A 115,343-nucleotide genomic window follows, 5' to 3' on the forward strand; every position below is an offset into this window, starting at 1 on the left:
GCGACCGCATGGACGGGGCCGTGATCGCCATCGGCAACGCGCCGACCGCGCTGTTCCATCTGCTGGACATGCTCGACTCCGGTGCGCCGAAACCCGCGGCGGTGATCGGCATTCCGGTCGGGTTCATCGGCGCGGCCGAATCCAAGCAGGCCCTGGCCGAATACGGTGATATCGAATTCCTCACCGTGCGGGGCCGGCGCGGCGGCAGCGCCATGACCGCCGCCGCCCTCAATGCGATTGCGAGCGAACAAGAATGAGCGGCAAGCTCTGGGGTGTCGGGCTCGGCCCCGGCGATCCGGAATTGGTGACGGTCAAGGCCGCGCGGATCATCGGCGCGGCCGATGTCATCGCCTTCCACAGCGCCAGGCACGGGCGCAGCATCTCGCGCGCCATCGCCGCACCGTATATGCGGGCGGGACAGCTCGAGGAACACCTGGTCTACCCGGTGACCACCGAGACCACCGATCATCCCGGCGGCTATCAGGGCGCGATCGACGAGTTCTACGAGAGCGCCGCCGCGCGGCTGGCCGAACACCTGGCCGCCGGGCGCACGGTCGCACTGCTGGCCGCGGGAGATCCGTTCTTCTACAGCTCTTTCCAGCACATGCACCGCCGCCTGGCGGACCGCTTCGAATCCGAGATCATCCCCGGCGTCACCTCGGTCAGCGCCGCCTCCGCCGCCCTGGGCACACCCCTGGTCGAAGGCGAACAAGTCCTCTCGGTCCTGCCCGGCACCATGCCGGTCGAAGAGCTCACCGAACGCCTGCGCACCGCCGACGCCGCCGCCATCATGAAGCTCGGCCGCACCTATCCGAATGTGCGCCAAGCCCTTTCGGACGCCGGTCGCCTCGACGACGCCTACTACGTGGAACGCGCCAGCTCCACCCGCCAGCGCGTGCTGCGCGCCGCCGACGTGGATGAGAGCAGCGTCCCCTACTTCGCGATCACCGTCGTCCCCGGACCCACACCACAAACGCGGATCGCGCTGACGGACAACGTTTCCAGCGCTGCCGAGAGTGACCGCGACACAGGTCGGACTGCTCGCACCGCCACCGTGCCCGCGACATCGCATGAACCCGCCGAGGTAGCCGCGGTGCTCGATCTCGACGCTGCCGCGACGACCGGCGGCGGATCGACCTCCGATCCCGCTGTTACACCGGGTGATTCGCGCGGCGAAGTGGTTGTGGTCGGGCTCGGGCCCGGCGCGGCGGAGTGGACCACGCCGGAGGTGACGCGGGCGCTGGCCGAGGCCACCGATATCGTCGGGTACGCGACGTATGTGAATCGGGTGCCGGAGCGGGCGGGGCAGCGGCGGCACTCCAGCGATAACAAGGTCGAATCCGAGCGCGCGGCAATGGCTTTGGATCTGGCCAAGGCCGGGCATAAGGTCGTCGTGGTTTCGGGCGGCGATCCCGGGGTATTCGCCATGGCGGCGGCGGTGGTCGAGGAATCGGCCGATCCGCAGTGGCGCGATGTGCCGGTGCGGGTGCTGCCCGGGGTGACCGCGGCCAGTGCGGTGGCGAGCCGGATGGGCGCGCCGCTGGGCCACGATTTCGCCATGCTCTCGCTCTCGGATCGGCTCAAGCCGTGGGAGGTGGTGGCCGGGCGGATCGCCGCGGTGGCCGCCGCGGATATGGCGTTCGCCGTCTACAACCCGGCGTCCTCGCAGCGCACCTGGCAGGTGGGCGCGATGCGGGATCTGGTGCTCGAGCATCGCAAGCCCGAGACGCCGGTGGTGATCGGGCGCGATGTGGGTGGTCCGACCGAGACCGTACGCGTGGTCACCCTGGGCGAATTGGACCCCGCCGAGGTGGATATGCGCACGTTATTGATCATCGGTGCGTCCACCACCACCGTGTTCGACGCGCCCGGAGGACCCCGGGTGTACACGTCCCGGCGATATGGGGACTAACATTCCATAGTGGAATGCAGGCTGGAAGGAGTGTAGTGGCAGAGGAAAAGACCCGGCGCCCGCTCAATTCGACGGCCGCATCGCTATTGGGCTTCCTACACCAGGGCGATATGTCCGGTTGGGATCTGGTCGCGCAGGCGCAGGACCGCATCGGCGATTTCTGGACCATCACCCAGAGCCAGGTGTACCGCGAGCTGGCGACCATGCATCAGCACGGCCTGGTCGAAAAGGGTGAGACCGGTGCCCGCGATCGCACCCCGTACCGCATCACCGAGGACGGCCGCGACGCCTTCGCCGAATGGATCGCCCGCGATCCGGGCGCCGAGACCATCCGGGTGCCGCTGCTGCTCACGCTGTCCTTCGGCGAATTCGTCGATCCGGTCCGGCTGGAGCGCATCATCGCCGCCAACCGGCCACTGCACGAACAGCGGCTCTCGGGCTACCTGTCCGGGCATGACGAACAGCAGATGTCGCCCTTCGAACGCGCGACACTGGATTTCGGCATCCGCTACGAACGCGCGGTGCTGGACTGGTTCGACCGGCTCCCGGAACTACTCGACCCGGCCAGCCGACTGTCCTGACCCGGCCTGCCGCAGCCATTCCCAGGCCGCGGCAACGGTTTCCACCCGCCGCGCCCCCGCGGGCAGCGGCGGGCGATCGATCATCAGCACCGGAATACCCAGGGCGCGAGCGGCGGTGAGCTTGGCCTCGGTCAACGCTCCCCCGCTGTCCTTGGTCACCATGACCTCGATGCGGCGATCCGCGAGCAGTGCCGTCTCGTCCTCGACGCTGAAAGGCCCACGCGCCAGCAGCAATTCATGCCGAGACGGCATCGCACCGTCCGGCGGGTCGATCGCGCGGACCAGAAACCATTGCGCCGATTCGGCGAAGGCGGCCACGCCCTGGCGGCCGATGGTCAGAAATACCCGATCACCCAGTCCGGCAACGGCTTCGGCCGCGGCACTCACATCCGGGACGCGAATCCACCTGTCCCCCGCCTCTTCCCGCCAGCTGGGGCGGCGCACATGCAGCACCGGCAACCCGGCGTCCGCGGCGGCCTGCGCGGCATTGGCGGTGATCCCCCCGGCGAACGGATGTGTGGCGTCGACAATGGCGTCGATCCCATTGTCCGCCAGCCACTCCCGCAGCCCGTCGACTCCCCCGAATCCCCCGACCCGCACCGCCCCGACGGGCAGTACGGGCTCGCGCACACGACCGGCGAGCGAAGACACGATATCGAATCCCCGCTCACCGGAAGCGATAGCGGCGAGTTCCCGGGCTTCCCGGGTCCCGCCCAGAATCAACGTTTTCAGGGTTGCCCCGTGAGAGCCGCGGAACCCGAATCGATCAGCGGCTGCCCACCGACCACCAGCAGGCCGATGATCGCGCCCGGGATCGCGCCGATACCGATGAAGATCAGACCGATGAGACCACCGATCAATCCGCCGATCGCCGCACGCTGCAATTCGGAGATGAACCAATCCACGCCGCTGATTTCCTTCGCGGACATGACCGGGGTGGCATCCGAGGTGAGCGTCAACTGCCGCCCATCCTGATCGATCGCGGCCGCCAGATCGATCTGCTTACCGGCCACCACACTGGACAAATTCACCCGAGTGAGGACCGCGCCATCCTTGTTCTGCAGCGCCACCGACTTCCCATCGGCGCTCATGCTGAACTGTCCGCCGGTCACCTGGGTAATGATGCCATTTCCGGCCTGCGCCAGATTCACCACATAGTCGACACCCTGCTGGCTGCCCTTCATCTGCGGCAAATCCTGCTGGTCCTGTACAGCCGGAGCCGGAGCCGCCGGAGCCGCATATCCGGTGCCCGCCGCGATCGTTGTCGCCGCCGCCGCAATGAATGCCGTCGCCACATACTTCGTGTACTTCATGAATCTCCCAATAGAGCTCTAACAGTCGGATCCGGCAACAGCCGGATCACCGCTGGCCACCCTACCGCCGACTCGCACACGTTTCATTCTGAATGCTTCGCTGTCCTGGTGAATTCCGGCGTGTACGCACCGCGCCGCCCGGACCCTTTGTTGCGCAGGCGGATACCGCCATCTACTATCGCCGTACGTACGTAGTAGTTAGGTTGCACGCTCCTCATCGGCACGCCCTCCTCCCCGATTCGGAAGACAGGAATGCGACCACCGAACTCCACGCGGACCTACGGTCAGTACTGCGGGCTGGCCCGCGCGCTCGACATCATCGGCGAACGCTGGAATCTGCTGATCGTGCGCGAATTGCTCATCCGCCCAGCGCGATACAGCGATCTACACGCGGCGCTGCCCGGTATCGCGACGAACCTGCTCGCGGAGCGGCTGCGCGGGCTGGAGAGCGCGGGCGTGATCCGGCGCAGCCTCGAACCCGGGGTCAGAGGCGTCAGCTATCGCCTCACCTCCTGGGGTGAAGAACTCCGCGGCACCGTCGATTCGCTGGTGACCTGGAGCGCGCCGCTGATGGCGTCGGGTCCGCAGCACGAAGAGACCTTTCGCACGCATTGGCTGGTGGTGGCCCTGCGCGCGCTGATGCAGGACAAACGAACCGAGACGCCGACCGTCGTGGGCGTGGAGGTCGACGGCACCCTGGTCGCGGTTCGCGTCGATGCGACCGGCACGCACGCGATGCTCGATCCCGATGAATATCCGGCGACGGTGTTCCACGGCGAGCCCGCCACGGTGCTGGGACTCGCTTCGGGGCAGCTCACCGTCCAGCAGGCCGCCGAAATCGGCGAACTGCGCGGGGACACACTCGAACTCGCCGCGGTGTTCAGCAGAGGCTGAACACCGCGCGCCCGGCCCTGTTGTCCCATACGGTGCGAAATCGACTGTGACGCGGGATCCAACCGGCCGTCGCCGATGCGTGGCGGCGACGGATGTGGGTAAGCGCCAAGTATGCAGCTTTTCGCCATTGTCGCCATCGCGTCACTGCCCCTGGTGGCGGTCCTACTTCTGATGATAAAACCGTCGGACTCGCTCCCACCGGATTCGTCCGATGCCCAGCCGCCCGCACAATCCGCAGCACCGGAATATCCGCGCGGCTGGTATCTCGACGAACTCTCCGGCAAGCCCCGGCTCAAATAACCGCGGCCACCTACAGCGGTTTGACGACCGACCACTGGGTGACCGGAAGCTGCGGACGCCACGCGGTGAATCCGCCGAGTGGTTCGGCACGATAGACCTGAAATTTGCGAAGCGCGCCACCGTATTCGGCGGCCAGCGCGGTCAATAGCGCATCGGATTCGACCGTCACGGAATTGGCGACCAGTCGACCGCCGCGCGATAGCCGATTCCAGCAGGCGTCGAACATTCCCTGCTGGGTCAGTCCGCCGCCCAGGAATATCGCATCCGGATCAGGCAGGTCCGCAAAGGAATCGGGGGCGGCACCGTGTACGTCGACGGCGGGAACGCCGAGGGCGGCCGCATTCTCGGTGATCTGCTTGCGACGGCTCTCGACCCGTTCGAAAGTGAGTGCGCGGCAGGCCGGATGGGTGCGGCACCATTCGATAGCGATCGTGCCCGAACCGCCGCCGATATCCCAGAGCAGCTCGCCGGGGACGGGAGCGAGAGCGGTCAGGGTCAGCGCGCGGATCTCGCACTTGGTAAGCTGGCCATCCCCGGCGTAGACCGCATCCGGGAGACCCGGCAACCGGGTCAGACGGGTCGCCGTCCGGTCGGCCACACAGTCGATGGCGACGATATTGAGTGGGTTTCCTGCCGCCCGTTGCCAATTCGCGGCGCTTGCGGCAGCCAGCAGTTCCTCCGGGCCGCCGAGCTGCTCCAGAACCGTCAGGTGGGAATCACCGAAACCGTTGCGGGACAGCATCTCCGCCAACCGGGCCGGGGTGTGCTCATCCTCGCTCAGCACGAGAATCTTGCGGCCAGCCGATAACTCGGGAAGTACGGTCTCCAAGCGGCGGCCGACGACGCTCACCACCGGGGTCTGCGCCAGACTCCAGCCGAGCCGGGCGCAGGCCAGCGAGGCCGAGGAGGGCTGCGGCAGCACCCGCAGGGCCGCGGCGCCGACCAGCCGCTCCAGCGTCACCCCGATGCCGTAGAACATGGGATCACCACTCGCCAGTACGCAAACCCGCAGGCCCGCATGCTGATTCAGCAGGCCGGGCAGGGCGGGAACCAGCGGGGACGGCCAGGCCACGCGCTCGGCCACGCATTCGGAATCGGGTATCAGGGCCAGTTGACGGGGCGAGCCGAACAGCACCTGGGCGTCGGCGACGGCGCGGCGCGCGGGGCCGCCGAGACCGTCCCAGCCGTCCGCGCCGATACCCGCGACCACGATCGGGCGCTCCGCGGGCCAGGACACCGGGCGGGTCATCGCGGCATCCGCCGCCAGATCGACTGCGGCACAAAGTGCATGGCCATGAACATGAGTTTGATGGTGCGCGGCACGCTCACCACGCGCGAGCGCCGGTACAGCGCGGAGACCACGGCGTCCGCGACCTGATCGGGGGTGCTGGACAGCGGAGCCGGATCCATGCCCGCGGTCATGCGGCCGATGACGAAGCCTGAGCGCACCAGCAGCAGGTGAACCCCGGTGCCGTACAACGCATCCTGGAGACCGGTGACGAAACCGTCCAGACCCGCCTTGGCCGAACCGTAGACGTAGTTGGCGCGCCGCGTCCGCACGCCCGCGATCGAGCTGAACGCCACGATCTGCCCATTTCCCTGCGCGCGCAACAGATTCGCCAGACTGGTGAGCACACTCACCTGCGCCACATAGTCGGTCTGCACCACCGCGACCGCATGCGCCGGATCATGTTCCGCGCGTGCCTGATCACCCAGCACCCCGAACGCCAGCACCGTCACCCCGAGCGGTCCGTGCTCGGCCGTGACCTTCTCCAACAGCGATTGATGACTCGCGAAATCATCGGCGTCGAACTCCACGCAATGCACTTCGGCCGCCCCCGACCTGCCCATTTCGGCCCGCTGCGGTCCCAGGTCATCGGCCCGGCGCGCCGCCAGCACCACCACCCGCCCCGGAGCCAGCCGCCGCGCCACCTCGAGCCCGATCTCACTGCGCCCACCCAGCAACAACACGACGCCCGCATCGGCATCCCGCGAACCCATTCCCATGGCGAACAGTCTGCCATTCGCCCCGCCCGCACCGGCGCGCCGAGGTGGCCGACCCGCAACGACCAACACCAGGTCCAGGCCCCGCACGGCGCATCGCGCACGCCACGCACGGGCATCGGTCGGGGGTTGCTAGCGTTCTGCGCATGCCGACCACGTCAACCAGCCCCGAACTCTCGCCCGCCGCCATCGAATTCGTGACCGAGCGACACCTCGCCACCCTCACCACGTTGCGCGCCGACGGGACCCCGCACGTGGTCGCGGTCGGATTCACCTGGGATCCGGAGGCCGGGATCGCGCGCATCATCACCGATGGCGGGTCGATGAAGGTGCGCAATGTGCGGCGCGGCGGCTATGCGGCGGTGAGCCAGGTGGACGGCGCTCGCTGGCTGACCCTGGAGGGTCCGGCGACGGTGCTCGACGCGCCCGCCGATGTCGCTGCGGCGGAAGTGCGCTACGCCGGTCGCTACCGTCAGCCGCGCGAGAACCCGACGCGCGTGGTCATCGCCATCGCCGTGCGGCGCGTACTGTCCAGCAGCGGCTTCAAGCCCGGAGCGGCTCAGCGCTGAGACCGGTATCGGCGGGAATCGTCCCGGAAACAACCGAGCTCCGCGAAACAGGTCGCGGAGCTCGGTGAAACCTCTTGCGGTACGGCGCTTTACAGGCGGGTGAGGCCGTGCGGGCGCTTGTTCACCGATTCGCAGCCGTCGGCGGTCACGACCACGATGTCCTCGATGCGGGCTCCCCATTCCCCGGCGAAGTAGATGCCCGGTTCGATGCTGAAGGCCATGCCCTCTTCGAGCACGAGATCATTGCCCGCGACGATGTACGGCTCCTCGTGCACGGACAGGCCGATGCCGTGGCCGGTGCGGTGCACGAAGAATTCGGCCAGTTCGGCGGCGGCGAGCAGATCGCGGGCGGCGGCATCGACCGATTCGGCGGTGACACCCGGCCGCACCGCGGCGACGGCTGCGGCCTGCGCGCGCTCGAGCACCGCGAACTGTTCGGCGATCTCCTCGGACGGCTCACCCAGCACATAGGTGCGGGTGGAATCGGAGAAATAGCCGGGTTCGACGGGGCCGCCGATATCGATGACCACCACGTCACCGTCCTCGATCACGCGATCGGAGACCTCGTGATGCGGGTCCGCGCCATGCGGGCCGCTACCGACGATCACGAACGCGGCGCGGGTATGGCCCTCGGCGATGATGGCGGCGGTGATATCCGCGGCGACCTCGGCCTCGGTGCGCCCGGCGCGCAGGAACTCACCCATGCGGGCGTGCACCCGATCGATGGCCGCGCCCGCGCGACGCAGCGCGTCGATCTCGCTGGGGTCCTTGAGCATTCGCAATTCGCGCAGCACCGGCGTGGCCGAGACCGGCAGCGTGCCGAGCCGATCGGTGATCGGCAGCAAATGCAGCGCGGGCATATTGTCATCGACGGCGGTGCGGGCACCGGCATTGAGAATGGACTTCACCAGCCCGTGCGAATCGACGCCGTCCACCCAGTCCACGATCCGCAGACCCAGCTCGGCGACCGCGGACGGCCCCAGCGCCGCCAACTCCAGTTTGGGGATCACCACGGACGGCGTCTCACCCGAGGCGGGCACCACCAGGCAGGTCAACCGCTCATGCGACTGCGCCCGGGACCCGATCAGATATTGCAGATCCGGCCCGGGGGTGATGAGCAGTGCGTCCAGATGGGCGGCCCGCGTCAGCTCCGCCGCCCGCTCCAGCCGCGCCCCGTAGACGTCCGCTCCGAATCGTGTCTCGTCATGAGAGCTCATAGCCCCCGACGTTACCCGGTACCCCCGACAGCCCGGGCAAGGTCATCGCGGTGGATCCGCGAACAGACCGCGTCCGCCTCGAATCATCCAGCGCCGCGATCGATTCCGATCACCGTCAGTCCATCGCGCGACTCGGGGCCGGCCATCGCGCAGCTCGACGCAAGCCATCGCACGACTCGAGCCCGGCCAGCACTCGGTTCGAAGTCAGCCATCGCACGGTTCATGGTGAGCAGTCGCACGGCAGAGTTCCGTGCGCGATGACGGCCACATTCTTCGTCGCGCGACCTGCGTGATCGCCGAGAATCACGACCAATCGGGCAACCCCTGCGCGGACCGCCGTGATCGTCAGCGCATGCTTGGCAAATGAGCCTTTCCGTCTACGCCTATGTTCTCGACGAGAACCGCGCCTGGCAACTGCTCGACCCGCCGACACCGGGCGGCGAACTTGCCGGGTTCGAACGCTGGCGTACGACCGTCTGGGGCTCCACCGCCGTGCTGGCCTTGGGCGCGTACTACTTTCCCGTCCTGGCGCGCGGCGACCTCACCGTCCTCCCGCACGCGGTCCCGGAATTCCTCGACGAATGCGCGCTGCTGCGTGCGCATCTGGACGCGATCGCGGCACAGGCCGACGACTCCCATCCCCGCGAAGTGCACACCGAACGCATCGCCGCGCGCCTGACCCATATCGAAGCCGCCGCGGCCCGCGCCCTGGAAGTCGGCGGCGGCGTCCTGATCTGGTAACGCGCTCACGTCACGTCGTGCCGTGCCGCGCGGTGTCGGGGGTGCGCGGTAGCGTTTGGCGTTATGAGCGCTCCCGCCACCGGTCCCCTGCTGCTGCTCGACGGCGCCAGTCTCTGGTTCCGCGCCTTCTACGCGATTCCGGAGAAGATCACCGCGCCGGACGGGCAACCGGTGAACGCGGTGCGCGGGTTCACCGATATGGTCGCGGCGCTGGTCAAACAGCATGCGCCGAGCCGACTGGTGGTATGCCTGGATCTGGATTGGCGGCCCAAGTTCCGGGTCGATCTGATTCCGTCGTACAAGGCGCACCGGGTCGCGGAGGAACAGCCCGCGGACGCCATCGACGCTGTGGCGGAAGAGGTTCCGGACACGTTGACCCCACAGGTGGACATGATCATGGCCGTGCTGGAGGCCGCCGGGATCGCGACCGCGGGCGCGGAGGGGCTGGAGGCCGACGATGTGATCGGCACGCTGGCCACGGTGGAGCGCGATAGCGAGGTGATCGTGGTGAGCGGCGATCGCGATCTGCTGCAACTGGTTCGCGATACCCCGGCTCCCCCGGTGCGGGTGTTCTATGTCGGGCGCGGTCTGTCCAAGGCCGAACTCTGGGGTCCCGCCGAGGTTTCGGCGAAATACGGTGTGCCGGAAGAGAACGCGGGCCCGCTGTACGCCGATATGGCGACTCTGCGCGGTGACGCCTCGGACGGTCTGCCCGGTGTCGCGGGCATCGGCGATAAATCCGCCGCCCAGCTCGTCTCCAAATTCGGTTCGATCGAATCGCTGCGCGCCGCGGCCGCCGATCCGGACTCCGATATGGCCAAGGGCGTGCGCGCCAAACTCGTTGCCGCGGAAGACTATTTGAAGGCCGCCGCACCCGTTGTGCGGGTGGTCCAGGATGCCACGGTCGAGTTCTCCAAGCCGGATATTCTCCCCCGTGAACCCGCGAATCCCGAAGAGCTGCAAGCCCTCGCGGTCGCGTACAACGCCGAGAGCCCGGTCAAGCGCCTCATCACGGCCATGGCCAAGCGCTGAAGCACGCTGCCCGGCCGATGGCCGGGCTCCGGCTCACATCGGCCAGGTCTCCGGCTTACCGTTCAGATCGGTGATCACGGCCTGCCGAAAACGATTGCCCTGCACATCGGTCAGCGTGATGTGCGTGGGCCCGGTGGCGACACCGCCCTGCGCGCAATTGGGTACGCAGGTCCGCCGGGACTGGGTGCCGTCGCCCTCGGCGGTATTCGGCCCCCAACTGGACCAGGTGATGTCCTTGACCCACAGCCCGCCGTCACCGCAGGCGAGCAGGACGTTCGAGGGCCGCTGCACCGCTTGATCGGCGGTGCGGGTGCAGTCGTAGACCACCGGATCGGGTCCCGCGGCATTGACGACGACGGCGGGGGCGAAGGCGGCGGCCAGCGCCGCGATCGAGGTCACGGTCCAACCGGCTTTGCGCGCAGCGTTTTTCATCATCACGCCCCCCACACTCCTATCGGCTAACACGATCTTGTGGCCACTGTACTCCCGATATCCCTCCCGCTCACCCCGGACAGTCCCTTCCAGCGCATTCACCGCAACCGCCCCCGGAAATGACGAAACCCGGGGCGAAACGCTCTCGCCCCGGGTTGTCAACGCCTATCGCACCGGATCAGCTGGGACGACCCACCTCGTAGGTGCCGTCATCCTTGGTGACCTTGATGGTGACCTTCTTGGCCTCACCGCCCACCTTGAGCGAGCAGTCGAAGGTCTTGTCGACCTCGACCTTCTGGCCGGACGGGCAGCTCACATCCTGGACATCCTCGATGCCGTAGGAATCCTTGAGCACCTTCTGCACACCGGTGGCCACGGCCTTGTTGTCGAGCTGATCCTTGGCGGTCAGCACCACCACACCGCCGACGATGGCGCCGAGCACCACCAGGACCGCCAGCGCGATGCCGATGATCAGCCCGGTCTTCTTCTTTTTCGCGGGCTGCGGCTGCGGCCACTGCTGACCACCGGGCTGGGACTGATCCCAGCCGGGCTGCCCGGGCTGACCCTGCTGCGGCCACTGCGGCTGGCTCCCCGCCCACTGCTGACCGGGCTGCGGCTGCTGGCCCCACTCCTGACCGCCGGTGGCGGGCTGCTGCGGCTGACCCTGTTGCGGCCATTGCGGCTGACTCTGCCCCCACTGCTGACCGGGCTGCGGCTGCTGCGGCTGGCTCTGCGCCCACGGCTGCTGCTGGTCACCCCAATTCGTGGTCGGCTGCGCGGGCTGCCCACCCCAGTTCTGACCCGGAGCGCCGCCGGGCTGCGGCTGACCGCCGCCCCACTGCTGCGTCGGATCGTTGCGTCCCTCCCCAGTGCCTGGGGCGTCGTTCGGTCCGTACGGGCCGCTCATTTGCTTGCCTCCACTCGCAATCCGATGTACACACGCTAGCCCCCCGAGCGGGAACACGCTCGTGAACCCACCGCGGTCGGTACGTCTGAAAGAATCAAAGCACAGTCACATTCGCTACGCGGCGTCCACCGCGACGACACCCCGCCGAATAGCCTTGACCGCCTTGGCCGCTGTGGCCGCGACCTCCACATCGTCGGCGGTGTTGTGGATCTGATCCAGCATGTCGATGACCTGCCGGCACCAGCGCACGAAATCGCCCGCCGAGAGCGGATTTCCGCGATCGCCACTGGCCAGCAGCGCATCGGCGAGGTCATCGCCGCGCGCCCAGGAATGCATACCCGTGACGAAACCCAGATCGGGTTCGCGGGTGGGCGAGAGCCGATGCTTGGCCTCATCCGCACGCAGCTGCGACCACACCCCGATGGTGGCGTCCACGGCCCGGCGGATCGGCGCGGTCGGCCCCGAAGCGCCGAGATAGCCGCCCTCTTGGCGGGATTCGAACACCAGGATCGATACCGCCGCCGCCAATTCGGCCGGGCCGAGGCCGCGCCACAGCCCCTGCCGCAGACTTTCGGCAACAACGAGATCGGCCTCGGCGTAGATACGCGCGAGCCGCCTGCCGTCGGCGGTCACCTCACCGTCTTCCACGTATCCGCGTTCGGCGAGCAACGCGAGAATCCGGTCGAAGGTGCGCGCCAGCGAATTGGTCGTCGACGCCACCTGCTGACGCAGCGATTCGGTCTCGCGCGCGAGCCGGTTATAGCGTTCGCCGATGCGCGCCAACTGTTCCCGATCCGGCCGTGCGTGCGCCGGATGGTTGCGCAGGGCCCGCCGCAGCGACTGCAACTCGTGATCGTCCGCGGCCTTGGACTTCTTACCGGTGCGACCGCGCCCCGGCACCACGATGCCGGTACTGCGCAGCGCCGACGCCAGATCGCGCCGCACCCGCGCGGTGCGATGGTCCACATGCCGCGGCAACCGGAGATGACCGAGCGATTGCGCGGGTGTCGGGAAGTCCGCGGCCGAGACCCGGCCCGCCCACTTGTCCTCGGTGAGCACCAGCGGACGCGGATCACCCGGTGTCGCATCGGCTTCCAGAATTACCGCGAGCCCCTGGCGCCGACCCGCCGGAATGGCCACCACATCGCCGCGCCGCAGCGCGGCCAGCGCGTTCACCGCCGCCGACCGCCGATCGGTGCGGCCCTGATTCTCGATCTGACGTTCCCGGCCCCGAATGCGTTCGCGCAGTTGGATGTACTCGAGGAAATCGTCATCGCCGAGCTGCGAACGCAGCTTGCGCATGGCCGATTCGTTCTTGTCGATACCGCGCACCAGCCCCACCACCGAGCGGTCGGCCTGGAACTGCGCGAACGAGCGCTCCAGCAGCGCCCGCGAGTTCTCCGCACCCATCCGATCCACCAGATTGATGGACATGTTGTACCCGGGCCGGAACGAGCTCTTGAGCGGATACGTTCGGGTGGAAGCCAATCCGGCCACCGCGCTGGTGTCCACATCCGGATTCCACATGACCACCGCGTGGCCCTCGACGTCGATACCGCGCCGCCCGGCCCGCCCGGTGAGCTGGGTGTACTCGCCCGGGGTCAGCTCCGCGTGCGTCTCACCGTTGAACTTCATCAGGCGTTCGAGCACCACGGTGCGCGCGGGCATATTGATGCCCAGAGCCAGTGTCTCCGTGGCGAATACGGCCCGCACCAGACCGTGCACGAACAGATCCTCGACGGTATGCCGGAAGGCGGGCAGCATGCCCGCGTGATGCGCCGCGAATCCCCGGTGCAGTCCCTCACGCCATTCCCAGTAGCCGAGCACCTCGAGATCACCGCGCGGCAGATCGCCGGTGTGCTTCTCGATGATCGCGTCGACCTCCTCGCGATCCTCATCGCGTGAGAGGTCCAGCCGCGAGCGCACGCATTGGGCAAGCGCCCCATCGCATCCCGCGCGACTGAAGATGAACGTGATGGCCGGGAGCAGACCCTCGTCATCGAGTTTGGCGATCACCTCGGGCCGGGGCACCGGCCGGAAGAACCGGCGCGGACCGCCGCGCCCACGCCCGGGCACGCCGAAATTCTCGGTCCGATCCGCGGCTTCGCGCTGTTTGATGAAGCGCACCAGATCCTCATCGACCAGGACCTTCTGATCGCTGGATCGGGAGTCGAAGAGATCGAACATGCGCCGCCCGACCATGACGTGCTGCGACAGCGGCACCGGCCGGGTCTCGTCCACGATGACCGCGGTATCCCCGCGCACGGTTTCCATCCACGCGCCGAATTCCTCGGCATTGCTGACCGTGGCGGACAGGCACGCCAGCCGCACCTCGGGCGACAGGTGCAGGATGACCTCCTCCCACACCGCGCCGCGGAACCGGTCCGCCAGATAGTGCACCTCGTCCATCACCACATACGAGAGCCCTTGCAGCGCATCGGAACTCGCGTACAGCATGTTCCGCAGCACCTCGGTGGTCATCACCACGACCGCGGCGTGCGGGTTGATGGACTGGTCACCGGTGAGCAGACCCACCGATTCGCGCCCGTAGCGGGCGGTCAGATCGGCGAATTTCTGGTTCGACAGCGCCTTGATCGGCGTGGTGTAGAAACACTTCCCGCCCGAGGCCAGCGCCAGATGCACCGCGAATTCACCGACCACGGTCTTACCCGCACCGGTGGGCGCGCAGACGAGCACACTGTGCCCGCCCGCGAGCGCCTCACAGGACTGCCGCTGGAACGGATCCAGCTCGAATTTCAGCTCGGCGGCGAATGCCGCCAATTCGCCAGTAAGCGACCTTGATGTCACCGTCAGAGGGTATCGGAGTAATCCGACACGCTTCGCGTTGTTTTCTCCGGCGTGGCCGCGGCGACCGGTTCGGGAGTCTCCACGGGGGTTGCCGCATCGATGCCGCCACTGCTGTCCCCGAGCGGTGAGGCCTCGTCATCGGGCAGGTTGTTCCAGTTCTCGGCATTGCGCGCCTTGCGCTTATCGTTGACGCGCGCGATCTGCACCGCGATCTCGAACAGCACGGTCAGCGCCAGCGCGAGCGCCAGCATGGAGAACGGGTCCTGCGGTGTCACGATGGCCGCGAACACGAACAGGCCGAAGATCAAGCCGCGCCGCCACTTGGTGAGCCGCTCATAGGTGAGCACGCCCAGGAAGTTCAGGCCCACGATCAGCAGCGGCGTCTCGAAGCTCACGCCGAAGATGATCAGCAGCTTGATGATGAAGCCGAAATACAGCGAACCGCTGAGCGCGGTGATCTGGGTGTTGTTGCCGATGGTGAGCAGAAAGCTCAAGGCGTGCGCCACAATCCAGTACGCCAGCACCGCGCCCGCGACGAACAGCGTCGCACCCGCGGTGACGAACGAGACCGCGTACTTACGCTCCTTGGCGTACAGCCCGGGCGTCACGAACGCCCACAGCTGGTACAGCCAGAACGGGCTGGCCATGACCACACCCGCGGTCGCGCCCACCTGCAATCGCAGCATGAACTGTTCGAACGGCGCGGTCGCCAGCAGGCGGCACGCCCCGTCGGGGCTGATATTGGCACGGGAGGACGCGGGCAGTTCACAGTACGGCCCGGTCAGCACATCACCGAGGCTCTCGATCCCGAGGAACGAGTGCGAGTACCAGAAGAATCCCAGCAGCGTGGTGACCGAGATGGCCGCCAGTGCGACGAGCAATCGATAACGGAGCTCGGCCAGATGCTCCACGAGGGACATGGTGCCCTCGGGATTGGTCCGGCGTTTGCTGCGGCGCGGATCGAACGGAATGCGCATGTGTGTGTGACTGCCTCGCGGTGAGTGAACGCCCCGGACCTGGACAACGCTCGACCCGGGGTGAGCTGATCACTCAACCCCGGGGACGGATGATGTCAGGCCTGGGGCTTCTCGACGTTCACGGGCTGCGCGACGGCAGCGGGCTGAACCGGCTGCGCGGCGGGAAGCTGCTGCGGGGCGGCCGCCTCGGGGGCGGTCTCGGCCGGCTTATTGGCCTCGGTCTGCATCTGGCTGACTTCGCTCTTGAAGATCCGCATGGATCGGCCGAGGCTGCGCGCGGCGTCGGGCATGCGCTTCGAGCCGAAGAACAGCAGGAAGACCAGTGCGACGATCAGCAAGTGCCACGGGCTGATGCTGCCCATAATTCCAACCTCCAAAGACTGTGGTGTTTCAGATGCTACCGGACATGCATATGCCCGGGTTTTTCGTCAAGAGTCCGAATGGGTCACTGCGCTCAACTCCGCCAGCAACTCCGGCCCGGACCAGGTGCGTTGGTCACCGTTCTCGGCGGCCGCTATCAATTCGATGAGCCGCGCGTTGACCGGTGTCGGCAAGCCGACCATGGTTCCGAGGGTCACGATTTCACCACAGAGCCAAGCGATTTCGGTTTTGCGACCCGCCGCCAGGTCATCGGCCATGGATGAGCGGGCCATCGGATCGATGGCGAGCACCCGTCCGGCAACCCGGCGGAAAACCCCGTCGGGGGCGGTCAGCAGGCGTGCCATCAGCTCGGGCGGCAGCGGGGTGAGCCGGGCCGGGCGAATCCGCGCGCGGGTCATCACCGCGAGCGCCTCCTGCTGGGTCAGGGCCAGACAGCGACGGTAATCGCGGGTGCCCAGCTCCTCGCGCAGCGGGCGGCCGGACAGCGCGTTGATGGGATTGTTCAGATTCAGCAGCAGTTTGGCCCACTGCACGGACAGCAGGTCCGGATAGCGCTTCACGCCGAGCCCGGATTCGTGCAGCACGGGCGCGAAACGGTTCAGCACGGCGTCATCGGCGATGGCGACCCCGCCCGCGGTACCGCGATGGAAGCGGCCGTTCTCGCGGTGCACGACATTGAACATGACCATGCCCGCCAGCACCACGCACGCGGGCAGCACCTCCCGGATGACCGCGTCATTGCCGATGCCGTTCTGCAGGCTGATCACCACGGTGCCGGGCTTGACCAGGCCGGACAGTTCGCGCGCGGCCTTCGCGGTATCGGCGGATTTCACGGTGATGAGCACCAGATCGGCGTCGGCCGCCGCGGCCGGATCGGTCGCGGTCCGGAACGCGGACGCCTCGACACGCTGGTCCAGTCCGTCCAGATCGGTGAGCCGCAGCCCGGACGCGCTGATCTCGTCGAGCAGGCGGGGCCGTCCGATGAACGTGACATCCGCGCCCGCACCGGCGAGCTTGCCGCCGACGAAAATGCCGATACTGCCCGCGCCCAGCACCATTACGCGCGGCGCGGAGCCCGGCGGTGTCATGTTCGGGACGGTCACGCCGGACCGACCTCCTCTAACCCGGTCAATTGCAGTTCGGTCGAATTATCTTGGACCAGGGCCGAATACGCGGCCAGCGCGGTGCCGGAGCGTTCGCGCACCGCGGTCACCAGTTCGGGCGGGCCGAGCACGGTGACCCCGGAGCCGAAGCCGAGCAGCAGCCGGGCCATCCAGTCCAGGGTGGCGAAGCGCATGGTGGCCTCGACATTGCCGTCCGGATGCACCGCGACCCGATGCATCGGATATTGATCCAGGACCCACGAGTAGTCGGCGTGAATCAGCAGGCGCGCCAGCGGAACCGCCGGATCGTCGACGAAAAGGTCCAGCGCCGAGGTCTCATCGGCGGCGGCCTCCGCGGGCGGACGGGCTGGTTCGTCGAGTTCGGCGGCCTCCTCGATGCGATCGAGGCGGAACAGGCGGACGCCCTCGGCTTCGCGGCACCAGGCCTGCAGATAGCTGTTGTTGTCCACCAAGACAATACGAATCGGGTCCACGGTTCGTTCAGACACCACATCGCGACTGGCCGAGTAGTAGACCATCCGCACGGCGTGACCGTTGGCGAGCGCGGAGCGCACCGTCGCCACCGACGGGGCCTCGGCCGGGGTGGCCGGGGCCTCGAATTCGATGCCGGAGATGGCGGATTCGATCTTCGCGATGGCCGAATGCGCGGCGCTGGGATCGACCATGCCGGGCAGATCCGCGATCGAGCGCAGGGCCACCAGCAGTGCGGTCGCCTCCAGTGAGGTCAGTCGCAGCGGCCGATCGATACCGGCGGAGAAGGTGACCTCGATGCTCTCCTCGGAGAACGACAGATCGATCAGATCACCCGGTCCGTATCCCGGAAGTCCGCACATCCACAGCTGATTCAGATCGCTCATCAGCTGTTTGGTGGTGACGCCGAGTTCGGCGGCGGCCTCCGCGGCGCTGATGCCCGGATTGGCCTGGAAGTACGGGACCATATTCAGCAGCCTGGACAGCCGCACCGAAAGCCTGCTCGCGGCAACGGCATTGGCACGGCGATCGCGGGCCCCGGTGGAGACGCGCGCACCGTCCGTGGCACCCGATGCGGGTTTGCGCGGATTGCCGCCGTCGCTCATGCCGAGACCTCCGTCCGTTCCAGCACCGACTCGAGCCGGGCGATCACATTGTGGCGCAGCTCTTCCGGCGCGAGCACCAGCGCGTCCGCGCCGAGACCGGTGATGAGCCGGGCCAGCCAATCGCGGGAACGGATGGGCACCTCCACGATCGAGCCCTTACGGCCGCCGAGCTCACGCTCCTCCATGGTCGCGCCGAGCCTGCGGATCTCCTGACCGCGGCCGTCCGCGACCCAGACCGTGGCCGAACCGGTGATCGGGGCCTGCCCGGTGACCTCGGCGACCAGCGCGCGCAGATCCACATCGGCGGGCTTGTGCACGACGTCCTCGGGGCCGTACGCGGTGATCGCCTCACCGATACGAGAGATGCGGAACACTCGCGGCGCGTTGCGAGCATTGTCATAGCCCGCGAGGTACCAGCGGCCGTGATGGGTGACCACACCCCAGGGCTGCACATCGCGTTCGATGGGTTCGCCGTGTGATTGCCGATGCAGGAATCGCACCGCGCGGCCCGCGTCGATGGCGGCCAGCAGTTTGCCCAGTACGGGTTCGGAACCGCGGGTGCGCGCCGGGACCGCGGGCACCGACGCGACACCGGCGTCGGGCTCGAGGTGAATGCCCGCCGCGCGCAGCTTGAGCAGTCCGCCCTCGGCCGCCGCGGCCAGTTCCGGGGACTCCCACAGCTGCACCGCGACCGCGACAGCGGCGGATTCGGCGCTGGTCAGATCGATATCGGGTAGCTCGTAGGCATCCCGATTGATGCGGTAGCCCTCGGCGCCGGAATACCGGCTGATGGGCCCGATTTCGAGGGGGATGCCCAGATCGCGCAGCTCGTTCTTGTCGCGCTCGAACATGCGGCTGAAGGCCTCGTCGCTCGCCGACTCCTCGTATCCCGCCACGGAATCCCGAATCCGCTCGGCGGTCAGGAACTGACGGGTGGACAGCAGCGCGATAACCAGATTCATCAACCGCTCGACCTTGGATATCGCCACCCGTTAGAGAGTAGTGTGCCCGCGCGACGCGCGTAGCACGGCAGTACCCATTTGCCTTCGGCTTCGCTGCAAGCGAATTCACGAATCCGCCCGGCGCGTCGGCCACCGACGACGAGGCGGGCCGTGAATCCGAGGATTCACGGCCCGCCTCTCGATCGCGAACTATGCCGCTACATCGAGGCGATGAGCCGGTCGACGCGCTCATCCACCGAGCGGAACGGGTCCTTGCAGAGCACCGTGCGCTGGGCCTGATCATTGAGCTTGAGGTGCACCCAGTCGACCGTGAAATCACGACCGGCTTCCTGTGCGGCGGTGATGAAATCGCCGCGCAGTTTGGCGCGAGTGGTCTGCGGCGGGGTGTTGACCGCCGCGTCGACCGCCTCGTCCTCGGTGATGCGCTTGGCCAAACCCTTGCGCTGCAACAGGTCGAAGACGCCGCGGCCGCGCTTGATGTCGTGATAGGCCAGATCCAGCTGGGCGATCTTGGGATCGGACAGCTCCATGCTGTAGCGATCCTGATAGCGCTGGAACAGCTTGCGCTTGATGACCCAGTCGATCTCGGTGTCCACCTTGGCGAAATCCTGCGCCTCGACGGCATCGAGGGTGCGGCCCCAGAGGTCCACCACCGCGTCCACCTGCGGATCGCGATCGCGATTGCGCAGATGTTCGACGGCGCGGGCGTAGTACTCGCGCTGGATTTCCAGGGCACTGGCCTGCCGGCCACCCGCCAAGCGCACGGGGCGCTTACCGGTGAGATCGTGCGACACCTCACGGATGGCCCGAATCGGGTTGTCCAGAGCGAAGTCTCGGAAGGCGACGCCCGCCTCGATCATCTCCAGCACCAGCGATGCGGTGCCGACCTTGAGCATGGTGCTCGGCTCGGCCATATTCGAATCGCCGACGATCACGTGCAGGCGGCGGTACTTCTCGGCATCGGCGTGCGGCTCGTCACGGGTGTTGATGATGGGCCGCGACCGCGTGGTCGCCGAGGAGACGCCCTCCCAGATGTGTTCCGCGCGCTGTGAGAGGCAGAACGTGGCGGCCTTGGGCGTCTGCAGCACCTTGCCGGCACCGCAGATCAGCTGGCGGGTCACCAGGAACGGCAGCAGCACATCGGAGATGCGGGAGAACTCGCCCGCACGCACCACGAGGAAGTTCTCATGGCAGCCGTAGGAGTTGCCCGCGGAGTCGGTGTTGTTCTTGAACAGGTAGATGTCGCCGCCGATACCTTCTTCGGCGAGACGCTGTTCGGCGTCGATGAGCAGATCCTCCAGGACCCGTTCACCGGCGCGGTCATGAGTGACCAGCTGCACCAAGCTGTCGCACTCGGCCGTCGCGTACTCCGGATGGGAACCGACATCGAGGTAGAGCCGGGCGCCATTACGAAGGAACACGTTGGAACTACGGCCCCAGGAAACCACCCGGCGGAAGAGATACCGGGCCACCTCGTCAGGACTCAACCGACGGTGACCGTGAAAGGTGCACGTCACCCCGAATTCGGTTTCGATCCCCATGATTCGTCGCTGCACCCTATCGACATTACAGCGATGTAGTGCCCGATAAGGGCGGTGTGGCAGACCCGATGCAAACGTATTCACAACGATTTAGCACGGGATGCAACGCCGCACCCCCTGTAGGCAGCGAAAAGGCAAGTCCCCTTTGCACTCTGCTGTGCAGAGTGCAAACACTCGCAGGTCCCGAGTGCAACGTGGCGGGGGGTGAAAATGCGAAACCGGGCCGCGAACAATAGGTTCGCGGCCCGGTTTCGGGGCGGGAGAAAATCGCCCGGAATCGCCGGGCGCGCACTTGTCGTGTGCGGCCGGGGATTTCGGCGAAATTCTAGGCCTGGGACGGATCTCCGGACGAGGGCCTGTCGGCCTCGGCCGCCGCCGCGGCGCTCTGCGCCTTACCGGTGATCAGTTCCTGTAGTGCGGCCCCGGTGATGCGGCGGAAAGCCCGTCGCGGCCGGGACTGTTCGAGCGTGGCGACCTCCAGCGAGGCCGACGCGGCCGGCTTCTTGTCCTTGTCCGCGCCCTCGGGTGCGGACTTGGCCAGGGCCTGCATCGCCACCGTGACAGCGGAGTGCAGGTCCAGGCCGGGCTGGTAGGACGCCTTGAGCGCGGTGACGATGGGCTCGGTATTGCCGCCCATGACCACGAATTCGCGCTCGTCGACGATGGATCCGTCGAAGTTGATGCGGTACAGCACCGAACTCGGCGTCGAATCCGGGTAGCCGACCTCGGCCACGCAGATCTCGACCTCGAACGGCTTGAGCTGATCGGTGAAGATGGTGCCCAGGCTCTGCGCGTACAGGTTGGCCAGGAAGCGGCCGGTGACATCGCGCCGGTCGAACTGGTAACCACGCAGATCAGCCTGCAGAATGCCACCGCGGCGCAGGCTTTCGAACTCGTTGTACTTACCGACGGCGGCGAAACCGACGCGGTCGTACAGCTCGCTCACCTTGTGCAGTGTGGCCGAGGGGTTCTCGGCCACGAACACCACACCCTTGTCGTACACCAGCACGATGACGCTTCGCCCGCGTGCGATGCCCTTGCGCGCGAGTTCGGTCTTATCGCGCATGATCTGTTCGGCGGACGCGTAATACGGCAGTGTCATGCTCGCGCACTCCCCTCTTCGTCCGCGCGTTCGGCCACGATCTCGCGGGTGATCTCGGCCAGCCGTCCCTCCGACACCTCAACGGAGCCTTCGGAATCGATGACGATCGCCGTCGGATAGATGCCCCGCAGGGTGTCGGGGCCGCCGGTGGCGGTGTCGTCGTCGGCGGCGTCGAACAGGGACTCCACGGCGATGCTCAATGCCGCGTCCTGATCGATGCCCCGGCGATAGGTCTTCTTCAGCGACGATTTGGCGAACAGCGAGCCGGAACCGACCGCGGTGTAACCGAATCGCTCCTCGCTGCGGCCGCCGACCACGTCGTAGGAGATGATGCGGCCGGACTTATCCGGATCGGATTGATCCGGATCGAAACCGACCAGCAGCGGCACCACCGCGAGACCCTGCAGGGCCGCGGGGAGGTTGTCGCGCACCATCTTCGAGAGTTTGTTGGCCTTGCCGTCGAAGGTGAGGGGGACGCCCTCGATCTTCTCGTAGTACTCGAGCTCCACCGCGAACAGCCGGATCATTTCGATGGCCATACCCGCGGTGCCCGCGATACCGGCCGCCGAGAAGGTGTCGGTGATGTACACCTTCTCGATGTCCCGGCTGGCCAGCAGGTTGCCCTGGGTGGCCCGGCGGTCGCCCGCGATCAGCACACCGCCGCGGTAGCTGACCGCGACGATGGTGGTGCCGTGCGGTGCGATATCCGAGGGCGCGCCCGTATTCGAGAGCGCTCCGTCACCCCGGAAGCTGTTGCCGGGCAACAGTTCCGGAGCGTGCATCCGCAAGTATTCGGAGAAGGAGGAGAGGGCGTTCCCCATCTGGAGACGCAGTGGGTCGCCTTGGGTCACTGGCCGCCCTTCTGAACGTATGCGCGCACGAAGTCCTCGGCATTCTCCTCGAGGACGTCGTCGATCTCATCGAGCAGGTCGTCGGTCTCCTCAGCCAGTTTCTCCCGGCGCTCCTGCCCCGCAGCACCGTCCCCGACGGGGCCCTCATCCTCGTCGCCACCACCGGCGCGCTTGGTCTGCTCTTGTGCCATAGCAGCCGACCTCCTCTGTGATCATCGGCGAGCACCGGAGAAAATCCGATGCCCGTCCCCCAACACTACCCAGCGGCGGCGACAACATGCCGGATTAACCGCAATGACGTCGCTTCGCGATCTTCCGGAAGCCTGCCGCCGCCTCTCGTTTTCACCCTCAGTGGGTGAGCTGTTGCACCAATTCGGCCGCGGTCTCGACACCGTCCAGCAACTTGCCGACGTGGGCTTTGGTGCCGCGGCGGGGTTCGAGGGTGGGGATGCGGACCAGGGAGTCGCCGCCGAGGTCGAAGATGACCGAGTCCCAGCTGGCGGCGGCGATGTCCGCGCCGAAGCGGCGCAGGCATTCGCCGCGGAAGTAGGCGCGGGTGTCCGTGGGCGGGTTGGTCATGGCGTCGAGGATCTGCTGTTCGGAAACCAAGCGCTGCATGGAACCTCGGGCCACCAGGCGGTTGTAGAGGCCCTTGTCCAGGCGGACGTCCGAGTATTGGAGGTCGACCAGGTGCAGTTTGGGGGCCGCCCAGGTGAGGCCCTCGCGCTTGCGCATGCCTTCCAGCAGACGGAGTTTGGCGGTCCAGTCGAGCAGGTCCGCGGTCTCCATGGGGTCGCGCTCGAGCAGGTCCAGCACATGCGCCCACTTGGTGAGCAGGTCCTGCACGCGGGCGTCGTCGATGCCCTGGCGGTAGACGAATTTCTCCACGCGGTCGAGGTAAATGCGTTGCAGCGCAAGGCCGGTCAGCTCGCGGCCGTCGGCGAGCGCGACCGTGGCGCGCAGCGTCGGATCGTGGCTGATGGTGTGCACGGCGGTAACCGGGCGAGCCAGTTGCAGATCGGAGAGATCCTCGCCCGCTTCGATCATGTCGAGCACCAGCGCCGAGGTGCCGACCTTGAGGTAGGTGGCCCATTCGGACAGGTTCGCGTCACCGATGATGACGTGCAGGCGACGGTATTTGTCCGCATCGGCGTGCGGTTCGTCACGGGTATTGATGATGCCGCGCTTGAGCGTGGTCTCCAGGCCGACCTCGACCTCGATGTAATCCGCGCGCTGGGAGAGCTGGAATCCGGCGGTATCACCGTTCTGGCCGATGCCGACGCGACCGGAACCGCAGATCACCTGGCGGGACACGAAGAACGGGGTGAGGCCCACGATGATCTGGTTGAACGGGGTCTCACGGCTCATGAGGTAGTTCTCATGGGTGCCGTAGGAGGCGCCCTTACCGTCGGTGTTGTTCTTGTACAGCTGCATGCGGGGCGCGCCCGGCACGCTGGAGGCGAAGCGGGCGGCGGCCTCCATGACCCGCTCACCGGCCTTGTCCCAGATCACCGCGTCCAGCGGGTCGGTGACCTCGGGGGCGGAGTATTCGGGGTGCGCGTGGTCGACATAGAGCCGTGCGCCATTGGTGAGGATCATATTCGCCGCGCCGACCTCGTCGGCGTCGATGACGGGTGCGGGGCCGTTGAGCCGGCCGAGGTCGAATCCGCGTGCGTCGCGCAGCGGTGATTCCACCTCGTAATCCCAGCGGGTGCGTTTGGCGCGCGGCACGCCTTCGGCTGCGGCATAGGCGAGAACCGCCTGGGTCGACGTGAGAATCGGGTTGGCCGACGGCTCCGAAGGCGTCGAAATGCCGTACTCGACCTCGATTCCGATGATGCGCTGCATGTGGTCGAGCCTAGGCGACGCGGGCGCGGATCGGGCGCGACCGGGTCGGGCTCGGGTCTCGGGGTTGGTCATTCGTGCGGCGTATCCGGCATCGTCCTCCCGGGTGATCCGCCGCCACCTGCGCGGACGACACAATGTCAGACATGGTCGAACCGGTCACCTCCCCGCGATCGGAACGCCCGATCACCGCCGCGAGCGCGTCGAATCCCGTTCCGGCGGAACGCGATACCGCACCGACGGCATCTCGTTCGACGCGACTGCCCGCCCTGGATGTGCTGCGCGGCATCGCGATTCTGGGCACCCTCGGCACCAATATCTGGATCTTCACCAATGGTTCGGGACTGGTCGGCTACATCTCACACCTGGACGAGCCCGATGGCGTGTGGCTGTGGATCGAGCGCTTCCTGCAACAACTGGCGCAGGGCAAGTTCCTCGGACTGCTCACCATCATGTTCGGTATCGGGCTGGCGATTCAGCAGGGGTCCGCGGTGCGCGGCGGGCGAGCGTGGCCGGGCAAGTATCCGTGGCGAGCGGCCCTGCTATGCCTGGACGGTCTGCTGAACTTCCTGCTGGTCGCCGAATTCGATGTGCTGATGGGCTATGCCATTACGGGCCTGGTGGTGGCGTTCGTGCTCGCCACCGGGCCGCGGGCGCAGCGCCGCTGGCTGATCGTGGCGGCGAGCGTGCACACGCTCATGCTCACCGCGATCGTGGCGGGCATCGCGCTGGCCGACGGGCAACAGGAATCGTCCACCCCGCAATCGCTGGACCCCAATCCCTATGCGGACGGCTCCTTCTGGGATCTGGTGGTGTTCCGCGTCGACCACGCGCTGCTGTTCCGACTCGAACCGGTCTTCATCTTCCCCATGTCGATCGCCCTGTTCCTGCTGGGCGCGCGCCTGTTCCGGGCCGGGGTGTTCGAACCGGACGGTGCGCGAATCCGCAAGCGCCTGATGATCATCGGAGCGGTCGCCGCACCCGTGGACTTCGCCGTCGGCATGGTGGGCGGCGACCTGATCCTGGTGACCCGCTACGGCCTGGCCCCGTTCGTGTCGATGGGCATCCTGGGCCTGGTCGCCCATGTCTACACCCATCGCAGCGCCCCGGCCTTCGTCGGCCGCCGCTTCGCCGAGGTCGGCCGAATGGCGTTGAGCTGCTACATCTTACAGAATCTGCTCGCCGGATTCCTCTGCTACGGCTGGGGTCTGGGCCTGGCGGCCCTGGTCTCCCCCGCCGCGCGCGTCCCCTTCACCCTCGGTATCTACCTACTCGTATCGGCCTGCATGCTCGTCTTCGCCCACATCTGGCTGCGCCGTTTCGACCGCGGCCCGGTCGAATGGCTGTGGAACGCCAGCTACCGCGCCCTGGCAGAGCGCGGCAGCGGCACCGCTCACGCCGCGTAGACGACGCGAATCAGACCGTGCTCACCGGCACAGCGTCGAACCAACGGGCCAGCGCGAACCGCAATCCGCCCAGGTCGGTGATATCGAGGGTCGGGGCGTCGGTCGCCCAGGCGACGTAGGTATCCGGACGCAGCAGGAGTGCGGCGGCGGGTGGATCTTCGGTGCGAGCCTGCACGATCTCGATCCGATCGGCGTATGGCCTCAGTGCATCGGCGAATGAGCCGGTTTCGGTGAGGTCGAGCAGCAATGGCCTCGCGGCCCTGGTCAATTCGGCTACGCGAAACCGGCCCGAGGTGGTGTCCAGGTCGAGGTCGGGGGCGGGCGCGCCGACCAGCGGATGCGGGTCCGGCACGCCCATGTCGTAGCGAACGTCCGATCCGGAGATCAGCTCGGCGATCCGCAGCACCGTGGCCGGGTCGGTGAGCAGTTCGGCGAAAACCGCGCGCATGGCGGTGATGTCCGCGCCGGGCGCGAGTAGCGCCGCCTGAGTTTGCGACTGCGCCACCGCGCGGTCGGCGGCGATTCGCCGCTCGACGTCGTACGTGTCCAGGAGACCGTGCGGCGCTTGGCCTTTGATCTCGGCGGCGAGTTTCCAGCCGAGGTTCATGGCGTCTTGCAGACCCAGATTGAGGCCGGGACCGCCGCCGAATACCAGCACATGCGCGGCATCACCGGCGAGGAAAACGCGGCGGTCCCGGAATTGTGCGGCGACCCTGGTGTTTCCGCCGAGCTGGCGGCGCAGGGCGTGCGGTCCGGGTCCGGTCGCGGGACCGAGTTCGATCTCCGCGCCCAGCACGTACGCGATGCTGGCCTGCATTTCCGCCAGGGTCATCGGCCCGTCCTGTGCCGGGCGATCCCATTCGGTGGTGCTGAACAGCGGCGTCCGGCCGGGGAACGGCGCGTAGGCCAGTCCGCCGTGTTCGGTGCGAATCGGCAGGAAGGGGCGAATCTCGCCGTAGCCGGGGACGCGCAGCATCCCGGTGACGGGATCCACCAGGTCCGGGGAGATGGTGGCGTGCGCGGTGCGGGTGGTGGTGCGGTCGTAACTGACTCCGGGAAAGCCGATTCCGGAGCGCTTGCGAACCACGCTGTGCCCGCCGTCCGCGCCGACCAGGTATCGGGCGCGCAGCCGGACCGTCTCCCCCGCCGTCGAAACATCCACGGTGACAGCGTCTTCGTCCTGCGAGATGCCGGTTATATCGGTGCCCCAGCGGATTTCCGCGCCGAGTTCGAGCGCCCGATCCCGCAACACCGCGACGAGCTCCGGTTGCGGAATCGCCATATTGTAGACGGGACTGTGCTCGAGCAGGCTCAAATCCAAAGGGAGAGCGGCGAACATGAAGTAGGCGGAGTTGGGTTGCGGCCGTCCGGGCAGTCCGCCGAGACGCTCGTACAGGCCGCGCCTATCCATCATCGGCACCACCTGTCCGACCAGGCCGTTGGCCTTGGCTTCGGAACTGGGTTCGGTGAGCCGTTCGAGCACCAGCGGGCGGATACCGGCCAGGGCGAGTTCGCTCGCCAGCATCAGGCCGACGGGGCCCGCTCCGGCGATGATGACGTCGTGGGTCATGACTTCTCCTGCGAGACAGCGTTTTTCAGTTAGGGCACCGGCAGGCCCGCGGCCAGCCGGTCGAGCGCATCGCGCAGCAGATCCATGAGCGGTTGCGGCGGATCGGCGCGCTGACTGTGATCGATGGCGGCGCTGATGGCGGCCGAGACCGCGGCGGCGACCAGACTCGGATACAGGTCCCGGGCGGGATCGGTGCCGGTGCGGGCGGCCACCGCGGCCGTAAGTGTCTGCTGCGCGGTCGCATTGGCTTCGAGAATGGCCACCTGCACCGCGGGTGTGCCGAGCATGATGCGAATGCCGTCCACCCAGTGCCGGTCGGTGGTGGTCGCGGCGGTGACGGTCTCGCCGAGTCCGAAGCGGTCCAGGACGGCGGCTGTCATTGCCTCCCAAAGGGTTTCACCGTCCGGGCGGGCGGCGAATTCCTCGGCGACCTGTTCCATGCGTTCCAGATGCCGGGACGCCACGGCCTCGGCCTTACTGGAGAAGTAGTTGCGGAAGGTGCGCACCGAGACATTGGCGGCGGCGGCGATGTCCTCCACCGTCACGTTGTCCCAGCCGCGTTCGACGCCCAGCCGAATGGTGGCCAGGCTCAGGGCGAGCCGGGTTTCCCGCTTCTTGCGTTCACGCAGTCCATCGCTCACCTGTCCCAGCGTACCAATTTTTGCCGTCGCGGCAATATTTCCCCGTCGGCAAAATTATTCGACGTACGAGAGGCCCCGCCATGTCTTGCGATGGTGATCGACCGAGCAGCGACTGTCAGCCGAGCTGGGCGGCTTCCCGGCGCGCCACCAATTCGGCGACGACGGTATCCCGGGTCATCGGCACCTCGAGACTGCGCGCATTGCCCTCGAGCAGCGCGAGAACCGATTCGGTGAGGATGCCCTCGACCTGCTCGGAGGTGAGCACACCATCCGCGCGCCAGCTGTTGACCACGCCGTCCACGAAACCGACCATGCCGAAGGCGGTGGGGCGGGCGCGATTCGGATCGAGTCCGAAGCCGCCGAGGATATCGGCGAACAGGTCCGCCAATTGCGCACCGATGCGATCACGCGCCCCGGCCAGCGCCCCCGAGGACTGCCCGTGTGGATCACCGGCGGCCAGGAAGCGATGCAGATTCGGATGCCGCACAACCCAACCCACGTAGGTGCCGACCGCGCCGCGCACCGCATCGCGCACAGTGCCGTCGGGCCGCAGGCGCGGAAGCAGTTCGGCCAGTAGCGAATCCAGAATGTGGCGGCGAATCGCCTCGTCGAGATCGGCGCGGCCGTCGAAGTGCCGGTAGACGACCGGGCGCGGCACCTTGAGGCGATCGGCGATCTGCTGCACCGAGATCTCCACACCATTGTCCTCGATGACACCGAGGGCGGCGTCGAGCATATCGGCGCGGCGGCGGGCCTTGTGTCCGCTCCAGCGGGTGCTGCGGCCGTCGCTCGACGGGGTATGAGTGCTGGTTCCGGTCACTCGGCCCACGATACCCACCTGCTTATTGACCGATACACCGTGTACCACTAATCTGAGTGTAACAGCGTGTATCAGTAATTTCAGTCAGGATGCTGCCATGAGCAACGACGCCATCGCCTCCCCCGACAAGACACTGCTCCCTCGCGATTCCTTCGCTCAGCGACTGCTCACGGGGCATGTGAAGAAGTTCTACGATCCGGTCGTCGATATCGACTGGGACGCACCCCTGGACCCGGACAAACTCTTCCTGCCGCCCGAGGTGGTCTCGCTCTTCGGCACGCCGCTGTGGGATGCGATGGATCATGAACAGCGCCGCGAACTCTCGCGCCAGGAACTGGCCAATGTGCTCTCGGTCGGCATCTGGTTCGAGAACCTGCTCAATCGACTGCTGTTGCGCGAGCTCATGTCCGGTGATCCGCGGTCCCGGCATTCGCACTACACGCTCACCGAGATGGGCGATGAATGCCGGCACATGATGATGTTCGGCAAGCTCATCGATCGGGTGGAGGCGAAGCCGTACTGGCCCAATCGCTATGAGCGACTGACCATCAGCGCATTGCAGATCGTCCTGCGCGGTTCCATGGTGTGGGTGGGCGCGCTGGTCGGCGAGGAGATCTTCGACGCCATTCAGCGCCAGACCCTGGACGACCCGGAATTGCAGCCGGTCGTGGCGCGCGCCATGCGGATTCACGTCACCGAGGAGGCGCGCCATATCGGTTTCGCCCGGGATGCCTTGGCGCGCATGGTCCCCGAGATGTCGCGGGCCGAACTGGCGTACACCAAACTGTGCGTCGCCATCGCCGCACCGCTGTTCGTGCACCTGATGACGAACTGGCATATGTACGTCCGCGCCGGCATCGAGGACGGTCGCGGTGCACGGCGGATGGCCCGCGCCAATCCGCATGCCAAGCGCGCCCTGGGCGTGGGAGCCGCGAATCTCGGTGCGTTCCTGGACAAGCAGGGCCTGATCGGCCCGATCGGTAAGCGCATCTGGCAGCGCCAGGGGCTGCTGTGAGGCGATCGCGGCGGGCGGCGGCACCGGATATCGACTATCCGGATCCCGCTCCCGCACCGGAGTATTCGGGTCCGGCGCTCTTGGACGCGCCGGGCGCGGAGGTCGCCGTCACGGTCAGCCTGAACGGCCATCTCGATCCGATCGACGGCAATTTCCATTGGTACGGAAGGGTTTCCGCGCCCGAGGGCGTCGAACTACCCGATCCCGGGCGCGGTCAGGTCTTCCTCACACTGCCGGGTGGGACGCCCGCGCGCGGTGTGCTCCAGGAGCGTGACCCGTGGGGCAATCTGCGCATCGTCGGACTCGGTGAGCCGCCATTCCCGTTGGAGCAGGCCGAGATTCACCACCGTTAGCCGGACAGGCCGATGAGATCGGCCATCAGTTCCACGGCGTAGTCGAAGAACGGCCCGGCGGGATCCATACTGCCGACCAGCTGCCCGGTGAGTTCGAAGCCGACCGCGCCGTAGAGCTGCGTCCACGCCACCACCGTGCGCGCCACGCCCTCGGGCGGCAATCCCGGCGCGATCTGCGCGGCGATCTCGGAGCATTGTGCGGTGAGCTCGGCGGACATCTCGCCCTCGCCGTCCGCCAAAGTGCCTGCCCGCCAGGCGTTCACGACGATTCCCAGCGCGGCGACCGGCACCCGGGACGCGGGCCCGATGGTGTCCTGCGGCGCTTGATACCCCGGCACCGGCGACCCGTACAGCAGCGCGTATTCGTGCGGATGCCCGATGGCCCAGTGCCGCACCGCCGCCGCCGCGGCCCGCCACTGCGCGCGCGGGGTGTCCCCGGTCGCGACCGCGTTCTCCACCGCCTCGCCGACGGCGTTGTACGCCTCGATGATCAGCGCGGTGAGCAGTTCGTCCCGGCTCGGGAAGTACCGGTACAGCGCCGAGGACACCATGCCGAGTTCGCGGGCGATGGCACGCAGCGACAGCGCGGCCGCGCCGGAGTCGGCGAGCTGACGGCGCGCCGCGTCGGTGATCTCGCGGGTGATCTCGGCTCGTGCCCGTTCACGGGCGGTGCGTGGGGCGCTCATGCGAATAGTGTGCCACGTTTCGGAGCATATGAATGAAATGAGAGCACTGCTCTTGACAGCGCGGCGACCGGCGGCGCACACTGATCACATCAGAGAGCGCCGCTCTCGAATATGAGAAGGAAGTCAGCCATGAGCGACCTCGCAACCCGGTACCTGTCCCCCACCGGCCTGGACCCGATCATGAACCGCATCGCCAACACCCTGCCCAAACTGGGCATCAGCGTGGCGGGTTCACGACTGCTCGCGGTGCGCGGGCGCAAGAGCGGCGAATGGCGCACCACGATGGTCAATCTGCTGGTCGTCGACGGACAGCGCTATCTGGTCGCACCGCGCGGCCACACCCAGTGGGTCCGGAATCTGCGCGTCTCCGGCAATGGTGAACTGCGGCTGGGCCGCAAGACCGAGACCTTCACCGCACGGGAGCTCCCCGATGCCGAGAAGCTCCCCGTCCTGCACGCCTACCTGGATCGCTGGGGCTGGGAAGTGGGCCGGTTCTTCGAGGGCGTGACCAAGAACTCCTCCGATGCCGAATTGGCCGCCATCGCACCGGGATTCCCGGTTTTCGCGCTCTCGTGACGAATCGTCGCGCCGCTCAGCGCAATTCGTCGAGCGCTTCGTCGCTGCGGGCGAGAATGGCGCGGCCGTCGGCGGTAAGCACGATCGGCCGCTGGATGAGTCGCGGATGGGTGGCGAGGGCTTCGATCCAGCGGTCCCGCTCGGCGGGCGTGCGATCCCAGGAGGCCACCCCGAGTTCCTTGGCCTCGGGTTCGGCGGTGCGGGTGATATCCCACGGTTCGAGCCCGAGTTTGCCCAGTACGGAATCGATTTCGGCGACGCTCGGCGGATCGTCGAGGTAGCGGCGCTCGACGTACTCGACGCCGGTGTCATCGAGCGTCGCCTTGGCCGTGCGGCTCTTCGAGCATTTGGGGTTGTGCCAGATCTCGGTTGCCATACCGGGCAGCCTAATTCGGGCCGATCACAGCCAGTCGACGACCCACGGGTACGGGCGCATCCAGTACAGCGCCGATTCGGGCAGCGGTCCGCCCCAGCGCTGTTCGGCCTGGCCGAGTTCCCACAGGTATTCGGGGGCGGGCTCACCCTCGTGAATCTCGAACAGGTGCCGCCGCCAGGTATTGAGCATGGCGGGCACGACCTGCGGATCGGTGCCGAAGGCCCAGTTCACGCAGCGGCCCATGAGGGTGTCGACGGCGTGATTGGCGGCATTCGGATCACCGGTGCTGAGCGAATGCAGGAAGGCCGCGACCAGGTTGTAGGCCATGGCGTCGTGCACCGAGGTCTGACCGTTCTCCAGCGCCCAGACGCCGAGATAGGTCGGCCCCTGCTCATCGATCCACACCGCATGCGCCTCACCGACCCGATTGTCGAAGATGAGCGCCATCAGCAGGCCGAGCACGGCCTTACCGGCGATCAGCGGATCTGGTGTGCCGGTGGCGATGGCATCGTCGATGAGCGCGCGATACGCGGTGGCGGCGATACCCGGCCGCTGCGCCTCGAGCAACGCGTCGGCGGCCTCACCGCCCGCGAGCTGATCCGCCGGAGGCTGTTTCGGCCCGCTGACCGATTCCATCCCGTCCCCGGAGATGTTCAGCAGTTCGGTCTGCGCCACCTCACCCAGCGGCGGCCCGAGCGGCACCGACAGATCGATGGGCGGGGGCGCGTCGAAGGGCTCCGCGCCGAAGGGCGGCGGGGCGAGGAAATCCGGATCCACCGGAGCCGGACCGAAGGGACCCGGAACCGGCGACTCCGGGCCGAGCGACGGCTGCGCGAAAGGAGCTGAGCCGAGCGGAGGCTGACCGAGCGGGTCCGGTCCAGGCAGTCGCTGGCCGAGGGGGTCCGGCCCCGGCAGACGCTGGCCGAGTGCATCCGTCCCCGGCAGGGGTTGACCAAGCGGGTCGGAGCCGAGCGGAGGCGTGCCGAGGGGATCCGCGCCGAGCGGGGGTTGACCGAACTGCCCCGGTCCGGGCGGCGGCGCGAATGGATCCTGGCCGAGGGGCACGTCCGTGCGCTGCGGGGCCGGAGCGGCATTTTCCACCGCGGCGGAGCTGTTCAGGTATCCCAGTGCCTCGCGGGCGAATTCGTTGTCGTGCGCGAGCAGCCAGTCGCGGCCGGCGCGCAGGGTGTCGATGAGGTGGCCGCCGACCTCGTGTTCGATGGCGGCGCAGATGGCGTAGTAGCCGTAGGCCCGGTATTCGTCGTAGCCGTCGCCCTCGGCGACCAGGAGCTGGGCGTACCGGCTTGCCAGATCATGTCTTTCGATATCGCCGAGCAGGGTGCACGCGGTCATGGCGGCCATCAGGACCTCGCCGTGATCGCCGTGGCTGCGGCGCAGATCGATGCAGCGGTCGGCCATGAGCACGGCGCTGTCGGCGCGGCCGAGCTGGGTGGCGGCCTCCACGCCCATGGAGTACATGGTCGCCAGGGTCGCGGGCGGGATATCGGCCGGGAACCGTGCCGGGCCGTTCTCGGCGATGCGCAGTGCCTGGTCGTATTCGCCCGCGGCGAACGCGGACCGGAAGGTGTACGACACCACCCAGCCGTAATCCTTGGGGTCCGGCGGTGACAGCAGCGCATTGTCGAACGCCGTCAGCCGGGCGAGCGCTTCGGGCGCGCGGCCGGATTCCAGCATGCCGCTCGCCTCGTTCATCACCTCGACGAACGCATTTCGATCCATGGCCTCTTCGCCTTCCCGCCTTCTTCAGGTCCGGATCGTATGGGGCGCCACCGGACTCGCGCGGGCAGTGAGGGAAACGTCATAGTTTGAGGGACGCGGGCATGAAAGGCTACCCGGCGACCCGCTCCGGTCGCCGGGAATGCTCCTCCCCCGGCACTCAACTACGTTCCCCCACAACATTTTCCGCCGCGCTTACGCCGACGGCACCACCCCCTGATCGGGCTCACAACCGAATATCCGGTGGTGCGGGGATGATTCGCCGCCGCACCACCGAATACTTCAGCACTCAGCCCGGCACCTTGTCCAGGAATCCGTGCACCCGTTCGATCTTCCCGCCGGAGATGGTGATCACATCGAATCCGATGACGATCGGCTCCTGCGCTCCCGGCGCGTTCAGGGTCCAGGTGAAGCGGGCGATATCGTGGTGGCCGTCCACGGCGCCGAGTCCGAATTCCAGCCCGGCGAACTGTTCCTGGGCTCCGGCCACCATCTCCGCGACGGCCTCGGTGCCGACCAGGGACACCAGCGGATCGGTGAAAATCACGCCGGGGGTGTACAACTCGTCGATCAGCGCCAGGCGCTTATCGGCATCCTTCTCGTTCCAGCTGTCGATGTACCGCTGTGCAATGTTCTCGTATTCGCTCATGTACCAAGCTTGTTCGCTGAGCTGCGCGGAAGCGATTACGCGTCAGGTAAAACCTTTCGCGGCCGCAGCCGCACCACCACGGTGCCGCGATCGAGCGCCGCGCGCAGTTCCTTGCGGTTGACGCGGCCGACGGGGTCGAGGCTGATCTTGGCGAACTTCCCGTGGGTCGGGTTCTGCTCGAGGATGATTCCGTAGCATTCGGCCGCGGTCTCCTCATCCCTGATCACCTCCCAGTCCGCCTCGACGGGTTGCCGTCGCACCGTGAGGCGCACCGGCTCGCCGGGGCGCAGATTGCGGTGCCAGCGCGCGGCGGTGCCGATCAGGATCTGCCCTTCGAATTGGGCGTAGCCGACCGGGTTTTCGTAGACGTGCCCGGTCTTGCGGCCGATCACGGTGACGATCAGCAGTTTCGAGCTGACCATGCGATGCAGTGGTGAGCGCAGCAGGCGGCGCATGAACGCGTCCCCCGTGCGCTGGACGCGCGATCCGACGGCGGGTTGGACGCTGGTGGCGGGACTGGACATCGGGACTACCTCCGAGTCACCTATTTACTGAGTAGATACTCAAAAACTACGGCCGAATGCGGCATACTGCAAGGGCAGGCAGCGAAAATCCAGGAGGCGATATGACATCGGAGCGCGCGACCCGCCCGCGTGGCCGCCCCCGCACCGGCGTCCGCGAGGCCGTCATCGCCTGCGCCCAGCAGACCCTCACCGAATCCGGCGTGGCCCGCCTGTCCACCAAGGAGATCGCCAAGCGCGCGGGCGTCGCCGAATCCAGCATCTTCTACCACTTCGGCGACCGAATGGGCCTGCTACAGGCCGTGATTCAGCATCAACTGCGCCCCTTCAAGGACCTCCTCACCGACCGATCCGGCACCGCCGCAACCGATCTCCGCACCGACCTGGTCACCCTGCTGTCCACCCTCGAGGACTTCTTCACCGCCGCCATCCCGGTCATGGCAGCGGTCGAATCCGACGCCGACCTCCGCGCGGTCTACCAGCAGCGCAGCCGCGACCTGGACCTGGGTCCGCACCGCGCCGTGGAAGCCGTTGCCGCACAACTGACCCGGCACACCGCCCCCGGCACAGACCTGCGCCCCGCGGCCCTGCTGCTTGTCGGCGCGGCCCACCAGCGCGCCCTGCAACGCCGCCTCAGCCCGCCGGACGCGCACGCGGACCTGCCCGCACCCGCCGCCATCGCCGACGCGGTGGCCCGGCTCCTGGAACCTCACACGTCGAAGTAGAGGTCGAATTCGTAGGGGTGCGGACGGACGTTGATTTCGGCGATCTCGCTATCGCGTTTGATGCGGATCCAGGTTTCGATGAGGTCCTCGGTGAAAACGCCTCCGTGGGTGAGGTATTCGTGATCGGCTTCGAGACGGTCGATGACGGCGTCGAGGCTGGCGGGGGTTTGGGTTACCTCGGCGGATTCCTCGGGGGTGAGTTCGTAGAGGTCTTTGTCGACGGGGAGGGCGGGCTCGGTTTTATTTGCGATGCCGTCCAATCCGGCCATCATCATGGCGGCGAAGGCGAGGTACGGATTGCCGGAGGAATCGGGGCAGCGGAATTCGAGGCGCTTCGCGGCGGCACTGGTTCCGGTGACCGGGATGCGCACGGCGGCCGAGCGATTGCGCTGGCTGTACACCAGATTCACCGGGGCCTCGTAGCCGGGGACCAGGCGCTTGTAGGAATTCACCGTGGGGTTGGTCCAGGCCAGCAATGACGGGGCGTGATGCAGCAGGCCGCCGATGTAATGCCGGGCCAGATCCGAGAGGCCCGCATAGCCCGCCTCATCGTAGAACAGCGGTGCGCCGTCCTTCCAGAGGGATTGGTGCACATGCATTCCCGAACCATTGTCACCGAACAGCGGCTTCGGCATGAAGGTGACGGTCTTTCCGTGCTCCCACGCGGTGTTCTTGATGATGTACTTGTAGAGCTGGAGGTCATCGGCGGCGGCCAGCAGGGTATTGAAGCGGTAATTGATCTCCGCCTGCCCGCCGGTGCCGACCTCGTGATGCCCCTTCTCCAGATCGAATCCGGCGCGCATCAGGTTGGTGCACATCTGATCTCGCAGGTCGACGTCGGCGTCATAGGGCGCGACGGGGAAGTATCCACCCTTGGGGCGCACCTTGTAGCCGCGGTTCAGGGATCCGTCCGGATTGTGTTTCGCGCCGCTGTTCCAGCCGCCCGAGACCGAATCCACCTCGTAGAAAGCGCCATTCATCTTGGTCTGATAGCGCACCGAATCGAAGATGTAGAACTCGGCTTCGGGCCCGAAGTACGCGGTATCGGCGATTCCGGTGCTGCGCAGGTAATCCTCGGCCTTGCGCGCCACATTGCGCGGATCGCGACTGTACGCCTGCCGGGTGTGCGGATCGTGCACGAAACAGTTGATATTGAGCGTTTTCGCGCCGCGGAACGAATCCAGTTGTGCGGTGCCGAGATCCGGCAGCAACAGCATGTCCGATTCATGGATGGCCTGGAAGCCGCGCACCGACGAACCGTCGAACGCGATGCCCTCCTGCACCAGATCCGGTCCGAACATCGTTGCGGGAATGGAGAAATGCTGTTGTACGCCGGGCACATCGCAGAAGCGGATATCGACGTATTCGACGGCTTCGGCGCGGATGAATTCCTGTACGCCGGGTGCGGTGGGGGTGATCACTGCGGGCTCCTAGTACAGCCGCACCGCTACCCGATCGGACGGCCCGGTCTGGGTCCGGCGGTCCTACGGCTGTAAAAACCATACGTCGCATGCCGACCGGCCATCCCATTCCGGCCGCCCCGGCACACAATTTGTTCACGTGCACAAACCGCGCGCCGCTTGTCTTCTTGATTGCCACTGGTATCGCACCGCCTTTGTGCGGTGTGCTGGATGGCAATCCGAGAGAGGTAGGTTCGTGAGTTCATCAAAGGTGACGACGGTGCGGCCGCGCACGCTGTGTGAGGCGTTCCAGGCCAATGTCGCGGCCAATCCGGACGCGATCGCACTGCGCACGCTCGGCGGGGCCGTGACCATCACCTGGCGCGAGTACGGCGAACGGGTCCGGAGCATTGCCGCGGGCCTGGCGGGATTGGGCATCGGCCCCGGTGACACGGTCGCGATCATGCTGACCAATCGCCCGGAGTTCCATCTCTGCGATACCGCGGTCCTGCACACCGGTGCGACGCCGTTCTCGGTGTACAACACCAATCCGGTGGATCTGCTGGCCTATCAGTTCGGCAACGCGGGCAATCGCGCCGTCATCTGCGAGCGCCAGTTCGCACCGCAGATCCTGGCCGCGGTGGAGAAGGCCGCGGCACAGGGCAATACGGTCGAGCACGTGATCTGCGTGGATGAAGCGCCGGACGGCACCCTGGCGCTGGCCGCGGTCGAGGCCGCCCCGGCCGCCGATTTCGATTTCGAGAAGTCTTGGCGGGCGGTGGATCCGGAGAATCTGCTGACCATCGTCTACACCTCGGGCACCACCGGCCCGCCCAAGGGCGTGGAGCTCACGCACACCAACTTCCTCGAAAACGCCCGCGTGGTCGACGAATTCGGTGGTGGCGGACCCGAGGACAAGGTGGTCTCGTATCTGCCGGACGCGCACGCCGCCAATCGCTGGTTCGCGCACTATCTGGCCATGATCAGCGGCGGCGAGATCACCACCTGTCCCGATCTCAAACAGGTCGCCGAAGCCCTGGCCGAGGTGCATCCGTCGGTCTTCCTGGGCGTGCCCCGGGTGTGGGTGAAAGTCAAAGCGGCACTGGAGGATCGCTTCGCCGCCGAACCCAGCGCGGTGCGCCGGGCACTGGTGGACTGGGCGATCCGGACCGGCCGGGCCCGCGCTCGCGCGATCTCGGACGGTCGCCCGCTGAGCCCGCTGGCGACGCTGCGATACCGCCTGGCCGACCGCCTGGTGCTGGCCACCATTCGAGAACGCCTGGGGCTGGACAAGGTTCGGGTCGCCGTCACCGGCTCCGCGCCGATTCCCCCCGATACCCACGAGTTCTTCCTGGGCCTGGGTCTGCCGTTGTGCGAGGGGTACGGCATGACCGAGTGCACGGCGGGAGCGACCGTGGGCCGCCCGGAGCGCATCAAGATCGGCACGGTCGGCACGGCGCTGCCCGGTGCGGAGGTCAAGATCGCCGAGGACGGTGAGGTGCTGGTGCGCGGTCGCATGGTCATGCGCGGCTACCGCAACGCCCCCGATAAGACCGCCGAGACCATCGACGCCGACGGCTGGCTGCATACCGGCGATATCGGTGAACTCGACAGTGAGGGTTTCCTCAAGATCGTCGACCGCAAGAAGGAACTCATCATCAACGCGGCGGGCAAGAATATGTCGCCGACCAATATCGAGAACACCATCACCGAGAACACCCCGCTCGCGGGCGCGGTCGCGGTGATCGGTGAGGCGCGCTCCTACAACACCGCGCTGATCTGCCTCGATCCGGACCTGGCCGCCGCCTTCGCCGAGCGGCACCAGCTAACCGACCGTAGTATCGCGGCCATGGCACAGGATCCGATCGTTCGCAAAGCCCTCCAGGAGGGTGTCGATGCGGCGAATGCCAAGCTCTCCCGGGTGGAGCAGATCAAGAAGTTCGCGGTGCTGCCGGATGTGTGGCTCCCGGGCAGTGACTGCCTCACGGCCACCGGAAAACTGAGGCGCAAACCGATAGCTACCGCCTATGCGGCTACTATCGACTCGCTGTACGCGTAGTAGGAGAGTCATGCAAGCGCGAATCCGGGACCGTGCGCTGGAAGAGCTGTATCGGCGCGCGGTCGCGGCGCGGGAGGTATTCCCCGCCGCGCTGCCGCCGTACCGCACCCTGCCGCAACCCTTGGTGGCCAGCGGTTTCGAACGCGGCACCAAGCTCAATGTGGATCTGTTCTTCGATTTCCTGCGCACCGGGATCACCCCCGGTGAGGAGGACACCCGCGAAGTCGTGGAGATCGCGCTGGGCCGGGTCCGCGACGGCGAACCCCTCGAGGAAGTGCTCGGCCGCTATCGGATCGGCGCGGAATTCATCTGGTCGCATATGCTCGCCGCGGTCGAGGGACCCGAGCGGGAACTGCTCACCGAGGCCGCGCTGCCGCTGCTGCACTACATCACCACACTCACCGCGCGCATCGCCACCGCCTGTGTGCATCGGGCGCACGATCCGCGCTGGGAACTGCTCGAGCGCCGGCGGGCCATCGCCGACGCACTGCTCACCGGACGCGATCCGATCGAATGGGCCGATGAACCGGCCATCGCGGTGCCGGACGCGTTCCTCATCGCGGTGTTCCGGCTCAGCTCGGCCCGGATCGCCGATACCGGCGATCTGCGCCATCGCATCGAGGCCATTCCCGGAGTGTTCCTGCGCCTGGACAGTGGCGGCTGGACCGCGCTGCTTCCCCTGCACCCGGGTGATGACGGTTCCGCGACCATCGCCGCGCTCAGTGCCCGGCTGCTCCCCACGCAGGAGCAGCAGACCCAGCGCAGCGCGACCCGCCGCCCCGAGCAGTCCCCGCCCGCCGCGGCGAATCACCCCGCACCGCAGCCCGATTCAGCCAATCAGGCCACTCACGCCGCGCCCTTCTGGGTCGGTGTCACGGTGGCGTCCACCCGCGACGCGGTGCCGGAGCTGTTCGCCGAGGCCCGCATGCTCGCCGAATTGGGCCGCTGCCTGGAGCGCCCGCAAACCCTGTGCCGCCGTAGCGATCTCATGTTCGAGTACACGGTCGCCGCGGGCGGTTCCGCGCGGGTGGGCCTGGCGTCGGTGCTGCTCCCCCTGGATCCGCAGCCGCTGCTCGCGGAAACCCTGGAGGTCTTCGTCGACAGCGGTTTCAATCAGCTGGCCACCGCGCGCCTGCTGAATATCCACCGCAATACGGTCACCTATCGACTGGCCCGCATTCACGAATTGACGGGTCTGGATCCGCACCGGCCCACCGATGCCATGACCCTGTCCGCGGCCCGGATCGCGCGCCGCCTCGAATCCGCCGCCTTCGCACCGTAATTCCCTCCCGATCTTGGTCCAGTGCACAACGGGGCCCGGCGGAGTCTTGGGGATTGGCGGTGTCCGAGGGTGGGGACTGTGCGGTGTGCTGAACTCCGACGACGAGGTCACCGGGCGGGATGGGCCGCCGCGACGGCCTCCTGACCATCCGCAGAGGTAGATCGTTGAGTAACAAGTCACGGTGGCCGCGCTGCCGCCGTCTGGTTCCCCTGGCCGTGGCGGGCTTCTCCGCGTTCGCCCTGACGGTGTCCAGCAGCACCTTCGCGGGGGCGGTGCCCGGCAGCGGGCCGGTGCCGAACGCGCCGGTGAATTTCGGCCTGCCCGCCGACTACGAGCCGACGCCCGCGGCTTATGGCGTGAGTTATGAACTGGGACATGTGGTTCCGCTGTCCGACGGTACGCAATTGCAGGCCGAGGTGCGGTATCCGACCGATCCGGCGACCGGGCAGCGCGCGGCCGGGGATTTCCCGGTGGTGGTCAACTTCACCACCTACGGTGCGGTCACCAGCGCGCTCACCGCGGCACTCACCAGCGTCATCGACGAACTGCACATCGCACTGCCGGATCAGATCAAAGACGTTCGGCGCGTGATCAATCAGGCCACCAGCGCACAGGACATGCTGGTGCGGCACGGTTATATCGAGGTGATCGCGGATGTGCGCGGTACCGGCGGGTCGACCGGCGCGTGGAATCCGGCGTCCCGGCAGGACGGCATAGACGGTGTGCAGCTGGTGGATTGGGCGGCCAAGCTGCCCGGGTCCAATGGCAAGGTCGGCATGTACGGGTATTCGTTCCCGGCGTTGAGCGCCCTGCGCACCGCCGAGGCGGTCGGCCCGGATTCACCGCTCAAAGCCATTGTGCCCATGGCGATGCCGAACAATATCTTCAACGAGGTGCTCGGCCACGACGGCATGATGAGCCCGATCCTGCTCACCGCCATCTCGCTCATGGTGCCGTATCTGAGTCTGATGGGACCGTTCCTGACGGCGGTGGTATCCCCGCAGACCTTCGTCAAATCGCTGGTGGATCACCTCCAGGCGCTGGTGTCCTCGGATAGCACCATCAAACTGCTGCTGGAGGCGTACGCGGGTGGGCCGCTCGCCTATGACACCTCGTGGTGGCAGGAGCGGCGGTTCGAGACCGATCTGCACAATCTGGTCGACAACGGCATCGCCATGTATCAGGTGGGCGGGCTCTGGGACCTCTATCAGGAGGGGCCGTTCCGCAATTACTCGCAGCTGCAGAATCTTTCGGCCGGACGCGATCAGTTCGCGCCCATGGCAGGAGACCAGAAGGCCGACGGCCGCTACCAATTGCTCATGGGCCCTTGGTATCACGTGGGCCTCGGCGTCGGCCCGGGCTCGCGCCTGGACACCGATATGATCACGCTGGCCTGGTTCGACCGCTGGCTCAAGGATATTCCGAACGGGGTCGAGAACACCGACAGGCCGCTGCACGTCATCGATCCGGGCAACAATGCCGCCGATACCGCGCACTATCCGTTCGATCAGGCCACCGTGGTGCGGCGCTACTTCGATGCCGGTCGGCTGACCGAGCAGGCTCCCACCGGCACGGACGGCGCGGATCGAATCGAGTACTCCGGTATCGACAATCTGTGCAATCGGCAGAGTCTGGGCCAGTACACCGCGGGGCTGCTGGACTTCGTCTTCCGCGTCTTCACCGCATACAACCCGTGCACCGAGCGGGTGCTGGAACCCACCGCCGGCCTGAAGTACACGGCCGATCCGGTATCCGAGCCGACCGTGCTGGCCGGGCCGTCGAGTGTGAGCCTGTACGCCTCCTCCACCGGCACCGATGCGGCCTTCCAGGTATGGCTCGACGATGTGGCCCCGGACGGTTCGGCCGTGAACATCACCGGCGGTTCACAATTGGCGAGCCAGCGCACCCTGAACGAGGACAAGACCTGGCGCACGCCGGACGGGACCGTCTACGCGCCCGAACATGTGCTGCTGCGGGAGAATCAGCGGCTGCTCACCCCGGGCGAGGTGGTGCAGGTCGATATCAAGCTGCGCCCCACGTTCTATCGCCTGGAGCCGGGGCATGCGCTGCGCCTGCGGATTTCGACCGGTACATTCCCCTCGACGATGCCGATTCCGACCGATCTGCCGCGTCTGCTGGGAACGTCTCAGCAGGTGCAGCGGAATTCGGTGTGGCCGTCGAGTCTGGTGTTGCCGCTCGCGCCCGCGGGGTCGCTCACGCACTGAGTCCGCGGGGTCCGAATCCACCGGCCCGGGTGGCCGGGGGCGGGTGGTACGGCTGGTCGCCGCCGCCGTACCACCCTGCAACGCCCCCGCGTCCGCGCATTGACACCGCTGCCGTTGCCCGCCAAGCTGGAGTCGAATCACCTGTCTGAGACAGAGGAGGCGGCAGTGGCGCTGCAAACCCGGACCGTGACCAATGGCGAGATCGATATCGCCGTGTACGAACAGGGCGTGCCCGATGGGCCGGCCATCGTGCTGGTGCACGGCTGGCCCGATTCACATCGACTGTGGGACAACGTCCTTCCGCATCTCATCGACCGATTCCTGGTCGTCACCTACGATTCGCGCGGGCACGGGCGCAGTACGAATCCCAAGGACCACAGGGCATTCCGGATACCGGAACTCGCCACCGACTTCTTCGCGGTGATCGACGCGGTCAGCCCGGACGCTCCAGTACACGTCCTGGCTCACGACTGGGGTTCGGTGACCGTATGGGACGCGGTATGCGAACCCGGGGCCCAGGCCCGCATCGCCTCGTTCACCTCGGTGTCCGGGCCGAATCTCGATCACGCCGGTCACTGGGCGCGCGGCCGCTTCACCCGGCCGACCCCCGGAAATCTCGCCGCTCCCCTGGCCCAATTGGCCTCGATCGCCTATCAATTCGCGTTCATGGCACCGGTGACCCCCGCGCTGGTCCGGTTCGGTCTGCGGGACCGGGTATTCCGCGCGGGGCTGCGTCTGGCGCAGGGCACGCCCGCCGAACAGGTCACCCTGGGTGACACCTTCACCGCGGACGCCGCCAATGGACTCCAGATCTACCGCGCCAATCTCGTTGTGGCGAAGCTGTTCTCGGCACGCGAGCGGCGAACCACGGTACCGGTGCAGCTCATTGTCGCCCAGTACGATCCGGCGGTGCGCCCGGCGGTGTTCGACGATGAGGATCAATGGACCGATCGGCTGTGGCGGCGGGATCTCAAAGCCGGTCACTGGGTGCCGTATTCACATCCGGGGGTGCTGGCGCGGGCCACCATCCAGCTCATCGACGCCGTATCCGGTGCCGAGCCCGCGCGGGAATTGCGCCGCGCCGAAGTGGGGCGCGACCGCCGTCCGTTCGAGGATCAACTCGTCGTGGTCACCGGCGCGGGGTCGGGAATCGGCCGCGAGACCGCGCTCGCCTTCGCCCGCGCCGGGGCCGAGGTGGTGGTCTCCGATATCGACGCCGATGACGCCAAGGAGACCGCCGCGCTGATCGCCGAATTCGACGGCGCGGCATACCCGTACGCCCTGGACGTCTCCGACGAGGCCGCTGTTCAGGCACACGCGGACGAGGTGGCGTCGGTGCACGGCGTCCCCGATGTGGTGGTGAACAATGCCGGGGTCGGCCAGGCCGCGCCGTTCCTGCGCACGCCCAGCGAGAGTTTCAAACGGGTGCTGGATATCAACCTGTTCGGTGTGGTGCACGGTTCGCGGGCCTTCGGACATCTGATGGCCGAACGCGGGCTCGGCGGTCATATCGTGAATGTCTCCAGCATGGCCGCCTACACCCCGCAGCAGGGCTTCAGCGCGTACTCGACCAGCAAGTCGGCCGTCTTCACCTTCTCGGACTGCCTGCGCGCCGAACTGGCCAAGGACGGTATCGGGGTCACCACCATCTGCCCGGGCATCGTGCACACCAATATCGTTCGCACCACCGAGTTCTCGGGTGTCTCGGCGGATCAGCAGGATGCCAGGCAGCGACTGTTCGACACCCTGTACCGAATGCGCAGCTACCCACCCGCCAAGGTGGCGGCGGCGATTGTCCGTGCCGTCCAACGCAATAGCGCGGTCGTCCCCGTCACCCCGGAAGCGTGGGTCGCCTACTACGGCACCCGCTTGACCCCGCCGAGCCTCATGCGCTTCGGCATGGCCCGCGCCAGCCTGACGCGATAGCGGCCCCGATGCGGCGGCGGAACCGGCCCCGCCGCACCGGTATTCGCATCCAGCACCAGCAGCTCGCCGGGCTGTGCCCGCGACACGCAGATCAGCATGTCGCCCTGTGCCCGCTGCGCGTCGTTGAGCACGGTGTCGCGGTGCTCGACGGTTCCGGCGAGCACCCGCACCTTGCAGGTGGTGCAGAAGCCCTGACGGCACGAATACGGCACCGCCGGATCCGCCTCGGCGAGCACCGCGAGCACCGTGCGATCGGCGGGCACCTCGAAAACCCCGCCGCGCCTGCCCCACTGCACGCGGAACGCTCGCCCGTCGACAATCGGCGGCGGCGCGAACCGCTCATGATGCAGCTCCACCACGGGCGCACGCGCCACCCGCGCGGCCACCACCTCGAGCAGCGCGGGCGGACCGCACACGTACACGGCCAGCCCCGGTTCCACGGACGGCACCAGCACCGCCGCGGTCGGCAACCCTGCCTCATCATCCGTACGCACGGTGACTCTGCCGCCGTAACAGGCGATTTCATCGAGGAACGGCAGCGCCGCTCGATGGCGGCCGGTATACAGCAGCGACCACTCCGCCCCGGCCCGATCGGCCGCGCGCATCATGCCCAGCATCGGCGTGATCCCGATTCCACCCGCTATGAACCGTATTCGGCGAGGTGACTCGGGCGGCGAACCATGGCCCGCCAGGGTCAGCGGGAACGCGTTGCGCGGGCCGTGAATTCGCACTCGCATGCCGGGCCGCAGGTCGTGCAGTTCGATGGAACCGCTGCCATTCGGTATGCGCCGCACCGCGATTCGGTAGTGGAACGGGTCTTCCGGGTCGCCGCAGAGCGAGTACTGCCGCATGCGGCCGGACGGCAGGACCAGGTCCAGATGAGCGCCGGGGCTCCAGGCGCGCAGTGCCGCGCCGCGCGGGTGGGCGAAGACCAGGCTCACGACGTCCTCGTCGGCGGCGACGACCGCTCGGTCCACCAGCACCAGTTCTCTGGCCTGTACGGCACGTGGCGGCTCCGGTGCGTCCGGCGAGAGCCACGCCAGCACCCGCGCCCCGGGACCGATGAGCCGGTCGGCCACCATCAGCAGCGGATCGCGGCGTAACGGGGCCCAGAAGGCAGGTGGCACACCGCGCGTGCGCATTTCGGCGATGCGGCCTTCGACCGATTGCAGTTCGGGGGTTCTGGTCATGACGCGTGCGCCAATTTGGCAGCGGGAGATTTGGCCAGGTAGGCGACGGCCTGTGCGGTGTCGCCGGTATCGGCCGGGTCGTAATCGGCACGCACGAAGGAGGCGAAACCGCGTCCGATCAGGCCCCAGCGCGGCAGCACCCCGCGCCGTATACCGCTGCCGATCTCGCGGAATACCCTGACCGGTCCCATATTTCGCATGGTCGGGTCCTGTCGCACCAGCCACCAGGCGATGGCGATCAAGCCCACCGGCAGCCCCACGCTGGTGCCCAGGTAGAAGGTGACCAGGCGCGGCCGCTTGGCCCCGAAGTAGCGGGCGACATCGTAGGCGACACTGCGATGTTCGACCTCCTCCGCACCGTGCCAGCGGAACAGATCGGTGAGCGCGGGATCGGCGTGCAGGCTCTCGAAATCCTGATTCAGGATCCAGTCGCCGCCGAGCGCGGTGAAGTGTTCCACCCCGGCGATGAGCGCCAGCATCTGCGTGACGACCCGGTGCCGCAGGTTCTCCGGCAGCGTGTCCAGGCGGGCGATGGCCCGGTCGAAAAGGTATTCGGCCTCGGTCAGAATGGGTTCGGGGTCGATATCGTGGCGTTGCAGGAACTCCCAAACGGCCTGATTGTGCGATTCGGCGTGGATGGCCTCCTGCCCCATGAAGCCGATCATCTGCTCGCGCAGGTCGGCGTCGGTGACATAGGGCAGCGCCCGCCGGAACATCTCGACGAAGCCGCGCTCGCCCAGCGGCAGAATCAGATTCAGGCCCGAGATGGCATGTGAGGCAACGGGTTCACCCGGTATCCAGTGCAGCGGCGACCGGGAGAAATCGAACCGCACCGCTCGCGGTCGCAGCGCGACCGAACCGATCTTCTCGTTCATCGTGATCACTCCTGTGCCCGATCGCGCGAACCGCCCCATTGCCGTCCGGGCAGACCGGTCGCTTAATTGTCCCAGACAATCACATGATTGACCCGTCCCGCACCTGAAATCGTCACCCGGAATAACCCATTGCCACCCCAACCGGTCAAATCCGCCGCTGTCCGGCCTACCCCCGGAGATCGACCGCATGACACACTGAGACACCCGATCTTGGGAGGTCCTCGATGCTCGAACCGCGCCAGGGTGGTCTCCGGCGACTCCGTCGTCGCACCGAACCGGAGACGACCGGTCAGCCGCCGACCCGCGCCGCCGTCCGAAATACCAAGATCGTCACGCTGCCGGTGGCCTATGCGGCCCGGCGCGCGGGCGGACTCGGGCGACGCGCGCTCGGAGCGCCCAAACGCGAGGTCGAGATCGATATCCAGGCCCGCACCGCCCAGCACATGTTCGAGGTGCTCGGCGAGCTCAAGGGCTGCGCGGCGAAATTCGGCCAGGTGCTCGCCCTCTACGAGATGGCGCTGCCGCCGGAATTGGGCGCACCCTACGGCGAGGCGCTGAGCCGCCTGCAGGACTCCGCCCCGGCCATGCTGCCCGGTGCGGTGAATCAGGCCATGGCGGACAATATGGGGCCGAATTGGCGAGATCAGTTCTCCGACTTCACCCTCCGCGCCTGTGCGGCCGCCTCCGTGGGGCAGGTGCATCGCGCTGTCTGGCACGATGGCCGCCCCGTCGCGGTCAAGCTAATGTATCCGGGTGCGCGCGAATCGGTGCAGTCCGATCTGCGGCAGATTCGCCAACTCGCGCCACTGGCAACGGTTTTCGTGCCCGGGGCCGATACCAGGGCCTTGGCCGAGGCGTTCGCGGAATGCATCAGCGAAGAGCTGGACTACGCCAAAGAGGCTGACACCCAGCGGATTTTCGCCGAGGCGTACGCCGACGACCCGGATTTCGTGGTCCCGCGCGTGGTGCATCAGGAGAACGATGTGCTGGTCACCGAATGGCTGGACGGGATTCCGCTGCCGCGCATCATCGCCTCGGGCGCACAGCAGGAGAAGAACCGGATCGGCCTGCTGGTGCTGCGTTTCGTCACCTCCTGCGTGGGGCGGACCGGGTTGATCTACTCCGATCCGCATCCGGGCAATTTCCGGGTGCTGCGCGACGGCCGCCTGGGCGTGGTGGATTTCGGCGCGTGCCCGCCGATTCCGGCCGGATTCCAGCAGGTGGTCGCCGATATCGCCGATGCGGCGTTCAACGGGAAGAACGCGCACGTGGAGGCCGCACTGCGGACGCACGGTTTCGTCGCCCCCGATCGCGAACTCGATATCGTGGCGCTGCGCACCCTGGCCGAGCCGATTCGGGAGCTGTTCTTCCCGCATACCGTGCGGCTGACCACGAAATGGTTGCGCGGGCAGGTCCGCCGGACCATCGAGCCGAGCCTGTCGAATGTGGGCAGGCAGCTCACCGCGCCACCCGCGTACACCCCGATCGGGCGCACGATTCTGGCCACCGTCGGCGTACTGGCTCAGCTCGGGGCCGAGGGGCCGCTGCGGGATGAATTGTTCGCGGCGCTGCCCGGACTGCGGACCGCGATGGAACGGTTCAATCTCGGCGAGGGTATGGCGGGGCGGGTGGTGCGCCCGGTTACAGATGCATCCAATTCGGCCACACCTGTGTCCACGATTTCTTGAGGCCGGTGCACTTCCAGATCGTCACGTTCTGGGTATTGCCCGGGAAGCCGATGCGGGTGTCGACCTTGCCCACCGGATCGACGTGTTCGAACTGGTAGCGCAGCACCGCCTCGTAGCCGCCGACGGCGATCACCGCGCTCGCGTCATCGGGTGGGGTGCCGAAGTATCCGAAGCCGCGACTGGGGCTGTAGATGGGCGGTAGGTCATGGCGGCCGAGCTCATCCAATGCGCTTGCCTGCCAATAGGTATCGGCGAGGATGATGGCCTTGGCGCGCTCCTGCGGGGTCAGGCCCGCATAGACCCGCTCCACCTCATCGGTGAGTTCATGCCAGCCGAATGATCCGTACACGCCGATATTGATGGCGGCCTCGGCGTCATCGGCGGGCGGATGCACATCGGCGGCGGGCCGCCACGGGGTGGAGTACAGCACGAATGCCGTTGCGCCCAGCGTCAATACGGTGACCACGGCGATGAGCGCGCGCCGCGTCTCGACCCGCATGCGCTCGGCGGTGGTGACCACGCCGACCGCGCCCGCGGCGATCAGCACCCCGTACATTCCGGCGGCGTAGTAGATCCGCCCGCCGGTGATCAGGAACGCCAGGTACAGCAGGATCAGGGTCGCGCCCAGAAATCGGTAGCGCCGCAACGACTCCCACACCAGCAGCACCCACACCCCGAATACCAGCAGCACCGCGCCGAGGAAGCCCGCCAGGCTCACCGACATGGGCAGGAACATGAGCCGCCCGCCCAGGATGTCCTGTTCATTGCCGATCACCCGGCCCATCTCCAATTGCGGCCAGTCATGGTGCGCCTGCCACAGCAGTTCCGGAATCGTCGCGGCGACCACGATCGCACCGCCCAGCCACAGCAGCGGGCGGCGCACCAGATCGCGCGGCCCGAAGACCAGACTGCTCGCGGCCACAGCCAGCCAGAAGAAGGGGATCAGCCATTTCACCTGCATGTCCACGGCGGTGACCAGGGCCGCGGCCAGCAGCAGGCGGTCATCGCGGGTGCGCACCCAGCGCACCACCAGCCAGGTGATGATCACCCACAGCGCGGTATCGACCGCGTTGGTGGTGAGCATGGTGCCCTGCAGCAGCAGGAACGGTGAGGTGGCATAACCGGCGGCGGCCAACGCCTGCGCCCAGCGACCGCCGCCGAATTCGCGAGCGAGCAAGGCGCACAGGACGATCGCGGTCACCGTCAATGCCACCGCGGGCAGGCGCAGCACGAAATAGGAGCCCGGCGCGATGGTGTCCATGAGCCGCGCCAGCAGCGGCAGCACCGGTCCCTGATCCGCGTAGCCGAACGAAGGCCGTCGTCCGGCGGCCAGGAAATACAGCTCGTCGCCGAAGTAGCCGTACCGCGTCGCGGCGAGTAGCAACACCACAGCAGCCGGTACCGCGACGGCCGCGATCGCCTTCCACGCGATGATCGGACGATCCGGTTCCAACCGGTGCCGACCGGAGGAATTCGGCTGGGCCGGACTATTCACCACCTCGGTCAACAGCATGCTCCTGCCCGGTGAAGTACTGCTCGACCTGATGACGACGGGACATCAGCAAATCTACAGCTTCACTTCGGGCGAGAGCGCTTACGACAGCAGGGGAAGATCGGGGGCGGTCCGGACGGCGGCCGCGACCGGTGGACTATTCCGCCAGCCGAGCCTGCACGTAGTACTCCACCGACAGCGCGGTCAGCACCTGCCGTACGCCGATCGGGGCCCAAGCCGCCGACGAGTCCTGCCTCAGCACCGGATCGGTGAGGGTGATCACGCGCCCCCGGGTCTCGAATTCGAATTCGCCCGCCGCCCGAATGTTCTTCAGCCAGTCCACCTTCGGCCCGTAGGTGAGCGCGATCCGATAACCGCCGTCACGCCGGAACACCATCACCGGCGACCGATACACCCGCCCCGACTTGCGCCCGGTATGGATGACGATCCCGAATCCCGGTGCGATCCGGGCCATTACACCGAGTACGGGATTGCTGATCCGGCGATTGATGCGCGCGAGCGCCTGGGGCAGCGGCATGGGTCTCGTCCTCTCCGGCGAAATCGATTGCGCCCCAGACGCTACGCGCCCGGCACCCCCTCCGCGTCCCGGATCTTCCCCCGATATGGCTAGTCTGCTCCCGATACCGCCGCCGACCCCCGGCGGCACGGAAGGGAACCGCCATGCCGGAGATGATCGCGGTATACGACGCCGCGGGCCGCGAGATCGGCGCCGAGGATCGCGCCGTCGTCTACACCGAAGGTCTCTGGCACGCCAGCGCGGGTGTCCTGGTTCGTTCCCTGGACGGCACCCGCGTCTACGTCCACCGCCGCACCGACACCAAATCCGTCTTCGCCGGTATGCACGACTGCCTCGCCGGCGGCGTCCTGGACCCCGGCGAAGATCCCGCCGAAGCCGCCATCCGCGAACTGGGCGAAGAACTCGGCATCCACCTCACCCCCGCCGACCCGCGCCCCACTCCCCTGATCACCTCATCCTGGGACGGCGAATGGGCCGGAATCCCCATGCGCTGCCACCTGTTCGCCTACGAGGTCCACTCCGACGGCCCCTTCACCCATCAACCCTCCGAAGTAGCCGACGCCTGGTGGTGGACCGATGTCGAACTCCGCACCCACCTGGCCGATCCCACCTGGCCCTTCGTCCCCGACACCCGCACCCTCATCCCCCACCTGCTGCGCTGAGCGGCATGGTCCCGACATGAGGACGGCCCCTTACGAATCCCGCGCGATTCGTAAGGGGCCGTTCGCGTTTCCGCGAGTTACTGGCCGGTGCTGCCGGTGAACAGACCCTGGAGGGTCTTGATCAGTACCTGGGCCAGGAAGTCCGAGGCGGATCCGGACACGCGTTACTCCTCATCTATGAAATGACATGTCGACATGTGAAGCATGCACGATTCACTTTGGTTGGTGAATGATTTTCGAGAGAAAAGCATCGCCTGTCGACGGGCGCACCAAGTAGAACCTGTTCCAGCTGGGGTTATTTGAGAACAGGCGAAGAGTGAGGTATCTCACAAGATCTAACCGGAGGAGGCCGACGAACCGGCCCAGGCGGCGAAGGCGCCCGGATTGCGGGTTTGCAGCAGGACGCGGCCGGGGCCGACGAAGTCGAAGACGAAGCCTTCGCCGGATTTGAGGGATTGCAGCGAGCGGCCCGAGACTGCGCGGCGGATGGTGAAGTTCATGGCGAGGTCGTAGGCGACGACGTGGCCGGTATCGATGGTGACCGGTTCACCGGGGGCCAGATCGATGACGTCGATCGCGCCGAAGACGCCCAGCACCACCTCGCCGTCGCCGTGCGCGCGCAGGCCGAAACCGCCCTCACCACCGAAGAGATTGGCCAGGCCACCCCATTTGGCCTCGACGGTGACCGCGTGCGAATTCGCGATCCAGCCGCCGCGGCTGATGAAGTACGGGCGGTCCTGGGTGATGGAGAGCGAGAGCATGTCACCGGGGAGCGCGGGCGCGACATCGACCCAGCCGCCCGCGGCGGGCGCGGTGAAAGTGGACACGAAGAACGATTCGCCCGCGAGCACCGACCGCTTGAGTCCGGCGATGATGCCGCCTTCGGCCTTGGCGGCCAAGGTAACTCCGGCGGAGTGCGCCACCATGGCACCGCTCTCGACCCGCATGGGCTCACCGCCCGCGAGGAAGCAGCGGGCGATGGTCGACGACGGATTGTGCCGCAGTTGAACCTTCATGTGCGCCAAGTTAGCAGCGAAAACCCGGGGCAGGGGTGTGATCCCGGCGCGTTGGCGCGAGCAGTCCGGTGAACCACCCCCGCGCGCGGCCGGGAGGTGGAATGATGCCGACCGCATAGTCCGATCACTATGCGGTCCGAAGCGCAATCCGCGAATGAAGGAGATCCCGACCGGTGAATACCGAACCGCACGCGCAGACCGTCGACGGCGATACCGCCCGGCAGCCCCGCCGTATCCGCCTCGAACGCAAGGCGCTTCGGCGGGTCGGCCTGCTCGGGCTGACCATCGCGGTCGCCCTGCTGGTCACCGGACGGGCTCAGGCCGCCCCCGCGCCGCGGTTCGAGACCGCCCCCGGCTGCAACCCCGCCGCGAGCGGACAGCCGAACGGTTTGAAGTGGCAGAGCGAGCCGGGCATGACGATCGACCAGAACGCCGCGTACACCGCGGATCTGGCGACCAACTGCGGCACGGTCACCGTCGCCCTGGACGCCGCCCGCGCACCGCATACGGTGAACTCCTTCGTATTCCTGGCCCAGCAGCAGTATTTCGATCACACCACCTGCCACCGCCTGACCACCCAGGGCATCTTCGTACTGCAGTGCGGGGATCCGACTGCCACCGGCACCGGCGGTCCGGGCTACAAGTTCACCGATGAGAACCTCGCGGGCGCAACCTATCCCGCGGGCACGCTCGCGATGGCCAACTCCGGCCCGAACACCAATGGCAGCCAGTTCTTCCTGGTGTACAAGGATTCTCAGCTGCCCCCGAACTACACCCCGTTCGGCAAGGTCACCGGCGGCCTGGACGTGCTGCAGAACATCGCGGCCGCCGGGGTGGCGGACGGATCCGGCGACGGTGCGCCCGCCGCCGGAGTCACCCTCGACACCGTCTCCGAGAACCGGAACTGACCGGATTCACCCCAGCCGCAACATAGTCGGCCACTCGCGCGACCACGGTGCGCGCGGGTGGTCGCAGCGCCGGATGGTGATATCGCGGGTGACGCCCGGAATCCCCAGTCGCGCATCGGCTCTGCCGATATCGCTGACCTGCTCGCACCGCGAGCGCGGTTCACCGCCGTCACCGCCGACCCAGATCACCGTGGTGGCATCATCCGGCGGTGTGCCGAAGTAACCGAACCCTCGATTGGGAGAGTAAACGGGCGGCAGTCCATGCTTGGCCCGATCCAGGTCCAATGCGCTTGCCTGCCAGTAGGAATCGGTGATGATCACCGCATGCTCCCGCTCCGGCGCGGGCAGCGCCTGATAGGCGGCCTCGGTCGCCTGTGCCAGGTCCTCCCAGCCGAACCGGCCGTATACGCTCAGGCTCATCCACGCATCCTGTTCGGACGCAGCGGGTTTCACCTTCGATTCCGGTTGCAGCGGCAGCGTCAGCGCGAGGACCGCCACCGACACCACCGCCAGCGCGCCACCCACCCAGCGCCGCCACCCGGCGATACCGTGGCGAGTGGCGAAGACCGCACCGGCCGCCATCACCGCGGCGTAGCAGCCGACCACGTAATACGCACGGCCGCCGGTGATCACGAAGGCGATGGTCAGCAGTACCGGCACCAGCCCGAGGAACCGGTAGGGCCGCAGCTCGGGCATGCGCAGCAGCGCCACGATGCCGCCCAGCAGCAATACCGCGCCCAGTACGCCCGCCGAGGCGAGGGCCATGGGCACGAACATCGCGCGCCCGCCGATATCGGCCTGTTCGGATGCCACCTGCGCACCCATGCCCAACTGCGGCCAGTCGTGCCGGGCCTGCCAGATCAGGCTGGGCACCATGGTCACCGCGACACCGGCCGCACCCGCCCACAGCACCGGACGGCGCAGCAGCTCGCGCGGCCCGAAACAGAGCACCCCGATGGCGATCGCGCCCCACAGGAACGGGACGAGCCATTTCACCTGCAGATCCAGTGCGGTCACCACTGCCGCCCACAGCAGCAGACTGTCCTGCCGAGTGCGCACCCAGCGGATCACCAGCCAGCTGATGAACACCCAGAACGCGGTGTCGATGCTGTTGGTGGACAACTGGGTTCCCTGCACCAGCAGAAACGGCGAGGTGAGATAGGCCAGGGCGGTGAGCGCCTGCGCCGCGCGGGAGCCGCCGAGTTCGCGGGCGATCAGCGCGCTCACCACCAGGGCCGCCACGGTGAGCAGCACCGACGGAAGCCGCAGCGCCACCATCGATCCCGGTGCGAGCAGATCCATGAACCAGGCGATGGCGGGCACCAGCGGCCCCTGATCGGCGTAGCTCACCGCGAGCCGATGCCCGGCCGAGACGAAATACAGTTCATCGCCGAAGAATCCGTACTGGCCCAGGGTGGCCAGCAGCGCCAGCGCGCCGATCGCGGCGATGGCGCTCACCCAGCCGAGCGCGAACGGCGGTAGCTCATCCGCCGAATCCTGCCGTGTCACTTCGATATCCAGTGTTCTTGTCATTACTCCCCCGGTTTGCCCGTAGCCAGATCGAAAATGCGGCACACGTGTGCCGCGTACGCACGCGCGTCGAAATCCGGTTCATTGATGACCCGCCCGCCGGTGCCGTCGATGGCATCGCGAATGGATTTCGCCATCAGAATCGGATCGAAATCCCCGAACTCGCCCTCGCGCTGTCCTTCTCGCAGCATGTCCGCGATGGGCCGCAGGATCTCCCGCGCGCTCTCCACGTTCACGAACCGCGATTTGCCCTCGGCGTCACGCAGATTGAGCACCACATCGGTCATGGCGGCCACATAGCGCTTATTGGCGGCGATGAACTCCAGATTGGATTCGATGTACGCCAGCACCTTGCCGCGCCAGCCCGGCGCGGCACCGATGATCGGGGTCATGTACTCCGCCCCGGAGACATACAGCTGGATGACCAGCTGCGTCATCAGATCGTCCTTACCGTCGAAGTGGTAGGAGATGACACCCTTCGAGATTCCGGCGTGTTTGGCGATCCGAGCCAGTGAGGCATTGCCGTAGCCGAATTCGGAGATCACTTCGACGGCCGCGGCGATGATCTGCCGCCGCCGCGCCTCCTCGATGAACGACCTCGGCTGACCGTCTGGCTCATTTTCTGACCGCACGGCCAAATTTTATGACAGACGGTCAACCGAAGGGAAGCCCCAGAAAACAGGGGTGCCCGCCGCCCCGAGCGCGAAGCGCGGGACGACGGGCACGATCAAGCCGGTGAGCTGGCTATTTACCGCCCTCGGTCAGGGTCACCGGCTGTGCGGTGTACCCGCTGCCGGTCACATCCAGACCCTGCGACTTCAGCAGATCGAGGGCCTTGGTGGCGTATTCGGTCGTATAGGCGTCCGCGTCCGGATCCTTGGTGAGCACGGTCGCGCCCTCCTGATTGCGGGCGGTCTTGGCGATCGACACCGTCCGATCCCACGCGGCCTTGTCCATCAGGCCGATGCCATTGGGCGAGGGCCAGATGAGTTTGTTGACCTCGGTGATCTGCCACTGCTGATGACTCGCGCCGAGCGTGGACCCGGCGGCGACGGTGATATCGCGGCATTTATCGACATTGTCGCGGCAGAACGCCCAACCCTCGAGCGAGGCCGCGATGAACTTCACCGTCTGATCGGCGTATTTGGTGTCCTTCAGCTTGGATGTATTGGCCCAGATGGCGTCCTGCAACATGGCCACGCCCTGATCATTCCAGTCCAGGGCGGCGAAATCGTCTGCGGTGTAGAGCTTTCCGGTGGCCGGGTTCTTGGTTTCCAGCAGCTGCGCGTACTCGTTGTACGACATGGCCTGTGCCGCATCGATATCGTGCGCGAGGAAGGCGTTCATATCGAACTGCTGCTGCACCAGTTTGACGTCCTTGGCCGGGTCGATGCCGACCTTGGTCATCCCCGCGAAGAGCTCGAACTCATTGCCGTAGCCCCAGTTTCCGACCTTCTTACCGCGCAGGTCCGCCGGAGCGTTGATGCCCGCGTTCTTGAACGACACCTGTTTGGTGCCCGACCGCTGGAAGATCTGCGCCACATCGGTGATGCCCGCCCCCGCCTCGCGCGATGCCAGCGCCTTGGGCACCCAGGCGATGGCGTAGTCGGCCTGCCCCTGTGCGAGGACGGTCTGCGGCACGATATCGGTTCCGCCGTCGAGGATTTCGACGTCCAGACCCTGTTCCTTGTAGAAGCCCTGGTCGACGGCAGCCAGATATCCGGCGAACTGTCCCTGTTTGAACCACTGCAGTTGCAGCTTCACCTTGGTCAGACCGTCGGAGGTGGTGGTGCTGTCGGTGGTGCTGCACGCCGTCAGCGCTGCCAGGCCCAGCGCCGCGACGGCCAGACAGGCCCGGAATCGGTATTTGTGTGCGGTACTTCTCATTCGGATCTCCAGAGGGTGGTGCGGGGTCGGCGGGTGAGTTGTTCGAGCAGCAGGACCGCGGCCAGGAAGAGCAGGCCCAGCACCATGGCGGCGACCACATAGGCCCAGGCGCGGGGGTACGCGGTATTGGCCGCGGCCGAGGTGATCCGGCTGCCCAGTCCGTGCTGAAGACCGCCGAAGTATTCGGCGATGATGGCGGCGATGACCGCGCCCGGTGCGGCGATGCGCAGGCCGGTGAACAGATGCGGCAGCGCGGCGGGCAATCGCACGGTGCGGGTGATCTGCCAGCCGGTGGCGGCGTAGGCGGTCATGAGGTCGTGCTGTACGCGCGGGACCTGACGCAATCCCCGTGCGGTGCTGACGAATACGGGGAAGAACACCACGATGGCGGCGACCAGTCGGCGCGGCAGATCGGTGGTGGTCGAGTACATGGAGTTCAGCAGCGGGGCCAGCGCCACGATGGGCACGGCCGCGGCACCGGCGGCGAGTGCGCCGAGCAGTCCGCCCACCACCTCGAAGCGCACGGCCAGCATGGCGGCGGCGATTCCGAACCAGCTTCCGACGATCAGGCCGATGAGCGCATTGGTTCCGGTCGCGGTGGCGGCCTTGACGATCGCGTCGAAATTGCCGGTGAAGGCATCGGCGATCGCGGACGGTGACGGCAGCAGGAAGGACGGCACCCCGGCAGCGACGGTGAGTACCTGCCAGAGCACGAGAATGGTGATGCCGAAGAGCACCGGCGGCAGCGCGGTTCTGAGCAGTCGAGTCACCGGATATCCCGTCCCGCGGTGTCCTGGGGATCGGTGCCGTGGCCCTCGTGCAACGCGGCGCGCACGGCCGCGACCGAGGCGAAGAAGGCGTCGCTGGAGCGCACATCGGTGTCGGTATCGCGATCCCAGCCGCCGGTATCGAGGACGGCGGTGATGCGTCCGGGCCGCGGTGTCATGACCACCACGCGGTCGGAGAGGAAGACCGCTTCGGGAATCGAGTGCGTCACGAAAATGACCGCCGCGCCGGTCTCTTCGGCGATGCGCAGCAGTTCGCCCTGCATGCGTTCACGGGTCATCTCATCGAGCGCGCCGAACGGTTCGTCCATGAGCAGGAGTGGTGGTTTGCGAGCCAATGCCCGGGCGATGGCGACGCGCTGCTGCATACCGCCGGACAGTTCGGCCGGATAGCGGCGCGCGAAGTCGGTGAGTCCGGTGATCTCCAGGAGTTCGGCGCTGCGGGCGCGTCGCTCACGTTTGCCGATTCCGTGCAATTGCAGTGGGAGCTCGACGTTTTCCTGCACGGTCCGCCAGTCCAGCAGTCCCGCTTGCTGGAAGGCGATGCCGTAGTCCTGGTCCAGGCGCGCCTGCCGCGCTGTCTTACCGTGCACCACAACGGTTCCCGAACTGGGCTGTTCGAGATCGGCGACAATGCGCAGCAGCGTGGATTTACCGCATCCGGAAGGTCCGATGAGCGAGACGAATTCGCCCGCGGCGACGGTCAGGCTCACCTGTTCGAGCGCGGTCACCGCTCCGGCGGTGAAGATCTTCCCGACCGCGTCCAATTCCACGGCGGGCACGGAATCCGTTGTGGTCGATGTTTTTTCGGATAGCGAGGGTTCGACGGTCAACGGGTATCTCCTGAAGAATGACCTGGCCTGCTGTAGCGGCGCAGGGCGACCTCGGCCAGCCCCACCAGCGCGGTGAGCACCACTCCGAGCAGCGCCGCCGCGATGACCGCCGCGTACAACCGGGCCGCATTACCGGTGGACTGCTGCGAGAAAACGATGATCTGGCGGCCGATACCGCCCGCGGTGCCGGTGGATATCTCGGCCACCACCACCCCGATCACGGCGGCGGCCGCGCCCAATCGAAGTGCGGGCAGCAGATACGGGACGGCGGCGGGCAGGCGCAGATGCAGTAGCGTGCGCCACCATCCGGCCGCGCAGCTGTGCAGCAGTTCAACCGAAGCCTTGGCGGGCGACTGCAAGCCGCGCAGCATGCCGATGGCGACAGGGAAGAACACCAGGTAGGCGGCGATCACCACGATGCTCATCCACGGTTTCCAGGGCTGGCCCGCGATGACCACCCGCCCGCCCCAGCCCGCGACCAGTGGCGCGAGCGCGATGAGCGGAACCGTCTGGGAGACGATCACATACGGCAGCAGTCCGCGCTCGATGACCGAGAACCGTTGCATGAGCACCGCCAGCGCGATGCCGACCACGGTGCCCAGCACCAGCGCCAGCAGCGCAAGCCCGAGGGTGAATCCGGCGGTGTGCAGCAGGGTCGCGCCGACCGACCGCTTTCCGTCCTTCTCCCCCAGTACAGTGAGCACCGCCCACACATGCGGCAGCGCGCCGTCCGAGGTGCGCGGCAGTATCCGCTGATCCCCGATGCTGACACCGTTCTCCGGCACCAGCGTTTTCACCAATTCCCATGCGGCGAGCAGCAATACGAACGCGGCGACCGGATACCCGAACGCGCGCAGCGTTGCCGCTGCGCGCACCGGGGTACCCCGTCGCATGGGCCGGACGACCGCGGCGGGTTCGAGCGCGGCCGCCGCGGTCAGCGTCGATGAATCGGTCATGCGCTGGTCGCCGTCACCGGATGGGCCAGGCGCGGTAGCACCGATTCGCCATATGCCTCGAGTGTCGAGGTCTTGGCATCGTGTTGCAGGTACACCGCGAACTGGTCGACGCCGAGGGCTTCCAGTTCCCGCAGCCGCACCAGGTGTTCATCAGGTGTGCCGAGGATGCAGAAGCGGTCCACGATGGCATCGGGGACGAAGTCCGCGTGCGTATTTCCCGCCCGCCCGTGCTGGTTGTAGTCGTAACCCTGCCGCCCCGCGATGTATTCGGTCAGCGCGGCCGGAATCTCGCTGTCGGCACCGTATTTGGCGACGATATCGGCGACGTGATTGCCGACCATGCCGCCGAACCAACGACACTGTTCGCGTGCGTGTTTCAGCCCGGCCTCGGTGCCATCGGTGATGTACGCGGGTGCCGCGACACAGATGGTCACCTCGTTCGGGTCGCGCCCAGCGCGTTCGGCCGCCGACCGCACCCGCGCGATGGTCCACGCGGTGATATCCGGATCGGCGAGCTGGAGGATGAAGCCGTCGGCCACCTCACCGGTGAGATCCAGTGCGCGCGGACCGTATCCGGCCACCCACACCGGCAGGCGGGAATCGCCCGCCCACGGCAGTCGCACCGTGGTGTCACCGATGGTGACCGCGCGGCCATTGCCGAGTTCCCTGATGACACCGATGGATTCGCGCAGCGTCGCCAGATTCGACGGCCGCCCGCCCAGCGTGCGCACCGCCGAATCACCGCGTCCGATACCGCAGATGGTGCGATTGCCGAACATCTCGTTGAGGGTGGCGAAGGTCGAGGCGGTGACCGTCCAATCCCGCGTCGCCGGATTGGTCACCATGGGCCCGACCACGACTTTGCGGGTCACGGCCAGGATTTGGCTGTAGATGACGTACGGCTCCTGCCACAGCAGATGCGAGTCGAATGTCCACACGTGCGAGAACCCGTGCGTCTCGGCCACTCTCGCGAGTTCGACCACCCGTGACGCGGGCGGCGTGCATTGCAGCACCACTCCGATATCCATCCCGCACACTCCCTTCGCGTCAGATGAGGTTCTGTGACAGTGCGCGTTTGACGAACCGGCCGTGTCCGGCCGCACCCAGGTACTGTCCGCCGTCGACGATCACCCGGCCGCGCGAGAGCACCGTGTCCACGTGTCCGTCGATCTCGAAGCCCTCGTAGGCGGAGTAATCCATATTCATGTGATGGGTCTTGTCCACCCCGATGCTGGTGTGCCCGTTGGGGTCGTAGATCACCACGTCGGCGTCCGCACCGGGGCTGATGATGCCCTTGCGCGGGTACATGCCGAACATGCGCGCGGGTGTGGTGCAGCAGATCTCCACCCACTTCTCCAGCGAGATGCGGCCGTCCTTGACGCCCTGGAACATCAGATCCATTCGATGTTCGACACCGCCGATGCCATTGGGGATCTTGCTGAAATCGCCCAGCCCCAGCTCTTTCTGGCCCTTCATGCAGAACGGGCAGTGATCGGTGGCGACATTGGCGACGTCACCGGTGCGGATATACCGCCACAGCTCGTCCTGATGCCCTTCCTCTCGCGAGCGCAGCGGCGTCGAGCACACCCATTTCGCGCCCTCGAAACCCGGTGCGCCCAACTGCTCTTCGAGCGAGAGGTAGAGGTATTGGGGGCAGGTCTCACCGAAAACGTTCTGCCCCTTACCGCGTGCGGTGGCGATCTGTTCCAGGGCCTGTTTCGCCGAGACGTGCACCACGTACAGCGGCGCACCGGTCACATTCGCCAGCATGATGGCGCGGTGCGTGGCCTCCTCCTCCAATTGCCAAGGGCGACTGGTGCCGTGGAAGTACGGTGCGGTGTCACCGCGCGCGATCGACTGTTCGACGAGCACATCGATGGCGATTCCGTTCTCCGCGTGCATCATCAGCACCGCGCCCAGGTCACCGGCGGTCTGCATGGCGCGCAGGATCTGCCCGTCATCGGAGTAGAAGACGCCCGGGTAGGCCATGAACAGTTTGAAACTGGTGACGCCCTCGGACACCAATTCGCTCATGCCCTTGAGGGATTCGGCATTGACGTCGCCGATGATCTGGTGGAAGCCGTAATCGATGGCGCACTGCCCAGCGGCCTTCCGATGCCACAGCTCGAGGCTGTCCTGAACGCGCTCACCGGGTTTCTGGATGGCGAAGTCCACGAAGGTGGTGGTGCCGCCCCAGGCGGCGGCGCGACTGCCGGTCTCGAAGGTGTCCGAGGCTTCGGTGCCGCCGAACGGCATCTGCATATGCGTATGCGCGTCCACACCACCGGGAATCACGTATTTGCCGGTGGCGTCGATCACCGTATCGGAGGCGGCGGCCAGATCGGTGCCGAGCGCGGTACTGCCCGGTTGTACAACGGCCGCAATGGTTTCCCCGTCGATGAGTACGTCGAGGAGTTGGGAACCGGTGGGCGACACCACCGTTCCGCCGTGAATGAATGTGCGCGTCATCAGGGGTTCACCAGCGGTCCGTAGGCGTCCGGGCGGCGGTCGCGGTAGAAGGCCCAGCGATCGCGCACCACCTTGATCAGATCCATATCGAGATCGCGCACCACCAGTTCCGGGCTGGTGTCCGAGGCGACCTCACCGACGAATTTGCCTTCCGGATCGACGAAATAGCTGGTGCCGTAGAAATCGTCATCGCCGAGTTCTTCGATGCCGACCCGGTTGATCGCGCCGATGTAGTACTCGTTGGCCACCGCCGAGGCGGGCTGTTCCAGCTTCCAGAGATAACTCGACAGTCCGCGCGAGGTGGCCGAGGGATTGAAGACGATCTCCGCGCCCGCCAGGCCCAGCGCCCGCCAGCCCTCCGGGAAATGCCGGTCGTAGCAGATGTAGACGCCGACCTTGCCGACCGCGGTATCGAAGACCGGCCAGCCCGAATTGCCGGGGCGGAAGTAGAACTTCTCCCAGAACCCCTTGACCTGCGGAATATGGTGCTTGCGGTATTTGCCGAGGTAGCTGCCGTCGGCGTCGATGACGGCCGCGGTGTTGTACAGCAGTCCCGACTGCTCCTGCTCGTACACCGGCAGCACCATCACCATGCCCAGCTCGCGCGCCAGCGCGGCGAATCGGTCCACCGTGGGGCCGGGCACGGATTCGGCGTAGTCGTAGAACTTGGCATCCTGGACCTGGCAGAAATACGGCCCGTAGAACAGCTCCTGGAAGCAGATCACCTTCGCCCCGGCCGCAGCGGCCTGCCGCGCATAGTCCTCATGCGCCTTGATCATGGACTCTTTGTCGCCGGTCCAGTTCGTCTGGACCAGCGCAGCTCGAACGATTGCCATACTTTGTGATACTGCACCCGAAACGAATTTCGTTGTGTTACATGTTGACGGAAACAGTTTCGTGACCGTAAATCTTGCGGACCGCACCCGTCACCCGGCATGCGCCAACGCAGAATGAAAGCGTGACAACGGAACTCGGCCCCACGGTCCCGGACGACGCGCCCAGCGCCGATCCGGCCCCGGCCGGTCCGGAGGCCATCGAATTCCTGTCAGGGGTGCACGACCGCACCGCCGCGGGCATCGCCGCAGCCGTCAGCCGCCGCATTCGGTCCGGTGCGCTGGCACCGGGCACCCGGCTGCCCACGGTCCGCGAGGTGTCCCGGGTGCTGAAGGTGTCACCCGCCACTGTCAATCAGGCTTGGCGCGCCCTGGCCGCGGCGGGCGCGATTCGCGCGCGCGGACGCGCCGGGACCTTCGTCGCCACCCTGCCGCAACCGATCCCGGTCACCGCCGCGGGCCGCTATCAGCGCCTGCATTCACACTCGGACAACAACTTTCGCATCGACCTCTCGCGCGGTGTCCCCGATCCGGCGCTACTGCCCGATCTGACGGCGGCCCTGCGCGCCCTGGGCGGCGAGGACGCCATCGATGATCTCTCCGCCACCTACCTGGGCGAGGCCGTGCTGCCCGAACTGGAAGCCACGGTGCGCGCCGACTGGCCCATGCGCGCCGAACGCTTCACCGTGCTGGACGGTGCATTGGACGCCATCGACCGCCTGCTCACCGCCCACATCCACCTCGGCGACGCGGTACTGGTCGAGAACCCCTGCTTCCCGCCGTTCCTCGACCTGCTCTCCCGCATCGGCGCACGCCCCATCCCCCTCCGCATGGACGAATCCGGTCCGCTGCCCGCCGATCTCGCCGAATCCCTCCCCCGTCACTCCCCGGTGGCGCTGTTACTCCAGCCCCGAGCCCAAAACCCCACCGGCGCTTCTCTTTCCGCGACCCGGGTCCGCGAACTCGCGGACATCCTCACCGCGTCCCCCCTGCTCGTCATCGAGGACGATCACTCCGACGGCATCGCCCACACCCCCGTCCGCTCGCTCGGCAGCCGCCTGCCCACCCACACCGTCCACATCCGCTCCTACTCCAAATCCCACGGCGCGGACCTGCGCCTCGCGGTCGCGGGCGGCCCCGCCGCCTACCTCGACCCCATCATCGAACGCCGCATGCTCGGCCCCGGCTGGACCAGCCGCCTCCTGCAGCGCGTCCTGCTCCACATGCTCACCGACGACACCGCCCGCACCACCGTGGCCACCGCCCGCACCACCTACCGCACCCGAGCCACCGCCCTGCGCAAAGCCCTGCACCGCCACCACCTCCCGGTCACCCGAGGCGACGGCATCAACCTCTGGCTCCCCGTCACCGACGAGAACGCCGCCATGATCTCCCTCGCCGCCGCGGGCATCAAAGCCGCCCCCGGCGGCCCCTTCGAGGTGACCGACCACCCCGACACCGACCACCTCCGCCTCACCATCGCCACCCTGCCGCTCACCGAAATCGACTCCCTGGCAGCGCGATTGGCGGTCGCCGCGGTCGCCGCCCCTGCCTATCGGCGCATTCGGCGAATGTGACGGAAGCCCTTCTCCAACGAACTCAAGGGAATAGCCTTATAGCGCTGACTTTTTCGACATTGTCGGCACATTGCTGAGAGTTGCCACGCTCGTCAGAGCAGGGGGAAGAATGAACGTCAAGCGCGAACTAGCCTTTGGAATCATCGTCGCAGCATCTTCGATATTTCTGTCCGCCAACGTCGCATACGCGGATCCGAACTCGCCTACCGATCCGTGCGTCATAGAGCCACAACTCTGCGCACTTAGCGGAGCTGTGCAGGACGGATCGGATCAGCAGCGACGACTGGACGAACAAGCCAACAATTGGAACCGATAGTCAGCAGACACACTGTCAGGATCGGTACGACCACACGACGATATCCCCGACAACGAAGGTCATCGAATCAGGCGTTCAGGGCCGCGAGGATGGCGGGGCGGGCCTTCCAGAGTTCGGCTTCCCAGTACTTCCAGGTGTGGATGCCGGAGGCGGGGAAGTCGAAGGTGGCGGGGATGCCGAGGGAATTCAGGCGGGCCTGGAAGGATCTGGTGTTGACCAGGGCCACCGCTTCGATGCCCATGCTCACACCGGTGTCGAAGACCTGGGCCACGCTGGCGGGGCGATCGTCGGGGCCGGGGAGGGCGCTGCCCGCGGAGATGTACATGGGGAGGTTCTTCAGCTGGGGTGCGAAGACGAAGGGGTCCATGCGCAGCCAGGCGGGGCTCCAGGGGGCGGCCATGGCGTCGATGTTGTATGCGCCCCAGCGCAATACGGCCACGCGAACGGCTTCGCGCATACCGGGGGCGGAGATGTTCAGGGCTCCGGAGAAGGTACCGGCGAATTTGAACTGGTCACGGTGGAAGGCGGCGAGCATGAGCGCGGCACCGCCGCTCATGGACAGGCCGACCACGGCGTTATTGGTGCGCGAGACGCCGTAACCGGCGAGGAAATCGGGAAGTTCCTTGGTGAGGAAGGTTTCCCAGCGATAGGTGTACTTCTGGCCGTTGGTATTGCTGGCCGAGGCCCAGTCGGTGTAGAAGCTGGATTGGCCGCCCACCGGCATCACCAGGGTGACATCGTCGTCGCCGAACTGTTGCAGCGCATTGGTTTCGAAGGACCAGGCGTTGCGATCGTCCCGGGCCGCCATACCGTCGAGCAGATACAGCGCCGAGCCGCCACCGCGTTTGGCCCACTGCACCTGCACCTTGACCGGGCCCATACTCGACGGAACCATCAATTCCTCGAAGCCGCCGGCGGGCGCGCGATGCACCGGACCCGATATCGGTGCGGCCGATGCCGTCGGCGGGGCGGCCACCGCGGCCGCGAGCGGAATGGCAAGAGCCGCCGCGCTTATCGCGAGCAGGCGTGCGGAATCGAAACGCATCGGGACTTCCCCTCCAGGTGCCCATCATCCGGTCATGCAGCCAAATACGCTGCACACCAGCAGAACTCGTTCACTCGACAATCCCCCGACGGTCGAGGTAGACCGTATGCGATACCTCGGGTTATGACAACACGAACATCACGATGCAACGTTTGCCGGGGCGCGCACGATGGATGATCGACGCCGTATGGCATTCGAATTCGATGGAGGGGTAGTGCAGACAAGCGTTCGAAACATCACCCGCCTCGCCGCCACCGCGGCCGCGACCGGAACGGCCCTGGCCTTCGGCGCGGGCGTGGCGGCGGCCGATGACTGGCCGCAGCAGCAGCCGAACAGCCCGATCTACGTGATCGAGACCAAGAACTTCCTGACACCCACCGATATCGGGTACTGGAATCCGCTCGATTCCAGCCCCCGGCTCACCTCCCCGTACGGCACCAGCACGCGGATCGTGTGCACCGGATTCCACGGTGTGTCCACGGGCTGCTGGCAGGCCGACGCGGACGGCAACCCGCACAAGCTGATCGCGCTGCCGTTCAACTTCCCGTCCTTCACCGGATCGGGCGCGCCGGGTGGCGGCGCCAGCCATTACGTCTACCCGGGATTCATTCCGGGCAGCGGTTAGGCCACCGCCAGCACCTCATCGCGGGCGAGCAGATCGGCGTAGAAACCGTTGCGCGCCAGCAATTCCGCGTGCGTACCGCGCTCCACCACGCGACCGTGATCGAGCACCACGATCTGATCGGCATTGCGGATGGTGGAGAGCCGGTGCGCGATGGTGATCGTCGTGCGGCCCTGCGACAGCGCGTCGATGGCGGCCTGGACCTCGCGTTCGGTGCGGGTGTCCAGGGCGCTGGTGGCCTCGTCCAGCACCAGGATCGGCGGGTTGCGCAGGATGGCGCGCGCCACCGCCAGGCGCTGTTTCTCACCGCCGGAGAAGCGGTAACCGCGTTCGCCGACCTTGGTGTCATAGCCGTCCGGCAGCGAAGCGATGTGCTCGTGGATCTGGGCGGCGCGCGCGGCGGCGTACAGTTCCTCGTCCGTCGCATCGGGTTTGGCGAAGCGCAGATTCTCCGCGACCGAGGCGTGGAACAGGTAGGTCTCCTGGGAGACCACGCCGACGGTGGCGGACAGATCCGCGAAACTCAAGTCCCGCACATCGATTCCGTCGACGGTGACCGCACCCGTGCTCGCGTCGTACAGCCGCGCGGCCAGGTAGCCGAGAGTCGTCTTGCCCGAACCGGTTTCGCCGACGATCGCCAGGCTGGTCCCGGCGGGAACGCTGATATCGATATCGTTCAGCACATTCCGATCGGCGGGATCGTAGGCGAACCCGACCCTGTCGAACCGCACCGCGCCGGTCACGCCCGCGGCGGGCAGCGCCACCGGATGCTCCGGTTCGGCGATTTCCGGTCGCAGATCCAGATATTCGAAGATCCGCCCGAACAGCGCCAGCGAACTCTGCACCTCCACACCGGTGGACAGCAGCATGACCGCGGGCCGCAGCAATCCGGCCTGCAAGGTGGTGAACGCCACCAGCGTGCCGATGGACACCAGCGGATGTCCCGCCGCGACGGTCAATCCCGCCGCCCAATAGACGACCGCGGGCATGGCCGCCATCACGATGGTGATGGTCGACTGCCGCCACCGGCCCGCCATATTGGAGCGAATCTCCAAGTCCACCAGGCCCCGTGACTCACGGGAGAAATCATCGACCAGTGCGGGCGAGCGACCCATGGTGCGGCCCAACAGGATTCCGCTCACCGACAGCGATTCCTCGACGATCGCGGACATGCCGGCGAGTTGCTTCTGCCGCTCCCCGGTGATGCGGCGGCGCTCGGAACCGACTCTGCGACTGATCCATACGAAGAACGGCAGCATGAGCAGCGATACCAGGGTGAGCCGCCAGTCCAGCGCGAACATGGCGATCACGGCGGCGAACACCGAGGTGAAATTGGAGATCAGCGAGGTCGCGGTCGAGGTGACCGTCGATTGCATCCCGCCGATGTCATTGGCGATGCGCGATTGCACCTCACCGGTGCGGGTCGCGGTGAAGAACGCGAGCGGCATGGACTGCAACCGCGAATAGACCGCCGTCCGCAGATCATGCATGACCTGCTGGCCGACCGCGGTCGACAGATAGGTCTGCCAGACGCCGAACACGGCGGTGAGCGCCGCGACGGCGATCATGCCCGCCGCCAGCGCGGTCAGCAGTCCGGTGCGCCCCTCGGGCAGCGCGGTATCGATGACCCCGCGCACCATGAACGGCGAGGCCAGTCCCACGATCGAGGACAGGCCGACCAGCACGCCGACGACGGCGAGCCGGGAACGATAGGGATGGAACAGCCGGAGTATCCGGCGAAGTTCGGATCGGGCAGCCATAGGCGCCTCCTTCCAACGGGAATCTCTCCCCATAACTGAGCTAGACTCACAATTATTCCACATGACAGTGAGCTATGCTCAGCAATATGGAGAAGGTATCCGAAGGCGACCTGCCCGACCTGTTCCTGCGCACCGCCAAACGCATCCGGCACAGTCAGATGGCCAACCTCGCCCCCCTGGGCCTGACGCCCGCCCAGGCCCGCGCGCTGCGCACCCTGAGCCGCGCGGGCGAACCCCTGCGCATGTCCGACCTCGCCGAGCGCCTGGGCATCGTCCCGCGCTCCGCCACCACCGTCGTGGACGCCCTGGAAGCCGCGGGCCTGCTCACCCGCACCCCCGACCCCACCAACCGCCGCGCCACACTTGTAGAACTCACCGACGCGGGCCGCACCCTGCTCACCCGCATGTCCGAGGCCCGCGTCCAAGCCGCCCGCGACCTCTTCTCGACCCTGTCCCCCGACCGCCGCGAAACCCTGCGCGACATCCTCGCCGAACTCGACACCGCGAATACCCCCGCACGCCAGGGCTGATCACATACGACAAGGGCCGCACCCTCGAATGAGAGTGCGGCCCTTGTCGATTCGATCCTTACAGGTACTGACCCGTATTCGACTCGGTGTCGATGGCGCGGCTGGCGGAGGCGTTCTTGCCCGTCACCAGGGTGCGGATGTAGACGATCCGCTCGCCCTTCTTGCCCGAGATACGAGCCCAGTCATCGGGATTGGTGGTGTTGGGCAGATCCTCGTTCTCAGCGAACTCGTCGACGATGGAGTCGTAGAGGTGCTGAATGCGCAGACCCGGGTTGCCCGATTCCAGAACCGATTTGATGGCGTACTTCTTGGAGCGGTCCACGATGTTCTGAATCATGGCGCCGGAGTTGAAGTCCTTGAAGTACAGGACTTCCTTGTCACCGTTGGCATAGGTGACCTCCAGGAAGCGGTTGTCCTCGCTCTCGGCGTACATCCGATCCACCACCCGCTCGATCATGGCCTTCACGCACTTGGCGCGCTCACCATCGAATTCGGCGAGATCGTCCGCGTGCAGCGGCAGCGTCTCGGTGAGGTACTTGGAGAAGATGTCCTGTGCCGCTTCGGCATCCGGGCGCTCGATCTTGATCTTCACGTCCAGGCGGCCGGGCCGCAGAATGGCCGGGTCGATCATGTCCTCGCGGTTGGAGGCGCCGATGACGATGACGTTCTCCAGGCCCTCGACGCCGTCGATCTCCGAAAGCAGCTGCGGCACAACGGTGGTCTCCACATCGGAGGAGACACCCGAACCGCGGGTGCGGAAGATCGAATCCATCTCGTCGAAGAACACGATCACGGGGGTGCCCTCGGAAGCCTTCTCCCGAGCCCGCTGGAAGATGATCCGAATATGACGCTCGGTCTCACCGACGAACTTGTTCAAAAGCTCGGGGCCCTTGATGTTCAGGAAGAACGACTTGGCTTCCTTGGCATCCTCACCGCGCGCCTCGGCGATCTTCTTGGCCAGCGAATTCGCCACAGCCTTGGCGATCAACGTCTTACCGCAACCGGGAGGGCCGTAGAGCAGCACACCCTTGGGCGGCCGCAGCGCGTACTCGCGGAACAGATCCTTGTGCAGGAAAGGCAATTCCACCGCATCGCGGATCTGCTCGATCTGGCGCCCGAGGCCGCCGATATCGTGGTAATCGACATCGGGCACCTCCTCCAGCACGAGATCCTCGACCTCTGCCTTGGGGATTCGCTCGAAGGCGAAACCGGCCTTGGTATCGACCAGCAGCGAATCACCCGGGCGCAGTTTGCGAATGGGGCGATCCGGATCTTCCATATCGTCCACGTCGACGAGCGCGGAGAGCGGGCCGGACAGCCACACCACTCGCTCCTCGTCGGCATGACCGACAACCAGTGCTCGACGGCCGTCGTCGAGAATCTCGCGCAGCGTGCCGATTTCGCCGATTGATTCGAACTTGCCGGCCTCGACCACGGTCAGTGCCTCGTTGAGGCGCACGGTTTGACCGTAGATGAGGGTGGCGGTATCGATATTCGGCGAGCACGTCAAGCGCATCTTGCGTCCTGAGGTGAACACGTCGACCGTCTGATCGTCATATACACCAAGCAGAACGCCGTAACCGCTCGGTGGCTGACCGAGCCGATCGACTTCCTCACGGAGAGCGACGAGTTGCTGTCGCGCTTCCTTGAGGGTGTCCATGAGTTTGGTGTTGCGAATTGTCAGCGAATCAACGCGCGCTTCCAATTCCCGTGAGCGATCCGGCGAGTCGGCGAGTTGCCTCCGGAGTGCAGCCGCCTCGGCGCGGACGGCCTCGAGTTCCCTCCAGGCCGCCGAGTCCGAATGTTCGTTGGGGCTCATGATGCTGCTCCTCCCAGTCCCGGTCTATCAACGCTACCGGGCGATACTCGTTCTCGCTTTCCGACATGGTTTCGTCGTGATCACATCTAGGCTGCGGCTAGCGGACCGGACGGACATGTTAGCCTGCCCTAACATGTTTCCGGTGAGTTAATCACCGGCCGATCCGAAAGGGTGCCGTTGATGCTCCTTCCCACCAGTCGAACTTCTGGTATGCGCAACGCCTCGCGGACGCTTCGTGTTTCCGTGGCTACCGTTGCGGCGGCCCTCGCCGTTACCGCAACCCTGGCTGGCTGCGGCTCCGATGACAAGACCTCCACCGACTCCGCGGCCACCACCTCGGCCGCGGTGACCAAGGCGGCCACCGCGCCCGCACCGACCGCCGAGCAGCTCCAGGGCGTGCTGACCGCGTTCGCGGATCCGGCGAAACCCGCCGCGGACAAGGCGAAACTCGTTGTCGACGGGGACAAGCGGATCTCACTCATCGAGACAATGAACCAGGGTCTGGCGCATTACGCGGTGTCTTTCACCGTCGGCGAAATCAAGCAGACCGGCGATAAGGCCGATGTGAAGGTGTCGGTCGTATCCCCGCACGGCACCATGGCCGATGTGCCGATGTCGTTCCAGTACGTGGACGGCACCTGGAAGCTCGCCGATTCCGGCGCGTGCACCATCCTCGGTATGGCGCGCGCCGCCTGTCAGCCGTAATACCCAGCAGTAACCGCTCCGATCGAAAGGCTCGACCGCCCATGCTCGCTCGCTCCGCCCGCATCACCCTGGCCGCCCTCGGCGCGAGTCTCGCGCTCGTCTCGGGTGCGGGATTCGCCAACGCCGACTCCCCCGCGCCCTCGCCGGAGGAGTTGCAGTCCACCCTGGAACGCTTCGTCGACCCGAATATCGCCACGGTCGACAAGGAGCAGCTCATGGTGGGCGGCGATCGGCGCGCGAGCAATATCGACACCATGACCTCGAAGCTCGGCAATTACGGCAAGATCGGCTTCGGCGTCTCGAACATCCAGGTCGACGGCGATAACGCCAATGCCTCGGTCGCGGTCATCTCCCCGCACGGCACCATGCCGGGCGTGCCGATGTCCTGGCAGCACACCGCCGCGGGCTGGCAGCTCTCGGAGAGCACCGCGTGCACCATCCTGTCGATGGGCCGCGCTCCCTGCTGATGCGCACGGGGTGAAAACCCGCACGGGCTGAAAAACTCTCGGCCCGGAACACACGAATGTGCCCCCTTTCCAAGCGGAAAGGGGGCACATCGTGTTGAAAAGCATGCGAGGCAGGCCGATTCGCGGTGTCAGCCCTTACCGGCGCGACGCTGCGGCTTGGGCGCGACCACACCGTCGGCGAGGCGGCGGGCGGTCACCAGGAACGCGGTGTGACCCTGCATGCGATGCTCCGGGCGCACGGCCAGGCCGACCACATGCCAGCCGCGGACCATGGATTCCCAGGCGCGGGGTTCGGTCCAGCATTCCTGGCGGCGCAGATGCTCGACCACCTCGGACATCTGCGTGGTGGTGGCCACGTAGACCATCAGCACACCGCCGGGGACCAGCGCCTTGGCGACCGCGTCCAGGGTGTCCCAGGGCTTGAGCATGTCCAGGATGACCCGGTCCACCTGCGGACCGGAGTACTCGGCGACATCGCCGAGGGTCAGTTCCCAGTTGTCCGGGCGCTCACCGAAGAAGCGCTCGACATTGCGGACGGCGTGTTCGGCGTGATCCTCGCGGATCTCCCAGGACACGACCTTGCCCTCCGGGCCGACCGCGCGCAGCAGCGAACAGGTCAGCGCGCCGGAGCCCGCGCCCGCCTCGAGCACGGTCGCGCCGGGGAAGATATCGCCCTCGTGCACGATCTGCGCGGCGTCCTTGGGGTAGATGACCGCCGCGCCGCGCGGCATGGACAGCACGTAGTCGGTCAGCAGCGGCCGCAGCGCGAGGTAGGCGGTGTTCTTGGCGGAGGTGACCACACTGCCCTCATCCGCGCCGATCAGATCGTCGTGGGCGATCTCGCCCGCATGCGTGTGGAAGGTGCCGCCCTGCGCCAGGATCACGGTGAACTTGCGTCCCTTGGCGTCGGTCAGCTGCACCCGGTCGCCGATCTGGAAAGGCCCGGTCCGTCTGGCCGTCATGAATCTCCGTTCTGGTTCGACCCCGGCGCATGCCGAAAGTCGCTGCGATTTTGCTGCGTGAATCAGGTTCGCACCTTGTCGGTGCCTGCGTTTAGCCTGCCAGGTATGTCGGTACCCGCGATCACTACCCCGGACTCAGCGGGCGCCCAGCCGCGCAGGCTCGCACTCTCACCTTCGCGCGCAATGGATTTCAAACAGTGCCCGCTCAAGTATCGGCTACGTGCGATAGACAAGATCCCGGAGGCCCCCGCCCGGGTCGCGGTGCGCGGCACGCTCGTGCACGCGGTGCTCGAGGCGCTCTTCGGACTGCCCGCGCCCGAACGCGATCTGGCACACGCCGGTGATCTGATCGCGCCCGCCTGGACCCGCCTGCTGGAATCGCGCCCCGAAACCGTCGACCTGATAGCCGAAGAGGAACTGCCCGGCTTCCTGGCCGAGGCGTACGACCTGGTGCGGGTCTACTTCAACCTCGAGGATCCCACCGCCTTCGAACCGCAATCGCTCGAGGCGTTCATCGAGACCGATCTGCCCGATGGCACTCCGCTGCGCGGTTTCGTGGATCGAATCGACCGGTCTCCCGATGGATTACTGCACGTCATCGACTACAAGACCGGCCGCTCCCCCAGTCCGGAACGCGAAACCCGGGCGCTGTTCCAGCTCAAGTTCTACGCCCTGGTGCTGATGCGCACGCTCGGCGCGGCCCCGGCCGAACTTCGGCTCATGTACCTCGCCGATGAACAGACCCTGAGCTATGAACCCGATGCCGAAGAGTTGCTACGGTTCGAGCGCATTGTCTCCGCGCTCTGGCAGGCCATCGAATCCGCCTCCAAGACAGGCGATTTCCCGCCGAGCCGATCCTGGCTCTGTCAGTACTGCGATTTCAAGCCGCTGTGCCCGGAGTTCGGCGGCACCCCGCCGCCGTATCCGGCCATCGCCGCACCCGACACCATCACCGTCCTCACCGAAACGGCCGACTGAGCATCGAAGACAGCCTCGCCCGCCGCGAAAGCGCGGCGGGCGAGGCTATTTCGGCTATTTCGCGTTCGCTATCTCGCGCGTGGACGCGACCGATCAGAACGCTCGGCAGGAGCGAATATCGGTGGCCAGGATGGCCTTCGCGCCGAGATCGGCGAGCTTGTCCATGAGCTCGTTGCCGTTCTTGCGCGGCACGAGCGCGCGAACCGCGACCCACTCCGGATCGCTCAGCGGTGCGATCGTCGGGGACTCGAGGCCCGGGGTGATCTCCACGGCCGCGTCGAGTAGCGACTTGGGGCAGTCGTAATCGAGCATCAGGTACTGCTGCGCGAATACGACGCCCTGGATGCGAGCCACCAGCTGATTGCGGGCCTTATTGCGCTGATCCGCGCCCTTGGCCTCGATGAGCACGCCCTCGGAATCGCAGAGCGAATCGCCGAACGCGACCAGGTTGTGCTGACGCAGGGTGCGACCGGAGCCGACCACATCGGCGATGGCATCGGCCACGCCGAGCTGAATCGAGATCTCGACCGCGCCGTCGAGGCGAATGACCTCGGCCTCGATGCCACGCGACTTCAGATCGCTGAGCACCAGATTGGGGTACGAGGTGGCGATGCGCTTGTCGTAGAGATCCTCGACCTTCCATTCGCTGCCCGCGGGGGCGGCGTAGCGGAAGCTGGAGTTGCCGAAGCCCAGGGCCAGGCGCTCCTGGACGGGCGCGCCGGAATCCAGGGCGAGATCGCGCCCGGTGATGCCGAGATCGAGCTCACCGGAGCCGACGTAGATCGCAATGTCCTTGGGGCGCAGGAAGAAGAACTCGACCTGGTTGGCATTGTCGAGCACGCTCAGATCGCGGGCGTCCTTGCGGCCGCGGTAACCGGCCTCGGCGAGGATGGCGACGGCGGATTCGGACAGCGAGCCCTTATTTGGGACGGCGACGCGAAGCATAGATATTCCTTTCGGGACGGGTGGGGGGACGTGAGGACAGTGGACGCGGGGTTGTCGGCCGCACGGGCTGTGCGGTGAAACGGCGCATCACAGATGTCGGTACACGTCTTCGAGCCGCAGACCGCGGCCCACCATCAGCACCTGAACCCAATAGAGCAGCTGGGAGATCTCCTCCGACAGCGACTCGTCACTCTCATGTTCCGCGGCCAGCCATACTTCGCCGGCCTCCTCCAGTACCTTCTTGCCCTGCGCATGTACACCGGCGTCCAGAGCGGCGACGGTTCCGGACCCCTCGGGGCGGTTTACTGCACGATCCTGTAGCTCGGCGAACAGGGCTTCGAAAGATTTCACGGTAAGTGATTGTCGCAGATCGCCACCCCTGCCCCATGAACCGGCCGGTCCGGGCGGTTCACCCGCAGGGCGGGAACCACCCGGACCGGAGCGAATCCCAGGTCAGGCCATGGCGAATCGCAGCAGGGCCTGCATATCGCCCTGCTTCACCTTGCCTTTGCGGTCGAGCACCTCGAGCTGCCAGGCCGGGCCGTTGCGGAAGGCGCGGGCGATGGCATTGGCGTTATCCGCGCCGAGCAGCGACGGCCAGATATCGGCGACCTGCTGGGTGCTGCCACCGGTCGCGTCGTAGATCTTGAAGGACACATTGTTGGCCTTCTCGAAGCTGCTGCCCTTCTTGAAGGCGGCCGCGACGAAGATGATGCCGTCGATGGCGGGCGGCACAGTGGCGAAGGTGACGTGCACGGTCTCATCGTCACCGGAGGCCGCGCCGGTCTGCTCATCGCCGGTGTGCTGCACCGAACCGTTGCCGAAGGGGTCGAGGGAATCCAGGCCCGCGAACCGCACGGGTTCGCTGCCCTGCATGAGCACTGCGATCAAATCCAGGTCGACGCCTTTTTTGCGCCGAGCGATACCGAGTAGTCCACCACTGCTGCCCGAGGAGGGATCCCAGCTGACCCCGACGCTCATCTTGGTGATGCCGCCGAGATCCGCTGCGCCGTCTTCTTTCTTGAGCGTAATCACGATTGTCACGTTACCGACAAATCAGACAGCAGTGGCGGGCTCCGAACTCATCCGGCCAGCAGCTTCTCCAATTCCGCTGCGGCCGTGCGCAGTTGAGCGGCGAAGTCGTGCATCTGCTGCGCCACCGACTTCGGGGTGGCCAGGTAGAGGTTCCAGCGATCGGGCAGCAGCACGTACGCGATACCGATGCAGGTCGGGCTCGTCGATCCGAAACCGAAGTACTGGATGTTCACCGACGGAGCCGAACTGGTGCTCAGATAGTCATCGCGGGTGATCTTCCAGCCGGGGCTGTCGTAGAACGCCATCGGCTCGGTCGCACCGAGCTGCTCACCGCGCCGCCGCTGAATCCACTCGAGCTCCCACAGGTGCTGTTCGGGGGCCTCCCCGCGCTGGCACTCCTGCGCCCGTCGCACATGCGCGGTGGCGGCCGCCCGCACGGCCTCGCGCTTGCGATCGTCATCGGCGGCCGGATTCTCCATGGCGGCAATGAATTCCAGGATCTCCGGGGTCACCACGCGCATGGCCTCGGTGCGGCCGTTGCGGAACTGCCGGGTCGCGATCGACTCGTAGGTCGCACCCGTCAAGCCCTTGCTGCGCCGATGCGCGAGCTGATAGCTCAACTGCGCGAAGGCATCCGGGGAAATACCGAGGGTCTTGATATGCCCGGTGCCGAACTCGAAGGACACCGTACTGGTGGCGGTGTCCAGCGCGAACTGCGAGAACGACGCCGCCGCGGCCGAGGTCACCGACCGCTGGGCCGCATCGAGAGTGAACTCGATGGGTTCGGCGGCGGGCAGCCCCTGCGGCTGCGCCCCGGATTGCGCGGCGTGATCGGCGACCGAGGTCTCCAGCAGCGTGTCCACGAACGACAGGATGGTGGTGCCGTCCAGCCCGCAGTGCTCGACATTGATACCGGTCCGGCCGTCGGCGAAGACGATGAACGACACCGCCTTGTCGAACCAGCGATTACCGCTGTCCCCGTGCAGGAGTTGATCGCACGCGTGCAGGGTGTCGCGCGGGCTGAAATCCTCCAGGCAGACGCAGAACAGCGCGGTCTCGATGGTCTCGAACGCCGCGGCGTTGACCGGCCGCAGCTGCTGGTACAGCGGGGCCCACTCCTTGCGCGCCAGGGTGGTGAGATGTCCGGCCGAGGTGTTCACCGGTGCGCGCCGCGATCCGGCCTTCATTACCCCGAGGAGTCCGGCGGTCAGATCCTCGGGGCTGTACGGCACGCCGTCCGCGCCGAGCACATCCATCCGGAACATGTTGCCGCGGTACAGGACGACGATATGGCCCGCCTGCGACGGCCCCGGCCACTCATCGGTGTACGGCACCCGCACGGTGTCCTGCGGAGCACCCGGAATCCGGGTCTCGGAGAACAGGAACTTGTTCTGCGCCATATTGAGTTTCTGCCCGCGCTGGGTGACCGGCGGGATCTCCTCGGCATCGAGGCGCAGCTTGTAGTTCACCGCCGCGGTGACCAGTGCCGAGGCCCGCTCCGCCTGTCCGGCGGAGGTGGAGGACGCGAGCACGGTGTCATCGCGGAACAGGAAGAAGAAGTTGGCGTTCAACGCGATTCGGTCCCGGCGCCCGAGGTAGCGCGAGGGCCAGAATTCGTCCAGCCAGCTGCCGACGCCGGGTTCGGCGTCGAACCGCTGCAAGTCCGCGTGCAGGGTGCGGGCCGGGCTGTCGGGGCGCAGCAGATCCTCGACGGCCGCCGCGGTGGCGGCGTACTCGTCGCTGGAGAGCAGCGGCGCGGACCAGTGCAGGAAGCGAGTGCAGCTCTCCTCCAAAGTGGGGAGCGGCACCCGCGGCAGCTGATCGTCGTGGGCGAAGGTCCGTTCGCTCAATGCAGGTCCTCGTGGTCGAAGGATAGGTTCGGGCGGGACAGGTGGAGCTGGGCGTAGAGCCAGCCATCGGATTCGTAGCCTTGCGTATCGATTCCATTGGCCGCCAGTGCATTACACACCTGCGCCTGCTCCTCCGGCGAGGCGAACCGGCGTTGCCGGAAGGCGCCGGGCGCGAGTTCGGTGTGATAACCGAGTGCGGCCAGATGTGCGGCTATGGGATCGAAGGAGAACATGCGCAGTACGAAATGCGCCATCCAGGGCAGCTTTCCACCGTGGGCGCGGGCCACCCGCAGCAGGGTGTGCTCGGTGACATAGCCGACGCAGCCGGTGGAGATCACCAGATCGGCGGTCGCCAGGACGCGGCGCTGGGCCTCGGTGGGATCGGCCGCCTCCAGATCCGCGTGCACGGTGTCGTGCAGCAGTCCGGCAGTGCGGGCGTAGTCCAGCGCGACACCGGAGGCGTCCATACCCAGGAATCGGACACCGGGTAGCTGATCCTCCTCGGCCAGGCGAGCGCGGTCGCGGGCCCGCAGATCGGGCGGGGTGGGTTCGGCGTAACTGTCGAACAGGTCGGACATGGTGGTGTCCAGGCGCAGCAGGGCCGCGTTCACCCCGTACGAACAGCCGATATCGAGCACGGTCGGGCTCGTGATGCCGGTGGCCGCGTGGTGGTCGGCCAGCAGCTGCTGGAAGTGTGGTTTCGCCAGTTCCGGTATCCGATAGTCCAATTCGGACATTCGGGCGTAGTACGCACGAGGGTCGGGGCTCTCATAGATATCGTCGAACGACGCTTTCCCAGTGCTGTGTAAGGAAACCGGCACGTGGTCCTCTTCTCAGTCGAGCAGGCGGTCGCCGCGGACAGCATCGGCCGCGAGATGATCGGGCAGCACGCGCCCGAACAGTTGCCGGGTGCGCTCGGCGGTGCCGATGACGCCCTGGGAATCGCTGTAGGCGAAGATCGCCGAATGCCGCTGCACGGTGCCGCCGACGGGCGCGACGCGGTGCAGCGAGAACCGCCCCTGGAACAGTTGCAGGTCGCCGGGGCGTAGTTCCAGCCGCCGGATGAGGTGGTCGCCGTGGCCGGTGAGCACCGCGCGCACATCGTCGAGGTGCTCGGCCTCGCGGGAGCGAATATTCGGGCAATACTCGAACACCCCACCGGCTTCCGGCTCCTGGGTGAGCATGCTGACGGTGAACTCATTGGTGTCGAAATGCCACGGATGCGACATACCGGGCGCGACGACATTGAGGCACAGACCCGCCAGCGGATCGGTGTACTCGTGCAGCGCGTCCAGGCCGAAACACTCGGCGATGAAACGCTGGAAGCGCGCATCGGTGTAGAGCCGGTGGATGAGCGCCGCGCGCGGGATCAGATCCCTTGCGACGAAGGCGTTTCCACGGCGCAGCACGATGCGGCCCGGATGATCGGCGGGTAGGTCGGCATCGATCGGGATGTTGTAGGCGTTGACGTTCTCGACCGTGTAGTAGGCGTGCGGTGCGAGCGCCACGCCCTCGGTGCGCATGGTCTCGACCTCATCGGGCCGAATGAAACCGCGCAGTACGGTGCAGCCGTCGGCGGCCAATTCGGCGCGCGCGGCCGCCACCGCGGCATTCCACCCGGCGTCGCCGGGCGAGTCCAGCGGATAGCGGGCGATGTCCACACCGGGGACAGCACTGCCCGCCGGCGTGGCCGCCACCACCCCGGCGCCGTCCGTATCGCACACGTCTGCCCTACCCCCTGTCGCAACCATGTCGATCATTCTGGCGGGCAAACCGACCGACACGCCCGGGATGTACCGGGATTGTGGATATTCACTATTCCTGTGCACCAAGAGTTTTCATGCGCCAATCCGGCGCGGCCGCCGCATCGCGCGCCCGGCCGGTTCCCACTCCCCGGGACCATCTGAAAATGCCAGTGGCCGAATGCTCGGAGATAGCTCAGGATGTCTGATATGTCCTTTGTCAATGGTTCGGTGTCGTATTGGTTCCGTGAGCTCGCCCCCGTCGACCCGGGAGCCCCGCTGTCCGGGCACACCCAGGCCGACGTGTGCGTTATCGGAGCCGGATACACCGGATTGTGGACGGCCTACTACCTGAAACAGGCACAGCCGGACCTGCGAATCGTGGTGCTGGAGAAGGAATTCGCCGGATACGGCGCCTCCGGCCGCAATGGCGGCTGGGTTGTCGGAGAGATAGCGGGATCCGCGCAGGCGTACGCCCGCGTCCACGGCCGCGATGCCGCGGTGCGGTTGCAGCGCACCATGTTCGACACCGTCGAGGAGATCGTGAAGGTCGCGGCGGCCGAGGGCATCGACGCCGATGTGATCAAGAGCGGACAGCTGACCGTGGCCCGCAACGATGCGCAGCGGGCGCGGCTCGGCGACACCCTGGCGCATGCGCGCGAATGGGGTTGGGGCGAAGACGATCTCATGACCGTCGCCGCCGACGACCGAATCCGCGTCGCCGGAGCCACCGGGGCACTGTGGACACCGCACTGCGCGCGCGTCCAGCCCGCGAAACTCGCACGCGGACTTGCCGATACGGTGCGGGCGCTCGGGGTGCGGATCTACGAGAACACCACGGTGGAATCCGTACGCCCGCGCACCGCGTCCAGCTCGGCCGCCGCGATCACCGCGCGCGGCACCGTCACCGCCGACTACATCATCCGCGCGACCGAGGGCTTCACCGCAACTTTCGCTTCCAGCCATCGTGATTGGCTGCCGATGAACAGTTCGATGATCGTCACCGAACCGCTGCCCGATGCGGTGTGGCGCGAAATCGGCTGGCAGGGCGGCGAATTGCTGGGCGATATGGCGCACTACTACATGTACGCCCAGCGCACCGCGGACGGCCGGATCGCCTTCGGCGGGCGCGGAAAGCCGTACCGATACAGCAGTCGCATCGATGCGGACGGGCAGACCCAGCAGTGGACCGTGGACGTCCTGCGCGCGATGCTCACCGACTTCTTCCCCGCCACAGCCGAAGTCCCACTCGCACACGCCTGGTCCGGGGTGCTCGCGGTCCCCCGCGACTGGTGTTCCAGCATCGCCCTCGACCACGACACCGGCCTGGGCTACGCGGGCGGCTACACCGGGCACGGTGTGGCGACCACCAATCTGGCCGGTCGCACCCTGCGAGATCTCCTGCTGCGCAGGGATACCGAGCTCACCTCGCTGCCGTGGGTGAACTGGCGGGTGCGCCGCTGGGAGCCGGAACCCTTGCGCTGGATCGGCGTACAGCTCATGTACAGCCTGTATCGCGCGGCCGATCACCGCGAAACCCGCCTCGGGCACACCTCCCGCATCGCGCGAATGGCCGATCTCATCTCGGGTCGCTGACACTCCGCCCTGCTCGCGGCGGTTGTCGCGAGCAGGAACGTTCCGCCCGAACGGCACCGGTGCGCGGTGAGCCACGCCCGAAGTACATGCTTAGATGCGCATATTTCCATTGACTAATTGTGCAATTGCCACATCGAAGCCGATCCAGCACATCTGCAAGCACGATTTACCGTGCACTCCAACGGGTTTCGATCCGTTTGACAGTCCCCGCGATCCGGGTACACCGGTAGTGAGAGGACTTCGCTATGGACTCGAACCGATCCTGGGACACCATCACCGCCGCCCTGAACCGGATATCCGGTCCCGGCCGGCGCGGTGCCGACTGGACCACCTACCTGTGCCCCGTTCACGAATCCGACGGCCGTCATCACCATCCCTCGCTGGGCGTCGTCTACAACCGGCAGCGCGGGCGCACGGTGGTGCGGTGCTTCGCGGGCTGCCCCGACGAGCAGGTGCTGGAGCGGCTCGGCCTGCGCATCCGCGATCTATTCGACGAGCCACGAGCCGCCGCCGGTGCGCGCCGAACCCACTCCCCCGCAGTGGCTTTGGCCGATCAAGCGTTGCAACGGGCGGGCCTGTCCCTCGAGGTACACAAGCGTGATCTCGGTCCACGACTGGCCAACCCGAAGGATGTGGCCACCTACCTTTACCGCTGGCCCGACGGTCGCTCGGCGGGATGCGTGGTCCGCGTTCACACCGAGCACCGGAACGGCCGCGCGAAGTCCTTCCGGCAGTATCGCCGCACCGAGAGTGGTTGGACCCCCGGCGGTTTCGCGCACTTGCCCTTCCATCTCCCCGAGGTGCTCGACGCGGTCCGCTCCGGCCGCGACATTCACATCTGCGAGGGTGAGGCCGACGCACTCACCGCCACCCACGCCGGTCTCACCGCCACCTGCAATGCCGGTGGCGCACAGGGCTGGCATCCGGATCACGCCACCTGGTTCACCGGCGCGTACCGGGTCTGGATCATCGCCGACCGCGACGCACCGGGTTACCGTCACGCCGCCCGGGTCGCCGAATCCCTGGTCGACCTCGTCCGCGAATTACGTATAGTCCAGGCCCGCGACGGCAAGGACCTCACCGAGCACTGCGATGCGGGCCACCACATTTCCGACCTCGACCCCGTGCCGGTTCTGGACGCCCACTACAGCCTGCGAAGTCACGATCGCTGACCGCACCCGTTATTTCGGTGCGGTGTTCTGCGCGCGGCTGGGTGGCGATTGCCAGGAGGCGGGGCGACCAGCGCGCTACGAGTCCAACTGGGCCACCAGGGCTTTGGGGGCAATCAGCCGGTATGCGTCCTGCACTATCTCGGCGATCTCGGTCCAGTCGACGGGGACGTCGAGGTAGACGCCGAGCCAGCCGCGGTGGCCGACGTACGGCGGTCGGAAGTAGTTGTCCGGTTGTCCGGCGACCAGTTCCTCCTGCACGCCGGGCGGGGCCGCGCACCAGAAGCCGAGGCGATCGTCGTGATGGTGATCGGCGAACATGACGAAGGTCTTCTTCCCGCGCACGAACCAGGTCGGTTCGCCGTGGCTGAGGCGTTCGGTCACCTCGGGCAGGGCGGTGCACAGCGCCCGCAACGATTCGAGAGGTTCACCCATGGCCGAAGGCTAACCGATCTCCCAGGTCCCGGACTTGTACGAATGGGAACCGCACCGCATCGAACGGCAGGTCTTTCACCTCAGCATTCCCCCGGGAACGCCGCCGAACTATTCGGGAGCGAGCGCACGTTCGTAGCGGCCGATCAGATCGCGCAGTGCCGCAGCCAGTTCGGGTGAGTCGACTATCTCGAAATCCGCGCCGAGCATGCCCAGGTAAAGGGCGAGCTGTTGCGGGTTGTCCGATCCCGGTTCGAAGGCACAGCGGTTCTCGCCCAGCGTCTCGATATCGACCTGGATCGGGAGGCGTTGGCGCACATGGGAAGCCGGAGCGTGCACGATGACGCGGGCGCGGAATCGCCAGACGGCCTCGCCGACGGAGCGTTCCACACGGGTGGCGATATCGGCGTCGGGGGGAATCGGGCGCGGAGTGAAGCGCGGGCCGGTCGGCGTGCGCGGACGCATGCGGTCGACGCGGAAGGTGCGCCAATCGTCGCGCTCGACGTCCCAGGCCATCAGATACCAGCGCTGGCGCAGGCTGACCAGACGATACGGTTCGACCTCGCGGCGGGTGGACGCACCGCCGTGCGATTCGTAGTCGAAGCGCAGGCGTTCGTGATCGCGGCAGGCGGTGGCGATGACGGTCAGCACATCCGGGTCGACCAGCGGACCGCGGGCGGGCACCGGCAGCGCGTGCTGGAACGCGCTGACCCGATGCCGCAATCGCGAGGGCAGGATCTGCTGCAGTTTCGTCAGCGCGCGCAGCGCCGTCTCGTCGATTCCGGCGATGGAACTGCTTGCGGCCGTGCGCAATCCGACGGCGACCGCGACCGCCTCCTCGTCATCTAGCAGTAGCGGCGGCAGCGCGCCGCCCGCACCCAGCCGATAGCCGCCGTCCACGCCCGATTTGGCCTCGACCGGATAGCCGAGTTCGCGCAGCCGGTCGACGTCATTGCGGATGGTGCGGGTGGTAACGCGCAGTCTTTCGGCGAGTTCGGGCCCGGTCCAATCGCGCCGCGACTGCAGGAGCGAGAGCAAACGCAGCAGGCGGGCGGAGGTTTCCAACATTTTTCGATGGTATCCGGCAATCGCGGAACGAACCTTTCCGCGATCGTTCCTAATGTTGGTCCCATCGAGCAAGCCACTCCCTCGAAGGAACGGAAAACCCCTGATGAGCACCGAGATTCGCCCCTTCCGCATCGATATCCCGCAGGCCGAGCTGGACTACCTGTCTGACCGCCTGGCGCATGCCCGCTGGGCCGCCGGACTCCCCGGCGTCGGCTGGGAGCGCGGTATCCCGGTGGCCGATCTGCGGGAGCTGGCCGACTACTGGCGCACCGAATTCGATTGGCGGGCACAGGAAGCGGCGCTCAATGCCTTCCCGCAGTTCACCACCGAGATCGACGGACAGCAGATCCATTTCCTGCATGTGCGCTCGACTCGCCCCGATGCTACTCCCCTGCTCATCACGCACGGTTTCCCCAGCTCGATCGCCGAATTCATGCATCTGATCGGGCCGCTCACCGAGCCCGAGGAGGGTCCGGCATTCCACGTGGTGGCCCCATCGCTGCCCGGGTACGGCTTCTCCACCCCGCTCTCGGATACCGGCTGGTCCATGGCCCGCACCTCGCGCGCCTGGATCGAGCTGATGAACCGGCTCGGCTATGCCCGCTACGGCGTGCACGGCGGTGATATCGGCGGCGGCGTCTCCGGTATGGTCGGCGGTCTCGATCCCGAACATGTGCTCGGCGTACACGTGGTCACCGATCCGCTGACCGCCGCGAATGTCGCCACCTTCCTGCCCGGTGTGGCCGACCGCCTCGATGCCGATGATCCGGTCGACAAGGTGATTCTCGAGCGTATGGACGCCTTCCGCCGCGAGGGTTCGGGCTATCTGGCGATCCAGAACTCACGCCCGCAGACCATCGGCTACGGGCTGGTCGATTCCCCACTGCTGCAATTGGCTTGGATCGCGGAGAAGTTCGAGCAGTGGACCGATCTCCCCATCGACCGCGATCAACTGCTGACCACGGTCAGCCTCTACTGGTTCACTGGTGCCGGAGCAACCGCCGCGCACACCCTCTACGAACAGGCGCATTCGATGGACTGGGGCTCGGCACCGATCGCACCCCAGGGTTTCGCCGTCTTCGGCTCCGATGAGACCGTGCGCCGGGTGGTCCCGGCCCCCGCCGATGCGCACTGGACCGAATTCGAGCGCGGTAAGCATTTCCCGGCCATGGAGGCTCCCGCCGATCTGGCCCGGGACCTGCGAACCTTCTTCGGCCCGCTGCGGTGACACGCCACCGGGCGCGCGGGTGGCCCGCCCTGCCCCGCGCCCGGTTCTGCACTACGCTGACCTCATCGCGCCCCGGCATTGCCGCCGCGGACTCTTGGCACCGCAGCCTTTTCGCACTCCCCGCCCCACTCGGATGGATGTCCCGGAGGTTTGCCGATGATGAACCAGCTCACCGATCCGCCGCCGGTGCTGCCCGCACTGGACGACCATCCGATGCTGCGCCCGCTGCCCCCGGTCCCGTCCTCGGGCCATATCTTCGACTTCCCGGGCCGCCTGGGCACCGTCGATATGGATGAGAACCAGGGTTTGCGCATCGACGGCATCGCACGGCATATCCAGGACGCGGGCGTCGATCACCTGGTGCATTGCGGCGCACTGGAATCGCATCCGCACTGGATAGTCCGCCGCACCGTCATCGACGTCATCCGCCCGATCACCTGGCCCGCGAAACTCCGCACCCGCCGCTGGTGTTCGGGCATATCACCGCGCTGGTGCACCATGCGCGTGCGCATCGACTCCGAATCCGGCGGCCTCATCGAAACCGAGGGCTTCTGGATTCATATGAACAAAGAGACCATGAGCCCGTCACGGGTCGACGACAAATTCTTCGAATTGATGTGCACCACAACCTCGGAACAGCGGCTGCGCTGGCGGCAATGGCTCACCGATCCGCTGCCGCCGATCGCCCCGGCTCATTTCCCGCTGCGCCGCACCGATATCGACCACTTCCAGCACGTCACCAATACCGCGTACTGGCATGCCGTGCATGAATTCACTTCCGACACAGCGGATCTCACCGCCGGACCGCATCGCTTCATCCTCGAATACAACAAACCGATCCGGCACGGTGAGCCCCTCGATATCCATACCCGCCGGACCCCCGACGCACAGACCCTCTGGTTCACCATCAAGGGCGAGGTGCGCGCGGTGGCCCAACTGCGTTCTCTCCCAGGGATTTCCTGAGCCGATTCGCCGAGCTACGGCAGCGCGGCGAATACCTTGCGGGCGGATTCGGCGATCAAATCCTCACTGGGCTGGGAGTCGTATCCGTCCCGCACCCGGTCGGTCATGATGGCGAGCACCCAGGTCGCGCCGTCGGGCCGCGTCACCACCCCCACGTCATTGGCGCGCCCGTAGTTCCCGGTGCCGGTTTTGCTCCGCACCGTCACCCCTTGCGGCGCACCGGCTTTGATGCGCTTGGCACCGGTAAGACTGCGTTCCAGCCAATCCGAGAGTTTGGCCCGCCTGTCCTCGGGCAGCGCCGATCCCAGCAGCAGCGCACGGAAATTGTCCGCGATGGCGCGCGGTGTGGTGGTATCGGAATCATCGCCCGGCGCTACATTGTTCAACTCCGGCTCATAGTTCACCATCTTGCCCACGTCATCGCCGAGCGAGCGCAGATACGCGTTGAATCCGGCCGTCCCGCCGATCTGATCCAACAGCAGATTCCCCGCGGTGCCATCGCTGAACCGCACCGCGGCATCGCACAGCTCCCCCACCGTCATTCCGGTATCCACCCGATCCTGGGTCACCGGTGAAATCGATCGAATGGCGTCCCGCGAGAACATCACCCGGGTATCGAGATACTCGAGCGGATTCTTCGCCAGCACGGCCGCCGCGGCAATGGCCTTGAAGGTCGAGCAGTAGGCGAATCGCTCATCGGATCGATAGGCCACCGTCGCCCCCGACCCCATCGATACCCCGAATACCCCCACCCGAGCCCCGAACCTGGTTTCCAACTCCCCGAACCCCGCACTCAGATCCACCGTTCGGGATGGCGACGGCGGTCCCGGATCCGAACCCGATCCCGATCCCGCCTTTCCGCAGGCCGCGATCGGAAGTACCAGCGCCGCGCCGAGCACCGCGCGTCGCCCCAAATCGGTTGTGCCATAACGAGTCACCAATCCACCATAACCAAGATCAATATGGCCGTGCAGGTTCGCCATTGCGCCATTGCCACAGAGTCGCCAGCTCACCGAGGCGGGCGCACGGCACGGCGAGCCACCGCCGCGGTGCCGCCGAGTTCGGCGAGCAATTCGGCCAGCTGGGATCGAACGGCGTCGAGGGCCTCGGTACCGAAACGCTCCGTGAGCCGGCGATCGAGATCCGCGCGAGCGGTGCGCGCGGCCGCGATGGCGGCATGGCCGCGCGCGGTGAGGCGAACGCGGCGGATGCGGGCGTCGATCGGGTCGGGCACGCGTTCGCAGTAGCCGAGTTTCTCCAGTTCGGCGACGGCCTTGGACGCGCCCTGCTGGGTCATCTCCAATTCGGCGGCCAGGGCGCTGACGGTGGGTTCACCGTCGACCAGGTGCTGGAACAGATAGCCGTGCGAGAAGCGGAGATCGCCGAAACCCGCGTCCGCCAACTGTTTCTGGACCGCCGCCGCGCCGGCATTGCCGACGAACAGGGCCAGGGTTCCGGTGTCGAGGTCGAGCGGATCGATCGATGCGGGCATGGCACCATTCTCTATTGCACAACCATAGTTGTGCAACTATGGTTGTGGACATGACGCTGCAACAGCACCCCAATATCGATATCGCCGTCCGCTACCACCGCGCCGTCTCCCGATCAGCGGTCGGTGACGAGCTCGCCGAGTTCTTCCACCCCGAAGCCGTACACCACGAATTGCCGAACGCGCTCTTCCCCCATGGCGTCGTCCGCGATATCGCCGGACTGCGCGCCGCCGCCGAGGCTGGCCGAAAGAATGTGCGCGAGCAGAACTTCGAAGTGCTCAATGCCATCGCCGCGGGCGATCAGGTTGCGCTGGAAGTGCTTTGGGAGGGCACCACGGCGGTGGCCATGGGCGAGCTCCCGGCGGGCCATGTGCTGCGCGCGCATATCGCGACCGTGCTCGAATTCCGCGACGGCAAGATCCTCGCCCAGCGCAATTACGACTGCTATGAACCCATCACCGCCGGCGCCGGAGCGGCAGAGCGGCGCTGAGCCGCAGGTCAGCCCACGGAACCCAATGTTCAGCTTCGGCGGTCAGCGCGGTGCGCCCGCGGAAATTATCGTGAGCTCATGAGGATTGGATCGCGGCGGCGGGTGTATCTGGCGGCGGAGTACGCCGGGCTGTTCTTCGGCGGGACGACCCTGTACAACGCGGTGGGCCGGGGCAGATCGCCGATTCCGGTACTGCTCGCATTGGCCGCGGGCGCAACGGTTTACCTGCGCCGGTCCTCGGGCTTCGATCGGGACGCGCTGTGGCGCAGTGCGGCCGTGCGCGAGCAGGCACGGCCGATGGCGGCACTGGCGGGGGCGAGCGCACTGGCGCTCACCACGGCGGTCGCGGTGCGGCGGCGGGAGGATCTGTTCGATCTGCCGCGCAGCAACCCGGCGATCTGGCTGGCGGTCATGGTGCTGTACCCGGCATTGAGCGTGTACCCGCAGGAATTGATCTTCCGATCCTTCCTGTTCCACCGGTACGCACCGGTTTTCGGTGAGGGCCGCGCCATGGTCGCCGCCAGCGCCGCCGCCTTCGGCTACGTGCACATCGTATTCGGCAGCTGGTTCTCGGTCGCCGCGAGCGGGGTGGGCGGCTGGATCTTCGCCGATCGCTATGCGAAGACCCAGTCCCTGTTCACCGCGTCGGTGGAGCATTCGGTGTACGGCATCATGGTTTTCACCGTCGGCCTGGGCCGGTACTTCTATCACGGGGCCGCACCGGCGGCGCGGGTTCAGCTCAACGGGCGATGAGCCCCCGCAGATCCGCCTGCGTCAGACCCACCAGCGAATCCCGGAAGGTGCGCCCCGGAGCTGCGGGAACCGCTATCTCACAGGGGATTACGAGCACCGTGCAGCCCGCGAGGGCGGCGGCCTCGGCACCGGTGGGCGAATCCTCGATGGCCACCGTATGTTCGGGCGCGACCCCCAGCAGCTCGGCCGCCCGCAGATAGACATCCGGCGACGGCTTACCGTGCGGCACCTCATCGGCGCATACGGTCGCGGCGAAGTGGTGCCGCCCCAGGGTGTCCAGGCCGTATTCGGTCAGTGCCCGTTTGGTATTGGTGACCAGCGCCATCGGAATACCCGCCGCGTGCAGCGCACCGAGCACATCCTGTGCGCCCGGCCGCCACGGCACCGGATCCCGGAACAGTTCGATGATCCGGCGTTCGATCCAGGCATCGGCCTCGGCCAGCGCCTCGGGTGTGGCCGCCACGCCCAAACCGCTGAACATGATGCGCAGCGCGTTCGGGCCGGACGCGCCGATGAGCGCATGCCGCATCGCATCGTTCATCTCGTGACCGAGTTCGCCCGCGAGTTCCCGGACCGCGATATCCCAGAGCTTCTCCGAATCGAGCAGCGTTCCGTCCATATCCCACAACACCGCGTCCAAACGCGTCACCGGAACACCACTCCTGTCATCCACTGCCACTGGCGCTCGCGGAGGCGAGGCGGTGTACAGGTTATCGGGCGATTGGTCTGGACCGAATTCGCGGGTGCGATCCGGTCCAGACCAATCGACTACAACCCCGACGCCGCGATCAGAATCCGGCCGCCGGTGGAATCGACCTGGATCCACCGGCTCTCCCGATCGACCTGACCGTTCCGCATGGTGTAGGTCAGATTCACCACCGCGCGATTGTCACCGGTGGTGGTGACCCCGCCGACGCTCACCGCGGCGACGCTGCCCCAGAACTGGGAGTACGCGCCGAAACCACCGGTCGAGGCCTGATAGCCGGGCGAGAGCATGGACCACGCGCCGCCGACATTGCCGGGCAGCATGCCGTAGTAGCCCTGGATGAACGAGGCCACCGAGGCGGCCGACGGCGGACCCGCGGGGGTCGTGGTCGGCGGTGCGGGGGTCGTCGTACTCGGCTTGGCCGGGGTCGTGGTGGTGCTGGCGGGCGGCGGTGTGGTCGTGCTGGCGGGCGGATGCGTCGTGGTCGGCTGCGCGCCCTGGCTGGGTTCGGTATTCCCGGCGCCGCCGTCGGCCGGACCGATGGCGGCCTGCGTGGACGGCGGGGCCGACGGATTCACCGGTGCCACAACCGAAGTGGTCTCCCCGGCCACCGGTGAATTGTCATTACCGCCCCGGCTCACCGCGTACGCCACCAGCGCGGCCAGCACCAGCGCACCGACGACGCCGAGCGCCACCAGTCCGAGCTGTCGCCGATTCCGGTCCTGCCCACCGGTTTTCGGCGTGAACGGCGGTACGGGCGGCACCGGCGTCTCGGGCGAGGTGGAGCGAGCGGACGGTCCGCCGGTGGCGATATGCACCGTCGGATCGGTGGCATTGGCCGAGGACTGACCGGTCGTGGACGTGGCGAGCACCGTGGTGGCGGCCGAACTGTCCACCGCCGCACCGTCATTGACCGTGGGCAGCACCTTGGTCTGCTGAATCGGCGCGGTGACCCGCCCGTCGGCGACGGCCTGGAGTCGTTCGGCGGCCTGTTCCATGGTCGGCCGGTCCGCGGCTTCGGCGGCCAGCAGATCCATCAGCACCGGCCCGAGCGCGCCCGCGTGCGCGGGTTCGGGCACCTGCGCCCGCGCCACCGAATGCAGTACCGCGAGGGGGTTATCGCCCTCACCGAACGGGGGCATTCCCTCGACGGCCGCGAAAAGCGTTGAGCCCAGCGCGAATACATCCGAGGGCGGCTCCGGATTCTCACCGCGCGCCACCTCCGGCGACAAATACGCAGGCGTCCCGGCCAGGAATCCGGTGGAGGTCACCGTCACATCACCGATGGCGCGCGAGATGCCGAAGTCGGTGATCTTCACCGTCCCGTCATCGGCCACAAGGATATTGGCGGGTTTCACATCGCGATGCACGATCCCGGCCTTGTGCGCGGCCGCGAGCGCCGCCGCCACCTTGGCACCGATCCGGGCGACCTCGGTGGGCGCGAGATTGCCCTTCTCCCGCATGAGCGCGGCCAGCGAGACCGCGTCCACGTATTCCATGACCAGCCAGGGCTGGCCGTCCTCCTCCGCCACATCGAAGACGGTGACCGCGTTCGGGTGATGCAGTCGCGCCGCGATGCGCCCCTCCCGCATCGCGCGCATCTTGGCCTCGATCGCCTGGGACCGGGTGAGCCCGGGACCCAACAGCAACTGCTTGACCGCGACCGTGCGCCGCAGCCGAACATCGGTCGCGCGCCACACGACCCCCATCGCACCGGTGCCGATCGGATCCGTTAGTCGGTACCGCCCCGTGATCAACCGGTCTGAAGTCATGTGGTTGTGCCCCTCCTGCTGGCTTTCGCGCCGAGCCACCCTGCAACGTTGCGCGACGAGCCCGCCGGTAACTCTTCGAAAATCTTAGGCGTTGAAGTACTTCGCTTCCGGGTGCAGAAGTACGAACGCATCCGTCGACTGCTCCGGATGCAGCTGCAGTTCCTCCGAGAGCTCCACTCCGATCCGGCCCGCCTCCAGCAGGTCCACCAGTTTCGCCCGATCTTCCAGGTCGGGGCAGGCACCGTACCCGAACGAGTACCGTGCGCCACGGTAGCCGAGTTTGAAGTACTCCAGCACATCGGAAGGATCGTCGTCGGCGACGGAATGCCCTTCCAGCACAAGTTCTTCCCGGATGCGGCGATGCCAAAACTCCGCCAGCGCCTCGGTGAGCTGTACACCGATGCCGTGCACCTCGAGGTAGTCGCGGTAGTTATCGCCCGCGAACAGCTCATTGGCGAAGTCCGCGATCGGCTGTCCCATGGTGACCAGCTGGAACGGCAGCACATCGACCTGTCCGTGCTGTACCGCGAGTTCGCGCGAGCGAATGAAATCGGCGATGTTCAGGAACCGGTCGCGCTGCTGACGCGGGAAAGTGAACCGATACCGTTCCGGCGCATCGGGTTTGGGCTCGGTGAGAACAATCACATCGTCGCCCTCGGATACGGCCGGGAAGTAGCCGTACACCACCGCGGCATGCTGGAGCACGCCCTCGGCGATCAACCGGTCCAGCCAATACCGCAGCCGCGGACGGCCTTCGGTCTCCACCAGCTCCTCATAGGAAGGGCCCTCACCGCCACGCTGACCGCGCAGACCCCACTGGCCCAGGAACAGTGCCCGCTCGTCCAGCAGACCCGAGTACTCGGCCACCGAGAGGCCCTTCACCACGCGGCTGCCCCAGAACGGCGGGGTCGGCACCGGCAGGTCCGCGGCCACGTCCGAGCGGGCGGGCACCTCGATCGGCACCTCTTTGGCCTTGCGCTCCTCCGCGATTCGCTTGGAGCGCTCGTGCCGGGCCTTGCGCTCGGCGATCTTCGCGGCCTCGGCCTGGGCTTCGGGGCTGTCCGGATCCGGGCCGCCGCCGCGCTTGCGGGTCATGATCTCGTCCATGAGGTGCAGACCCTCGAAAGCGTCACGGGCGTAGTGCACATCGCCCTCGTAGACGTCGGTGAGATCGTTCTCCACATAGCCGCGGGTCAGCGCCGCACCACCCAGCAGCACCGGGAACTGTTCCGCGACACCGCGGACATTCATCTCCTGCAGGTTCTCCTTCATGACCACGGTCGACTTGACCAGCAGTCCGGACATGCCGACCACATCGGCCTTCTTGTCCACCGCGGCATCCAGGATCGCCGAAATCGGCTGCTTGATACCGAGATTCACGACCTCGTAGCCATTGTTGGACAGGATGATGTCCACCAGGTTCTTACCGATATCGTGCACGTCACCCTTGACCGTGGCCAGCACGATGCGACCCTTACCGGAGTCGTCGGTGGCCTCCATATGCGGTTCCAGGTGCGCGACAGCGGTTTTCATCACCTCGGCCGATTGCAGCACGAACGGCAGCTGCATCTGCCCGGAGCCGAACAGCTCACCGACGGTCTTCATGCCCGAGAGCAGGGTCTCATTGATGATCTGCAGCGGCGGAACCTCTTTCATGGCCTCATCGAGGTCCACGTCCAGGCCGTTGCGCTCACCGTCGACAATGCGGCGGGCCAGGCGTTCGAACAGCGGCAGCTGGGCCAGCTCCTCGGCGCGCGAGGCTTTGGACGAGGCCGCCGAGACGCCCTCGAACATGGCCATCAGCTCTTGCAGCGGGTCATAGTCCTCGGTGCGGCGGTCGTACACCAGATCCAGCGCGACCTTGCGCTGATCCTCGGGAATCCGCGCCATCGGCAGGATTTTCGAGGCGTGCACGATCGCCGAATCCAGTCCGGCCTCGACGCATTCGTTCATGAACACCGAGTTCAGCACCTGGCGCGCGGCCGGGTTCAGGCCGAAGGAGATATTGGAAAGACCCAGCGTGGTCTGCACATTCGGATGCCGCTGCTTCAAAAGCCGGATGGCCTCGATGGTTTCGATGCCATCGCGCCGCGACTCCTCCTGACCGGTGCCCAGGGTGAAGGTCAGCGTATCGACGATGATGTCGGATTCGGCCAGGCCCCAGTTCTCGGTGATATCGGCGATCAACCGCTCGGCGATGGCCACCTTGGTCTCGGCGGTGCGCGCCTGACCGGTCTCGTCGATGGTCAAGGCCACCACGGCCGCACCGTGTTCGGCGACCAGCGCCATGGTCTGCTGGAACCGCGACTCCGGTCCCGCGCCGTCCTCGTAGTTGACCGAGTTGACCGCGCAGCGGCCGCCCAGCTGCTCCAAACCCGCACGCAGCACCGGCAATTCGGTGGAGTCCAGCATGATCGGCAGCGTCGAGGCGGTGGCCAGGCGCGAGGCCAGCTCATTCATATCGACCGCGCCGTCACGGCCCACGTAGTCCACGCACAGGTCGAGCATGTGCGCGCCGTCGCGAATCTGATCCTTGGCGATATCGAGGCACTTCTGCCAATCCTGCGCCAGCATGGCGTCGCGGAAAGCCTTGGAGCCGTTGGCATTGGTGCGCTCACCGATCATCAGCACCGACGAGTCCTGCTCGAACGGGACCGCGGAGTAGATCGAGGACACCGCGGGCTCGTGCACCGGCTGGCGCACCGCCGGGGTGACCGCGTGCACCGCCTCGGCGACCTGGCGAATGTGCTCGGGCGTGGTACCGCAGCAGCCGCCGACCAGCGCCAGGCCGAACTCGGAAACGAAGCCGCTCAACGCGATAGCGAGCTCCTCGGGCGTGAGCGGATACTCCGCGCCGTTCGCCCCCAGCACCGGCAGACCGGCATTGGGCATCACCGAGACCGGCAACTGCGCGTGCTTGGACAGATGGCGCAGATGCTCGCTCATCTCGTCCGGGCCGGTGGCGCAGTTCAATCCGATCATGTCGATGCCGAGGTTCTCCAGCGCCGTGAGCGCCGCCCCGATCTCCGAGCCGACCAGCATGGTGCCGGTGGTCTCCATGGTCACGTGCGTGATGATCGGGATCTTGCGGCCCGCGCGCGCCATGGCGTGATGGCTGCCCACGATCGCGGACTTGACCTGCAACAGGTCCTGGCAGGTCTCGATCAGGATGGCGTCCGCGCCACCGTCGAGCATGCCCAGCGCCGCCTCGGCGTAGGCATCGCGCAGCGAGGCGTAGGGCGCATGACCCAGGGTCGGCAGTTTGGTGCCCGGACCCATGGAGCCGAGCACATAGCGCGGGGTGCCGTCGGCGGACGGGCCCATCTCATCGGCGACCTGTCGCGCGATGCGGGTGCCGCGCTCGGACAGATCGCGAATCCGATCGGCGATGTCGTAGTCGGCGAGGTTGGGGAGATTGCATCCGAAGGTATTGGTCTCGACGGCGTCGGCACCGGCCTCGAAATAGGCGCGGTGAATGTGTGCGAGCACGTCAGGACGGGTTTCGTTGAGAATCTCATTGCAGCCCTCGAGGCCGCGGAAGTCGTCCAGCGTCAGGTCAGCGGCCTGCAACATGGTGCCCATCGCACCGTCGCCGATGACGACACGCCGACTGAGCGTGTCGAGTAGGGTGGTGTCGAACTCGGCGCGGGGGGACACAGACATGTCCTCAAGAGTAGTGGGGAGCACGGACAATCCGGCCCCCGGTGTAGCGCGCCGGGTCGCGAACCCCGCGCGCCGCCCGGCGGGTCGCCCTTCTCCGCGCTTTCGCAGGCCACTTCGGCCTTCCGCTCACCGGCTCGCCGACCAGCACGGTTGCGCGTCGCTGGCGCGTCCGGGTGTCCAACCCCCTAAGCTGACCGGGTGAACGCCAGTGAACCCCCGGTGCCACCCGATTCGGACCTGCCTACGCTGCGGGATCCGATCCTCGTCGCCGCCTTCGAAGGGTGGAACGACGCGGCGGATGCGGCGAGCGGAGCCGTCGAGCATCTGGAATTGATCTGGGACGCACAGCCGCTCGCCGAGCTGGACTCCGAGGATTATTACGATTACCAGGTGAACCGGCCGACCGTTCGCCAGGTCGACGGCGTGACCCGGGAAATTCACTGGCCGTCCACCATGCTCTCGGTGTGCTCCCCGCCCGGTAGCGATCGCGATGTGGTGCTGCTGCGCGGGGTCGAGCCGAATATGCGCTGGCGTTCGTTCTGCAATGACCTGCTGGAATTCGTGGAGCAGCTCGATGTCTCGACCGTGGTGATCCTGGGCGCACTGCTCGCCGACACCCCGCACACCCGGCCGGTGCCGGTCACCGGTACGGCGTACAGCAAGGAAGCCGCGGAGCGCTTCAATCTGGAGCAGACCCGCTACGAGGGGCCGACCGGTATCACCGGGGTGCTGCAGGACGCGTGCGTGCGCGCCGGGGTTCCGGCCATTTCCTTCTGGGCCGCGGTGCCGCACTATGTCTCGCAGCCGCCGAATCCCAAGGCGGTCATCGCGCTGCTGCATCGCGTCGAGGATGTGCTCGATGTCGAGGTTCCGCTCGGCGGTCTGCCCGAACAGGCCGAGGAGTGGGAGGGCGCGGTCAACGAGATGACCACGGGCGATGAGGAAATCGCCGAATACGTCCGCTCGCTGGAGGAGCGCGGCGATGCCGAGGTCGATCTCAACGAGGCCATGGCCAAGATCGACGGTGACGCCATCGCCGCGGAATTCGAGAAGTACCTGCGCAGGCGGGGTCGCGGCGGATTCGGTCTCTAGGCGTTAACTTTAGGTTCATTCGGGAGTGGCTTGCCGACAGGTAAGCCTACCCTGCCTAGAATGTCCCGAATGAGCTCGCCACGGATTGCCGCGCACCTGAACGGATTCGGCGATCGAACGGCGATCATCGGTGATGACGGCCACGAGCTCAGCTATGCCGAACTAGCCACGCGAATCTGTGATTTCGCGAACAGACTGCGCGCGGAACAGGTTTCACCGGGGCCCGGTGGCGAATGCCGGGCAACCGAACCGGTCCGGCGGCTCGTCGCCATGGCCGCCCGCAATGACATCGGTTCGCTGGTGGCCTATCTCGGTGCGCTCGAGGCGGGCTGCGCGGTGCTGCTCACCGGTTCGGTCAGTGACGAAATGCTCCGCGTCTACGATCCGGATATCGTCGTGGAATCGGGCGACGGAGCGATTCCCGAACCGCGCCGGCGGCGAACCGGTTCCGCGCACACCCTGCATCCGGAGCTGGCGCTGCTGCTCAGCACCTCCGGATCGACCGGCTCCCCCAAACTGGTGCGGCTCTCCTATCGGAATCTGCTCGCCAATGCGGAATCGATCGCGGAGTACCTCGATATCCGGGAGACCGATCGCGCGGCCACCACCCTGCCGCTGTTCTACTGCTACGGCCTCTCGGTGGTGCACAGCCATCTGCTGCGCGGTGCGAGCCTGCTCATGACGAGCCGGTCGGTGCTGGAACCGGAGTTCTGGGATGACTTCCGATGTCATCGCGCAACGTCTTTCGCGGCCGTGCCCTATACCTTCGATCTGCTCGAACGCGTCGGCTTCGAACGCATGGCGCTGCCGCGGCTGCGCTATATCACCCAGGCGGGCGGCAAACTCGACCCCGACCGCGTACGGCATTACGCCCGGATGGGTGCGCGCGCGGGCTGGGATTTCTATGTGATGTACGGCCAGACCGAGGCCACCGCGCGAATGGCCTATCTGCCACCGGGATTGGCGGCCACACGGCCCGACTGCATCGGAATCCCCATTCCCGGAGGCTCGTTCAGTCTGGAACCGGTCGACGAGGGCGGTGATGAACTCGTCTATCGCGGCCCGAACATCATGATGGGCTATGCCGAATCGCCCGCCGAACTCGCGCTCGGTCCGCAGCTCACCGAGTTGCGGACCGGGGATCTGGCCTGCCGTACCCCCGAGGGGCTCTATCGGGTGATCGGCCGCCGGTCGCGGTTCGCCAAGATCTTCGGACTGCGAATAGATTTGCAGCGCATCGAATCCGGGTTGGCGGCGGCGGGCTATACGGTCTGCTGCACCGATGACGCGGAATCGCTGGTGGTGGCCGTCACGAGTGAGGATGCGGCCGCCGCGGCGCAACTCGCGGCGCAATTGTCCGGTCTGCCGGTCTCCGCGGTGCGGGTGTGCACGGTCGGCGAGATCCCGCGGTTGCCCTCCGGGAAACCGGACTATCCAGCCATTCGGCGCTTACCGGTCGCTCGCAGCAGGCCATCCGCGAATGTCCGGACCCTGTTCGCCGATGCGCTCGGACTCGACACCGCCGCAATCACTCCCGAGGCCACCTTCGCCGATCTGGGCGGCGATTCGCTCACCTATGTCGCGCTGTCGGTGAAACTCGATCGGGCGCTGGGACAGCTCCCGGCGAATTGGCAGACCATGACGGTGGCCGAACTGGAGTCGCTGCCCCGGCGCAAACGGCGGTTCGGCCGATCGCTGGACACCACGAGTCTGTTGCGCGCCGCCGGGATCATCACCGTATTGGGTTCGCATATCGGACTTTTCGTACTGTGGGGTGGGGCACATGTGATGCTGGCGGTCGCCGGGTTCAACTTCGCCCGATTCGGCGTTACGCCCGCACCGGCCGCGCAGCGACTGCGCAAAACCCTGCGCACCGTCGCGCTGATCGCCGTACCGACCGGCCTGTGGGTTGCGCTGACGCTCGCCTTCACCGATTACTACGGCTGGCAGAACGTGCTGCTGCTCAACAAGATTCTGGGACCGCAGGACAGTCCGACCGCCGGGCATCTGTGGTTCGTGGAGGTCGCGGTCTACTTCATGCTCGCGGGCGCGCTACTGCTGCGGCTGCCGCTGGTCGATGCCCTGGAACGGCGCGCGCCGTTCTGGTTCGCCATGGCGGTACTCGCGGTCGCGCTGATCTTCCGCTACCGGTCCTTCGATCTCTATGCGCCGCACGATATTCCATTCTCACCGCTGGCGGTGTGGTTCTTCGTGCTCGGCTGGGCGGGCGCAAAGGCCACGTCGGTACCACAGCGCGCGCTGCTGACCGGGGTCGCAGTGCTCACCGTGCCCGGATATTTCGGCGAGAGCAATCGCGAACACCTGGTGCTGGCCGGTCTGCTGCTGCTGATCTGGGTGCCGTCGGTGCGGGTGCCGGCACTGATCGCGGGCGCGGCCGCACTGCTCGCCGACTCGTCGCTGTTCGCGTATCTCCTGCATTGGCAGGTGTATCCGCTGTTCGGCAAGCATCACATCCTGGCGCTGACGGCGTCGGTGGCAGCCGGAATCGCGGCCGCACAACTCATGGGCAGGGCCCGGAATGTGACGGCGCGAATTACGGTGCACCACCGGCCGGTTCGCCGGATGCTGGAATCAGTGCTCGACGGCCCAGATCTGCGCGGCCGCCTCATGAGCCAGTTTCGCGATCAGCAGATCGCGCGGAATCGTCTGGCCGGCAAGATGATCGAGTGACGGCACCACCACATGGTGTGCATCGGCACGCTTGAGTTCGGCTGTTAGCTCCGCGAACGCGGTGCCATCGCCGGGGGTCGATTCATGGAACGTGGCCGCGAAGCAGAAACCGGCTGATTGCGCCAGGCTGGTCATAGCGTCTTCGAGCTCATCGCTACGGCCGTCTGCCAAATCGTCACGCACGTACCCATAGATCAACGCTTCCACCCGAACCTCCGTTGGATTGGGGATCGCTGTCCTGAAGTGTGCCCGAAACCAGCATGGTGTATTCGCGAATGCAATTGCAGATGTCAACCCACTGACATCTACATGCCCTATCCGGGTCCATCCAGCGTTAACCAGTGGGATACTACAGAGTGTGTCCGCTGGCGATGATCGACCTGTCTGGGCTGTCCGAATGCGCGCCGAACGCGATGCTCGGGGGTGGTCACAAGCCGATGCCGTGCGCACCATGCGGAGCAAATCGAGCCACAATCTGCCAACCGACAGCACACTTCTGCGCAACTGGCGGCGCTGGGAATCCGGGGAGTCCCGGCCCGATGATTTCTACGCCCCGATAATCGCGGCGGCATTCGACACCGTCACGGCGGCATTCTTTCCCAAGGCCCGGCCCAATCGGGATGACGAGTTGCTCTCGGCGACCGGGATGGACACCCTCGAGTTCATCGGGCGGCTGCGCATGTCCGATGTCTCCTCGGCGACCTTGGACGCCATTCGCATCACCGCGGATCGGCTGTGTTCGGAGTATCCGTGCGCGGATCCGCATGAGCTGCATACCGAGGGCACGGCCTGGCTGCGGCGCATCACCTCGCTGCTGGATGGGCGACTCACGCTGGCACAGCATCGCGAGGTGCTGGTGCTCGCGGGATGGGTTGCCCTACTGGTCGGTTGCGTGGATTACGACCTGGGCTGGCGCACCGCCGCCGAGGCCACCCGCCGGGCCGCGGTATCGCTGGGCCAGGAGGCCGAACATGTCGAAATCATCGGCTGGGGAGCCGAAATGGCGTCCTGGTTCGCGCTCACCCAGGCGAACTATCGCGGGGCGATAGAGACCGCGGAGGCCGCGCACGCGAGCACCGGGCGGCTCGGGGTCGGGGTGCAGTTGTGCGCGCAGCGCGCCAAGGCGTGGGCCCGGCTGGGTGATCGCCGCGAGGTGGAAGCCGCACTCGCGCAGGGCCGTTCGATACTGGACGGATTGGACCATCCGGCCAATTTGGACAATCACTTCGTGGTCGATCCGCAGAAGTTCGACTTCTACGCCATGGACTGCTGTCGCGTCGCCGGTGACGATCGCCTCGCCGAAAGCTATGCGCGCCAGGTCATCCTGTCCGCCACCCGCCCCGACGGCACCATCCGCAAACCCATGCGGGTCTCCGAAGCACACCTGACCCTGGCCGTCGTCGCGGTCCGCGACCGCAACCTCGAACTCGCCCTCGACGAGGGCATGCGCGCCTTCACCGGCAAACGCCGCTCGCTACCCTCCCTGATGTGGATCGCCGGTGAGACCGCCCGAGAAATGATCCAGCGCTTCCCGAGCGACCCCCGCACCCGCACCTACCTCGACCAGTTGCGAGCCCTCGCGGCAGGCTGAGGCTCAGTGCCCACCATGCGCATTCGGGGCGAAAGCTCTGTGCCCGCTGCGCGTGTTTGGGGCGAAGGCCGAGTGCCCGCTGCAGGCGTTCGAGGCGAAGGCCGGGTGCGCGCGGCGGCGTTCGGGGCGCGCGCCGGGCGTTCCGGTTACGCTCCAGCCCATGGACTTCAGTCTGTGGACCTGCGCTACCCGCGGGCATGAGACCTACGCGCCCGATGAACCCGAGCTCGCCGCCCGACTGCATGTGACAACGCCCGCCGGGGAGTCGTGGCGTTGCCTGCGCTGCGGTGATTTCGTGCCCGGTGAGCCGCGACGCACGGGTCCGGCCGATAACGCGCCGGAGGTGCCGCGCGGACATCTGCTGCGCGACCGGATCATCATGCGATTGCTGGCCGCCGAGCGGGTGCTGCGGGCACTGGTGTTGATTCTGGTGGGCGCGGGCGTGCTGAAACTACGCGGCTCCCAGGAACATTGGCGGGACAAGTGGGGCGAGGAGCTGCCACTGATCCGGCAGCTGGCCGACCAGATCGGCTGGGATCCGGACCATTCCAAGATCGTGCACTGGATCGACAAGGCATTCACCCTCTCCCCCACCACGCTGACCTGGGTGGCAGTGGGCATATTCGCCTACGCCGCAATCCAACTCACCGAGGCGGTCGGCCTGTGGCTGGTCAAGCGCTGGGGTGAATACTTCGCCGTCATCGCCACCAGTCTCTTCCTGCCGTTCGAGATCTACGAACTCACCGAGAAGGTGACCGTCATCCGCGCGGGCGCCCTGCTCATCAACCTCGCCGCGGTCATCTGGCTGCTCTGGAGCAAGCGCCTGTTCGGCCTCAATGGCGGTGCGAAGGCGTACTACGCCGAACACCACACCGAAAGTCTGCTGACAGTGGAGCGTTCGGCCGTCGCGGCCCAGGCCGCCGGGACGACGTAGGGTCCGCGTACATCGGAGGAAGCGATCACCGGGAACTCACGGGCCGAACACGCGCGATCGCGACGACTGGGTCCCGGTGATCACTCGTGCGCGCCCCCGGGTGACTGCGCGCCCCAGATGACTGGGAGTGCGCGGCGGGCGCCGAGTGACGTCCGGCCGTTCCACCGCCGTCATCGGGCGGAAACCGGGTGTGGGCGCGCCGACACCCGCCGCAATGCCAGACCGGTCGGTGGGCGGTACTAACCTTCCTTCGGTGACCGAAGCCGCTGACCGATTGCTGCCCGACCCCGCAGGGGCCGGCGTGGAGGAGTTCGCGCATGCCGAGCGGCTGCGGTTGTTCTCCTTCGCAACGGCTGAGAAGCGGGGCGACTACCTGTGGGTTTTGCGTGCTTTCGATATGGCGCGCGGGGCCTACGTGGTGCTGTTGCACGCCTCCGACGTCGTGGAGACGCTCAATCGTTGCCCCGGTGGGCCGCGGCTTACCCCCACCGAGGTGGGGCCGCTGCTGGAGCAGCTGCATCAGTGGGGGGTGCTGGAGCGCAGCTATGACGGGACGCGGGCGGCGACGCTGGCCGAGTACCGGAATCGGCATTTCGTGTACCAGTTCTCGCAGGCCGGGTTTCAGGCATATCGGGCAGTGTCGGAGGTACTGGAAGCGCGGCTCGATGAGGCGTCGCTCTCACGACTGGTGCTGCCCGAATTACTCGCCGATCTGCACACCCTCGCGGAGGCGAACCGAAGTGGGGACGCGCCCCGGGTGTACCGGGTGCTGAATCGGCTCGATCGGGCGCTGTCGGATCTGGCGGATCGCGCGGCGCATTTCTATCTCACGCTCGGCGATCTGGTGCGGACCACCGAGGCCACCCCCGAAGCCTTCCTGGCTCATAAGGACGCGCTGCTCGCGCATATGCGTGAGTTCTCCATGGACCTGGCACGGTTCGCGCCCCGGCTGGCCGCGGCCATTCGCGAGGTGGAGGAGACCGGGGCCGAGGAGCTCATCGAACGGGCTGCTCGCTGTGACGAGCGGGTTCTGCTCAATACCGCTGAGCGCGAGGCGGATTGGCGGGCGCGCTGGCAGGGCCTGCGGGCGTGGTTCATCGGTGACGGCACCGAGGGCGGGCTCACTGAATGCGAGCGGCTGCGCGAGGCGACCATGAGCGCCATCGCCGCGGTGCTGTCACTGCTGCGGCGAGTCACCGAGACCCGCAAGGGCGGAGTCAGCCGGGAATCGGCGCTGCGCCATCTGGCGGGCTGGTTCACCGCGGCTCCCAGCGCGGATGCCGCGCACGCGCTGTTCGATGCCGTCTTCGGGCTCGGCAGGCCCCGGCATCTGGCCATGCACCACCCCGACGCCGATATCATTCCGGCGATCCGATCCTGGTGGGACGCACCGCCGTTGGAGATCGCGCGCACCCTCGCCGAAACCGGCCGTCCGCCGACGCCCGGCGCTCCGGCGCGCCTGCAACGCAATGACGCGGGCATCCGCCGCCTGCGCGAGGCACAACTCGACGCCCAGCGCGCCCGCTCCCAGGCCGCGCGCTCGCTGGCCGCCGCCGACGTCCACGACCGCGAACTCGACGAACGCGAAACCGAGGTCCTGCTCCGCCTCATCGACGCCGCCTCCACCGCCTGGGTGCCGGTCAGCGGAAGAGTCTCCGGCACAACGGGATCCGACAGCGGCGTCACCCTCACCGTCTCCGAGCACGAGGGTTCCACGGTCGTGCGCACCTCGCGCGGGCTCCTGCACCTGAACAACCGCAAACTCCAGGTGCGTGAGACGGCGTCCACGCGCAAGAGCAAAGCCGTGGCCGCGCACGCCGCCAACCGCACATCGACCGGCGGCGGATCAGAGTCCGGTGCCAACACCGCAACCGGCGGCGGCGCGAGTGACGCCTCTGGGGATTCGCAGGCCGTGGACGGTTCCGGGGAGGGGGTGGACTGATGCATGCGCGGACTATCGATTCGCTGGCGCTGGACAACTATCAGCGGGCGGCTCGGGTGGTGCTGGCGAACCATCTGATCACCCGGAGTTATCCGGATCGGATTGCGCTGCCGTTGATTCGGCGGTGGGCGACGGAGTTGCGCGAGGATCTGGCGGAGCTGTTCGGGTACCGGCTGGAGGTCACCGAATCCACGGCTCGGCTGTTCCCGGTGCTGGACAGCCTCGATGCCGGGCGGCCCGCGCGCACGGCGGCGGATCGGCTCTTCGATCGGCGGCGATACGCCTATCTGGCGCTGGCGCTGGCCGCGCTGGGGCGAGCCGGTGATCAGATCACCTTGTCGGAGTTGGCGGATCAGGTGGCCTCGTACACCGAGCGGGTGGACGGGCTCGATCTGGCGGCCGACCGGGCCGGTGATCGCGACGCGTTCGTCGACGCCGTCGGCTGGCTGGCGGCGCGCGGTGCGGTCACCCTCGCCGACGGTGACGCCGGAGGCTGGGCGAGCGATCCCGAAGCGGGCGAGGCGCTTTACGATATCGACCGATCCGTCGTTTTCGCGCTGTTCCGGCCACCGCGCGCGCTACAGCATCTGCAGAGCGTGACCGGACTGCTCGGCGAGGAAGCCGGTGGCGGTGATACCCGCTCCCCCGCAATGGCTTTGGCATCGCGCGCGGTGCGGCGGGCGCTGGTGGAACAGCCGGTCGTCTACGCCGACGATCTGGCGGAGCCGCATCGATCGCTGCTCGCGCAGGAGAAACTCGTGCACGAGGTCGAGCTGGTCACCGGGCTCAAGGCCGAGCGGCGCGCGGAAGGCGTTGCGCTGATCGACAGTTCGGGGCGACTGTCCGATGTGCGGTTCCCGGGCACGGGCACGCTCGCGCAGGTCGCGCTGCTGCTGGCCGGTGAGATCGCCGACCTCGTACTGGATCTCGACAATCCCGTCGCGCGCATCCCCCGGCCCGAACGCCCGCGCGCCGACCTGGCGGACCAGTTGGATACCGCAATCCCGGTCACCACGGTATTCGCGCCGCTCGCCGATACCGTGGATATCTTTGCCGCCGAACAGGATTCGGATGACGAGGACGCCGAGCCCGAGATCCCGGACTATCCGTTCATCGAATCGGCCTGGATTCGCGATACCGTGCGCATGCTCACCGGCCGCTACGGCGCGACCTTCGCCGCCCAATGGCAGGCCGACGTCCCGGGACTCACCGTCGAGGTGGTCGGACTGCTGGAGCGACTGCGCCTGATCGAACGGGTCGACACCACCGCATCCGGCTCCCCCGCACCGGACGACCTCGGTTCCGGCCTGCTCATCCTGCCCGCCCTGGCCCGCTATCGCGGTGCCATCGTCACCATCCGCACCCGCGCGGAAACCGAATTGTTCATCTCACCGACCGATGTCGGCGCGCGGCCGGAACCCGGTGCACCGGTGACGGATCCCGCCCCGGCCGTCCCTGACGACGCGGCCGCGGCGGAGGGTGCCGAGCGGGTCGACCCGCAGTCCGCGATCGCACCCGATCCGGCGGAGACCGCCGCGGACAATTCCGAGCTTGTCGCTACAGAGAAGGGATCCGGGAGCTGATGGGCGACCTCATTCACGGTGGAGTCCGCTTCGTCCCCAGTCGCGCGGGCATCGTCAACCTGTGGGACTACCGGGATCAGGAGTTCTGTTTCGCCGATGGGCGATTGGTGCTGCGCGGGCCGAACGGGTCGGGTAAGACCAAGGCGCTCGAGGTGCTGTTCCCGTTCGTGCTGGATGGGCGGATCGAACCGCGGCGGTTGAATCCGTTCGCGGGTGAAGAGCGCACCATGAAGTCGAATCTGCTGTACCGCAAGCAGGAATCGGCGTATTCGTACGTGTGGATGGAGTTCGCGCGCGGGTCCTGGTCCGATCCGGAGACGGTGACCGTCGGCATCGGGATGCGCGCCACCCGCTCCTCGGACAAGGTGACGCGCTGGTATTTCGTCGCCGACGGGCGTGTGGGCGTGGACTTCTCGCTGCTCGGACCCGATGATCGCCCGCTCACCCGCAAACAGCTGGCCGAGCAGATCGGCGGTGACGCGATCGTGGATCGGCCGGTGGAGTATCGCGCCGCCATCGACGCCCGTATGTTCGGGCTCGGGCAGCAGCGGTACGACCAGCTCATCAATCTGATTCTGACGCTGCGCCGCCCGCAGCTGGCCAAGAACCTGGATCCGCGCGGGCTGTCGCAGGCGCTCACCGACGGTTTGCGGCCGCTCGACGAACAGCTGATCCTGGACGCGGCGCGGTCGTTCAGCGATATGGAGGAGGTCGGGCGCACGCTGGAGGGCCTTATCCAGGCCGATTCCGCGACCAAGGCTTTCGTCGGTGTATACCGCAAATACCTTGCGGTGCAGGCGAAGACCGATATCGATCAGGTGCGCGTGCGCTTGGACGCGGTGACGCACGCCAGCACCGCCCTGCACGCGGCCGCCGCGCTGCGCCGGCGCCGGGAAACCGATCGCGCCGCCGCCGAGACCCGTGCCGAGGATTCCGATCGCGCCTATGAGCAGGCGCTCTCCGATCGCGAAACCCTGCAGCGTTCCAGCGCTTACGAGGGCAAACAGCAGCTCGACGATCTCGCCGACGCCGTGCGCCGCCTGGAGACCTCCTCCGGTGTGCACCGGGACAAGGCGCTCAAGGCCCGCCAGACCGTGGATCAGCGCGCCCAGGAATCCGAGCGCGCCACCGCCGCCGTCCAGCACGCCTCCTCCGCGCTGGCTCGCGGTGAGGACGAATTGCGTTCCGCCGCCGAGGAAGCGGGCATCCCCTGGACCTCACTCCCCGAGCAGGCCCGAGCCGATCACCTCACCACCACCGTCCGCAGTCACGCCGAGGAGCGCGACGCCGACGTCCGCGCCGTGCGCCGCGCCCTGACCATGGTCGACGCCGCCGTCACCGAACGCACCCGCGCCGAACGAGCCACCCAGCGCGCCACCGAACTCCGCGAAGCCGCCGCCGCCGAACTCGCCCAGGCCGAAGCCTCGGTAACCCTGGCCCGCTCCAACACCGCCATCTCCCTGCGCGATTGGTGGGACGAGCACCGCGAGGTCTACACCCCCATCCGCGACGGCCTCTTCGAAGCCCTCAACGACGCCCTCGCCGCCGCGGGCACCGAAAACCCGTCCCCACAGCGCCACAACGCCGCAGCGGGCATGCTCGGCCAGGCAGGCAAGGGCCGTAAACGCAAGGGTGACACCGCCGATGCCCCCGCCAAAGGCAAGGCAGGCGACGCACCCTCGCCGACCGCTCTCGACAACGGTGCGGCGGCCGAGGTCCCCGGGGCACCCGACAGTGCTTCGGCCACCTCGATTTCGGCCGCGGGATCGAGCACCCACGCAATCCCGGGAACCGCCTTCCACGCCGACACGGAAAACGGCCCGATACTCGCCACCCCGGCCGAAGTGCTGGCCGAGCGCACCGAACCTCTCACCGAGGAAATTCGCGGCCGCCGCCAGGAAGCCAAGTCGCGTGCCGCACAGGCCAAGGCGCGGGCGGCCGAATTGCGCGGCGAGCGTGAGCAGGTCGCGGCCGAACGCGATGACGCGCCGAAGGCATTCACCGCACGCACGGATGTGCGCGGCGAGCACGCCGGTGCTCCGCTGTGGCGTCTGGTTCGCTTCGCCGATCATGTCGGTCCGGAAGCGGCCGCTGGAATCGAGGCGGCGCTCCAGGCCGCGAACCTGCTGGACGGCTGGGTGTGCGCGGATGCCATCGTGCCGGACCACGCCTCCGACCAGTTCCTGGTCCCGCTGCCCAAAGCCCAGCGCCCGAGCGGTCGCACCCTCGCCGATGTGCTTGTGGTGGAGGACGATTCCGACAACCTCACCGTGCCGCGCCAGACGGTCGCCGATGTGCTGGCGTCCATCGCCCTGCACGAATCGCCGACCACGGGTAAGACCGAGACCACTGCCGCCGCACTCCCCGCCGCCAATTCGGTTGCCGGATCCGCCGATTCGCTCGCCATCGCGACCGATGGCTGTTATCGGCAGGGTGTGCAGGTCGGGCGGCATGTCAAGGCGGATGCGGAGTTCATCGGGACCACCGCGCGGGCTCGGCGGCGGGAGCTGCGGCTGGCGGAGTTGGTCGCGGCCATCGAAGCCGCCGAGACCGCTGTGCAGGAGGCGCTGGAGCAGGAGGAGGCCGCGACCGCTGAGTTGGGGCGGGTTTCGGCCGCTGCCAAGGCTTTGCCGCGGACCACGGCGGTAACCGGTGCGCTGCGGGCGGTTTCGGAGGCGGCGGGGATGTTGCGGTCGCGGTCCGAGGCCGCGGCGCAGGCGGAGCGTGATCTCGATCAGGCGGTCGGTGAGTACGGCGCGGCCGATAAGAAGGTGCGGGCTATCGCGGCCGAGCACAAGGCACCGCGCGATCCGGCCGAGTTGGACGCATTGGCCGCGGCGGTGCGGCATTTCGAGAACGCGGGCACCGCGCTGTTGCGGTTGCGCGGGGACTCCCAGCGCGAGAACGAACGCTCCCGCGAGGCCGGGGATCGGCTCGACGAGGCCACCGATCTGGCCGAGGCGTTCGCCGAGGAGGCCGAGGCGGCGCGCGGCGGGTACGAGGAGCAGCTGCGCAAGCTGGAGACGCTGCGCGAGGCGCTCGGCGCGGGCGCGGCCGATATCGATCGCGAACTGGAGGCCGCGCGCGAGCGCATCGATGCCGCACGCGCGGAACAGAAGTCGGCCCGCAAGGCCGCACACGAGGCGATCGAGGCCGTCGGCACCGCCGAGGGCGCGCACCGTGCCGCGCACAACACCCTGGGCACCGCGCTGACCGAATTGCTGGCCGATGTCAGGCATTTGGCCCCGTACGCCCGCCCGGACCTGCTGAGCCTGCTGGGCGCGCCGATCGAGAGCCGCTGGCCCAGCAGCGATGCGGCCTGGTCCACGCCCGAACAGCTGCTGTACCGCATCGAGAACGGCGATCCGGAGCAGGAGCCCAAGGTGCTCCCGGACGAGGTCGCCGAACTGTTCGAGAACCTCGCCACCGCAACGGCTTCGGTGCGCGCCGGGGAGGCCACCCGCAAGTCCACGCGCAGCGCCGTCACCACCGCGCTGCAGGAGTTCGATGCCGCGCTCACCGCGGCCCGGCAGGACTACCGCCTGCACTGGGACGCCGCGGACGGTCTCACCGTGGTGCAGGTGCACGACGATCACGGCCTGTCGTCACTGGCGGATTTCGCCGAGCGCATCGGCGGCGCGCGCCGGGATCAGGAATTGCTGCTCACCGATTCCGAGCGCCGCATCCTGGAGGACGCGCTGCTCACCGGTCTGGCCCAGCAGATTCACGAACGCACCAGCGACGCACGCGATCTCATCACCCGCATGGGCATGGAGATGAAGCAGCGCCGCATGTCCTCGGGCAATACCATCGGCGTGCACTGGGTGCTGGCCGACAATCTGTCCGAGCCCGCGCGGGCGGTGTGCAAACTGCTCGATCGCGATTCCGCCGAACTGGTCCCGGACGATCTCGCCACCATCCGTGCGCATTTCGCGGCCGAGATCCGGGCCGCGCGCGCGAGCCATCCGGAGCGTTCGTTCCCGGAGATTCTGGCCGCCACGCTGGATTACCGCACCTGGCGGTCGTTCTCGTTCACCATCATCACCTCCGATGGCACCGAGGATCGGCTCACGGTGGCCAGGCACAGCGCGCTGTCCGGCGGTGAGCAGTCGGTATCGCTGCACCTGCCGCTGTTCGCGGCCGCGCACGTCATGCTGGATTCGGCGGACCCCCAGGCCCCGCGCCTGCTGGCGCTGGACGAGGCGTTCGCCGGTGTCGATGACAATGGTAAGAGCGAACTGCTGGGCCTGTCCGTGCAATTCGATCTCGACCTGTTCATGACCGGTTACGACCTGTGGATCACCTACGCGCATGTCCCGGGGTGCTCGCACTACGATCTTGCGCACTCCGCGGCCGAGAACACCGTCAGCGCAACGCTGCTGGTGTGGGACAGCGCCGATCTGCTGGCCGAACACGACGGCACCGATCTCACCGCGGCGCTCGGCTCCCCCAATCGGCGTCGGCTCCCGCACGGTGTGGAAGGCGCGATGGCGCTGCTCTGACGGACGCCGCCCCGCGCGCGAATCACGGTCCGCGCGCGGGGCTTACGCGAACTTCGCTCTTCATGACCGGTTTCGCACGGTTGCGGTGATCGTCACTCGAATCCCGTCCGCACCGTGTCCAGTGGCCTGGACACGGCTACGGAACCGGCCCTCGGCGGGCGGTCCGAAACACCCCTGGTAAACAACTCGTGCACCACCGGATTACGCGTGTCGCGGCGCGCCACGCCGTAAGGATTGGTGTATCGGCAAATCAACAGTTTCGCCAATGGCGGTGTATCGACTAGAAATGTTTTCCGTGCCGATCCCTATCGAGTTCACCTGTCAGCCATCGATACTCCCGGGACGGGGGACCCGATGACGATCGAACATCCGCTGGAGGACGAAGTCTCCGTCCTCGCACGGCGGGTCGAGAAGGCCCGCGGACGTCTGGCCTATCAGTTCGACCCCGCCCTCACCGAGGCGCTCTCGGAGAACGAACTCTCCGCCGAGCGCGAGCTAGCCGAGCGCATTCGCGATGAAGATCGCGCCCAGCGCCTGAAGCAAGTCGAGGCCGCGGCCGCCACGGCTGACCGCGCCCGGCAGACCACCGAAGAAATCGAGAAGGCCGACATTCGGGACTTGCTGATGGCCCGCAAGGCGATTGCCGCGCAGCGGCGCGAATCCAGCCCGCACGCCAAGCTGGCTTCGCTGTACAAGCATCGCGCGTGGTCGCTGCGCGCGCTGGCGGGTGTGGTCGCCGCGGGCATGCTGTGGTCCGCGGTCAACGTGCAGCACAATATCGCTCCCGGTGGTGCGAAGGATCCGCTGTTCTGGTTCAGCTACCTGCTCGAAGGCATGATCAGCGTCTGCCTCGTGATCATCATGATCGGCACCAACAAGGTCGCCGAGTGGGGTGTCATCGACAGCACCAAGCAGGTCGTCGCGGCCGAGATGGCGCTGCTGGGCCTGACGGTCACGCTGAACACCTACCCCTACCTGAAAACCGGTAGCTGGTACGACGTCTCGGTGCACGCCATCGCGCCGGTGATGATCGGCGTGGCGCTGCTCATCCACAATGCCGCCAGCGCCCGGTACGGTCTGGCCATCGTCCGAGCCACCGATCAGATCCGGGATCTCCCCGATCCGGCCGAGACGATTCGCCGCACCCTGCCGAGCATGGTGACCTGGCCGACCCGGCCCACCGGGCCCAGCGCCGCCCCGACCATGGCCGCGCCCACCCCGGCGCTGACCGCTGCTCCCGAGGCCGAGGCCGCACAGGTGGTGGAGAGCACCCCGGATCCGGTGCCGGTCAAACCGCAGCCCAAGCCCGCCCCGCGCAAGGAAGAGCGCACCTCGGCCACCAAATCGGCGAAAACCGCCGAGGCCGAGACGCATTCGGACATCAGCGACGGCGGTCCGCCGCTGAACGTGTACGACACCGGTCAGTTCCGGATCGCGGAAACCCTCGAACAGGAACTCGCCGAACTCCAGGCCGCCCGCCGTCGCGCTCGCGCCGCGGCCCGCGCCCGCAATGGGGGAACCGACGTCGACTGATACCCGTACGGCACCCGCCACCGCCCGTAGCCAGCGCTGCGGGCGGTATCGGCGGTTTCACGGGTGATCATGCCGCGCCGGGTGATTCGGACGTCAGCGCAGCCGACCGAAGCACCCGGCGCGATCGGCGAAGCGGATCGCGCTGACCGCTCAGCTCACCCCGGTGAGTCCCGAGAAGTCGCGCAGCACAACGTGATTGCGGGCCGCCAGACTGCCCAGCGCGTGATCGGGATGCAGGCCCAGATACTGCTTGCGGGTCCGGGTGCTCCAGCGTCGCGCCTGTTCGGACCGCGTCTTGTAGAAGTTGGCCATATAGCCGCCCTCGTAGATGCGCAGCAGCATGTACCCGCCCGGGTACTCCTTCACCGCGGCGACTTCCAGGAATTCGACCGGTACGCCGGAATCGGCCCGGGTGACGCGATTTCGATGCGTATGCCCGCTGTGATGCAGGAAAACCCCCGGGGCCGAACGGTAGAGGGTGTGCAATGCCGCCGCATTGGCCCTGTCGAGCACGAAACCCGGTCCGCCCGGGTTGCTTATCGCCGCGTGCGTCGTGATCGGGTGGTGACCGAATACGAGCGTCGGCCGATCCGGTTCCGCGTGCAGCAGATCGCGCAGATGCGCCAGCTGCGCGAAATCCAGGGTGCCCCCGCCGCCGCGCACCCGCGGCCGGGTGGTGTCCAGTCCCACCAGACGCATTCCGCCCAAAGCGTATTCGCCGAGCTGCTGGTACGGATAGAACACCTCGCCCCAGTGGTCCGCTTCATCCTTGGGCGGCATATCGTGGTTGCCGCGGCAGACGAAGTAATCGCGCCCCAGCTCACCCCAGGTGTCCAACTGCGCGCGCACGGCCGCGCACTGTGCCGCGGTGCCGTGATCGGTCAGATCGCCCGCGGCGATGAGATGGTCTGCGCCCCGGCCGGATTCGCGTAACTCCTCGAGCACCGCCGCCAGCATGAACTCCGGATAGCGGTCATCGCCGAACCCCTCGACCAGCCCGCCCGGCAGCAGCCCGCTGCGCACCTCGCCGTGATGCAGATCGTTCGCCAGCGCGATGGTGCGCAGCAGTCGCCCCGGCGGCGGGATGAGGGTGCGGACGCGGCCGGTGGATTCGGGCGCGCCCGAACGCCGGGTGGTGAGCGTGCGCGCGGGCGTGGCCCGGCAGCTGTCCGAATACGCCTCGAAGCAGTACTCCCGCCCGGGCTCCAGACCGGTGATCTCCGCGTAATGGAAAGCGGTGCGCCCGGATTCGTGCCACCGCACCGGCAGCGGCAGCGGGCTGTCCGCCGGTCCGAGGCGCACCTCGGTATCGGCCGGCGCGGGCTGTAACCGCCCCGCCCGATTCCGAATGCGCGAGGTCCAGGTCAGGATCACCGACGTATCGGTGACGGTGACTACCTCGAGATCCGACACCGTCAGCGAATTGTGTTGTATCCGAGCCCCGTAACCGGCGAACACCGGGCGCTGTGCCCGCACCGCCACCGCCGCCGCCCCCGTGGCGGCATTGGCCAGCCACAATGTCCGTAATCGCGGATCCAGCACGACCATCTCCGTCCGCCGCCGACTGCTATTACCCGACGGTACGGTTAACGATTGAACGCAGCTATGACCGCACATGACCGGTCAGCCGCCAGCTCCGGACATTTGTGCCGCACCCGCCGCGTCCGAGTGAATACCCGGTGATCATTCCGGTCCGGAAATTCCGGCAAGCCCCCTGACCTGCGCACGAAGGCGTCGGCGCGGAAGAAAGCCACGTCTTGACCCGGCCCCGAATCTATCGTCGACGCAGTTCCAGACGCGTTGCCGCACCGCCGGTTTCGCCCGGCCGAAAGGTGACCCGTGGGGGGCGCATACACTCATCCCGTTCGAATCGAGCCGCCGGTCTTGCCGGTCTGCCTGCTGATCGACGTCTCCGGCTCCATGTACGGACCACCGATCGACGCGGTGAATCGACTGCTGCCCGGGGTGCGGCGCGCACTGCTGGCCGATCCCGGGGCGCGCACGCGAGTGCGGTTGGCGTTGATCGCGTTCGCCTCCGACGCGCACACCGTCCTGCCGCTGACCGAACTCCCCCGGGCGCGCATTCCGTTCCTCCAGGCGGGCGGCGCGACCAATTTCCGGGCCGCCTTTCATCGGGCGCGCACGACCCTCGCGGACGGAATCCGCGCACGGGACACGGGGATCGGCGTATCCCGCCCGGTGGTCTACTTCCTCAGCGACGGCGGTGACACCGGCGCGGATTGGCGGGCCGACTGGGAGCGGCTGACCGATCCGGCCGATCCGCACGGCGCGGAAGTGGTCAGCTTCGGGATGGGCGCGGCGGACCGGCAGGCCATCGGCGCGGTCTCGACCCGGTACGCGTTCTTCGCCCGAGACCGCGATCCGGTCGTCGCCACCGCGAGCATCCTGGACACCGTCACCGCGAGCATCGCCGAGACCGCCGCCACCATGACCGCGACCGCCGCGAACATCACCGGTACCGCCGCGTCCGGTCACTGCGGAACCGCATCGCTGATCGTCCCGGCCGCGGCCGGATTGACGCCACTGCCCGTCGACTCGGCCGACTGAGCCGACCGGCCGAGGCACCACCCCGCGCACCGCGCCGACCCGCGTTCCATACTCCTTCGGGCCGGAGAACGCCTCCGGCACAGCACAATGGGAGGCAATCGGCTCATGACCGATGACACCGGTCCGCTACCCGGCAACGAACTACCGCGCGAGGTGTTCGCACAGCAGCTGACCAGTCTCTGGCGGTACGCGGGCAATCCGACCCTGCAGGCCGTCGCCGACGCCGCCAACCGGGTCATGCGATCGAGCCGGGGCGAGACCGCCAAACGGCTCACCGTGCAGCGCATCAGCGATTGGCGCAAGGGCCGCAATCTGCCCGCGGTCTTCGAATCGGTGCGGCCGGTGCTGTTCGTGCTCATCGAGATGACCAAGCAGAAGTCCGAACCGGTCCCGGCGCAACTGCTGGATTCGACCCGCTGGCGGCAACTCTGGGTGAGCGCGGTGGCGTGGACGCCGGTCTCGGATTGCCCGTATCGCGGCCTGGAGTCCTATCGCACCGAGAACGCCGCACTGTTCTTCGGGCGGGATCGGCCCTCGGCCGAACTCGTCGCGCTGGTGCGAAAGACCGGTGATACCGGCGGCGGGATCGTCATCCTGGTCGGCGCGTCGGGCGCGGGCAAATCATCGCTGCTCGCCGCCGGGCTCATTCCCGGGCTCGGGCCGGACTGGACGGTTCGCACCGGAACCCCGAGTGCCCCACCCGATATGGCGGATCTGCCGGCGGAGCACAGCGCGCTGATCATCGACCAGTTCGAGGAGCTGTTCACCCAGTCCGCGACCGCTGCCGAACAGCTCGAGTTCATCGAAACCCTCACCCGGCGCGCGGAATCCGGCGCGACCGTGGTGCTCGGGCTGCGCGCCGACTTCTTCGCCCGCTGCCTGGATCATCCCGCACTCGCCGATGCGCTGGGCCGCAGCGCGTACGTGCTGGCCCCGATGCTGGCGACCGAACTCACCGAGGCGATCACCCGGCCCGCCCGCGCGCACGGACTCAAGATCGAGAGCGGCCTGGTCGAATTGATCAGCGCCGAACTGGTCGGGCTCGGCGGCCATACCGACGGTTCCGGGGCCCTCCCGCTGCTATCACACGTCATGGCCGTCACCTGGCAGCGCGGGGACGGTAACCGGCTCACCCTGGCGAGTTACCGGGAAGCGGGCGGTGTCGCCGGTTCGGTCGCCCAGACCGCCCAGGAGGCATGGACCCGGCTGGATTCGGCCGGGCAGGAGGCCGCCAGATCCATCCTGCTGCGCCTGGTCACCGTCGGGCAGGACACCCGCGATACCCGCAGGCACCTGCCGATCACCGAATTGCTCACCCACACCGATGATCCCGACGCCGCGGCCGATGCGCTCGAACAGCTGGCCAGTGCCCGGCTGATCACCCTCGACACCGATACCGCCGCGCTCACCCATGAGATCGTGATCGACGCCTGGCCCGAACTGCGCGGCTGGATCGACGCCGACCGGGACGGGCATCTCATCCGGCAGCGCGCCGAAACCGATGCGGCGGAATGGGTTTCCGCCGGACGCACGCGCGCGCTGCTGTATCGGGGCGATCGGCTCACCCGGGCGCGGGCGCACGGCCGGACCGTGGCCGGGCAGACCGGCGAATTCCTGGGTGCCGCGATTCGCGCACGGCGACAGCGCATCTGGATGCAGGCCGGACTCGCGGGCACGCTGGCCGTCCTGCTGGTGGCGGCGCTGACCGGTTTCACCAATACCCGACTCGCCAACCGCGAGAAGGACGCCGGATTCTTCGCGAACGTGCTCAGCGAGGCGAGCCGGGTGCAGAGCAGCGATCCGACCCTCTCCGCCGAACTCGCCATCCTGGCCGCCGGACTGCGACCCGACGATCTCGATGTCGCATCCCGGCTGATCGGCACCCAGAGCCTGCCCGCCGTCGCCGCGTTCACCGCCGATACCGGACCGGTGTCGATGCTGGCGTATGCGGGCGGGGATGTACTCGCGACCGCTGGGGCCGATCGATCCATCCGGCTCTGGAATACCGCGAGTCCGGGCGCGGTCACCCCGGCAGGACCGGCGATCACCGATCACACCGGCACCGTGACCGCACTGGCCGCGCTCGGGACGCTGCTGATCTCCGGCGGCGATGACCACACCGTGCGCATCCGCGATATCTCCGATCCGGCGCGATCGCGGGTATCGGCCGTCATCGATACCGGCGCTCCGATCACGGCCCTGGCGCTGGCACACGACGGCCACACCCTCGCGGTCGCCGATGAACACGGAGCCGATCTGTACGACCTCACCGATCCCGCCCGCCCCGCACGCCTGCCGATCCGGTTCCCCGTCGACGGCAGGCTGACCACCCTCGGCTTCGTCAGTGATGACCGCACCCTGCTGACCGTCGATCGGGTGACGCCCAACGCCGCGGCGCAGACGCGCACCCTGCGGGCCTGGAATACCGCTCCGGCACAGGGCATTCCGAACAGCACGGTGCTCGCGCAATCCGCCGATCTGCGAATGATGCCGAGCCCGGCGGGCAATCTCGTCGCCATCGCCGACGATCGGCCCGGTAGCGCGGCGGCGGTCGACAGCGAGGTGCGGCTCATCCGCGTCGACGGCGTCGATCGCACCACGCCTGTCGGCCCATCCTTCGCCGCGTCCTCGGCGACCTATCTGCTCGGTATGGCCTTCAGCCCGGACGGGCGCACCCTGGCCACCTTGACCGCCTTCGGCACCGGGCTGTGGAACCTCTCCGATCCGGCCCGTCCGGTGGCGCTGGGCCCACTGCTCACCGGTAATGCGGCCGCCTGTCCCCGGATACCGGCCGAACATCGCTGCACCGCGATCCCGGGGGCCCTGCGATTCAGCCATGACGGACGGGTGCTCGCCATCGGATTCGAGGACGGGGCCGTACAGCAGTGGCTGGTGCCGCCCGCCGTGCTCGGCGGCCAAGCCGGGCAGGTACGACCGGTGATCAGCGCCGACGGCACCCGCATGCTGACCGTCGCGCCCGGCGCGGACGCGCATATCTGGGATATCCACGATCCGGCGGCCGTGCG

Annotated in this window: 102 protein-coding genes (2 of these 102 cut by a window edge); 42 read left to right on the plus strand and 60 right to left on the minus strand. The window is 67.1% G+C overall.

All coding sequences use genetic code 11. From position 1 onward, the window contains the following. The 3 genes in view from ACFC0O_RS40400 to ACFC0O_RS40410 are tightly spaced (at most 35 nt apart) and all read left to right on the plus strand, a layout consistent with a single transcriptional unit that may run on beyond the window. Positions 1–257, plus strand: the final stretch of a protein-coding gene (locus ACFC0O_RS40400; RefSeq protein WP_364634046.1) for a precorrin-8X methylmutase. It extends 379 nt beyond the left edge of the window; the window shows 257 of its 636 coding nt (coding positions 380–636); its start codon lies off the left edge, out of view; its stop codon occupies positions 255–257. Further along, the gene (gene cobJ, locus ACFC0O_RS40405; RefSeq protein WP_375967496.1) at positions 254–1,912 is read left to right on the plus strand and encodes a precorrin-3B C(17)-methyltransferase; all 1,659 of its coding nucleotides are present in this window, start codon (positions 254–256) and stop codon (positions 1,910–1,912) included. Before ACFC0O_RS40400 ends, cobJ begins: the two co-directional genes overlap by 4 nt. A 35-nt stretch (positions 1,913–1,947) precedes the next feature. Further along, positions 1,948–2,493, plus strand: a complete 546-nt coding sequence (locus ACFC0O_RS40410) for a PadR family transcriptional regulator (protein WP_375967498.1) — start codon at positions 1,948–1,950, stop codon at positions 2,491–2,493. On the opposite strand, the gene ACFC0O_RS40415 is transcribed toward ACFC0O_RS40410, so the two are convergent. Beyond that, complete coding sequence (locus ACFC0O_RS40415; RefSeq protein ID WP_375967769.1) at positions 2,464–3,225, minus strand: cobalt-precorrin-6A reductase; 762 nt, start codon at positions 3,223–3,225, stop codon at positions 2,464–2,466. The two genes, ACFC0O_RS40410 and ACFC0O_RS40415, sit on opposite strands and share 30 nt — an antisense overlap. Then, positions 3,222–3,806 carry a hypothetical protein gene (locus ACFC0O_RS40420; RefSeq protein ID WP_375967500.1) on the minus strand — a complete coding sequence of 195 codons (585 nt, stop codon included), beginning with the start codon at positions 3,804–3,806 and terminating at the stop codon, positions 3,222–3,224. Before ACFC0O_RS40420 ends, ACFC0O_RS40415 begins: the two co-directional genes overlap by 4 nt. Positions 3,807–4,058: 252 nt before the next feature. On the opposite strand from ACFC0O_RS40420, the gene ACFC0O_RS40425 reads away from it, so the two are divergent. After that, positions 4,059–4,700: a winged helix-turn-helix transcriptional regulator gene (locus tag ACFC0O_RS40425; RefSeq protein ID WP_375967502.1), complete on the plus strand. Its 642-nt coding sequence runs from the start codon at positions 4,059–4,061 to the stop codon at positions 4,698–4,700. Positions 4,701–4,811: 111 nt separating this feature from the next. Continuing rightward, positions 4,812–5,000, plus strand: a complete 189-nt coding sequence (locus ACFC0O_RS40430; protein ID WP_375967504.1) for a hypothetical protein — start codon at positions 4,812–4,814, stop codon at positions 4,998–5,000. A 10-nt stretch (positions 5,001–5,010) separates the two neighbouring features. Here the strand turns inward: ACFC0O_RS40430 and cbiE are convergent, their stop codons facing one another. Beyond that, positions 5,011–6,249 carry a precorrin-6y C5,15-methyltransferase (decarboxylating) subunit CbiE gene (gene cbiE, locus ACFC0O_RS40435; RefSeq protein WP_375967505.1) on the minus strand — a complete coding sequence of 413 codons (1,239 nt, stop codon included), beginning with the start codon at positions 6,247–6,249 and terminating at the stop codon, positions 5,011–5,013. Beyond that, the gene (locus ACFC0O_RS40440; protein WP_375967771.1) at positions 6,246–7,001 is read right to left on the minus strand and encodes an SDR family NAD(P)-dependent oxidoreductase; all 756 of its coding nucleotides are present in this window, start codon (positions 6,999–7,001) and stop codon (positions 6,246–6,248) included. Before ACFC0O_RS40440 ends, cbiE begins: the two co-directional genes overlap by 4 nt. 149 nt (positions 7,002–7,150) lie before the next feature. Here ACFC0O_RS40440 and ACFC0O_RS40445 point away from each other — a divergent pair, with 149 nt between their 5' ends. Then, on the plus strand, positions 7,151–7,573 hold the full coding sequence (locus ACFC0O_RS40445; protein ID WP_364634033.1) for a PPOX class F420-dependent oxidoreductase: 423 nt from the start codon (positions 7,151–7,153) through the stop codon (positions 7,571–7,573). An 89-nt stretch (positions 7,574–7,662) separates the two neighbouring features. Here the strand turns inward: ACFC0O_RS40445 and ACFC0O_RS40450 are convergent, their stop codons facing one another. Beyond that, complete coding sequence (locus ACFC0O_RS40450; protein WP_375967506.1) at positions 7,663–8,790, minus strand: M24 family metallopeptidase; 1,128 nt, start codon at positions 8,788–8,790, stop codon at positions 7,663–7,665. Positions 8,791–9,153: 363 nt separating this feature from the next. Here ACFC0O_RS40450 and ACFC0O_RS40455 point away from each other — a divergent pair, with 363 nt between their 5' ends. Both ACFC0O_RS40455 and ACFC0O_RS40460 read left to right on the plus strand, forming a co-directional pair. Next, complete coding sequence (locus ACFC0O_RS40455) at positions 9,154–9,531, plus strand: hypothetical protein (RefSeq protein ID WP_375967508.1); 378 nt, start codon at positions 9,154–9,156, stop codon at positions 9,529–9,531. A gap of 63 nt (positions 9,532–9,594) precedes the next feature. Beyond that, a complete protein-coding gene (locus tag ACFC0O_RS40460) occupies positions 9,595–10,563 on the plus strand; it encodes a 5'-3' exonuclease H3TH domain-containing protein (RefSeq protein WP_375967509.1) in 969 nt (322 codons plus the stop codon). Positions 10,564–10,596: 33 nt separating this feature from the next. Here the strand turns inward: ACFC0O_RS40460 and ACFC0O_RS40465 are convergent, their stop codons facing one another. From ACFC0O_RS40465 to dop, 13 genes are all read right to left on the minus strand, one after another. Next, entirely contained in the window at positions 10,597–10,998 is a 402-nt protein-coding gene (locus ACFC0O_RS40465; RefSeq protein WP_375967511.1) for a hypothetical protein, read from the minus strand. 175 nt (positions 10,999–11,173) lie between these two features. Further along, complete coding sequence (locus tag ACFC0O_RS40470; protein ID WP_375967513.1) at positions 11,174–11,902, minus strand: DUF4333 domain-containing protein; 729 nt, start codon at positions 11,900–11,902, stop codon at positions 11,174–11,176. 114 nt (positions 11,903–12,016) lie between these two features. Further along, positions 12,017–14,710: a DEAD/DEAH box helicase gene (locus ACFC0O_RS40475; RefSeq protein ID WP_375967514.1), complete on the minus strand. Its 2,694-nt coding sequence runs from the start codon at positions 14,708–14,710 to the stop codon at positions 12,017–12,019. Between the two features lie 2 nt (positions 14,711–14,712). Beyond that, positions 14,713–15,687 carry a twin-arginine translocase subunit TatC gene (tatC, locus tag ACFC0O_RS40480; protein ID WP_375967515.1) on the minus strand — a complete coding sequence of 325 codons (975 nt, stop codon included), beginning with the start codon at positions 15,685–15,687 and terminating at the stop codon, positions 14,713–14,715. A gap of 95 nt (positions 15,688–15,782) precedes the next feature. Beyond that, positions 15,783–16,049, minus strand: a complete 267-nt coding sequence (gene tatA / locus ACFC0O_RS40485) for a Sec-independent protein translocase subunit TatA (RefSeq protein WP_375967517.1) — start codon at positions 16,047–16,049, stop codon at positions 15,783–15,785. Positions 16,050–16,115: 66 nt separating this feature from the next. Continuing rightward, the gene (locus tag ACFC0O_RS40490) at positions 16,116–17,156 is read right to left on the minus strand and encodes a 2-dehydropantoate 2-reductase (RefSeq protein WP_375967773.1); all 1,041 of its coding nucleotides are present in this window, start codon (positions 17,154–17,156) and stop codon (positions 16,116–16,118) included. Positions 17,157–17,167: 11 nt separating this feature from the next. Continuing rightward, entirely contained in the window at positions 17,168–18,268 is a 1,101-nt protein-coding gene (locus ACFC0O_RS40495; RefSeq protein WP_375967519.1) for a helix-turn-helix transcriptional regulator, read from the minus strand. After that, positions 18,265–19,257, minus strand: a complete 993-nt coding sequence (locus ACFC0O_RS40500) for a YafY family protein (RefSeq protein WP_364634014.1) — start codon at positions 19,255–19,257, stop codon at positions 18,265–18,267. The genes ACFC0O_RS40495 and ACFC0O_RS40500 overlap by 4 nt, the downstream gene beginning before the upstream one ends. Before the next feature lie 170 nt (positions 19,258–19,427). After that, a complete protein-coding gene (gene pafA, locus ACFC0O_RS40505; protein WP_375967521.1) occupies positions 19,428–20,786 on the minus strand; it encodes a Pup--protein ligase in 1,359 nt (452 codons plus the stop codon). A 310-nt stretch (positions 20,787–21,096) separates the two neighbouring features. After that, on the minus strand, positions 21,097–21,873 hold the full coding sequence (prcA, locus tag ACFC0O_RS40510) for a proteasome subunit alpha (protein ID WP_375967523.1): 777 nt from the start codon (positions 21,871–21,873) through the stop codon (positions 21,097–21,099). Further along, entirely contained in the window at positions 21,870–22,694 is an 825-nt protein-coding gene (gene prcB / locus ACFC0O_RS40515) for a proteasome subunit beta (protein WP_364634008.1), read from the minus strand. Before prcB ends, prcA begins: the two co-directional genes overlap by 4 nt. A gap of 26 nt (positions 22,695–22,720) precedes the next feature. Continuing rightward, entirely contained in the window at positions 22,721–22,915 is a 195-nt protein-coding gene (locus tag ACFC0O_RS40520) for a ubiquitin-like protein Pup (protein WP_067536347.1), read from the minus strand. A gap of 157 nt (positions 22,916–23,072) precedes the next feature. After that, positions 23,073–24,572 carry a depupylase/deamidase Dop gene (dop, locus tag ACFC0O_RS40525; protein ID WP_364634007.1) on the minus strand — a complete coding sequence of 500 codons (1,500 nt, stop codon included), beginning with the start codon at positions 24,570–24,572 and terminating at the stop codon, positions 23,073–23,075. 143 nt (positions 24,573–24,715) lie between these two features. On the opposite strand from dop, the gene ACFC0O_RS40530 reads away from it, so the two are divergent. Further along, on the plus strand, positions 24,716–25,975 hold the full coding sequence (locus tag ACFC0O_RS40530) for a DUF418 domain-containing protein (RefSeq protein WP_375967526.1): 1,260 nt from the start codon (positions 24,716–24,718) through the stop codon (positions 25,973–25,975). A gap of 10 nt (positions 25,976–25,985) precedes the next feature. Here the strand turns inward: ACFC0O_RS40530 and ACFC0O_RS40535 are convergent, their stop codons facing one another. From ACFC0O_RS40535 to ACFC0O_RS40545, 3 genes are all read right to left on the minus strand, one after another. Next, the gene (locus ACFC0O_RS40535) at positions 25,986–27,545 is read right to left on the minus strand and encodes an FAD-dependent monooxygenase (protein WP_375967528.1); all 1,560 of its coding nucleotides are present in this window, start codon (positions 27,543–27,545) and stop codon (positions 25,986–25,988) included. Positions 27,546–27,574: 29 nt separating this feature from the next. Beyond that, positions 27,575–28,186 (minus strand): TetR/AcrR family transcriptional regulator, encoded by a 612-nt coding sequence (locus ACFC0O_RS40540; RefSeq protein ID WP_375967530.1) that lies wholly within the window; start codon positions 28,184–28,186, stop codon positions 27,575–27,577. Positions 28,187–28,301: 115 nt separating this feature from the next. Further along, the gene (locus ACFC0O_RS40545) at positions 28,302–29,006 is read right to left on the minus strand and encodes a TetR/AcrR family transcriptional regulator (RefSeq protein ID WP_364634001.1); all 705 of its coding nucleotides are present in this window, start codon (positions 29,004–29,006) and stop codon (positions 28,302–28,304) included. 97 nt (positions 29,007–29,103) lie between these two features. Between ACFC0O_RS40545 and ACFC0O_RS40550 the strand changes: the two genes are divergently transcribed. Together ACFC0O_RS40550 and ACFC0O_RS40555 are read left to right on the plus strand one after the other, a co-directional pair. Continuing rightward, positions 29,104–30,021 (plus strand): diiron oxygenase, encoded by a 918-nt coding sequence (locus ACFC0O_RS40550; protein ID WP_375967532.1) that lies wholly within the window; start codon positions 29,104–29,106, stop codon positions 30,019–30,021. After that, positions 30,018–30,374 carry a DUF4873 domain-containing protein gene (locus ACFC0O_RS40555; protein ID WP_375967534.1) on the plus strand — a complete coding sequence of 119 codons (357 nt, stop codon included), beginning with the start codon at positions 30,018–30,020 and terminating at the stop codon, positions 30,372–30,374. Before ACFC0O_RS40550 ends, ACFC0O_RS40555 begins: the two co-directional genes overlap by 4 nt. Here the strand turns inward: ACFC0O_RS40555 and ACFC0O_RS40560 are convergent. Beyond that, complete coding sequence (locus tag ACFC0O_RS40560) at positions 30,371–31,060, minus strand: TetR/AcrR family transcriptional regulator (RefSeq protein ID WP_364633995.1); 690 nt, start codon at positions 31,058–31,060, stop codon at positions 30,371–30,373. The genes ACFC0O_RS40555 and ACFC0O_RS40560 overlap by 4 nt on opposite strands. A gap of 129 nt (positions 31,061–31,189) precedes the next feature. Here ACFC0O_RS40560 and ACFC0O_RS40565 point away from each other — a divergent pair, with 129 nt between their 5' ends. Then, positions 31,190–31,636 (plus strand): nitroreductase family deazaflavin-dependent oxidoreductase, encoded by a 447-nt coding sequence (locus ACFC0O_RS40565; protein ID WP_364633993.1) that lies wholly within the window; start codon positions 31,190–31,192, stop codon positions 31,634–31,636. Positions 31,637–31,652: 16 nt separating this feature from the next. On the opposite strand, the gene ACFC0O_RS40570 is transcribed toward ACFC0O_RS40565, so the two are convergent. From ACFC0O_RS40570 to ACFC0O_RS40585, 4 genes are all read right to left on the minus strand, one after another. Then, positions 31,653–32,012 (minus strand): arsenate reductase family protein, encoded by a 360-nt coding sequence (locus ACFC0O_RS40570; RefSeq protein WP_375967536.1) that lies wholly within the window; start codon positions 32,010–32,012, stop codon positions 31,653–31,655. Between the two features lie 24 nt (positions 32,013–32,036). Then, positions 32,037–33,752: a hypothetical protein gene (locus ACFC0O_RS40575; RefSeq protein WP_375967538.1), complete on the minus strand. Its 1,716-nt coding sequence runs from the start codon at positions 33,750–33,752 to the stop codon at positions 32,037–32,039. Between the two features lie 286 nt (positions 33,753–34,038). Beyond that, complete coding sequence (locus ACFC0O_RS40580) at positions 34,039–34,398, minus strand: nuclear transport factor 2 family protein (RefSeq protein WP_375967540.1); 360 nt, start codon at positions 34,396–34,398, stop codon at positions 34,039–34,041. A gap of 35 nt (positions 34,399–34,433) precedes the next feature. Then, positions 34,434–34,922, minus strand: a complete 489-nt coding sequence (locus ACFC0O_RS40585; protein ID WP_375967541.1) for a nitroreductase/quinone reductase family protein — start codon at positions 34,920–34,922, stop codon at positions 34,434–34,436. 101 nt (positions 34,923–35,023) lie between these two features. Here ACFC0O_RS40585 and ACFC0O_RS40590 point away from each other — a divergent pair, with 101 nt between their 5' ends. Continuing rightward, positions 35,024–35,644 (plus strand): TetR/AcrR family transcriptional regulator, encoded by a 621-nt coding sequence (locus ACFC0O_RS40590; RefSeq protein WP_375967542.1) that lies wholly within the window; start codon positions 35,024–35,026, stop codon positions 35,642–35,644. Here the strand turns inward: ACFC0O_RS40590 and glnA are convergent. Further along, on the minus strand, positions 35,629–37,065 hold the full coding sequence (gene glnA, locus ACFC0O_RS40595) for a type I glutamate--ammonia ligase (RefSeq protein WP_375967544.1): 1,437 nt from the start codon (positions 37,063–37,065) through the stop codon (positions 35,629–35,631). The genes ACFC0O_RS40590 and glnA overlap by 16 nt on opposite strands. 235 nt (positions 37,066–37,300) lie before the next feature. Between glnA and ACFC0O_RS40600 the strand changes: the two genes are divergently transcribed. The 4 genes from ACFC0O_RS40600 to ACFC0O_RS40615 all read left to right on the plus strand — a co-directional run bounded on the left by ACFC0O_RS40600 (position 37,301) and on the right by ACFC0O_RS40615 (position 44,536). Beyond that, on the plus strand, positions 37,301–39,103 hold the full coding sequence (locus ACFC0O_RS40600; RefSeq protein WP_375967546.1) for an AMP-dependent synthetase/ligase: 1,803 nt from the start codon (positions 37,301–37,303) through the stop codon (positions 39,101–39,103). Positions 39,104–39,113: 10 nt separating this feature from the next. Next, positions 39,114–40,385: a PucR family transcriptional regulator gene (locus tag ACFC0O_RS40605; RefSeq protein WP_375967547.1), complete on the plus strand. Its 1,272-nt coding sequence runs from the start codon at positions 39,114–39,116 to the stop codon at positions 40,383–40,385. A 164-nt stretch (positions 40,386–40,549) separates the two neighbouring features. Beyond that, positions 40,550–42,610, plus strand: a complete 2,061-nt coding sequence (locus ACFC0O_RS40610) for a CocE/NonD family hydrolase (RefSeq protein ID WP_375967548.1) — start codon at positions 40,550–40,552, stop codon at positions 42,608–42,610. A 165-nt stretch (positions 42,611–42,775) separates the two neighbouring features. Next, a complete protein-coding gene (locus tag ACFC0O_RS40615; RefSeq protein ID WP_375967549.1) occupies positions 42,776–44,536 on the plus strand; it encodes an SDR family oxidoreductase in 1,761 nt (586 codons plus the stop codon). Here the strand turns inward: ACFC0O_RS40615 and ACFC0O_RS40620 are convergent. Both ACFC0O_RS40620 and ACFC0O_RS40625 read right to left on the minus strand, forming a co-directional pair. Next, entirely contained in the window at positions 44,467–45,678 is a 1,212-nt protein-coding gene (locus ACFC0O_RS40620; protein ID WP_375967775.1) for a PDR/VanB family oxidoreductase, read from the minus strand. The genes ACFC0O_RS40615 and ACFC0O_RS40620 overlap by 70 nt on opposite strands. 44 nt (positions 45,679–45,722) lie before the next feature. Continuing rightward, positions 45,723–46,640, minus strand: coding sequence for a metal-dependent hydrolase (locus ACFC0O_RS40625; RefSeq protein WP_375967551.1), 918 nt, complete (start codon positions 46,638–46,640; stop codon positions 45,723–45,725). 185 nt (positions 46,641–46,825) lie between these two features. Between ACFC0O_RS40625 and ACFC0O_RS40630 the strand changes: the two genes are divergently transcribed. Beyond that, the gene (locus tag ACFC0O_RS40630; protein WP_375967552.1) at positions 46,826–48,289 is read left to right on the plus strand and encodes an ABC1 kinase family protein; all 1,464 of its coding nucleotides are present in this window, start codon (positions 46,826–46,828) and stop codon (positions 48,287–48,289) included. Here the strand turns inward: ACFC0O_RS40630 and ACFC0O_RS40635 are convergent. Together ACFC0O_RS40635 and ACFC0O_RS40640 are read right to left on the minus strand one after the other, a co-directional pair. Beyond that, positions 48,243–49,787: a glycosyltransferase family 39 protein gene (locus ACFC0O_RS40635; protein WP_375967777.1), complete on the minus strand. Its 1,545-nt coding sequence runs from the start codon at positions 49,785–49,787 to the stop codon at positions 48,243–48,245. The genes ACFC0O_RS40630 and ACFC0O_RS40635 overlap by 47 nt on opposite strands. A gap of 151 nt (positions 49,788–49,938) precedes the next feature. Beyond that, a complete protein-coding gene (locus tag ACFC0O_RS40640; RefSeq protein WP_375967553.1) occupies positions 49,939–50,319 on the minus strand; it encodes a nitroreductase family deazaflavin-dependent oxidoreductase in 381 nt (126 codons plus the stop codon). A gap of 143 nt (positions 50,320–50,462) precedes the next feature. On the opposite strand from ACFC0O_RS40640, the gene ACFC0O_RS40645 reads away from it, so the two are divergent. Then, a complete protein-coding gene (locus ACFC0O_RS40645) occupies positions 50,463–50,981 on the plus strand; it encodes an NUDIX domain-containing protein (protein ID WP_375967555.1) in 519 nt (172 codons plus the stop codon). Positions 50,982–51,316: 335 nt separating this feature from the next. Here ACFC0O_RS40645 and ACFC0O_RS40650 read toward each other — a convergent pair whose 3' ends face one another. Then, complete coding sequence (locus ACFC0O_RS40650; protein ID WP_375967556.1) at positions 51,317–51,997, minus strand: TIGR00266 family protein; 681 nt, start codon at positions 51,995–51,997, stop codon at positions 51,317–51,319. Between the two features lie 173 nt (positions 51,998–52,170). On the opposite strand from ACFC0O_RS40650, the gene ACFC0O_RS40655 reads away from it, so the two are divergent. After that, positions 52,171–52,905: a peptidylprolyl isomerase gene (locus ACFC0O_RS40655; RefSeq protein ID WP_375967557.1), complete on the plus strand. Its 735-nt coding sequence runs from the start codon at positions 52,171–52,173 to the stop codon at positions 52,903–52,905. Between the two features lie 6 nt (positions 52,906–52,911). Here the strand turns inward: ACFC0O_RS40655 and ACFC0O_RS40660 are convergent, their stop codons facing one another. The 9 genes from ACFC0O_RS40660 to ACFC0O_RS40700 form a co-directional block, all read right to left on the minus strand. Next, positions 52,912–54,438, minus strand: coding sequence for an ArnT family glycosyltransferase (locus ACFC0O_RS40660; protein WP_375967559.1), 1,527 nt, complete (start codon positions 54,436–54,438; stop codon positions 52,912–52,914). Beyond that, the gene (locus ACFC0O_RS40665; RefSeq protein ID WP_364633963.1) at positions 54,438–55,067 is read right to left on the minus strand and encodes a TetR/AcrR family transcriptional regulator; all 630 of its coding nucleotides are present in this window, start codon (positions 55,065–55,067) and stop codon (positions 54,438–54,440) included. Before ACFC0O_RS40665 ends, ACFC0O_RS40660 begins: the two co-directional genes overlap by 1 nt. Positions 55,068–55,179: 112 nt before the next feature. Further along, positions 55,180–56,322 carry an ABC transporter substrate-binding protein gene (locus ACFC0O_RS40670; RefSeq protein WP_375967560.1) on the minus strand — a complete coding sequence of 381 codons (1,143 nt, stop codon included), beginning with the start codon at positions 56,320–56,322 and terminating at the stop codon, positions 55,180–55,182. Continuing rightward, positions 56,319–57,092 carry an ABC transporter permease subunit gene (locus ACFC0O_RS40675; RefSeq protein WP_364633960.1) on the minus strand — a complete coding sequence of 258 codons (774 nt, stop codon included), beginning with the start codon at positions 57,090–57,092 and terminating at the stop codon, positions 56,319–56,321. The genes ACFC0O_RS40670 and ACFC0O_RS40675 overlap by 4 nt, the downstream gene beginning before the upstream one ends. Then, the gene (locus ACFC0O_RS40680) at positions 57,089–57,940 is read right to left on the minus strand and encodes an ABC transporter ATP-binding protein (RefSeq protein WP_375967561.1); all 852 of its coding nucleotides are present in this window, start codon (positions 57,938–57,940) and stop codon (positions 57,089–57,091) included. Before ACFC0O_RS40680 ends, ACFC0O_RS40675 begins: the two co-directional genes overlap by 4 nt. Further along, positions 57,937–58,896 (minus strand): ABC transporter permease, encoded by a 960-nt coding sequence (locus tag ACFC0O_RS40685; RefSeq protein ID WP_375967562.1) that lies wholly within the window; start codon positions 58,894–58,896, stop codon positions 57,937–57,939. Before ACFC0O_RS40685 ends, ACFC0O_RS40680 begins: the two co-directional genes overlap by 4 nt. Further along, complete coding sequence (locus tag ACFC0O_RS40690; protein ID WP_375967564.1) at positions 58,893–59,924, minus strand: TIGR03842 family LLM class F420-dependent oxidoreductase; 1,032 nt, start codon at positions 59,922–59,924, stop codon at positions 58,893–58,895. Before ACFC0O_RS40690 ends, ACFC0O_RS40685 begins: the two co-directional genes overlap by 4 nt. A gap of 19 nt (positions 59,925–59,943) precedes the next feature. Continuing rightward, complete coding sequence (gene hydA, locus ACFC0O_RS40695) at positions 59,944–61,365, minus strand: dihydropyrimidinase (protein WP_375967566.1); 1,422 nt, start codon at positions 61,363–61,365, stop codon at positions 59,944–59,946. Next, positions 61,365–62,201: a nitrilase-related carbon-nitrogen hydrolase gene (locus ACFC0O_RS40700; protein WP_364633950.1), complete on the minus strand. Its 837-nt coding sequence runs from the start codon at positions 62,199–62,201 to the stop codon at positions 61,365–61,367. The genes hydA and ACFC0O_RS40700 overlap by 1 nt, the downstream gene beginning before the upstream one ends. 122 nt (positions 62,202–62,323) lie before the next feature. On the opposite strand from ACFC0O_RS40700, the gene ACFC0O_RS40705 reads away from it, so the two are divergent. Next, positions 62,324–63,775 (plus strand): PLP-dependent aminotransferase family protein, encoded by a 1,452-nt coding sequence (locus ACFC0O_RS40705; protein WP_375967568.1) that lies wholly within the window; start codon positions 62,324–62,326, stop codon positions 63,773–63,775. 383 nt (positions 63,776–64,158) lie between these two features. Here the strand turns inward: ACFC0O_RS40705 and ACFC0O_RS40710 are convergent, their stop codons facing one another. Then, positions 64,159–65,136: an alpha/beta hydrolase gene (locus ACFC0O_RS40710; RefSeq protein ID WP_375967569.1), complete on the minus strand. Its 978-nt coding sequence runs from the start codon at positions 65,134–65,136 to the stop codon at positions 64,159–64,161. A gap of 214 nt (positions 65,137–65,350) precedes the next feature. On the opposite strand from ACFC0O_RS40710, the gene ACFC0O_RS40715 reads away from it, so the two are divergent. Continuing rightward, entirely contained in the window at positions 65,351–65,761 is a 411-nt protein-coding gene (locus ACFC0O_RS40715) for a hypothetical protein (RefSeq protein ID WP_364633944.1), read from the plus strand. Here the strand turns inward: ACFC0O_RS40715 and ACFC0O_RS40720 are convergent. Continuing rightward, the gene (locus ACFC0O_RS40720) at positions 65,758–67,518 is read right to left on the minus strand and encodes an ABC transporter ATP-binding protein (RefSeq protein WP_375967570.1); all 1,761 of its coding nucleotides are present in this window, start codon (positions 67,516–67,518) and stop codon (positions 65,758–65,760) included. The genes ACFC0O_RS40715 and ACFC0O_RS40720 overlap by 4 nt on opposite strands. A gap of 86 nt (positions 67,519–67,604) precedes the next feature. Here ACFC0O_RS40720 and ACFC0O_RS40725 point away from each other — a divergent pair, with 86 nt between their 5' ends. Then, positions 67,605–68,048, plus strand: a complete 444-nt coding sequence (locus tag ACFC0O_RS40725; RefSeq protein ID WP_375967571.1) for a MarR family winged helix-turn-helix transcriptional regulator — start codon at positions 67,605–67,607, stop codon at positions 68,046–68,048. Positions 68,049–68,106: 58 nt separating this feature from the next. Here the strand turns inward: ACFC0O_RS40725 and arc are convergent, their stop codons facing one another. Beyond that, positions 68,107–69,867: a proteasome ATPase gene (gene arc / locus ACFC0O_RS40730; protein WP_375967573.1), complete on the minus strand. Its 1,761-nt coding sequence runs from the start codon at positions 69,865–69,867 to the stop codon at positions 68,107–68,109. A 243-nt stretch (positions 69,868–70,110) separates the two neighbouring features. Here arc and ACFC0O_RS40735 point away from each other — a divergent pair, with 243 nt between their 5' ends. Both ACFC0O_RS40735 and ACFC0O_RS40740 read left to right on the plus strand, forming a co-directional pair. Then, positions 70,111–70,572, plus strand: coding sequence for a hypothetical protein (locus ACFC0O_RS40735; protein ID WP_375967574.1), 462 nt, complete (start codon positions 70,111–70,113; stop codon positions 70,570–70,572). A gap of 41 nt (positions 70,573–70,613) precedes the next feature. Further along, positions 70,614–71,039, plus strand: a complete 426-nt coding sequence (locus tag ACFC0O_RS40740) for a hypothetical protein (protein ID WP_375967576.1) — start codon at positions 70,614–70,616, stop codon at positions 71,037–71,039. 128 nt (positions 71,040–71,167) lie between these two features. Here the strand turns inward: ACFC0O_RS40740 and ACFC0O_RS40745 are convergent, their stop codons facing one another. Beyond that, positions 71,168–72,001 (minus strand): tRNA (adenine-N1)-methyltransferase, encoded by an 834-nt coding sequence (locus tag ACFC0O_RS40745; RefSeq protein ID WP_364633927.1) that lies wholly within the window; start codon positions 71,999–72,001, stop codon positions 71,168–71,170. A 105-nt stretch (positions 72,002–72,106) separates the two neighbouring features. Between ACFC0O_RS40745 and ACFC0O_RS40750 the strand changes: the two genes are divergently transcribed. Next, positions 72,107–72,979: a RecB family exonuclease gene (locus ACFC0O_RS40750; RefSeq protein WP_375967578.1), complete on the plus strand. Its 873-nt coding sequence runs from the start codon at positions 72,107–72,109 to the stop codon at positions 72,977–72,979. A gap of 93 nt (positions 72,980–73,072) precedes the next feature. Here ACFC0O_RS40750 and hisG read toward each other — a convergent pair whose 3' ends face one another. The 6 genes from hisG to ACFC0O_RS40780 form a co-directional block, all read right to left on the minus strand. Beyond that, entirely contained in the window at positions 73,073–73,924 is an 852-nt protein-coding gene (hisG, locus tag ACFC0O_RS40755; protein ID WP_375967580.1) for an ATP phosphoribosyltransferase, read from the minus strand. 87 nt (positions 73,925–74,011) lie between these two features. Beyond that, the gene (locus ACFC0O_RS40760; protein WP_309230825.1) at positions 74,012–74,275 is read right to left on the minus strand and encodes a phosphoribosyl-ATP diphosphatase; all 264 of its coding nucleotides are present in this window, start codon (positions 74,273–74,275) and stop codon (positions 74,012–74,014) included. A 102-nt stretch (positions 74,276–74,377) separates the two neighbouring features. Further along, on the minus strand, positions 74,378–74,959 hold the full coding sequence (locus ACFC0O_RS40765; protein ID WP_375967582.1) for a TerD family protein: 582 nt from the start codon (positions 74,957–74,959) through the stop codon (positions 74,378–74,380). A 47-nt stretch (positions 74,960–75,006) separates the two neighbouring features. Beyond that, complete coding sequence (locus ACFC0O_RS40770) at positions 75,007–76,809, minus strand: choline/carnitine O-acyltransferase (protein ID WP_375967583.1); 1,803 nt, start codon at positions 76,807–76,809, stop codon at positions 75,007–75,009. After that, positions 76,806–77,546 (minus strand): class I SAM-dependent methyltransferase, encoded by a 741-nt coding sequence (locus tag ACFC0O_RS40775; protein ID WP_375967585.1) that lies wholly within the window; start codon positions 77,544–77,546, stop codon positions 76,806–76,808. The genes ACFC0O_RS40770 and ACFC0O_RS40775 overlap by 4 nt, the downstream gene beginning before the upstream one ends. A gap of 96 nt (positions 77,547–77,642) precedes the next feature. Then, complete coding sequence (locus ACFC0O_RS40780; protein ID WP_375967586.1) at positions 77,643–78,560, minus strand: arpA protein; 918 nt, start codon at positions 78,558–78,560, stop codon at positions 77,643–77,645. Between the two features lie 201 nt (positions 78,561–78,761). Between ACFC0O_RS40780 and ACFC0O_RS40785 the strand changes: the two genes are divergently transcribed. Further along, positions 78,762–80,147: an NAD(P)/FAD-dependent oxidoreductase gene (locus ACFC0O_RS40785; protein WP_375967587.1), complete on the plus strand. Its 1,386-nt coding sequence runs from the start codon at positions 78,762–78,764 to the stop codon at positions 80,145–80,147. A gap of 245 nt (positions 80,148–80,392) precedes the next feature. Further along, positions 80,393–81,319, plus strand: a complete 927-nt coding sequence (locus ACFC0O_RS40790) for a toprim domain-containing protein (protein WP_375967588.1) — start codon at positions 80,393–80,395, stop codon at positions 81,317–81,319. Between the two features lie 75 nt (positions 81,320–81,394). On the opposite strand, the gene ACFC0O_RS40795 is transcribed toward ACFC0O_RS40790, so the two are convergent. Then, positions 81,395–81,751 carry an MmcQ/YjbR family DNA-binding protein gene (locus tag ACFC0O_RS40795; protein ID WP_375967589.1) on the minus strand — a complete coding sequence of 119 codons (357 nt, stop codon included), beginning with the start codon at positions 81,749–81,751 and terminating at the stop codon, positions 81,395–81,397. Between the two features lie 108 nt (positions 81,752–81,859). Then, a complete protein-coding gene (locus tag ACFC0O_RS40800) occupies positions 81,860–82,816 on the minus strand; it encodes a helix-turn-helix transcriptional regulator (protein WP_375967590.1) in 957 nt (318 codons plus the stop codon). A gap of 103 nt (positions 82,817–82,919) precedes the next feature. Between ACFC0O_RS40800 and ACFC0O_RS40805 the strand changes: the two genes are divergently transcribed. Both ACFC0O_RS40805 and ACFC0O_RS40810 read left to right on the plus strand, forming a co-directional pair. Beyond that, positions 82,920–84,044, plus strand: coding sequence for an epoxide hydrolase family protein (locus tag ACFC0O_RS40805; protein WP_375967591.1), 1,125 nt, complete (start codon positions 82,920–82,922; stop codon positions 84,042–84,044). A gap of 156 nt (positions 84,045–84,200) precedes the next feature. Then, a complete protein-coding gene (locus tag ACFC0O_RS40810; RefSeq protein WP_375967592.1) occupies positions 84,201–85,007 on the plus strand; it encodes an acyl-[acyl-carrier-protein] thioesterase in 807 nt (268 codons plus the stop codon). Positions 85,008–85,021: 14 nt separating this feature from the next. Here ACFC0O_RS40810 and bla read toward each other — a convergent pair whose 3' ends face one another. Both bla and ACFC0O_RS40820 read right to left on the minus strand, forming a co-directional pair. Further along, on the minus strand, positions 85,022–85,921 hold the full coding sequence (bla, locus tag ACFC0O_RS40815; protein WP_375967779.1) for a class A beta-lactamase: 900 nt from the start codon (positions 85,919–85,921) through the stop codon (positions 85,022–85,024). A gap of 95 nt (positions 85,922–86,016) precedes the next feature. Further along, positions 86,017–86,499 carry a MarR family winged helix-turn-helix transcriptional regulator gene (locus ACFC0O_RS40820; protein WP_375967593.1) on the minus strand — a complete coding sequence of 161 codons (483 nt, stop codon included), beginning with the start codon at positions 86,497–86,499 and terminating at the stop codon, positions 86,017–86,019. Positions 86,500–86,549: 50 nt separating this feature from the next. Here ACFC0O_RS40820 and ACFC0O_RS40825 point away from each other — a divergent pair, with 50 nt between their 5' ends. Next, complete coding sequence (locus ACFC0O_RS40825) at positions 86,550–86,987, plus strand: nuclear transport factor 2 family protein (protein WP_375967595.1); 438 nt, start codon at positions 86,550–86,552, stop codon at positions 86,985–86,987. 78 nt (positions 86,988–87,065) lie between these two features. Beyond that, positions 87,066–87,740 (plus strand): CPBP family intramembrane glutamic endopeptidase, encoded by a 675-nt coding sequence (locus ACFC0O_RS40830; protein ID WP_375967597.1) that lies wholly within the window; start codon positions 87,066–87,068, stop codon positions 87,738–87,740. On the opposite strand, the gene ACFC0O_RS40835 is transcribed toward ACFC0O_RS40830, so the two are convergent. The 3 genes from ACFC0O_RS40835 to metH form a co-directional block, all read right to left on the minus strand. After that, the gene (locus ACFC0O_RS40835; protein ID WP_364633899.1) at positions 87,727–88,389 is read right to left on the minus strand and encodes an HAD family phosphatase; all 663 of its coding nucleotides are present in this window, start codon (positions 88,387–88,389) and stop codon (positions 87,727–87,729) included. The genes ACFC0O_RS40830 and ACFC0O_RS40835 overlap by 14 nt on opposite strands. Before the next feature lie 119 nt (positions 88,390–88,508). After that, positions 88,509–90,218: a serine/threonine-protein kinase gene (locus ACFC0O_RS40840; protein WP_375967598.1), complete on the minus strand. Its 1,710-nt coding sequence runs from the start codon at positions 90,216–90,218 to the stop codon at positions 88,509–88,511. Positions 90,219–90,302: 84 nt separating this feature from the next. Continuing rightward, a complete protein-coding gene (metH, locus tag ACFC0O_RS40845) occupies positions 90,303–93,881 on the minus strand; it encodes a methionine synthase (RefSeq protein WP_375967600.1) in 3,579 nt (1,192 codons plus the stop codon). A 198-nt stretch (positions 93,882–94,079) separates the two neighbouring features. Here metH and ACFC0O_RS40850 point away from each other — a divergent pair, with 198 nt between their 5' ends. Beyond that, positions 94,080–94,973, plus strand: a complete 894-nt coding sequence (locus tag ACFC0O_RS40850) for a PAC2 family protein (protein WP_309230821.1) — start codon at positions 94,080–94,082, stop codon at positions 94,971–94,973. Positions 94,974–95,042: 69 nt separating this feature from the next. Next, the gene (locus ACFC0O_RS40855; RefSeq protein ID WP_375967601.1) at positions 95,043–97,664 is read left to right on the plus strand and encodes an AMP-binding protein; all 2,622 of its coding nucleotides are present in this window, start codon (positions 95,043–95,045) and stop codon (positions 97,662–97,664) included. Here ACFC0O_RS40855 and ACFC0O_RS40860 read toward each other — a convergent pair. Beyond that, on the minus strand, positions 97,566–97,871 hold the full coding sequence (locus ACFC0O_RS40860) for a hypothetical protein (RefSeq protein WP_067562883.1): 306 nt from the start codon (positions 97,869–97,871) through the stop codon (positions 97,566–97,568). The genes ACFC0O_RS40855 and ACFC0O_RS40860 overlap by 99 nt on opposite strands. Positions 97,872–98,115: 244 nt before the next feature. On the opposite strand from ACFC0O_RS40860, the gene ACFC0O_RS40865 reads away from it, so the two are divergent. The 6 genes from ACFC0O_RS40865 to ACFC0O_RS40890 all read left to right on the plus strand — a co-directional run bounded on the left by ACFC0O_RS40865 (position 98,116) and on the right by ACFC0O_RS40890 (position 109,749). Further along, positions 98,116–99,255 (plus strand): XRE family transcriptional regulator, encoded by a 1,140-nt coding sequence (locus tag ACFC0O_RS40865; protein ID WP_364633890.1) that lies wholly within the window; start codon positions 98,116–98,118, stop codon positions 99,253–99,255. A gap of 160 nt (positions 99,256–99,415) precedes the next feature. Further along, entirely contained in the window at positions 99,416–100,189 is a 774-nt protein-coding gene (locus tag ACFC0O_RS40870) for a DUF2127 domain-containing protein (RefSeq protein WP_375967604.1), read from the plus strand. A gap of 328 nt (positions 100,190–100,517) precedes the next feature. Then, positions 100,518–102,131 carry a TIGR02677 family protein gene (locus ACFC0O_RS40875; RefSeq protein WP_375967781.1) on the plus strand — a complete coding sequence of 538 codons (1,614 nt, stop codon included), beginning with the start codon at positions 100,518–100,520 and terminating at the stop codon, positions 102,129–102,131. Beyond that, the gene (locus tag ACFC0O_RS40880; protein WP_375967605.1) at positions 102,131–103,714 is read left to right on the plus strand and encodes a TIGR02678 family protein; all 1,584 of its coding nucleotides are present in this window, start codon (positions 102,131–102,133) and stop codon (positions 103,712–103,714) included. Before ACFC0O_RS40875 ends, ACFC0O_RS40880 begins: the two co-directional genes overlap by 1 nt. Next, complete coding sequence (locus ACFC0O_RS40885; RefSeq protein ID WP_375967606.1) at positions 103,714–108,216, plus strand: SbcC/MukB-like Walker B domain-containing protein; 4,503 nt, start codon at positions 103,714–103,716, stop codon at positions 108,214–108,216. The genes ACFC0O_RS40880 and ACFC0O_RS40885 overlap by 1 nt, the downstream gene beginning before the upstream one ends. Positions 108,217–108,570: 354 nt before the next feature. Next, complete coding sequence (locus ACFC0O_RS40890) at positions 108,571–109,749, plus strand: hypothetical protein (protein WP_375967608.1); 1,179 nt, start codon at positions 108,571–108,573, stop codon at positions 109,747–109,749. 150 nt (positions 109,750–109,899) lie between these two features. Here ACFC0O_RS40890 and ACFC0O_RS40895 read toward each other — a convergent pair whose 3' ends face one another. After that, the gene (locus ACFC0O_RS40895; RefSeq protein ID WP_375967610.1) at positions 109,900–111,291 is read right to left on the minus strand and encodes a metallophosphoesterase; all 1,392 of its coding nucleotides are present in this window, start codon (positions 111,289–111,291) and stop codon (positions 109,900–109,902) included. Between the two features lie 297 nt (positions 111,292–111,588). Here ACFC0O_RS40895 and ACFC0O_RS40900 point away from each other — a divergent pair, with 297 nt between their 5' ends. Together ACFC0O_RS40900 and ACFC0O_RS40905 are read left to right on the plus strand one after the other, a co-directional pair. Continuing rightward, positions 111,589–112,317, plus strand: a complete 729-nt coding sequence (locus tag ACFC0O_RS40900; protein WP_375967611.1) for a VWA domain-containing protein — start codon at positions 111,589–111,591, stop codon at positions 112,315–112,317. A 105-nt stretch (positions 112,318–112,422) separates the two neighbouring features. Further along, a protein-coding gene (locus tag ACFC0O_RS40905; protein ID WP_375967612.1) for an NACHT and WD repeat domain-containing protein crosses the window boundary here: on the plus strand, positions 112,423–115,343 show its 5' portion. It continues 925 nt past the right edge of the window; 2,921 of the gene's 3,846 nt are visible here — the first part of the coding sequence; it begins with the start codon at positions 112,423–112,425; its stop codon lies off the right edge, out of view.

The sequence above is a fragment of the Nocardia sp. NPDC056100 genome (assembly GCF_042266325.1).
GTDB lineage: Bacteria > Actinomycetota > Actinomycetes > Mycobacteriales > Mycobacteriaceae > Nocardia.

Bases quoted from the DNA above. Each gene is read 5' to 3' on its own strand.
- ACFC0O_RS40685 (WP_375967562.1), bottom strand. From the start codon at position 58,896: ATGACCGATTCATCGACGCTGACCGCGGCGGCCGCGCTCGAACCCGCC.
- ACFC0O_RS40640 (WP_375967553.1), bottom strand. From the start codon at position 50,319: ATGCCGCTGCCCCAGGCGCTCGCGCGCATCAATCGCCGGATCAGCAAT.
- ACFC0O_RS40745 (WP_364633927.1), bottom strand. From the start codon at position 72,001: ATGACGGCCAGACGGACCGGGCCTTTCCAGATCGGCGACCGGGTGCAG.
- ACFC0O_RS40585 (WP_375967541.1), bottom strand. From the start codon at position 34,922: ATGTCCAGTCCCGCCACCAGCGTCCAACCCGCCGTCGGATCGCGCGTC.
- ACFC0O_RS40560 (WP_364633995.1), bottom strand. From the start codon at position 31,060: ATGAGCGCCCCACGCACCGCCCGTGAACGGGCACGAGCCGAGATCACC.
- ACFC0O_RS40885 (WP_375967606.1), top strand. From the start codon at position 103,714: ATGGGCGACCTCATTCACGGTGGAGTCCGCTTCGTCCCCAGTCGCGCG.
- ACFC0O_RS40820 (WP_375967593.1), bottom strand. From the start codon at position 86,499: ATGCCCGCATCGATCGATCCGCTCGACCTCGACACCGGAACCCTGGCC.
- ACFC0O_RS40795 (WP_375967589.1), bottom strand. From the start codon at position 81,751: ATGGGTGAACCTCTCGAATCGTTGCGGGCGCTGTGCACCGCCCTGCCC.
- ACFC0O_RS40825 (WP_375967595.1), top strand. From the start codon at position 86,550: ATGACGCTGCAACAGCACCCCAATATCGATATCGCCGTCCGCTACCAC.
- ACFC0O_RS40565 (WP_364633993.1), top strand. From the start codon at position 31,190: ATGAGCGACCTCGCAACCCGGTACCTGTCCCCCACCGGCCTGGACCCG.
- ACFC0O_RS40570 (WP_375967536.1), bottom strand. From the start codon at position 32,012: ATGGCAACCGAGATCTGGCACAACCCCAAATGCTCGAAGAGCCGCACG.
- ACFC0O_RS40750 (WP_375967578.1), top strand. From the start codon at position 72,107: ATGTCGGTACCCGCGATCACTACCCCGGACTCAGCGGGCGCCCAGCCG.
- arc (WP_375967573.1), bottom strand. From the start codon at position 69,867: ATGAGCCCCAACGAACATTCGGACTCGGCGGCCTGGAGGGAACTCGAG.
- ACFC0O_RS40605 (WP_375967547.1), top strand. From the start codon at position 39,114: ATGCAAGCGCGAATCCGGGACCGTGCGCTGGAAGAGCTGTATCGGCGC.
- ACFC0O_RS40690 (WP_375967564.1), bottom strand. From the start codon at position 59,924: ATGGATATCGGAGTGGTGCTGCAATGCACGCCGCCCGCGTCACGGGTG.
- ACFC0O_RS40880 (WP_375967605.1), top strand. From the start codon at position 102,131: ATGCATGCGCGGACTATCGATTCGCTGGCGCTGGACAACTATCAGCGG.
- ACFC0O_RS40455 (WP_375967508.1), top strand. From the start codon at position 9,154: ATGAGCCTTTCCGTCTACGCCTATGTTCTCGACGAGAACCGCGCCTGG.
- ACFC0O_RS40440 (WP_375967771.1), bottom strand. From the start codon at position 7,001: ATGGGTTCGCGGGATGCCGATGCGGGCGTCGTGTTGTTGCTGGGTGGG.
- ACFC0O_RS40550 (WP_375967532.1), top strand. From the start codon at position 29,104: ATGAGCAACGACGCCATCGCCTCCCCCGACAAGACACTGCTCCCTCGC.
- prcA (WP_375967523.1), bottom strand. From the start codon at position 21,873: ATGACACTGCCGTATTACGCGTCCGCCGAACAGATCATGCGCGATAAG.
- ACFC0O_RS40865 (WP_364633890.1), top strand. From the start codon at position 98,116: ATGCGGAGCAAATCGAGCCACAATCTGCCAACCGACAGCACACTTCTG.
- ACFC0O_RS40810 (WP_375967592.1), top strand. From the start codon at position 84,201: ATGATGAACCAGCTCACCGATCCGCCGCCGGTGCTGCCCGCACTGGAC.
- ACFC0O_RS40785 (WP_375967587.1), top strand. From the start codon at position 78,762: ATGTCCTTTGTCAATGGTTCGGTGTCGTATTGGTTCCGTGAGCTCGCC.
- ACFC0O_RS40710 (WP_375967569.1), bottom strand. From the start codon at position 65,136: ATGCGTTTCGATTCCGCACGCCTGCTCGCGATAAGCGCGGCGGCTCTT.
- cbiE (WP_375967505.1), bottom strand. From the start codon at position 6,249: ATGACCCGCCCGGTGTCCTGGCCCGCGGAGCGCCCGATCGTGGTCGCG.
- ACFC0O_RS40650 (WP_375967556.1), bottom strand. From the start codon at position 51,997: ATGAAGGTTCAACTGCGGCACAATCCGTCGTCGACCATCGCCCGCTGC.
- ACFC0O_RS40790 (WP_375967588.1), top strand. From the start codon at position 80,393: ATGGACTCGAACCGATCCTGGGACACCATCACCGCCGCCCTGAACCGG.
- ACFC0O_RS40470 (WP_375967513.1), bottom strand. From the start codon at position 11,902: ATGAGCGGCCCGTACGGACCGAACGACGCCCCAGGCACTGGGGAGGGA.
- ACFC0O_RS40445 (WP_364634033.1), top strand. From the start codon at position 7,151: ATGCCGACCACGTCAACCAGCCCCGAACTCTCGCCCGCCGCCATCGAA.
- cobJ (WP_375967496.1), top strand. From the start codon at position 254: ATGAGCGGCAAGCTCTGGGGTGTCGGGCTCGGCCCCGGCGATCCGGAA.
- ACFC0O_RS40830 (WP_375967597.1), top strand. From the start codon at position 87,066: ATGAGGATTGGATCGCGGCGGCGGGTGTATCTGGCGGCGGAGTACGCC.
- ACFC0O_RS40660 (WP_375967559.1), bottom strand. From the start codon at position 54,438: ATGACAAGAACACTGGATATCGAAGTGACACGGCAGGATTCGGCGGAT.
- ACFC0O_RS40590 (WP_375967542.1), top strand. From the start codon at position 35,024: ATGACATCGGAGCGCGCGACCCGCCCGCGTGGCCGCCCCCGCACCGGC.
- ACFC0O_RS40425 (WP_375967502.1), top strand. From the start codon at position 4,059: ATGCGACCACCGAACTCCACGCGGACCTACGGTCAGTACTGCGGGCTG.
- ACFC0O_RS40460 (WP_375967509.1), top strand. From the start codon at position 9,595: ATGAGCGCTCCCGCCACCGGTCCCCTGCTGCTGCTCGACGGCGCCAGT.
- ACFC0O_RS40520 (WP_067536347.1), bottom strand. From the start codon at position 22,915: ATGGCACAAGAGCAGACCAAGCGCGCCGGTGGTGGCGACGAGGATGAG.
- ACFC0O_RS40490 (WP_375967773.1), bottom strand. From the start codon at position 17,156: ATGACACCGCCGGGCTCCGCGCCGCGCGTAATGGTGCTGGGCGCGGGC.
- ACFC0O_RS40580 (WP_375967540.1), bottom strand. From the start codon at position 34,398: ATGAGCGAATACGAGAACATTGCACAGCGGTACATCGACAGCTGGAAC.
- ACFC0O_RS40805 (WP_375967591.1), top strand. From the start codon at position 82,920: ATGAGCACCGAGATTCGCCCCTTCCGCATCGATATCCCGCAGGCCGAG.
- metH (WP_375967600.1), bottom strand. From the start codon at position 93,881: ATGTCTGTGTCCCCCCGCGCCGAGTTCGACACCACCCTACTCGACACG.
- ACFC0O_RS40775 (WP_375967585.1), bottom strand. From the start codon at position 77,546: ATGTCCGAATTGGACTATCGGATACCGGAACTGGCGAAACCACACTTC.
- ACFC0O_RS40430 (WP_375967504.1), top strand. From the start codon at position 4,812: ATGCAGCTTTTCGCCATTGTCGCCATCGCGTCACTGCCCCTGGTGGCG.
- ACFC0O_RS40725 (WP_375967571.1), top strand. From the start codon at position 67,605: ATGGAGAAGGTATCCGAAGGCGACCTGCCCGACCTGTTCCTGCGCACC.
- ACFC0O_RS40625 (WP_375967551.1), bottom strand. From the start codon at position 46,640: ATGGGGCGGTTCGCGCGATCGGGCACAGGAGTGATCACGATGAACGAG.
- tatA (WP_375967517.1), bottom strand. From the start codon at position 16,049: ATGGGCAGCATCAGCCCGTGGCACTTGCTGATCGTCGCACTGGTCTTC.
- ACFC0O_RS40870 (WP_375967604.1), top strand. From the start codon at position 99,416: ATGGACTTCAGTCTGTGGACCTGCGCTACCCGCGGGCATGAGACCTAC.
- hisG (WP_375967580.1), bottom strand. From the start codon at position 73,924: ATGCTTCGCGTCGCCGTCCCAAATAAGGGCTCGCTGTCCGAATCCGCC.
- ACFC0O_RS40840 (WP_375967598.1), bottom strand. From the start codon at position 90,218: ATGACTTCAGACCGGTTGATCACGGGGCGGTACCGACTAACGGATCCG.
- dop (WP_364634007.1), bottom strand. From the start codon at position 24,572: ATGCAGCGCATCATCGGAATCGAGGTCGAGTACGGCATTTCGACGCCT.
- ACFC0O_RS40450 (WP_375967506.1), bottom strand. From the start codon at position 8,790: ATGAGCTCTCATGACGAGACACGATTCGGAGCGGACGTCTACGGGGCG.
- hydA (WP_375967566.1), bottom strand. From the start codon at position 61,365: ATGACGCGCACATTCATTCACGGCGGAACGGTGGTGTCGCCCACCGGT.
- ACFC0O_RS40465 (WP_375967511.1), bottom strand. From the start codon at position 10,998: ATGATGAAAAACGCTGCGCGCAAAGCCGGTTGGACCGTGACCTCGATC.
- ACFC0O_RS40420 (WP_375967500.1), bottom strand. From the start codon at position 3,806: ATGAAGTACACGAAGTATGTGGCGACGGCATTCATTGCGGCGGCGGCG.
- ACFC0O_RS40700 (WP_364633950.1), bottom strand. From the start codon at position 62,201: ATGGCAATCGTTCGAGCTGCGCTGGTCCAGACGAACTGGACCGGCGAC.
- ACFC0O_RS40645 (WP_375967555.1), top strand. From the start codon at position 50,463: ATGCCGGAGATGATCGCGGTATACGACGCCGCGGGCCGCGAGATCGGC.
- ACFC0O_RS40535 (WP_375967528.1), bottom strand. From the start codon at position 27,545: ATGACCCACGACGTCATCATCGCCGGAGCGGGCCCCGTCGGCCTGATG.
- ACFC0O_RS40620 (WP_375967775.1), bottom strand. From the start codon at position 45,678: ATGCGCACGCGCGGTGTGCCACCTGCCTTCTGGGCCCCGTTACGCCGC.
- ACFC0O_RS40720 (WP_375967570.1), bottom strand. From the start codon at position 67,518: ATGGCTGCCCGATCCGAACTTCGCCGGATACTCCGGCTGTTCCATCCC.
- ACFC0O_RS40780 (WP_375967586.1), bottom strand. From the start codon at position 78,560: ATGGTTGCGACAGGGGGTAGGGCAGACGTGTGCGATACGGACGGCGCC.
- ACFC0O_RS40670 (WP_375967560.1), bottom strand. From the start codon at position 56,322: ATGAGAAGTACCGCACACAAATACCGATTCCGGGCCTGTCTGGCCGTC.
- ACFC0O_RS40530 (WP_375967526.1), top strand. From the start codon at position 24,716: ATGGTCGAACCGGTCACCTCCCCGCGATCGGAACGCCCGATCACCGCC.
- ACFC0O_RS40575 (WP_375967538.1), bottom strand. From the start codon at position 33,752: ATGGATCGAAATGCGTTCGTCGAGGTGATGAACGAGGCGAGCGGCATG.
- ACFC0O_RS40800 (WP_375967590.1), bottom strand. From the start codon at position 82,816: ATGTTGGAAACCTCCGCCCGCCTGCTGCGTTTGCTCTCGCTCCTGCAG.
- prcB (WP_364634008.1), bottom strand. From the start codon at position 22,694: ATGGGGAACGCCCTCTCCTCCTTCTCCGAATACTTGCGGATGCACGCT.
- ACFC0O_RS40630 (WP_375967552.1), top strand. From the start codon at position 46,826: ATGCTCGAACCGCGCCAGGGTGGTCTCCGGCGACTCCGTCGTCGCACC.
- ACFC0O_RS40495 (WP_375967519.1), bottom strand. From the start codon at position 18,268: ATGAGCGACGGCGGCAATCCGCGCAAACCCGCATCGGGTGCCACGGAC.
- tatC (WP_375967515.1), bottom strand. From the start codon at position 15,687: ATGCGCATTCCGTTCGATCCGCGCCGCAGCAAACGCCGGACCAATCCC.
- ACFC0O_RS40740 (WP_375967576.1), top strand. From the start codon at position 70,614: ATGCTCGCTCGCTCCGCCCGCATCACCCTGGCCGCCCTCGGCGCGAGT.
- ACFC0O_RS40890 (WP_375967608.1), top strand. From the start codon at position 108,571: ATGACGATCGAACATCCGCTGGAGGACGAAGTCTCCGTCCTCGCACGG.
- ACFC0O_RS40855 (WP_375967601.1), top strand. From the start codon at position 95,043: ATGAGCTCGCCACGGATTGCCGCGCACCTGAACGGATTCGGCGATCGA.